General features: G+C 74.0%; 102 protein-coding genes, 1 other RNA gene and 6 pseudogenes (2 of these 109 cut by a window edge). 52 read left to right on the forward strand and 57 right to left on the reverse strand.

Annotated features, from left to right (window positions below):
• Window positions 1–740, forward strand: partial view of an aldo/keto reductase family protein gene (locus D7193_RS14405; RefSeq protein ID WP_120779977.1) — the 3' portion only. The gene continues 259 nt to the left of window position 1, outside the view; the window shows 740 of its 999 coding nt (coding positions 260–999); its start codon lies off the left edge, out of view; the stop codon is at window positions 738–740.
• Between the two features lie 58 nt (window positions 741–798).
• On the opposite strand, the gene D7193_RS14410 is transcribed toward D7193_RS14405, so the two are convergent.
• Both D7193_RS14410 and D7193_RS14415 read right to left on the reverse strand, forming a co-directional pair.
• Complete coding sequence (locus D7193_RS14410) at window positions 799–1,596, reverse strand: site-2 protease family protein (RefSeq protein WP_120779978.1); 798 nt, start codon at window positions 1,594–1,596, stop codon at window positions 799–801.
• Window positions 1,596–1,796, reverse strand: a complete 201-nt coding sequence (locus D7193_RS14415; protein WP_120779979.1) for a hypothetical protein — start codon at window positions 1,794–1,796, stop codon at window positions 1,596–1,598. The genes D7193_RS14410 and D7193_RS14415 overlap by 1 nt, the downstream gene beginning before the upstream one ends.
• A gap of 144 nt (window positions 1,797–1,940) precedes the next feature.
• Here D7193_RS14415 and D7193_RS34855 point away from each other — a divergent pair.
• The 4 genes and pseudogenes from D7193_RS34855 to D7193_RS14435 form a co-directional block, all read left to right on the forward strand.
• Window positions 1,941–3,104: pseudogene (locus D7193_RS34855) on the forward strand (serine/threonine-protein kinase); the annotation flags it as partial.
• A 1,006-nt stretch (window positions 3,105–4,110) separates the two neighbouring features.
• A complete protein-coding gene (locus D7193_RS14425; protein WP_120779980.1) occupies window positions 4,111–6,027 on the forward strand; it encodes a bifunctional adenosylcobinamide kinase/adenosylcobinamide-phosphate guanylyltransferase in 1,917 nt (638 codons plus the stop codon).
• On the forward strand, window positions 6,017–6,790 hold the full coding sequence (gene cobS / locus D7193_RS14430) for an adenosylcobinamide-GDP ribazoletransferase (RefSeq protein WP_120779981.1): 774 nt from the start codon (window positions 6,017–6,019) through the stop codon (window positions 6,788–6,790). The genes D7193_RS14425 and cobS overlap by 11 nt, the downstream gene beginning before the upstream one ends.
• Window positions 6,791–6,856: 66 nt before the next feature.
• Window positions 6,857–8,146, forward strand: a complete 1,290-nt coding sequence (locus D7193_RS14435) for a DUF2314 domain-containing protein (protein WP_120779982.1) — start codon at window positions 6,857–6,859, stop codon at window positions 8,144–8,146.
• A 124-nt stretch (window positions 8,147–8,270) separates the two neighbouring features.
• Here the strand turns inward: D7193_RS14435 and gcvT are convergent, their stop codons facing one another.
• Window positions 8,271–9,413 carry a glycine cleavage system aminomethyltransferase GcvT gene (gene gcvT / locus D7193_RS14440; RefSeq protein WP_120779983.1) on the reverse strand — a complete coding sequence of 381 codons (1,143 nt, stop codon included), beginning with the start codon at window positions 9,411–9,413 and terminating at the stop codon, window positions 8,271–8,273.
• Between the two features lie 163 nt (window positions 9,414–9,576).
• On the opposite strand from gcvT, the gene D7193_RS14445 reads away from it, so the two are divergent.
• On the forward strand, window positions 9,577–11,148 hold the full coding sequence (locus D7193_RS14445; protein ID WP_120779984.1) for a leucyl aminopeptidase: 1,572 nt from the start codon (window positions 9,577–9,579) through the stop codon (window positions 11,146–11,148).
• A 66-nt stretch (window positions 11,149–11,214) separates the two neighbouring features.
• Here the strand turns inward: D7193_RS14445 and D7193_RS14450 are convergent, their stop codons facing one another.
• The gene (locus D7193_RS14450; protein ID WP_120779985.1) at window positions 11,215–11,544 is read right to left on the reverse strand and encodes a hypothetical protein; all 330 of its coding nucleotides are present in this window, start codon (window positions 11,542–11,544) and stop codon (window positions 11,215–11,217) included.
• Between the two features lie 177 nt (window positions 11,545–11,721).
• On the opposite strand from D7193_RS14450, the gene lpdA reads away from it, so the two are divergent.
• Window positions 11,722–13,113 carry a dihydrolipoyl dehydrogenase gene (lpdA, locus tag D7193_RS14455; protein ID WP_120779986.1) on the forward strand — a complete coding sequence of 464 codons (1,392 nt, stop codon included), beginning with the start codon at window positions 11,722–11,724 and terminating at the stop codon, window positions 13,111–13,113.
• Between the two features lie 67 nt (window positions 13,114–13,180).
• Complete coding sequence (sucB, locus tag D7193_RS14460) at window positions 13,181–15,040, forward strand: 2-oxoglutarate dehydrogenase, E2 component, dihydrolipoamide succinyltransferase (protein WP_120779987.1); 1,860 nt, start codon at window positions 13,181–13,183, stop codon at window positions 15,038–15,040.
• Window positions 15,041–15,110: 70 nt separating this feature from the next.
• On the opposite strand, the gene D7193_RS14465 is transcribed toward sucB, so the two are convergent.
• A complete protein-coding gene (locus D7193_RS14465) occupies window positions 15,111–16,064 on the reverse strand; it encodes an SDR family NAD(P)-dependent oxidoreductase (RefSeq protein WP_120779988.1) in 954 nt (317 codons plus the stop codon).
• A gap of 128 nt (window positions 16,065–16,192) precedes the next feature.
• Here D7193_RS14465 and D7193_RS14470 point away from each other — a divergent pair, with 128 nt between their 5' ends.
• The 6 genes from D7193_RS14470 (at window position 16,193) to D7193_RS14495 (ending at window position 21,488) form a co-directional block, all read left to right on the forward strand.
• Window positions 16,193–16,771 (forward strand): TetR/AcrR family transcriptional regulator, encoded by a 579-nt coding sequence (locus D7193_RS14470; protein ID WP_120779989.1) that lies wholly within the window; start codon window positions 16,193–16,195, stop codon window positions 16,769–16,771.
• Between the two features lie 45 nt (window positions 16,772–16,816).
• Window positions 16,817–18,151, forward strand: a complete 1,335-nt coding sequence (locus D7193_RS14475; protein ID WP_120779990.1) for a low temperature requirement protein A — start codon at window positions 16,817–16,819, stop codon at window positions 18,149–18,151.
• Between the two features lie 140 nt (window positions 18,152–18,291).
• Window positions 18,292–19,218: an LLM class flavin-dependent oxidoreductase gene (locus D7193_RS14480; RefSeq protein ID WP_120779991.1), complete on the forward strand. Its 927-nt coding sequence runs from the start codon at window positions 18,292–18,294 to the stop codon at window positions 19,216–19,218.
• 111 nt (window positions 19,219–19,329) lie between these two features.
• Entirely contained in the window at window positions 19,330–19,689 is a 360-nt protein-coding gene (locus D7193_RS14485) for a hypothetical protein (RefSeq protein WP_147434383.1), read from the forward strand.
• Between the two features lie 19 nt (window positions 19,690–19,708).
• Complete coding sequence (locus D7193_RS14490; protein WP_120779993.1) at window positions 19,709–21,178, forward strand: hypothetical protein; 1,470 nt, start codon at window positions 19,709–19,711, stop codon at window positions 21,176–21,178.
• 40 nt (window positions 21,179–21,218) lie between these two features.
• Window positions 21,219–21,488 (forward strand): hypothetical protein, encoded by a 270-nt coding sequence (locus tag D7193_RS14495; protein ID WP_120779994.1) that lies wholly within the window; start codon window positions 21,219–21,221, stop codon window positions 21,486–21,488.
• Between the two features lie 99 nt (window positions 21,489–21,587).
• Here D7193_RS14495 and D7193_RS14500 read toward each other — a convergent pair whose 3' ends face one another.
• The gene (locus tag D7193_RS14500; protein WP_241562985.1) at window positions 21,588–21,968 is read right to left on the reverse strand and encodes a MerR family transcriptional regulator; all 381 of its coding nucleotides are present in this window, start codon (window positions 21,966–21,968) and stop codon (window positions 21,588–21,590) included.
• A gap of 55 nt (window positions 21,969–22,023) precedes the next feature.
• Here D7193_RS14500 and D7193_RS14505 point away from each other — a divergent pair, with 55 nt between their 5' ends.
• Entirely contained in the window at window positions 22,024–23,022 is a 999-nt protein-coding gene (locus D7193_RS14505) for an aldo/keto reductase (RefSeq protein WP_120779996.1), read from the forward strand.
• Between the two features lie 56 nt (window positions 23,023–23,078).
• Window positions 23,079–23,978: a TIGR01777 family oxidoreductase gene (locus D7193_RS14510; protein ID WP_120780408.1), complete on the forward strand. Its 900-nt coding sequence runs from the start codon at window positions 23,079–23,081 to the stop codon at window positions 23,976–23,978.
• Window positions 23,979–24,116: 138 nt separating this feature from the next.
• Here D7193_RS14510 and D7193_RS14515 read toward each other — a convergent pair whose 3' ends face one another.
• Window positions 24,117–25,331, reverse strand: coding sequence for an extracellular catalytic domain type 1 short-chain-length polyhydroxyalkanoate depolymerase (locus tag D7193_RS14515; RefSeq protein WP_120780409.1), 1,215 nt, complete (start codon window positions 25,329–25,331; stop codon window positions 24,117–24,119).
• A 198-nt stretch (window positions 25,332–25,529) separates the two neighbouring features.
• Between D7193_RS14515 and D7193_RS14520 the strand changes: the two genes are divergently transcribed.
• From D7193_RS14520 to nadE, 4 genes are all read left to right on the forward strand, one after another.
• Complete coding sequence (locus tag D7193_RS14520) at window positions 25,530–27,356, forward strand: DUF6311 domain-containing protein (RefSeq protein WP_120779997.1); 1,827 nt, start codon at window positions 25,530–25,532, stop codon at window positions 27,354–27,356.
• A gap of 140 nt (window positions 27,357–27,496) precedes the next feature.
• Complete coding sequence (lipB, locus tag D7193_RS14525; RefSeq protein ID WP_120779998.1) at window positions 27,497–28,147, forward strand: lipoyl(octanoyl) transferase LipB; 651 nt, start codon at window positions 27,497–27,499, stop codon at window positions 28,145–28,147.
• Between the two features lie 5 nt (window positions 28,148–28,152).
• On the forward strand, window positions 28,153–28,545 hold the full coding sequence (locus D7193_RS14530; protein ID WP_120779999.1) for a VOC family protein: 393 nt from the start codon (window positions 28,153–28,155) through the stop codon (window positions 28,543–28,545).
• A 16-nt stretch (window positions 28,546–28,561) separates the two neighbouring features.
• Entirely contained in the window at window positions 28,562–29,422 is an 861-nt protein-coding gene (nadE, locus tag D7193_RS14535; protein WP_120780000.1) for an ammonia-dependent NAD(+) synthetase, read from the forward strand.
• Between the two features lie 96 nt (window positions 29,423–29,518).
• Here nadE and aspS read toward each other — a convergent pair whose 3' ends face one another.
• Window positions 29,519–30,805 carry an aspartate--tRNA(Asn) ligase gene (gene aspS, locus D7193_RS14540; RefSeq protein ID WP_120780001.1) on the reverse strand — a complete coding sequence of 429 codons (1,287 nt, stop codon included), beginning with the start codon at window positions 30,803–30,805 and terminating at the stop codon, window positions 29,519–29,521.
• A 350-nt stretch (window positions 30,806–31,155) separates the two neighbouring features.
• Here aspS and lipA point away from each other — a divergent pair, with 350 nt between their 5' ends.
• The 4 genes from lipA to D7193_RS14560 are packed head-to-tail and all read left to right on the forward strand — an operon-like array spanning window position 31,156 to window position 34,775.
• Window positions 31,156–32,205: a lipoyl synthase gene (gene lipA / locus D7193_RS14545; RefSeq protein WP_174242622.1), complete on the forward strand. Its 1,050-nt coding sequence runs from the start codon at window positions 31,156–31,158 to the stop codon at window positions 32,203–32,205.
• Window positions 32,206–32,248: 43 nt separating this feature from the next.
• Complete coding sequence (locus D7193_RS14550; RefSeq protein WP_120780003.1) at window positions 32,249–33,910, forward strand: hypothetical protein; 1,662 nt, start codon at window positions 32,249–32,251, stop codon at window positions 33,908–33,910.
• Between the two features lie 38 nt (window positions 33,911–33,948).
• Window positions 33,949–34,512, forward strand: coding sequence for a hypothetical protein (locus tag D7193_RS14555; RefSeq protein ID WP_120780004.1), 564 nt, complete (start codon window positions 33,949–33,951; stop codon window positions 34,510–34,512).
• Window positions 34,503–34,775, forward strand: coding sequence for a hypothetical protein (locus D7193_RS14560; protein ID WP_147434384.1), 273 nt, complete (start codon window positions 34,503–34,505; stop codon window positions 34,773–34,775). The genes D7193_RS14555 and D7193_RS14560 overlap by 10 nt, the downstream gene beginning before the upstream one ends.
• A gap of 100 nt (window positions 34,776–34,875) precedes the next feature.
• On the opposite strand, the gene D7193_RS14565 is transcribed toward D7193_RS14560, so the two are convergent.
• Window positions 34,876–38,283: a helix-turn-helix transcriptional regulator gene (locus D7193_RS14565; RefSeq protein WP_241562986.1), complete on the reverse strand. Its 3,408-nt coding sequence runs from the start codon at window positions 38,281–38,283 to the stop codon at window positions 34,876–34,878.
• Entirely contained in the window at window positions 38,280–38,480 is a 201-nt protein-coding gene (locus D7193_RS33450) for a hypothetical protein (RefSeq protein WP_120780006.1), read from the reverse strand. The genes D7193_RS14565 and D7193_RS33450 overlap by 4 nt, the downstream gene beginning before the upstream one ends.
• Before the next feature lie 174 nt (window positions 38,481–38,654).
• On the opposite strand from D7193_RS33450, the gene D7193_RS14575 reads away from it, so the two are divergent.
• Complete coding sequence (locus D7193_RS14575; RefSeq protein ID WP_120780007.1) at window positions 38,655–39,344, forward strand: DUF4191 domain-containing protein; 690 nt, start codon at window positions 38,655–38,657, stop codon at window positions 39,342–39,344.
• 518 nt (window positions 39,345–39,862) lie between these two features.
• Here the strand turns inward: D7193_RS14575 and D7193_RS34240 are convergent.
• Window positions 39,863–40,258 (reverse strand): RDD family protein, encoded by a 396-nt coding sequence (locus D7193_RS34240; protein ID WP_377456231.1) that lies wholly within the window; start codon window positions 40,256–40,258, stop codon window positions 39,863–39,865.
• 266 nt (window positions 40,259–40,524) lie between these two features.
• Between D7193_RS34240 and glnA (D7193_RS14585) the strand changes: the two genes are divergently transcribed.
• From glnA (D7193_RS14585) to D7193_RS14595, 3 genes are all read left to right on the forward strand, one after another.
• Window positions 40,525–41,949, forward strand: a complete 1,425-nt coding sequence (gene glnA / locus D7193_RS14585; RefSeq protein ID WP_120780009.1) for a type I glutamate--ammonia ligase — start codon at window positions 40,525–40,527, stop codon at window positions 41,947–41,949.
• Window positions 41,950–42,078: 129 nt separating this feature from the next.
• A complete protein-coding gene (locus D7193_RS14590; RefSeq protein ID WP_120780010.1) occupies window positions 42,079–42,438 on the forward strand; it encodes a PadR family transcriptional regulator in 360 nt (119 codons plus the stop codon).
• Window positions 42,435–43,400 (forward strand): serine/threonine-protein kinase, encoded by a 966-nt coding sequence (locus D7193_RS14595; protein ID WP_120780011.1) that lies wholly within the window; start codon window positions 42,435–42,437, stop codon window positions 43,398–43,400. The genes D7193_RS14590 and D7193_RS14595 overlap by 4 nt, the downstream gene beginning before the upstream one ends.
• 100 nt (window positions 43,401–43,500) lie before the next feature.
• Here D7193_RS14595 and mptB (D7193_RS14600) read toward each other — a convergent pair whose 3' ends face one another.
• The 5 genes from mptB (D7193_RS14600) to D7193_RS14620 all read right to left on the reverse strand — a co-directional run bounded on the left by mptB (D7193_RS14600) (window position 43,501) and on the right by D7193_RS14620 (window position 52,108).
• The gene (gene mptB / locus D7193_RS14600; RefSeq protein WP_120780012.1) at window positions 43,501–45,051 is read right to left on the reverse strand and encodes a polyprenol phosphomannose-dependent alpha 1,6 mannosyltransferase MptB; all 1,551 of its coding nucleotides are present in this window, start codon (window positions 45,049–45,051) and stop codon (window positions 43,501–43,503) included.
• 13 nt (window positions 45,052–45,064) lie between these two features.
• Window positions 45,065–46,468 carry a polyprenol phosphomannose-dependent alpha 1,6 mannosyltransferase MptB gene (mptB, locus tag D7193_RS14605; RefSeq protein ID WP_120780411.1) on the reverse strand — a complete coding sequence of 468 codons (1,404 nt, stop codon included), beginning with the start codon at window positions 46,466–46,468 and terminating at the stop codon, window positions 45,065–45,067.
• Window positions 46,469–46,531: 63 nt separating this feature from the next.
• A complete protein-coding gene (locus D7193_RS14610; protein ID WP_147434385.1) occupies window positions 46,532–48,124 on the reverse strand; it encodes a hypothetical protein in 1,593 nt (530 codons plus the stop codon).
• The gene (locus D7193_RS14615; protein WP_120780014.1) at window positions 48,093–51,317 is read right to left on the reverse strand and encodes a bifunctional [glutamine synthetase] adenylyltransferase/[glutamine synthetase]-adenylyl-L-tyrosine phosphorylase; all 3,225 of its coding nucleotides are present in this window, start codon (window positions 51,315–51,317) and stop codon (window positions 48,093–48,095) included. Before D7193_RS14615 ends, D7193_RS14610 begins: the two co-directional genes overlap by 32 nt.
• Entirely contained in the window at window positions 51,317–52,108 is a 792-nt protein-coding gene (locus D7193_RS14620; RefSeq protein ID WP_174242623.1) for a type 1 glutamine amidotransferase, read from the reverse strand. Before D7193_RS14620 ends, D7193_RS14615 begins: the two co-directional genes overlap by 1 nt.
• Window positions 52,109–52,259: 151 nt before the next feature.
• Between D7193_RS14620 and D7193_RS14625 the strand changes: the two genes are divergently transcribed.
• Window positions 52,260–53,135: a S66 peptidase family protein gene (locus D7193_RS14625; RefSeq protein ID WP_120780412.1), complete on the forward strand. Its 876-nt coding sequence runs from the start codon at window positions 52,260–52,262 to the stop codon at window positions 53,133–53,135.
• 111 nt (window positions 53,136–53,246) lie between these two features.
• On the opposite strand, the gene D7193_RS14630 is transcribed toward D7193_RS14625, so the two are convergent.
• Window positions 53,247–54,128 carry a Vgb family protein gene (locus D7193_RS14630; RefSeq protein ID WP_120780016.1) on the reverse strand — a complete coding sequence of 294 codons (882 nt, stop codon included), beginning with the start codon at window positions 54,126–54,128 and terminating at the stop codon, window positions 53,247–53,249.
• Window positions 54,129–54,316: 188 nt separating this feature from the next.
• On the opposite strand from D7193_RS14630, the gene D7193_RS14635 reads away from it, so the two are divergent.
• Window positions 54,317–54,841 (forward strand): hypothetical protein, encoded by a 525-nt coding sequence (locus tag D7193_RS14635; RefSeq protein ID WP_120780017.1) that lies wholly within the window; start codon window positions 54,317–54,319, stop codon window positions 54,839–54,841.
• Window positions 54,842–54,984: 143 nt separating this feature from the next.
• On the opposite strand, the gene D7193_RS14640 is transcribed toward D7193_RS14635, so the two are convergent.
• The 4 genes from D7193_RS14640 to glnA (D7193_RS14655) all read right to left on the reverse strand — a co-directional run bounded on the left by D7193_RS14640 (window position 54,985) and on the right by glnA (D7193_RS14655) (window position 58,073).
• On the reverse strand, window positions 54,985–55,356 hold the full coding sequence (locus D7193_RS14640) for a VOC family protein (RefSeq protein WP_120780018.1): 372 nt from the start codon (window positions 55,354–55,356) through the stop codon (window positions 54,985–54,987).
• 110 nt (window positions 55,357–55,466) lie between these two features.
• Window positions 55,467–56,159 carry a helix-turn-helix transcriptional regulator gene (locus D7193_RS14645; protein ID WP_120780019.1) on the reverse strand — a complete coding sequence of 231 codons (693 nt, stop codon included), beginning with the start codon at window positions 56,157–56,159 and terminating at the stop codon, window positions 55,467–55,469.
• A gap of 36 nt (window positions 56,160–56,195) precedes the next feature.
• The gene (locus D7193_RS14650; RefSeq protein ID WP_120780020.1) at window positions 56,196–56,621 is read right to left on the reverse strand and encodes a DUF350 domain-containing protein; all 426 of its coding nucleotides are present in this window, start codon (window positions 56,619–56,621) and stop codon (window positions 56,196–56,198) included.
• A gap of 102 nt (window positions 56,622–56,723) precedes the next feature.
• Complete coding sequence (gene glnA / locus D7193_RS14655) at window positions 56,724–58,073, reverse strand: type I glutamate--ammonia ligase (RefSeq protein WP_120780021.1); 1,350 nt, start codon at window positions 58,071–58,073, stop codon at window positions 56,724–56,726.
• A 198-nt stretch (window positions 58,074–58,271) separates the two neighbouring features.
• On the opposite strand from glnA (D7193_RS14655), the gene D7193_RS14660 reads away from it, so the two are divergent.
• Both D7193_RS14660 and panB read left to right on the forward strand, forming a co-directional pair.
• Window positions 58,272–60,032, forward strand: a complete 1,761-nt coding sequence (locus tag D7193_RS14660) for an NAD+ synthase (RefSeq protein ID WP_120780022.1) — start codon at window positions 58,272–58,274, stop codon at window positions 60,030–60,032.
• Between the two features lie 133 nt (window positions 60,033–60,165).
• Window positions 60,166–61,011, forward strand: a complete 846-nt coding sequence (panB, locus tag D7193_RS14665; RefSeq protein ID WP_120780023.1) for a 3-methyl-2-oxobutanoate hydroxymethyltransferase — start codon at window positions 60,166–60,168, stop codon at window positions 61,009–61,011.
• A gap of 100 nt (window positions 61,012–61,111) precedes the next feature.
• On the opposite strand, the gene npdG is transcribed toward panB, so the two are convergent.
• The 4 genes from npdG to D7193_RS14685 form a co-directional block, all read right to left on the reverse strand.
• Entirely contained in the window at window positions 61,112–61,810 is a 699-nt protein-coding gene (gene npdG / locus D7193_RS14670) for an NADPH-dependent F420 reductase (protein WP_120780024.1), read from the reverse strand.
• An 89-nt stretch (window positions 61,811–61,899) separates the two neighbouring features.
• The gene (locus D7193_RS14675; RefSeq protein ID WP_120780025.1) at window positions 61,900–63,330 is read right to left on the reverse strand and encodes an RNB domain-containing ribonuclease; all 1,431 of its coding nucleotides are present in this window, start codon (window positions 63,328–63,330) and stop codon (window positions 61,900–61,902) included.
• Window positions 63,331–63,446: 116 nt separating this feature from the next.
• The gene (locus tag D7193_RS14680; RefSeq protein WP_241562987.1) at window positions 63,447–64,199 is read right to left on the reverse strand and encodes a histone; all 753 of its coding nucleotides are present in this window, start codon (window positions 64,197–64,199) and stop codon (window positions 63,447–63,449) included.
• Between the two features lie 83 nt (window positions 64,200–64,282).
• Entirely contained in the window at window positions 64,283–64,486 is a 204-nt protein-coding gene (locus D7193_RS14685; RefSeq protein WP_120780027.1) for a hypothetical protein, read from the reverse strand.
• A 172-nt stretch (window positions 64,487–64,658) separates the two neighbouring features.
• Between D7193_RS14685 and D7193_RS14690 the strand changes: the two genes are divergently transcribed.
• Entirely contained in the window at window positions 64,659–65,159 is a 501-nt protein-coding gene (locus tag D7193_RS14690; protein ID WP_120780028.1) for an NUDIX hydrolase, read from the forward strand.
• Between the two features lie 99 nt (window positions 65,160–65,258).
• On the opposite strand, the gene D7193_RS14695 is transcribed toward D7193_RS14690, so the two are convergent.
• On the reverse strand, window positions 65,259–65,639 hold the full coding sequence (locus D7193_RS14695) for a VOC family protein (RefSeq protein ID WP_120780029.1): 381 nt from the start codon (window positions 65,637–65,639) through the stop codon (window positions 65,259–65,261).
• Window positions 65,640–65,780: 141 nt separating this feature from the next.
• Window positions 65,781–66,572, reverse strand: a complete 792-nt coding sequence (locus D7193_RS14700) for an SDR family oxidoreductase (RefSeq protein ID WP_120780030.1) — start codon at window positions 66,570–66,572, stop codon at window positions 65,781–65,783.
• A 101-nt stretch (window positions 66,573–66,673) separates the two neighbouring features.
• On the opposite strand from D7193_RS14700, the gene sigJ reads away from it, so the two are divergent.
• The 3 genes from sigJ (at window position 66,674) to D7193_RS14715 (ending at window position 68,795) form a co-directional block, all read left to right on the forward strand.
• Window positions 66,674–67,552: an RNA polymerase sigma factor SigJ gene (sigJ, locus tag D7193_RS14705; RefSeq protein ID WP_120780031.1), complete on the forward strand. Its 879-nt coding sequence runs from the start codon at window positions 66,674–66,676 to the stop codon at window positions 67,550–67,552.
• A gap of 205 nt (window positions 67,553–67,757) precedes the next feature.
• The gene (locus D7193_RS14710) at window positions 67,758–68,381 is read left to right on the forward strand and encodes an HNH endonuclease family protein (RefSeq protein WP_241563122.1); all 624 of its coding nucleotides are present in this window, start codon (window positions 67,758–67,760) and stop codon (window positions 68,379–68,381) included.
• A gap of 90 nt (window positions 68,382–68,471) precedes the next feature.
• Window positions 68,472–68,795 (forward strand): hypothetical protein, encoded by a 324-nt coding sequence (locus D7193_RS14715; RefSeq protein ID WP_120780033.1) that lies wholly within the window; start codon window positions 68,472–68,474, stop codon window positions 68,793–68,795.
• 39 nt (window positions 68,796–68,834) lie between these two features.
• On the opposite strand, the gene D7193_RS14720 is transcribed toward D7193_RS14715, so the two are convergent.
• The gene (locus tag D7193_RS14720; RefSeq protein ID WP_120780034.1) at window positions 68,835–69,677 is read right to left on the reverse strand and encodes a LysR family transcriptional regulator; all 843 of its coding nucleotides are present in this window, start codon (window positions 69,675–69,677) and stop codon (window positions 68,835–68,837) included.
• A gap of 176 nt (window positions 69,678–69,853) precedes the next feature.
• On the opposite strand from D7193_RS14720, the pseudogene D7193_RS34860 reads away from it, so the two are divergent.
• Window positions 69,854–70,222, forward strand: a pseudogene (locus D7193_RS34860) (MFS transporter); the annotation flags it as partial.
• A gap of 58 nt (window positions 70,223–70,280) precedes the next feature.
• Window positions 70,281–70,973, forward strand: coding sequence for an MFS transporter (locus D7193_RS33925; RefSeq protein ID WP_206611902.1), 693 nt, complete (start codon window positions 70,281–70,283; stop codon window positions 70,971–70,973).
• Here D7193_RS33925 and D7193_RS14730 read toward each other — a convergent pair.
• Window positions 70,924–71,397, reverse strand: coding sequence for a MarR family winged helix-turn-helix transcriptional regulator (locus D7193_RS14730; protein WP_120780035.1), 474 nt, complete (start codon window positions 71,395–71,397; stop codon window positions 70,924–70,926). The two genes, D7193_RS33925 and D7193_RS14730, sit on opposite strands and share 50 nt — an antisense overlap.
• Before the next feature lie 31 nt (window positions 71,398–71,428).
• On the opposite strand from D7193_RS14730, the gene D7193_RS14735 reads away from it, so the two are divergent.
• Genes D7193_RS14735 through D7193_RS14745 form a run of 3 tightly spaced genes read left to right on the forward strand, consistent with a single transcriptional unit; the run spans window position 71,429 to window position 73,907 of the window.
• Window positions 71,429–72,517 (forward strand): bifunctional NAD(P)H-dependent oxidoreductase/GNAT family N-acetyltransferase, encoded by a 1,089-nt coding sequence (locus tag D7193_RS14735; protein ID WP_120780036.1) that lies wholly within the window; start codon window positions 71,429–71,431, stop codon window positions 72,515–72,517.
• Window positions 72,518–72,555: 38 nt separating this feature from the next.
• Window positions 72,556–73,329 (forward strand): phosphotransferase family protein, encoded by a 774-nt coding sequence (locus tag D7193_RS14740; protein ID WP_241562988.1) that lies wholly within the window; start codon window positions 72,556–72,558, stop codon window positions 73,327–73,329.
• A 5-nt stretch (window positions 73,330–73,334) separates the two neighbouring features.
• Window positions 73,335–73,907 carry a GNAT family N-acetyltransferase gene (locus tag D7193_RS14745; RefSeq protein ID WP_120780037.1) on the forward strand — a complete coding sequence of 191 codons (573 nt, stop codon included), beginning with the start codon at window positions 73,335–73,337 and terminating at the stop codon, window positions 73,905–73,907.
• Between the two features lie 150 nt (window positions 73,908–74,057).
• On the opposite strand, the gene D7193_RS34245 is transcribed toward D7193_RS14745, so the two are convergent.
• The 3 genes and pseudogenes from D7193_RS34245 to D7193_RS14760 form a co-directional block, all read right to left on the reverse strand.
• Window positions 74,058–74,768 carry an HNH endonuclease signature motif containing protein gene (locus tag D7193_RS34245; protein WP_241562989.1) on the reverse strand — a complete coding sequence of 237 codons (711 nt, stop codon included), beginning with the start codon at window positions 74,766–74,768 and terminating at the stop codon, window positions 74,058–74,060.
• 60 nt (window positions 74,769–74,828) lie between these two features.
• Window positions 74,829–74,975: pseudogene (locus tag D7193_RS34960) on the reverse strand (site-specific integrase); the annotation flags it as partial.
• 122 nt (window positions 74,976–75,097) lie between these two features.
• Window positions 75,098–75,331, reverse strand: coding sequence for a hypothetical protein (locus D7193_RS14760; protein ID WP_120780038.1), 234 nt, complete (start codon window positions 75,329–75,331; stop codon window positions 75,098–75,100).
• Window positions 75,332–75,520: 189 nt separating this feature from the next.
• Between D7193_RS14760 and D7193_RS14765 the strand changes: the two genes are divergently transcribed.
• Window positions 75,521–75,865 carry a hypothetical protein gene (locus D7193_RS14765; protein WP_120780039.1) on the forward strand — a complete coding sequence of 115 codons (345 nt, stop codon included), beginning with the start codon at window positions 75,521–75,523 and terminating at the stop codon, window positions 75,863–75,865.
• A 159-nt stretch (window positions 75,866–76,024) separates the two neighbouring features.
• On the opposite strand, the gene rnpB is transcribed toward D7193_RS14765, so the two are convergent.
• An RNA gene (gene rnpB / locus D7193_RS14770) (RNase P RNA component class A) lies at window positions 76,025–76,439 on the reverse strand.
• 603 nt (window positions 76,440–77,042) lie between these two features.
• On the opposite strand from rnpB, the gene D7193_RS14775 reads away from it, so the two are divergent.
• Complete coding sequence (locus D7193_RS14775) at window positions 77,043–77,804, forward strand: sulfite exporter TauE/SafE family protein (RefSeq protein WP_120780040.1); 762 nt, start codon at window positions 77,043–77,045, stop codon at window positions 77,802–77,804.
• Between the two features lie 144 nt (window positions 77,805–77,948).
• Here D7193_RS14775 and D7193_RS14780 read toward each other — a convergent pair whose 3' ends face one another.
• On the reverse strand, window positions 77,949–79,181 hold the full coding sequence (locus D7193_RS14780; protein WP_120780041.1) for an MFS transporter: 1,233 nt from the start codon (window positions 79,179–79,181) through the stop codon (window positions 77,949–77,951).
• Window positions 79,182–79,237: 56 nt separating this feature from the next.
• On the opposite strand from D7193_RS14780, the gene D7193_RS14785 reads away from it, so the two are divergent.
• Complete coding sequence (locus D7193_RS14785; RefSeq protein ID WP_120780042.1) at window positions 79,238–79,708, forward strand: MarR family winged helix-turn-helix transcriptional regulator; 471 nt, start codon at window positions 79,238–79,240, stop codon at window positions 79,706–79,708.
• Between the two features lie 54 nt (window positions 79,709–79,762).
• Here D7193_RS14785 and mctP read toward each other — a convergent pair whose 3' ends face one another.
• The 9 genes from mctP to D7193_RS14825 form a co-directional block, all read right to left on the reverse strand.
• A complete protein-coding gene (gene mctP / locus D7193_RS14790; protein ID WP_120780043.1) occupies window positions 79,763–81,412 on the reverse strand; it encodes a monocarboxylate uptake permease MctP in 1,650 nt (549 codons plus the stop codon).
• Complete coding sequence (locus D7193_RS14795) at window positions 81,412–81,654, reverse strand: DUF3311 domain-containing protein (protein ID WP_120780044.1); 243 nt, start codon at window positions 81,652–81,654, stop codon at window positions 81,412–81,414. The genes mctP and D7193_RS14795 overlap by 1 nt, the downstream gene beginning before the upstream one ends.
• 290 nt (window positions 81,655–81,944) lie before the next feature.
• Window positions 81,945–84,401 (reverse strand): M14 family zinc carboxypeptidase, encoded by a 2,457-nt coding sequence (locus tag D7193_RS14800; RefSeq protein WP_241562990.1) that lies wholly within the window; start codon window positions 84,399–84,401, stop codon window positions 81,945–81,947.
• 112 nt (window positions 84,402–84,513) lie between these two features.
• Window positions 84,514–84,594, reverse strand: a complete 81-nt coding sequence (locus tag D7193_RS34865; protein WP_358178743.1) for a putative leader peptide — start codon at window positions 84,592–84,594, stop codon at window positions 84,514–84,516.
• 108 nt (window positions 84,595–84,702) lie between these two features.
• The gene (locus tag D7193_RS14805; protein WP_120780045.1) at window positions 84,703–85,923 is read right to left on the reverse strand and encodes a bifunctional RNase H/acid phosphatase; all 1,221 of its coding nucleotides are present in this window, start codon (window positions 85,921–85,923) and stop codon (window positions 84,703–84,705) included.
• Window positions 85,924–85,928: 5 nt separating this feature from the next.
• Window positions 85,929–86,666 (reverse strand): zinc ribbon domain-containing protein, encoded by a 738-nt coding sequence (locus D7193_RS14810; RefSeq protein WP_120780046.1) that lies wholly within the window; start codon window positions 86,664–86,666, stop codon window positions 85,929–85,931.
• Window positions 86,663–87,493 (reverse strand): Nif3-like dinuclear metal center hexameric protein, encoded by an 831-nt coding sequence (locus D7193_RS14815; RefSeq protein WP_174242645.1) that lies wholly within the window; start codon window positions 87,491–87,493, stop codon window positions 86,663–86,665. The genes D7193_RS14810 and D7193_RS14815 overlap by 4 nt, the downstream gene beginning before the upstream one ends.
• A gap of 245 nt (window positions 87,494–87,738) precedes the next feature.
• Window positions 87,739–88,311, reverse strand: a complete 573-nt coding sequence (locus tag D7193_RS14820) for a flavoprotein (RefSeq protein WP_120780047.1) — start codon at window positions 88,309–88,311, stop codon at window positions 87,739–87,741.
• 16 nt (window positions 88,312–88,327) lie between these two features.
• Window positions 88,328–89,557, reverse strand: coding sequence for a helix-turn-helix domain-containing protein (locus tag D7193_RS14825; protein WP_120780048.1), 1,230 nt, complete (start codon window positions 89,555–89,557; stop codon window positions 88,328–88,330).
• A 246-nt stretch (window positions 89,558–89,803) separates the two neighbouring features.
• Between D7193_RS14825 and D7193_RS14830 the strand changes: the two genes are divergently transcribed.
• The gene (locus tag D7193_RS14830; protein ID WP_120780417.1) at window positions 89,804–90,475 is read left to right on the forward strand and encodes a bifunctional DNA primase/polymerase; all 672 of its coding nucleotides are present in this window, start codon (window positions 89,804–89,806) and stop codon (window positions 90,473–90,475) included.
• 420 nt (window positions 90,476–90,895) lie between these two features.
• On the opposite strand, the gene D7193_RS14835 is transcribed toward D7193_RS14830, so the two are convergent.
• From D7193_RS14835 to D7193_RS14855, 5 genes are read right to left on the reverse strand one after another with little or no spacing between them, the layout of a single operon-like run.
• Window positions 90,896–91,618 carry an FAD:protein FMN transferase gene (locus D7193_RS14835; RefSeq protein ID WP_120780418.1) on the reverse strand — a complete coding sequence of 241 codons (723 nt, stop codon included), beginning with the start codon at window positions 91,616–91,618 and terminating at the stop codon, window positions 90,896–90,898.
• Between the two features lie 44 nt (window positions 91,619–91,662).
• Window positions 91,663–92,244, reverse strand: a complete 582-nt coding sequence (locus tag D7193_RS14840; RefSeq protein WP_120780049.1) for an FMN-binding protein — start codon at window positions 92,242–92,244, stop codon at window positions 91,663–91,665.
• A gap of 12 nt (window positions 92,245–92,256) precedes the next feature.
• Complete coding sequence (locus D7193_RS14845; RefSeq protein WP_120780050.1) at window positions 92,257–93,672, reverse strand: ferredoxin reductase family protein; 1,416 nt, start codon at window positions 93,670–93,672, stop codon at window positions 92,257–92,259.
• Window positions 93,669–95,048 carry a DUF1501 domain-containing protein gene (locus D7193_RS14850; RefSeq protein WP_120780051.1) on the reverse strand — a complete coding sequence of 460 codons (1,380 nt, stop codon included), beginning with the start codon at window positions 95,046–95,048 and terminating at the stop codon, window positions 93,669–93,671. The genes D7193_RS14845 and D7193_RS14850 overlap by 4 nt, the downstream gene beginning before the upstream one ends.
• An 8-nt stretch (window positions 95,049–95,056) precedes the next feature.
• Complete coding sequence (locus D7193_RS14855) at window positions 95,057–97,117, reverse strand: DUF1800 domain-containing protein (RefSeq protein ID WP_120780052.1); 2,061 nt, start codon at window positions 97,115–97,117, stop codon at window positions 95,057–95,059.
• 467 nt (window positions 97,118–97,584) lie between these two features.
• Between D7193_RS14855 and D7193_RS14860 the strand changes: the two genes are divergently transcribed.
• Window positions 97,585–97,842: a DUF3040 domain-containing protein gene (locus D7193_RS14860; protein WP_120780053.1), complete on the forward strand. Its 258-nt coding sequence runs from the start codon at window positions 97,585–97,587 to the stop codon at window positions 97,840–97,842.
• A gap of 98 nt (window positions 97,843–97,940) precedes the next feature.
• Here the strand turns inward: D7193_RS14860 and D7193_RS14865 are convergent, their stop codons facing one another.
• The 4 genes and pseudogenes from D7193_RS14865 to D7193_RS14875 all read right to left on the reverse strand — a co-directional run bounded on the left by D7193_RS14865 (window position 97,941) and on the right by D7193_RS14875 (window position 102,936).
• Window positions 97,941–98,855 carry an SWIM zinc finger family protein gene (locus D7193_RS14865; RefSeq protein WP_120780054.1) on the reverse strand — a complete coding sequence of 305 codons (915 nt, stop codon included), beginning with the start codon at window positions 98,853–98,855 and terminating at the stop codon, window positions 97,941–97,943.
• Window positions 98,852–101,011, reverse strand: a pseudogene (locus tag D7193_RS14870) (DEAD/DEAH box helicase); the annotation flags it as partial. The gene D7193_RS14865 and the pseudogene D7193_RS14870, both read right to left, overlap by 4 nt.
• A 140-nt stretch (window positions 101,012–101,151) precedes the next feature.
• Window positions 101,152–102,163, reverse strand: a pseudogene (locus D7193_RS34870) (ATP-dependent helicase); the annotation flags it as partial.
• Between the two features lie 251 nt (window positions 102,164–102,414).
• Window positions 102,415–102,936: a DinB family protein gene (locus D7193_RS14875; protein ID WP_120780056.1), complete on the reverse strand. Its 522-nt coding sequence runs from the start codon at window positions 102,934–102,936 to the stop codon at window positions 102,415–102,417.
• A gap of 81 nt (window positions 102,937–103,017) precedes the next feature.
• Between D7193_RS14875 and D7193_RS14880 the strand changes: the two genes are divergently transcribed.
• Complete coding sequence (locus tag D7193_RS14880) at window positions 103,018–103,224, forward strand: hypothetical protein (RefSeq protein WP_120780057.1); 207 nt, start codon at window positions 103,018–103,020, stop codon at window positions 103,222–103,224.
• A 133-nt stretch (window positions 103,225–103,357) separates the two neighbouring features.
• Here D7193_RS14880 and D7193_RS14885 read toward each other — a convergent pair whose 3' ends face one another.
• The 3 genes from D7193_RS14885 to D7193_RS14895 form a co-directional block, all read right to left on the reverse strand.
• Complete coding sequence (locus tag D7193_RS14885) at window positions 103,358–104,500, reverse strand: polysaccharide pyruvyl transferase family protein (protein ID WP_120780058.1); 1,143 nt, start codon at window positions 104,498–104,500, stop codon at window positions 103,358–103,360.
• A gap of 69 nt (window positions 104,501–104,569) precedes the next feature.
• A complete protein-coding gene (locus D7193_RS14890; RefSeq protein ID WP_120780059.1) occupies window positions 104,570–105,133 on the reverse strand; it encodes a GNAT family N-acetyltransferase in 564 nt (187 codons plus the stop codon).
• On the reverse strand, window positions 105,130–105,744 hold the full coding sequence (locus D7193_RS14895) for a TetR/AcrR family transcriptional regulator (protein ID WP_120780060.1): 615 nt from the start codon (window positions 105,742–105,744) through the stop codon (window positions 105,130–105,132). The genes D7193_RS14890 and D7193_RS14895 overlap by 4 nt, the downstream gene beginning before the upstream one ends.
• 76 nt (window positions 105,745–105,820) lie before the next feature.
• Here D7193_RS14895 and D7193_RS14900 point away from each other — a divergent pair, with 76 nt between their 5' ends.
• Together D7193_RS14900 and D7193_RS14905 are read left to right on the forward strand one after the other, a co-directional pair.
• Window positions 105,821–106,420: a dihydrofolate reductase family protein gene (locus D7193_RS14900; RefSeq protein ID WP_120780061.1), complete on the forward strand. Its 600-nt coding sequence runs from the start codon at window positions 105,821–105,823 to the stop codon at window positions 106,418–106,420.
• A 13-nt stretch (window positions 106,421–106,433) separates the two neighbouring features.
• Window positions 106,434–107,729, forward strand: coding sequence for a glycosyltransferase (locus tag D7193_RS14905; protein ID WP_158674809.1), 1,296 nt, complete (start codon window positions 106,434–106,436; stop codon window positions 107,727–107,729).
• Between the two features lie 16 nt (window positions 107,730–107,745).
• Here the strand turns inward: D7193_RS14905 and D7193_RS34250 are convergent.
• Window positions 107,746–108,579: pseudogene (locus D7193_RS34250) on the reverse strand (phosphatidylglycerol lysyltransferase domain-containing protein); the annotation flags it as partial.
• A gap of 23 nt (window positions 108,580–108,602) precedes the next feature.
• Between D7193_RS34250 and D7193_RS14915 the strand changes: the two are divergent.
• Window positions 108,603–109,211: a Pr6Pr family membrane protein gene (locus D7193_RS14915; protein ID WP_120780064.1), complete on the forward strand. Its 609-nt coding sequence runs from the start codon at window positions 108,603–108,605 to the stop codon at window positions 109,209–109,211.
• Between the two features lie 87 nt (window positions 109,212–109,298).
• Complete coding sequence (locus D7193_RS14920; RefSeq protein WP_120780065.1) at window positions 109,299–110,042, forward strand: SDR family oxidoreductase; 744 nt, start codon at window positions 109,299–109,301, stop codon at window positions 110,040–110,042.
• 102 nt (window positions 110,043–110,144) lie between these two features.
• On the opposite strand, the gene D7193_RS14925 is transcribed toward D7193_RS14920, so the two are convergent.
• Entirely contained in the window at window positions 110,145–110,942 is a 798-nt protein-coding gene (locus D7193_RS14925; RefSeq protein WP_120780066.1) for an alpha/beta fold hydrolase, read from the reverse strand.
• A gap of 144 nt (window positions 110,943–111,086) precedes the next feature.
• Here D7193_RS14925 and D7193_RS14930 point away from each other — a divergent pair, with 144 nt between their 5' ends.
• A protein-coding gene (locus tag D7193_RS14930; RefSeq protein WP_120780067.1) for a transketolase crosses the window boundary here: on the forward strand, window positions 111,087–112,754 show its 5' portion. 246 nt of this gene lie beyond the right edge of the window; the window shows 1,668 of its 1,914 coding nt (coding positions 1–1,668); its start codon is at window positions 111,087–111,089; the stop codon falls past the right edge of the window.

A 112,754-nucleotide genomic window follows, 5' to 3' on the forward strand; every position in this document is an offset into this window, starting at 1 on the left:
CGGGCCGCAACGACCGTGGCCTGTCCCGCAAGCACATCATGGAGTCGATCAACGGCTCGCTGCGCCGGCTGCGGACCGACTACGTGGACCTCTACCAGGCCCACCGCTACGACTACAGCACTCCGCTCGAGGAGACGATGGAGGCGTTCGCCGACGTCGTGCACTCCGGCAAGGCGCTCTACATCGGCGTGTCCGAGTGGACCGCGGCGCAGATCCGCGAGGCCCACAAGCTGGCCCGTGACCTGCACATCTCGCTGATCTCCAACCAGCCGCAGTACTCGATGCTGTGGCGGGTCATCGAGGGCGAGGTCGTGCCCACCAGCGAGGAGCTGGGTGTCGGTCAGATCGTCTGGTCGCCGATGGCGCAGGGCGTGCTGTCCGGCAAGTACCTGCCGGGCCAGCCGCCGCCGGCCGGCTCCCGCGCCACGGACGAGAAGTCGGGCGCGAACTTCATCGCCCGGTTCCTCAACGACGCGGTGCTGACCCGGGTGCAGCAGCTCCGGCCGCTGGCCGAGCAGGCCGGGCTCAGCATGCCCCAGCTCGCCATCGCCTGGGTGCTGCAGAACCCGAACGTCTCCTCGGCCATCATCGGCGCGTCCCGGCCGGAGCAGGTGCAGGACAACGTCAAGGCGGCCGGCGTGAAGCTCGACGCCGACCTGCTCAAGGCCATCGACGAGATCATCGACCCGATCACCGAGCGCGACCCGGCCAAGACCGAGAGCCCGGCGCAGCGCCCGTGACACCCGTGCCGGTCCGGCCGTGGTGCGAGCCCGGCCGGACCGGCACGGCGGGCGCCGGTCAGCCGCGCCAGAAGCGGATCAGCTCGAACCCGGCGGCGTAGAGCCCGGCCGGCAGGCCGAGCGCGTCGCCGACGGCGAAGACCACGTCGAAGAACCAGCCGCTGATCCGCGGGTTCCACAGCAGCGCGAAGAGCAGGATGAAGCCGTACGGGGCGAACAGGTCGTACATCCGCCGCCACTGCGGGTTCAGCCACGGCTGGATCATGTTGCCGCCGTCCAGGCCGGGCACCGGGAGCAGGTTGAGCGCGCTCGCGGTGAGCTGGAGGAACGTCAGCAGCGCCACGCCCGCCCAGAACTCGATGGACCCGCCCAGCCCGGTGCCGACCCGCAGGACGAGCACGAGCACCAGGGTGAACAGCACGTTCGTGGCCGGCCCGGCGAGGCTCACCAGGGTGTGCCGCAGCCGACCCGGGATCGCGTGCCGGTCCACCCAGACCGCCCCGCCGGGCAGGCCGATGCCGCCGAGCAGCACCACGACCACCGGCAGCGCGATGGACAGCAGCGGGTGGCTGTACTTCAGCGGGTTGAGCGTCAGGTAGCCGCGGTGCGCCACGCTCCGGTCGCCGGCCCGGTACGCGACCACCGCGTGGGCGTACTCGTGCAGGCACAGCGACACCAGCCAGCCGGAGACGACGAAACCGAACACGTCCAGGCGGACGTTGCCGACCTCGTTCCAGGCCAGCACGCCGGTGGTCACGAACAGCGCGACCAGCGCGACGAAGACGGGGCTCGGCCGGAACGCCGCCCGGGGCACGCCGAGCACCAACGGCTCCCCGCCCGGGCGGTCGTAGCCCATCACTCGGCCGTGGGCAGCAGGCTCATCCGGTACTCGACGCGGTCGTCCTCGACGAGCGCGACCGAGGTGACGCCGGACGCCGCGAGCTCACGCCAGGTCTGGCCGATCCACGATTCGGCGTCGGCCTGGCTGCCGAACGACTCCGCCGGACCCTGCACCGCCTTACCGTCCGTGCCCTCGTACCGCCAGCTCCACGCCATGCCGCGTCTCCCCTCGCCGCCTTGTCCCCCGTGGGACGAACCCCCGCCAGCGTAGTCGCCCCGACGCGCGACGGCCCCTCCCTCACCCCGCGGTGCCGCCAAGGGGTTGATCGTGGTCTCCGCGACGGCCGGTACGGTGGCCCGGTGCTGACTCGGGGTGTGGTGCTCAGCGACCGGTACCGGCTGGGCGAGCGTGTGGCGACGGGCGGAATGGGTGCGGTCTGGCGATGCACGGACCTGTTCCTGGAACGCGAGGTGGCGGTGAAGGTGCTGCTGCCCACGCTGGTCGCGGACCCCGAGTTCACCACCCGCTTCCGGGCCGAGGCGCGGATGCTCGCCGCGCTGCGCCACCCGGGCGTGGTGGCGGTGCACGACGTCGGGCAGACCACCCTGGCCGACGGCAGCCGCGTCGACTACCTGGTCATGGAGTACGTCGAGGGTGAGCCGCTCGTCGCCTGGCTGGGCCGGGCCGGTCGCCTCGACGCCGCGTCCACGATGTCGGTGGTGGCGCAGGCGGCCGACGCCCTGCACGCCGCGCACCTGGCCGGCATCGTCCACCGGGACGTGAAGCCGGGCAACCTGCTGGTCAAGCCGGACGGGCGCGTCGTGCTCGTCGACTTCGGCATCGCCCGCTCGTCCGCCCTCACCGGCCTCACGGCGGCCAACATGGTGCTCGGCACGGCCACCTACATGTCTCCCGAGCAGGCCACCGGCCAGCCGGTGTCGGCCGCCACCGACGTGTACGCGCTCGGCGCGGTCGCGTACTACTGCCTCGCCGGCCAGCCCCCGTTCGCCGGGGAGAACCCGCTGGAGGTGGCGCTGCGACACCAGCAGGACGAGCCGGCGCCGCTGCCGCAGGGCACCCCGCCGGCGGTCGTCGAGCTGGTGTCCCGGGCGATGGCCAAGCGCCCCGCCGACCGGTTCGCCAGCGCCGCCGAGATGGCGCGCGCGGCCGCCGACGCGCGCGACGCCACCCTCGCCACGATCCCCCTGTCCGCCCGCCCACCGTGGGCGCTGGCCGGGCCGGCGCCGGCCGGCCCGCCCACCCCGCCGTCCGTCGTACCGCCGGCTTCGTCCGGTGGCACGACGCCCCCGGCGGCCGCCCACGACCCGGGCCCGCCGACGCCGGCTCCCGCCGGGCGTGACCTCCCGACCCCCACCGGCCCGGGCCGCCCGACGCCGCCTCCCGCCGGCCGTGACCTCCCGACCCCGACGCCCACCGGCCCGGGCCCCCGGACTCCGGCTCCCGCGGCGGCCGCTCCGGCCGGAGAGCCCACGACGGCCGGTGCCACGCCCCGGTCCGCCACGCCGCCCGCCGGATGGCCGGCGCCGACGCCCACCAGCGGACCGGCCGGCACGCCGGGACCCGCCGGATGGCCGGCGCCGACGCCCACCAGCGGACCAGCCGGCACGCCGGGACCCGCCGGGTGGTCGGCGTCGACGCCCACCAGCGGACCAGCCGGCACGCCGGGACCCGCCGGGTGGCCGGCCGGCGTCGCGCCCGTGCACGCACGCCCGTCGGACACCCGCGAGGATCCCCTGGACGCGGCACCGGGCGGGCGCCGGCGCGGGCTGCTGGTCGGTGCGGCGGCCCTGCTCGTGGCGCTGGTGGCGACCGGAACCGTGATCGCGCTGCGCTCCGGCGCCGAACCCGGGGGTGGCGACCGCCCGCCCGCGCTGGCCGCCGAATCGGCGGGCACCCCGCAGGAGCAGGACGCCCTGCCCGCGACCACGGGGACCACCCCGGGGCCCCGGCCCAGCGCCACCACGCCGGGCGCCACCCGGTCGGCGAGCCCCGGCACCAGCGGCGCCACCGGCCCGACCGGCCGCCCCGGCGGGCCGGCCGGCGGGGGCCAGAGCACGGCGCCGACGGGCGGCGGCAGCACCGCGCCGACGCCCGGCGCGACCAGCGCCAAGCCCGCCAAGCCCAACCCGTACACGGCGGGCGAGGCGTGCGGCGCGGGCTACCAGGTCATCGACTCGGCCACCCTCACCTCGGGCGGGCAGCGTACGGGTCGGGTCTACCTGCTCTACAACACCGGCAACGGCTACAACTGCGTGGTCACGCTCAAGGACACCGCGGTCGGCACGAAGACGGCGGCCTCGGCGTACCTCGAGGTGCAGGGGCGCGCCCGCAGCACCGACAGCGGCTCGTTCGAGTACTACGCGGGACCGGTTCGGGCCAGCGCCGCCGGGAAGTGCGTGAAGTGGGGCGGCTCGACCGGTGGCGCCAGCTACGGAAGTTCGTTCGAGCACTGCGACTGACGGCCGGGCCGGCAGGCACGCGTACGCCCGGCGGCCTTAAGGTACGGGCATGTCGGTTGACGGGTGGAACACGGTCCTGGTGCTCGGCGGCATCCGGTCCGGCAAGTCCGAGTTCGCCGAGTCCCTGGTCAGCGAGGCGCCGATGGTCCGCTACGTGGCCACCGCGCCGGAGGGCGACCCGGCGGACACCGAGTGGGCCGCCCGCCTCGCGGCGCACCGCGCCCGCCGGCCGGGGAGCTGGACCACGGAGGAGACCGCGGGGGATCCCCGCCGGCTGGCCGACGTGATCAGCTCCGCCGAGCCGAACGAGACGCTGCTCGTCGACGACCTCGGCGGCTGGGTGACGGTGCTGCTCGACCCGGAGCACCAGCCGGCCGACGACACGGCGACGATCGCCGAGCTGGCCGCCGCGGTCCGCGCGTGCGCGGGCCGGCTGGTGCTGGTCAGCCCCGAGGTGGGCCTGTCGCTGGTGCCGACCACGCCGGTCGGCCGGGCGTTCACCGACGCGCTGGGCGCCACCAACCGGGCGGTCGCCGACGCGTGCGACGCCGTGGTGCTGGTGGTCGCCGGCCAGCCGTCCTGGCTCAAGGGCACGACCACCGCCCCGGTGGCGGCCACCGCGCCGCCCGCCACCCCGGCCAGCGGGGCCGCCACGCCGGCCAGCGCCGCCGCCGCGGCCCCCGTCAACGGCACCGCCACCGAGCCGACGCCCGAGCTGGTCGCCCTCCCCGATGTGCGCAACTCCACACCGCCGCTGCCCGTGCCCCCGGCCGAGAGCGGCACGGCCTGGGCCGCGCCGACGATGGCGCTCCCCATGGTCGCCACCGGGCTCGTCATCCAGCCGGGCATGGAACTTCCGATGCCCGACGAGTACACCGGCCCGCAGGCGGTCGACCGGCTCGCGACCCTCGACGTACCCGGTGCCGGCCTGGGTGTGCTGGAGCGGCTGGTCGGCTTCGCCGCCGCCACCCAGGGCACCGCCACCCCGGCCCCGTGGGCCTCGGTACGGGTGCTGCTGCTCAACGGCGACCACGCCGGCGGCGCCGCCGCGGGCACCCGGCCCGGCGAGTCGGCGCGCCGGGCCGGGCAGGCCCGCGCCGGCCGGGGCGCGCTGGCCCGGCTGGCCGCCGAGTGCGGCGCCAGCCTCCAGGTGGTCGACGCGCCGACCGCCGGCCCGATCGAGGCCGAGGCGGCGCTCACCGCCGAGCAGGTCGAGTCGGCCCTGCGCTACGGCTGGCGGCTGGCCGAGGAGGCGGCCGAGGCGGGCGTACAGCTGCTCGTGCTCGCGGCGTGCGGTGCCGGCACCGAGGCGGCCGCCGCCGCGGTGCTCGCCGCCACCGCCGGCGCGGAACCGCCGGCCGTGCTCGGCCGGGTGATCACCGACGCTGGGGAGATCGACGACGCGGCCTGGATGCGCCGCTGCGCGGCGGTGCGTGACGCGCTGCACCGGACCCGCCGCTCCTCGCGCGGCGCCAAGGAGGTGCTGGCCGAGATCGGCGGCGGCGACGTGGCGATCGCCACCGGCGTGCTGCTCGGCGCGACGGCCCGCCGGATCCCGGTGATGCTCGACGGCCCGGTCGGCGTGGCGGCCGGCCTGGTCAGCCGCGACCTGGCCGGGCAGGCGCGCCACTGGTGCCTGCTCGCCGACCACGGCGGCGACCCGGCGGTGAAGCTCGCCGCCGACGTGCTCGGCCTGACCCCGCTGCTGGACCTCAAGCTGGATCTCGGCGAGGGCGCCAACGCGCTGGTCGCGCTGCCGATGCTGCGGTCGGTGCTGGCGCTCGCCGCCGCGCTGCCGACCCACCCGTCGCTGGCCGCCGGCGGCGAGCCGGACGAGCCCGAGCCGGCCGCCGAACCGGCGACCGAGGAGGAACCGGAGTTCGCCGAGCCCGAGCCGGAAGGCCCCGGCCCCACCAGCACCGAGCCGGAGGAGCGGGTCGACGCCTCGGGCCGGCGTGCCGACTGAACCGACGCTGGTCGCGGGGGCGCGGCTCGCCCTCACCACGTTCACGACGTTGCCGGTACGCGCCGGGCGCATCGACCGCCCGGTGGCCGGCGCCGCCATGGCGCTCGCCCCCGCGGTCGGGGCGCTGCTCGGCGCGCTGCTGGCCGGGGTGCTGCTGCTCCTGGCGGCGGCCGCTCCCCCGCTGCTCGCCGGCGGCGTGACCGTCGGGGTGGCCGCACTGCTCACCCGCGGCCTGCACCTCGACGGGCTGGCCGACACCGTCGACGCGCTGGGGTCGTATCGCAGTGGGCCGGCCGCCTTGGAGATCATGAAGAAGCCGGACGTGGGACCGTTCGGGGTGGTCGCGCTGGTGGTCGTACTCCTGGTGCAGGCCGCGGCGCTCGCGGAGCTGGCCGGGCGGTCGTGGCCGGCGTGCCTCGCGGCGGTGGTCGCGGCGACCGCGGCCGGGCGGCTCGGCGTCACCCTGGCCTGCCGGCGCGGCGTGCCCGCCGCCCGGCCCGACGGGCTGGGTGCGCTGGTCGCCGGCACGGTCGGACCCGTCGCCCCGGCTGTCGGCGCGGTCGCCGTCGCGCTGGTGGCCGTCGCCGCGGTGCCGGGCCGGCCGTGGCAGGGGCCGCTCGCCGTCGGGGTGGCCGTCGCCGTCGCGGTGGCGCTGCTCACCCACGTGGTACGCCGGCTCGGCGGAATCACCGGCGACGTGCTCGGGGCGACCGTCGAGGTCGTCACCACGCTGGTCTACCTGGGGCTGGCGCTGTCCGACTGAATCCGGCACGGCGGGCCGGGTAGCGTTCGCCTCGACAGCACCGGCGCCGCCAACCGGGGGACGAGAATGCTCATCACCGACGACTTCCTGCCCGTACCGGTCCCGGAGTCGCTCAGCGCGACCTACCTGGTGCCGGTCACGGGTCTGCCGCGGGTCAGTACGAAGAGCGCGGTGGCGGCGCTCGCCGGCCGGATCGCCGAGCCGGTGCACGGCCTGGCCCGGCAGATGCTGGACAGCCCGCTCATGAGCGTGGACACCCGGCCCATCGGCGAGTTCCCGGAGCTGCCGCCGGACCTGCTCACCGCGTTCGGCGCCAGCGAGGCGCAGCTGGACCGGCTCGCGGCGGCCAGCCACCTGGTGGTCGTGCAGGCCGAGTACCGGCCCGGCTGGCCGCCCGCGCACGAGTGGGCGGCCCGGGCGGTGGCCGCGGCGGTCGCCGACGCGGTGGGCGGCGACGTGGTGGACGTCTTCGGGCTCCAGTTCCTGGCCCCGGCCGTGGCGCTGCGCTCGCTCCCCGACGAGCGGGGGCGGATCCGGCTGGTCGACTGGGTGCTCGTGCCCTACTCGTCCGACGCCGACGGGCTCTGGTTCACCACGAAGGGCCTGCGCCGGTTCGGGCTGCTGGAGTTGCAGACCCAGGGCGTGCCGGACCACCTCACGCGGGCCTGGGGCGCGGTGATGACCGGTGCCGCGCGGCGGCTGCTGCGCGACTGGACCGACGGGCTGGCGGGCGAGGAGGTGCCGGCGTTCGTGCAGCTGCCGGTGCTGGCCACGGTGACCGGTCACGACATCGCGGTGGCGTACGGGAATCCGGAGCAGCACGGCGCGACCGCCCCGGTGCTGCTCCGCCTGGAGCTGGACCCGGCCACCGACCCGGACGCGGACTCGTTCCTGAGCCTGCGCCCGCCGGCCGGCCACCCGGGCCCGGACGGGCGGTACTACGCGGCGGCCTGCGCCACCCTGTTCGCCGGCATCCAGCCGGACGTGCGGTACGCCCGGCCCGGGGACGCGATGAGTCGGGCGATCGCCACCGCCCGGGCGGGGCTCGACGACGCGCGCGCCCGGTTCGTGGCCGGGAAGCTGCCCCGGGAGTCACAGCTCGTGGTCAAGTACGGCCTGCCCGGCGAGGACGGCCCGGAGTACGTGTGGGCGGGCGTCACGTCGTGGGACGCCCCGGAACGGATCGTCGGGGTGAGCGCCAGCGACGCCGCCTCGGACCCGACGGTGCGGATCGGCTCGCCGGTCGTCGTGGAAACCTCCGACGTGGTCGACTGGGCGCTGCTCGACGGCACGGGCGTCATCGAGGGCGGCTGGACCCAGGCCGTCCTGGACGCCGGCGAACGCCCAACCCCGTAACCGCCCACCCCTCCCGCCCTCCCCGGCCCCGGTTGACCCCGGTGATCATGAAGTTATTGCTGCGACACGCCGGCGCCGGAGGCAATAACTTCATGATCACCGGGGCTAGCCCGAGGGGGTGGGGTTAGCGCACGCTGGGTTGGACGAACGGGGGGCGGGTTACGCGCATCTGCGCGCGGCGGCCCCGGACGTCGACCTCGACGAGATCGCCGTCGGCCAGGTCCGCGGCCGTGTCCAGCAGCGCGAGGGCGATGCCCTGCTTGAGGGTCGGCGAGAAGGTGCCGCTGGTGATCATGCCCACAGTCGTGTCGCCGACCAGCACGCTCATGCCCGGACGCGGGATCGCCCGGTCGACGGCCTCCAGGCCGCGCAGCGTACGACGGGGGCCGGCCGCCTTCTCCGCGCGAAGCGCGTCCCGGCCCCAGAAGGCCGGCTTGTCCCAGCCCACCGCCCAGCCGGAGCGGGCCTGCACCGGGCTGATCTCCAGCGACAGGTCCTGCCCGTGCAGCGGGTAGCCCATCTCCGTCCGCAGGGTGTCCCGGGCCGCGAGGCCGCAGGCGCGCAGCTCGTACGACTCGTCGGCGGAGAACAGGGTGTCCCAGACGGCGGTGGCGTGTTCGGCCGGCGCCACCAGCTCGTAGCCCAGCTCGCCGGTGTACCCCGTCCGGCAGACGGTCAGCTCGACCGGGCCGGTCGCGGTCTGGAGCGTGGCGGCCGAGAAGCTCATGTAGTCGTGGCCGGTGGGCAGGCCGAGCGAGCCGAGCAGTTCGGCGGAGCGCGGCCCCTGCACGGCGAGCACGGCGTACGCCTCGTGCTCGTCGGTGATGGTGAGCGACGGCGGCGCGGCGGCCCGCAGCCGCCGGACCACCTCGGCGGTGTTCGCCGCGTTGGGGATGAGGAAGACGTGGTCGTCGGCGTACAGGTAGACGATGATGTCGTCCACCACGCCGCCGGTGGCGTCGTCGCAGCAGAGGGTGTACTGCGCCCGGCCGGGCCCGATGCGGCCCAGGTCGTTGGTGAGGCAGGCGTTGACGAAGTCCGCCGCCCCGGGGCCGGTCACCCGCGCCTTGCCCAGGTGGGAGACGTCGAACACGCCCACCGCGGTGCGTACCGCCGTGTGCTCGCGGAGCACGCCGCCGCCGGCGTACTCCAGCGGCATCTCCCAGCCTCCGAACGGGGCGAACTTGGCGCCGGCGGCGATGTGCCGCTCGTGCAGCGGGGAACGGCGCAGCCGGGTCGCGGCGGCGTCGGTGGTCACCTCGGTCATGGGTGGCAACTTACCGGGGACACTCCCGCTGGTTAGCATCGGCGGGGACCCGCCGCAGCGGTCGGCGGGACAGCCCTGACGTCCGGCGGGTAGGTTGCCGCCGGAGACCTTCATCGCCGGTACGCACTGTCGCGGCCGGCCCGGCCCGCCCGGAGTAGCTTCAGTGACATCGCCCCGTACCACCCTCAGCCTGGTCGACACCGACCCCGCCGAGCTCGCCGTCGACGCCATCGTGATCGGCGTGCACAGCCAGACCGGCGAGCAGGCCGCCACGAACGGCCTCGCCGGCACCCTGCTGCTCGCCAGCGGCGCGGAGAGCATCGCCGCCGCGTTCGACGGCAAGCTCACCGAGACGCTGGCGCTGCTCGGCGCGACCGGCGGGCCGGGCGAGGTGATCAAGCTGGCCACGCTGGGCACGATCACCGCCCCGGTGGTCGCCGCGGTCGGCCTCGGCCCCGAGCCCTCCGGCGCCGCGCCGGACCCGGAGGCGCTGCGCCGGGCCGCCGGTGGGGCCGTACGCGCCCTGGCCGGCGCGTCGCGGGTGGCGATGGCCCTGCCGCTGCCGGACGACGCCGACGCCCCGGCCGCGCTGCGCGCGGTCGCCGAGGGCTCGCTGCTCGGCTCGTACCGCTTCGCCGGCTACAAGACCCGCCCGCAGCCGGCCCGGCGTGAGCCGGTGGCCGAGGTGCTGGTCGCCGTCCCGGACGCGAACGACAGCACCGCGCAGGCCGAGGTGGCCCGCGCCACGGCGGTTGTCGGCGCGGTCCTCACCAGCCGGGACTGGGTGAACACCGCCCCCAACGAGCTGCGCCCGCCGGCGTTCGCCGAGGCGGTCGTGGCCGCGGCCCGCGAGGCCGGCCTGGACGTCGAGGTGCTGGACGAGGCGGCGCTGAAGGCCGGCGGGTACGGCGGCATCATCGCCGTGGGGCAGGGCTCGGAGGCCCCGCCGCGGCTGGTGAAGCTGACCTACACCCCGGAGGGCGGCGGCACCGGCAAGCGGGTGGCGCTGGTCGGCAAGGGCATCACCTTCGACACCGGCGGCATCTCCATCAAGCCGGCGCAGGGCATGTGGGAGATGAAGTCCGACATGGCCGGTGCGGCCGCGGTGGGCGCCGCGATGCTGGCGGTGGCCGCGCTCAAGCCGTCGGTGGCGGTGAGCGGTTACCTGCCGATGGCCGAGAACATGCCGTCGGGCACCTCGTACCGGCCGGGCGACGTGATCAGCATGTACAGCGGCAAGAAGGTGGAGGTGCTCAACACCGACGCCGAGGGCCGCATGATCCTGGCGGACGCCATCGCGCGCGCCTGCGAGGACGGCTGCGACTACCTCTTCGAAACCTCGACGCTGACCGGCGGCCAGGTGATCTCGCTGGGTAAGAGGATCGCCGGCGTGATGGGCACGCCGGAGCTGTGCGAGCGGGTCCGCACGGCCGGTGACGCCGTCGGCGAGCCGACCTGGCCGATGCCGCTGCCGGACGACGTGCGCAAGGGCATGGACTCCGACGTCGCCGACATCTCTCAGGTCAACGCGGGGATGGACCGGGCCGGGCACATGCTCCAGGGCGGTGTGTTCCTGCGCGAGTTCGTCACCGAGGACGTGGCCTGGGCGCACATCGACATCGCCGGCCCGGGCTACCACTCGGGCGAGCCGACCGGCTACTGGGCCAAGGGCGGCACGGGCGTGCCCGTCCGCACCCTGGTCCAGCTCGTCGAGGACGTGGCCGCCAACGGCTGACGCCTCCCACCCATACGCGAGAGAGTGGCCGTTCCCCCGGAGGGAGCGGCCACTCTTTCGCGTCCGTCAGTAGAGGTCGGGGCGGCGCTTGCGGCGCTCGTTGAAGTCCCGCATCCGCTGCGGGTAGCCCATGAGCCGCACGTCGTAGACGGGGATCGCCATGCGGTACGCGAAGCGCCGCGCCCCGTCCGGGCCGTCGATCCGCCGCCGGGTCCACTCGCCGTCGTCGGCGATGAGCATGACCGTGGTCTCGGTGACGGTGGTGCGGGGCTCGATGTACGCCTCGACCCCGCGCCGGGTCCGGACGAAGGTCTCAAGATGCTCCAGATCGGCACGGTCGGCGGCACGATCGTGGCCCACCACGCGCGCCTGCTTGCGACGCCGGAACAACCCCACGGACCTCTCCCCCACAATCCGTCATCGAAGACGGTGCCAAGCGTACGTGTCGACGACGTGTCGTTGGGCACCTCACTACGCGCTCCGTGCGCGGTGGTGACAAGATGACCGAGGTGGGGTGTGCCCCGTGTCCCCCGCCGTGACCCCCGATGCAGCGACGCGACCTGGGAGTTGGACGTGAGCGAGCCGAACGACGCAACCTTCGACATCGTCATCCTCGGAGGTGGCAGCGGCGGCTACGCGGCGGCGCTGCGGGCCGCCCAGCTGGACCTCTCCGTCGCGCTGATCGAGAAGGGCAAGCTCGGCGGGACCTGCCTGCACAACGGCTGCATCCCCACCAAGGCGCTGCTGCACGCCGCCGAGATCGCCGACCAGACCCGCGAGTCGGAGCAGTTCGGGGTCAAGGCCGAGCTGGTCGGCATCGACATGGCGGCGGTGAACTCGTACAAGGACGGCGTGATCACTCGCCTCTACAAGGGCCTCCAGGGCCTGGTGGGCAGCGCCAAGAAGATCACCTTCGTGGCCGGTTCCGGCCGCCTGGTCGCCCCGAACACCGTCGAGGTCGACGGCAAGCGCTACACGGGCCGCAACGTGATCCTGGCGTCCGGGTCGTACGCGAAGAGCCTGCCGGGCCTGGAGGTCGACGGCGAGCGGATCATCACGAGCGACCACGCGCTGTTCATGGACCGGGTCCCGTCCTCGGCGATCGTGCTGGGCGGCGGCGTGATCGGCGTCGAGTTCGCCAGCGTGTGGAAGTCCTTCGGCGTGGACGTGACCATCATCGAGGCGCTGCCCCGCCTGGTCGCCGCCGAGGACGAGGAGTCGTCGAAGGCTCTGGAGCGGGCCTTCCGCAAGCGGAAGATCAACTTCAAGGTCGGCAAGCCGTTCGAGAAGGTCGAGAAGACCGAGAGCGGCGTGAAGGTGACCATCGCCGGCGGCGACACCGTCGAGGCCGAGGTGCTGCTGGTCGCCGTCGGCCGCGGCCCGAACACCGCGAACCTCGGGTACGAGGAGCAGGGCGTCCGGATGGACCGCGGCTACGTGCTGACCGACGAGCGGCTGCGCACCAACGTGCCCAACGTGTACGCGGTCGGCGACATCGTGCCGGGTCTCCAGCTCGCGCACCGCGGGTTCCAGCAGGGCATCTTCGTGGCCGAGGAGATCGCCGGCCAGAACCCGGCCGTGATCGACGAGGCGGGCATCCCCCGGGTCACCTACTGCGAGCCGCAGCTCGCCTCGGTCGGTCTCACCGAGGCGAAGGCCAAGGAGCAGTACGGCGCCGACAAGGTCAAGACCTACAACTACAACCTGGGCGGCAACGGCAAGAGCCAGATCCTCAAGACCACGGGCTTCGTGAAGCTGGTCCGGGTCGAGGACGGCCCGGTTGTCGGCGTCCACATGGTCGGCGCCCGGGTCGGTGAGCTGATCGGCGAGGCGCAGCTCATCTACAACTGGGAGGCCTACCCGGCCGAGGTGGCGCAGCTCGTGCACGCCCACCCGACGCAGAACGAGGCCCTGGGCGAGGCGCACCTGGCCCTCGCCGGCAAGCCGCTGCACTCGCACGCCTGACCACGACAACCGCGGCGTCCGGCGACGGGCGATGATCCCACCAGGGGAATGAAGGAGTCTGGAGAACATGCCGGTATCGGTCACCATGCCTCGGCTCGGCGAGAGCGTCACCGAGGGCACCGTCACCCGCTGGCTCAAGCAGGAGGGCGACACCGTCGAGGTCGACGAGCCTCTGCTCGAGGTCTCCACCGACAAGGTGGACACCGAGATCCCGTCGCCGGCGGCGGGCGTGCTGACCCGGATCGTGGTCGGGGAGGACGAGACCGCCGAGGTCGGTAGCGAGCTGGCCGTCATCGCCGGTGAGGGCGAGCAGGCCGGCGGCGCCGCGCCGCAGCAGCAGGCGCCGGCCGAGCAGGCCGCGCCGGCCCCGGAGCCGACGGCCGCCGCCGAGGGCACCGCGCCCGAGCCGGCCCCGCAGGCCGCCCCGGCCCCGCAGGCCGAGCAGGCGGCGCCGGCCCCGTCGGGTGGCGGCACGCCGGTCACCATGCCGGCGCTCGGCGAGAGCGTCACCGAGGGTACGGTCACCCGCTGGCTCAAGCAGGTCGGCGACACCGTCGAGGTCGACGAGCCTCTGCTCGAGGTCTCCACCGACAAGGTGGACACCGAGATCCCGTCGCCGGTCGCCGGCACCCTCCTGGAGATCAAGGTCGCCGAGGACGAGACCGCCGAGGTCGGCGCCCCGCTGGCCGTGATCGGCGCCGCGGGTGCCGCCCCGGCCGAGGCGAAGTCGGAGCCGACCCCGCAGCCGGAGGCGAAGCCGGCCCCGCAGCCGGAGGCCAAGCCGGCGCCGCAGCCGCAGGCCGAGGCGAAGCCGGCGCCCGCCCAGGCCCCGACGCCGGGCGTGTCCTACAACGAGCCGGCGGCGGAGGCGGAGACCGCCGCCCAGCCGGCGCAGGCCGAGCAGCGCGCCGTTCCCCCGGCGCCGGCCCCGACGCCGCAGCGCCCGTCGGCGCCCGCGCAGGGCGGCGGCGAGGAGGCGGCCGGGTACGTGACCCCGCTGGTCCGCAAGCTGGCCAGCGAGCACGGCGTGGACCTGTCCACGGTCAACGGCACGGGCGTCGGCGGCCGCATCCGCAAGCAGGACGTGCTGGAGGCCGCCGAGCAGGCCAAGGCGGCGAAGGCCGCACCGGCCCCGGCCGCCGCAGCCCAGCCGGCCGCCGCCGCGGCGCCGGCGCAGCCGGCCCCGAAGCCGCAGCCGAGCGCGAAGCGGGGCACCACCGAGAAGCTGCCCCGGATCCGCGCGGCCATCGCCAAGCGGATGCACGAGTCGCTGCACGAGATGGCGCAGCTCACCACGGTGATCGAGGTGGACGTCACGCGGGTCGCCAAGCTGCGGGCCCAGGCGAAGTCCTCCTTCCAGCAGCGGCACGGCGTGAAGCTGTCGTTCCTGCCGTTCTTCGCGCTCGCGGCGATCGAGGCGCTCCAGACGTACCCGATCGTCAACGCGCGGATGGACCTCGCGGGCGGCACGATCACCTACCCGGACGCCGAGCACCTGGGCATCGCGGTCGACACCGAGCGGGGCCTCCTGGTGCCGGTCATCCACAACGCCGGTGACCTCAACCTGGGCGGCATCGCGAAGCGGATCGCCGACCTGGCGGAGCGTACGCGCACCAACAAGATCAGCCCGGACGAGATCGCCGGCGCGACCTTCACGCTGACCAACACCGGCAGCCGGGGCGCGCTGTTCGACACCCCGATCGTGCCGTCGCCGCAGTCGGCGATGCTCGGCACGGGTGCCGTGGTCAAGCGTCCGGTCGTGGTCAACGACCCGGAGCTGGGCGAGGTCGTCGCCATCCGGTCGATGGTCTACCTGGCGCTGTCCTACGACCACCGGCTGATCGACGGCGCCGACGCGGCCCGCTTCCTGGTCGCGGTCAAGGAGCGGCTGGAGGCCGGCAACTTCGAGGCCGAGCTGGGGCTCTGAGCCCCGCACCGCACCCACGCGCAAGGGCGCCCCGGTCGTCGACCGGGGCGCCCTTCGCCGTCTCGTGGCCTCAGGCCGCGCGCAGCGTCTCCTCGGACACCTGCCAGAGCCGCTCGGCGGCCTCCGGGTCGAGCGCGTACGGCGCGTAGCCGGTGCGGGTGCCCGGCTGGTTCGGCCCGGCCTCCTGGCAGTCCTCGAAGTAGCGCCCGCCGACGCCGTCGAGCAGCGGCGAGGTGGCGAGCAGGACCGAGGTGGCGGCGCCCTGCTCGGTGGTCTTCCAGTAGCCGCCGCCCGCGGTGCCGCCCGTCTGCGCCCGCATCCGCTCCAGTTCCTCCTCGCTGATGTAGCGCTGGAGGTTGGTCCGGATCGCGCCCGGGTGCAGCGAGTTGACGAGGATGCCGTCGTCCGCCCACCGCCGGGTCGCCTCGACGGCGAACAGCACGTTGGCGGTCTTGGACTGCCCGTACGCCAGCCAGGGGTCGTACTCCCGGTGGGCGAAGTGGATGTCGTCGAAGACGACGGGCGAGCGCAGGTGGGCCGCCGAGCTGACCGCCACGACGCGTGCGCCCCCGGCCGCGGCCAGTGCCGGGCGCAGGCCGGTGGCCAGCGCGAAGTGCCCCAGGTGGTTGGTGGCGAACTGCATCTCCCAGCCCTGCGGGGTCCGCATCTCCGGCGACGCCATCATCCCGGCGTTGTTGACGAGGATGTGCAGCGGGCCGTCCCAGTTCGCCACGAACGTGGCCACCGAGGTCTGGTCGGCGAGGTCCAGCGGCGCCACGAGGATGTGGTCGTTGCCGGTGGTGGCGGTGATGTCGGCGGCGGCCCGCTGGCCGTCGTCCGGCTTGCGGACCGCGAGGGTGACGTCGGCGCCGGCCTTCGCGAGCGCCCGCGCGGTCTCGACGCCGATGCCGGACGCGCCGCCGGTGACGACCGCCCGGCGGCCGGCGAGGTCGACGCCGTGCACCACCTCGAGCGCCGTGGTCTCGCGGGAGAAGGGTGTGCTCACACGTGTGCTGGTCATGATCCATCCTTGTCGGCGGCGGACCGGCGTGGCCGGCCGCTACGATGAGAAGCGGAGGACCCTCCGTTACGGTCGACACTAATCGGAGGACCCTCCGCTTGTCACCCGGTCACGGCCACCCAGGAGGCGACATGGCTCACGCCGCCCCCCGACCGCTGCGGGCGGACGCCCAGCGCAACCGCCAGCGGCTGCTGGACGCCGCGGTACGGGCGTTTTCCCAGAGCGGGCCGGAGGTAACGCTCGAGTCCATCGCCCGTGCCGCAGGGGTGGGCATCGGCACCCTCTACCGCCACTTCCCCACCCGGGAGGCGCTGGTCGAGGCCGCCTACCGCAACGAGCTGGGCAAGCTCTGCGACGCCGCCCCGGACCTGCTCGACCGGCTGCCGCCGGAGCGGGCCGTCCGCGCCTGGATGGACCTCTTCATCGACTACCTCGCCGCCAAGCGGGGCATGGCCGACGCGCTGCGACTCGTCATCGCGACCGGGGCCAACCCGTACGCCGAGAGCCGCGACCGGCTGTACGGCGCGCTCGACCTGCTGCTCAGGGCGGGCGCCGAGGCCGGGACCGTCCGGGCCGACGTCGCGGTGGCCGACGTGCTCGCGAGCCTGAGCGGGGTCTCCCTCGCGGCCGGCGAGCCGGACCGGCGTGACCAGGCCCGCCGCCTGCTCGACCTGCTCATGGACGGTCTGCGCTACCGCGCCGGCAGTTGATCGGTTCGGGCGCCCGGGCGCCCGGGCCGCTGACAGACTCGACCGATGGGTGGTCAGCGGTGGCGCGGACGGCTGGGTCCGGCCGTCGCCGTCGCGCCGGGCGCGCGGGTCGACCGGTTCGAGGTCTTCTTCGACCTCGTCTTCGTCTTCTCGTTCTTCATCATCACGCGTGCCACGGCCATGAACATCACCGGCAGCAGCCTGCTGCACGCCATGCTCGTGCTCGCCGTGCTCTGGTGGTGCTGGGTGGTTCACAGCGTGGTCGCCACCCGCGTCCGGCTCGGTGAGGGCTTCGTCCCGGTGCTCATGGTCATCGGGATGGCCGCCCTGTTCTGTTTCGCGCTCTCCCTGCCGCAGGCGTTCGGCGATCCGCGGCAGACCGCCGCGGGCCCGATCGTCGTGGCCATCAGCTACCTGGTGATCCGCGGTGTGCACCTGCTGCTCTACTGGAACATCGCGAAGGAGAAACCGGGCGAACGGCGGCTGCTGCTGAAGTACTCGCCGGAGGTGGTGATCAGCACCGTCCTGCTGCTCGCCGCCGCGCTGGTCCCGCCGTCCATCGACCACCACGGCTACGCGACGATGCTCCGCGACGCGCTCTGGGTCGCCGTCGTGGCGATGCAGTACGCGAGCGGCCTCGTGGCCGGTGCCTGGGGCTGGACCGTCGCCTCGGCCGAGCACTGGACAGAGCGGTACGACCTGATCCTCATCATCGCGCTCGGCGAGTCGATCATCTCGGTGGGCGTCGGCGGCAACCTGCTCGGCCAACCCGTCACCTGGGGCGCGGTGACCGCGGCCGTGTGCGGCGTCGTCTTCACCGCGGCGCTGTGGTGGGCGCACTTCGACGTGATCGGCCCGGCCGCCCGGATCGCGCAGCACGCCGCGCTGGGCCGGCCCCGGGTGGCGATGGCCCGCGACGCGTACGCCTACTTCTACCTGGTGATGATCGCGGGGATCATCCTCTTCGCCCTCGGCGCCGAGGAGATCGTCCGCCAAATCAGCGACCCGCACGTGGGCCCCGGGGAGCCACCGCACGGGCCCGGCGTGCCGCTGCTCTACGGCGGGGTCATCTGCTATTTCGTCGGCGGCATGCTGTTCCAGGCCCGCACCCTGCACACCCTCTCCTGGACCCGGGTGGGCGTGGTGGTGGTGCTCGCCACCGCCATTCCGGTGGCCGCGCTGCTCCCCGCGCTCGGCTCGCTCGCGCTGCTGACCCTGATCTGCATCGGCCTGGTGGCGGTCGAGGTGGTCGTCATGGCCGACTCGCGGCAGGCCCTGCGCGAGGCCGTCTTCAAGGAGAAGGCCAGCCACGAGGCGCACGAGGTGGCCTTCCGCGCCGCGTGGCACGAGGTCGACGAGGAGAAGCCCGAGCCGGGATGAGGGGTCCCGCCGGGGGCGTCGCGCGGCGCCGGGTCGAGCTGCCCCAGCCGCGGGCGCACGGAACTCCCGTGGTCTGCCGGTAGCAGAATCGGCCCCGTCAGGCTGGCTGCCGCCGGGCACGGCCCGGCAGGCTGGGGCGCATGGTCACCTTCTCCCTCCACGCCACCCCGTCCGGCACCGCCGCCGAGTGGGTCGAGCTGGCCCGGCGCGCCGAGGCCGCCGGCTACGACGCCCTCCTGGCCCCCGACCACCCGGGAGCGGCGGCCACGCCCTTCGTGGCCCTGGCCGCCGCCGCGGCGGTGACCACCACGATCGGGCTCGGCTCGAACGTCTCGAACGCCGGCATCCGGGAGCCGATGCTGCTCGCCGCCGACGTGGCCACCCTCGACCTGGTCTCCGGCGGGCGGGCGCGGCTGGGCATCGGCGCCGGGCACACGCCGGCCGAGTGGCGGGCCGTCGGGCGGGAGCGGCCGGACGTGGCGGGACGCGTACGCCGGGCGGTGGCCGTGGCGGACGCGGTCCGGCGGCTGCTCGACGGGGAGGAGGTCACCGTGGACACGCCCGACCTGGTGCTCCGGGACGCCCGGCTGGACACGCCGCGCCCCGTGCAGCGGCGCATTCCGCTGACCGTCGGCACCGCGAACTCGTGCCTGCTGCGCTGGGCCGGCGCGCACGCCGACGTCGTGGGGCTGGCCGGTCTCGGCCGTACGCTGCCCGACGGTTACCAGCACGAGGTGCGCTGGCGCGCCGCGGACATCGAGGCGCAGCTCGCCCAGGTGGCGGCCGGCGCGGCGGGCCGCACCGAGCCACCGGTGCTGGAGGCGCTCGTGCAGCGGGTCGAGGTGACCGACGACGCGGAGGCCGCCGCCGCGGACATGGCCCGGGAGGTCGGGCTGAGCGTCGCCGAGCTGCTCGCCACCCCGTACGTGCTCATGGGCACCGAGGACGAGATCGTCGCGGCGGTCGCCGGGCACCGGCGCCGCTGGGGCATCACCCGTTTCGCGGTACGCGCCCCCGCCCTCGACGCGCTGGCGCCGGTCCTGCCCCGGGTCGCCACCCTCGACTGACCGCCGCCCTCCCGCTCCCGCCCGGGTCGGGAGAGTCGGGTACCCGAACGGTCCCTTGACGGTGCCCGCCGCCTCGCCGACATTGAAGGTGTCGTAAAGAGGTGACGCACCGTGAATATCGAGATCGCTCATCCGGCGGATCTCGATCGGGTGGAGACGCTGGTCTCGTGGCTGAAGCGCCCCCATCTCGACCGGGTCACCGTCACCATGCCCGGGCTCGACGCCACTGAGCGTGATCGAGCGGCCAGGACCATCCGCCACCTGTTCAACGACTGCGGCTGCGCCTGGGCGGCGCTGACGTTCGTCGTCGCGGTGACGGTCGCGGTCCTGGCCCGACCGAGCGGCGGCACGGCGATCGCCGTGGCCGCGCTCACCTGTGTCGCGGCGGCCATCGCCGGCAAGCTCCTCGGCCTGGCGTGGAGCCGCCAGCGCCTGCTCGCCCGGCTGCGCGCCCTGCGATCCGCCTCCTGAGTCGAAGGGGCGATCTCTCATGGCACTGGTCTGCACCGAAATCACCGAATGGATCGAGGAAGAGGTCTCCAAGCCGGTCGAGGAGTGGGAGGAGCGGCAGGAGAAACGCTGCAAGGACTACCCCTGGTACGACCCGCGGGGCTGGGTCTGCTGGTTCGTCACCATCCTCGTGAAGGTGATCCGCTGGGTCGTCGTCATCGTCGGCAAGTGGGTGACCCGTACGGTCTGCAAGATCGTCGGGGTGGTCGTCGAGGCGCTCGTGGACATCGTCTCCGGGCTGTGGGACGTGATCGTCGGCATCGTGACGCTCGACTGGCGCCGCATCCTCGACGGGTTGCTGCGGATCGTCATCGGTGGGGTGCTGGGGATCATCCGGCTCGGCCGCATCGTGCTGCTCGGCGACACGATCGACTACATCATCGAGGAGATCAACAAGGAGCGGCTGCGCCGCTACGTACGCGGCCTGCTGGAGGCGAAGTACTCCGGTGACACGCTGAGCCAGATCAAGGAGGCGATCCGTCTCGACCACGGCGCGTTCGGGCTGCGCCTGCACGGGACCGCGTACCGGACGATGCTCGACTCGGAGACGCCGTCACCACGCGAGCCGGGAGTGCCCAACCTGGTGGTGCTGCACGAACAGGGCGCCATCAACCTGCGGGCGCTGTGCGGCTTCGAGTTCCCCGAGGGCTTCTGGAACCGCAAGCGGTACAAGACCCTCAAGAAGGGGACGGTGCTGGGCGGCGGGGGCGGCGGCGAGTTCGACAACCCGATCTCCGCCGACGACCTCGACACGTACCTGCGGACGCGGGGCGCCGAAGGCCCACCGTTCATCGTGCTGCCGATGCGCGACGGGGTGCTGGACTCAAAGGTGTCGACCGCGCGCGAGAAGGGCCGCGAACTGGCGCTCATGCTGGACTTCGACACGGTGATCCGGGAGGTCACCGTGGCCGGTCACATCGTCCACACCGGAGTCCCCAGCACCCAGACGCAGTTCCTGATCGACAAGTTCGATCGCCACGACGCGACGGTGGACCCGGCGCAGGCCACCTCCGACCTCTGCCACCCGATCATGGTGGGCGTGTTCCGCTACACGAACACGCTGCGCGGGCTCGCGAGCACCCTGCACGCCACCCGGTGCGGCCTGGACGCCCACGACGCCTCCGGCGTCACCTTCATCGACAACCTCCCCGACGACATCTGGAAGTACGTGCCGATCCACGAGCTGGGCCACTACGTCGGGTTGTGCCACACCGACGGGGTGGACCGCATCATGTACTCCCCGAAGACCAACAGCTGGTGGCGCGGCTGGGCCATCCCGCGCACCCTGCTGAACGTCTACCTCCAGGGCGAGCCGACGTTCACGTACGACGAGGCGAAGGGCGCGTGGGACTACATCGTGGCGCACTTCGCTCCGCAGTGCCTGGGCGCCCGGCCGATCGTCATCACGGCCCGGCCGGCCGCCGCGGGCCCCGCGGGCGCGGTTGCCTGAGCGGCCGTCCCCGGCCGGCCTGATCGACTCCGTTTCGCCGATGCGGCGGTGTCCCGAAGCACCGGACGCCGCCACATCGGCGATCCGGCGCGGTCACGCCGCGGCACCCTGGCCGTGCGCGCCGGCCCGGCTCGCCCTGGCCCGCGAGTACGCCGGCAGCCGCGTCGCGCTCTGCCTCTACCTCAGCAGCATGCTGCACGACGCGGCCACCGACCTGCACCTGCTCGACCCGCACGGCGCGCCCGGGCCCCGCCAGCTCTTCGACCGGTTCGTCGGCTGGGCGGCCCACCCGCGACCGGCCGTCGACTGACCGCGTTGATCCACTCGACTTCCCTGACGTCGCGGTGTCGACCGGACCGGAACACCCCGCCTTCCAGGAAGCCGAGTGGATCAAGCGGGCCGCGGATCCCTACGGCAGGGCCGTGGCCTCGGCGGGCCCGGTCACCGTCTCGTAGTAGCGGATCTTCTCGCGGAGGTGGTCGTACTGGCGCTGGAGCAGGCGCATCTGCTCCTCGACCCGCGCGGCGTGCTCCTCCAGCAGCGCCTTCCGCTCGGCGGCGGTGTGCTCGCCCTCGCGGGCCAGTTCGGCGTACCGGCACATCTGTGCGATGGGCATCCCGGTGTCCCGCAGGCAGCGGAACAGCACGAGCCAGCCCAGGTCGTCGTCGGTGAAGACCCGCCGGCCTCCCGAGGTGCGGCCGACGCCGCTGAGCAGGCCGATCTTCTCGTAGTAGCGCAGGGTGTCGAGGCTGAAGCCGCTGCGCCGGGCGGCCTCCGAGGGCGCGTACATGCCGTCGAGGCTAGTGCTTGACCTGGAGCGCGCTCCAGGTTGAAGGCTGATGTGCATGACGATGACACGGAGACTGGGCCGCAGCGGCATCGAGGTCAGCGCGATCGGCATGGGCTGCTGGGCCATCGGCGGGCCACTGTGGGGCAAGGGCGGGCAGCCGTTCGGCTGGGGCGAGGTCGACGACGACGAGTCGGTCCGCACCATCCACGCGGCGCTCGACGCCGGTGTGACCCTGTTCGACACCGCGAGCAACTACGGCGCGGGGCACAGCGAGCGGGTCCTCGGTCGGGCGCTCGCCGGCCGCCGCGACCGGGCGGTGATCGCCACCAAGTTCGGCAACCGCGCCGAGGAGGCGACCCGCCAATGGACCGGCACCGACGCCAGCGCGGCGTACGCGGTGCGGAGCCTGGAGGAGTCGCTGCGCCGGCTCGGCACCGACCACGTCGACCTGTACCAGCTGCACATCAACGACCTTCCGGCGCCCGCCGCGCTCGACCTGGTCGGCACGCTGGAGGACCTGGTGACGCAGGGCAAGATCCGGGCGTACGGCTGGAGCACCGACCACCCCGACTCGGCCGAGGCGTTCGCGCAGGCCGGCAAGCACTGCACCGCGATCCAGCACGACCAGTCGGTGCTGCTCGACAACGCCGCGATGCTGGCGGTCTGCGACACGTACGACCTCGCCAGCCTCAACCGGGGGCCCCTCGCGATGGGCCTGCTCACCGGCTCGCAGCGGGCCGTCGGCCGCGACGACGTACGCGGGATGGCGCCGGACTGGCTTGTCTGGTTCACCGACGGACGGCCGACGCCGCAGTGGGCGGAGCGGGTCGAGCAGATCCGCGGCGTGCTCACGGCCGACGGGCGTACCCTCGCGCAGGGCGCGCTGGGATGGCTGCTGGCCCGCAGCCCCCGGACGGTGCCGATCCCCGGGGCGCGCACCGTGGCCCAGGCGGAGGAGAACTTCGCGACGCTCGCGCTCGGCCCGATCGGCGCCGACGCGGTGGCCGAGGTGGAGCGCCTGCTGGCCGACGTGCGGCCGTCCACGGTGAAATGAGCCCGGGGTCCCGGCTCAACGCGTGAGGCCCGCCGCCCGTACCGGAAGATATGAGCATGCGGATCCTCATGGCCGGTGCGTCCGGCTTCCTCGGCACCCGGCTGGCCGCCCGGTTCGCCGCCGACGGGCACCAGGTCACGCGGCTGGTCCGCCGCCCGCCGCGGACGCCGGACGAGCGGCAGTGGAACCCGTCCGCCGCGCAGCTGGACCCGGCCGTGGTGGCCGACGCCGACGCGGTGGTCAACCTGGCCGGCGCGGGCGTGGGTGACCGGCGGTGGAACGCGGAGTACCGGCAGGTCATCCGGTCCAGCCGGGTGGACAGCACGACCACCCTGGCGATCACCATGGCCGGGCTGGCGGCCGAAGACCGGCCGGCGGTGCTGCTCAACGCGTCGGCCGTCGGCTGGTACGGCGACACGGGCGACCGCGCCGTGGAGGAGGACGCGCCGGCCGGCGAGGGATTCCTCGCCGACGTGTGCCGGGTGTGGGAGGCGGCAACCCGGCCGGCCGAGGACGCGGACGTCCGGGTGGTGCGGCTGCGCACCGGCCTGCCGATGCACCGCGACGGCGGGATGCTCAAGCCGCAGCTGCTGCCGATGCGGCTGGGCGTCTCCGGCCGGCTGGGCAGCGGCCGGCAGTGGTGGCCGTGGCTGTCGATGGCCGACTTCCTGGACGCCACCGTGTTCCTGCTGGAGCGGGACGACGTGGCCGGGCCGGTCAACATGGTCGGCCCGGCCCCGGTCACCAACGCCGAGTTCACGAAGGAGCTGGCCCGGCAGCTGCACCGGCCGGCGATCCTGCCGGTTCCGGCGTTGGCGCTGAAGGTCGTGCTCGGCGGTTTCTCCCACGAGACGCTGTCCAGCTCCCGGGTCCTGCCCGGCGTCCTGACCCGGGCCGGCTTCTCCTACCGCTACCCCGACCTACGAAGCGCCCTGCACGCCGCGCTGACGGAGTAGCCCCGCCCGCCCCGGGGCTCTCCCCCGATCTCCCCGGTGATCATGAAGTTATTGCCCTCTACGTCGGCGTGTCGGGGCAATAACTTCATGATCAGGCGAGGGGGGCGGGGGCGCGGCGGACGACGGGGGGCGGGGGGGTCAGCAGCCGACCACCCAGTAGTTGGGGCCCGTCTGCTTGAGCGCGCTGGTGTAGAAGGTGTTGTAGAGGCCCATCCGCTGGTTCGAGCCGTTCGCGTACGCGTACCCGCCGGACTGGTAGGCCCGACCCGCGCTGACGTGGGCGTAGTTGCTCGCGGTCACGCAGGTCGGCGCCGGCGGGGTCGTGGTCGGCGGCGGGGTCGTGGTGGGCGGCGGGTTGGTGGGGTCGGTGCCACCGCCGCCCAGACCGAAGAAAACCGCGTCCCGGTACGTCGAGCAGATGGTGTCGAGGAAGTACGCGCCGGCGGTGCCGCACTGGTCGGCGCCGCTACCCGGGTCGACGGGCGTGCCGTGGCCCATGCCGGAGACCCGGTAGAGGCGGACCTCGTCGTTGCCGTACACCTCCAGGCTCGTGCCGCCGGGCAGGGACGACGTGCTGGTCGGGGTCTGCGAGATGCCGCGGACGTTGGTCCACTGGTCCCGCGACTCGGTGGCGTTGAGCGGGGCGACGGTGTAGTCCGAGGTGCCGTGCCAGATCGCGACGCGCGGCCGGGGGCCGGTGTAGCCGGAGTACGCGCCGCGGACCAGGTCACCCCAGGCGGCGGGGGACTTGTCGGTGCCGGGGGTCATGCAGCTGAACGCGTTGACCATGCTGGTGGCGCAGCGGTACGGGATGCCGGCGATGATGGACCCGGCGGCGAAGACGTCCGGGTAGGTGGCGAGCATGACCGCGCTCATCGCCGCTCCGGCGGAGAGCCCGCTCACGTAGACGCGGCTGCCGTCGACGCCGAAGTTGGTCTTGGCGTGGTCGACCATCTGCTTGATGGACAGCGCCTCGCCCTGGCCGCGCGCGGTGTCCCCGGGCTCGAACCAGTTGAAGCAGGCGTTCGCGTTGTTGCCGGACTTCTGCTCGGCCACGATGAGCGCGAACTTCCACTGGTCGGCGTACTTCTGCCAGCCGGAGTTGGCGAAGTACCCGGAGGCGTTCTGGGTGCAGCCGTGCAGCAGCACCACGGCCGGGGAGTTGGCCGGCAGGTTGTCCGGCCGGTACGCGTACATGGTGAGGTTGCCGGGGTTGGAGCCGAAGCTCGCGACCTGGGTGAGGCTCGCGGCCTGGGCGGGAGTCGCGGCGAGGGTGAGGGCGCCCGCGACGGTGAGGAGGAGCCCGGCGACCACCGCGGTCAGCCGGGTGAGCAGATACGAGGAGCGGCGCACGGCGGCCTCCCGGTTGCGGAATGTGAACTGGGTCACCTGCGAATTGCCGCGACGTTACGTCGCGATGACAGGGCTGTGACATGGGGCACGGCTACACATTCACCATCTCCGTTGTGTTCCCCCGAGTCGGCGACAAGTTGGTGCCCCTCCTCGCATGTATGACCGGCACGTCCAGATCCGATTGGTAACGTCCGCTGCGTGCCGACCTCCCCGTCTGTGGCCGCCGGGCCCGCACCCGCCTCGCCGCCACGCGCCGTCCGGGGGCGCCGGGCCGACCTGATCGTGGTGCTGGCCGCGCTCGCGCTCGCCGTCTGGGTGACCAGCGGAATGTGGCGCGACCCGAACGTCCGGACGATCACGGTCAACTCCAGCGACCAGGCGCTCTTCGAGTGGCTGCTGGCCTTCGGCGGGCACGCGCTGACCCACGGGGAGAACCCGTTCTTCACGCACCTCATCAACGTCCCGGACGGCGTGAACCTCGCGGTCAACACCTCCATCACGGTGTACGCCGTGGTCTTCGCGCCGCTGACGTACCTGGTCGGCCCCCCGGTCACGTTCCTGGTGATCCTCACCCTGAACCTGGCCGCCACCGCTATCGCCTGGTACCTGCTGTTCTCCCGCCAGCTGGTCCGCAGCCGGCTGGCCGCCGGCGTCGGCGGGCTGTTCGTGGCCTACTCCCCCGGCATGGTCTCGCACGCCAACGCCCACCTGAACTGGACCGCCGGGTGGCTGGTGCCGCTGCTGATCTGGCGGCTGTTCGCGCTGCGCCGGCCGGAACACTGGCTACGCGACGGCATCGTGCTCGGCGTCCTCGTGGCGGTCGCGTTCTCCATCGCCGCCGAGGGGCTGTTCTTCACGGCCCTCGCGCTCGGCGTCTTCCTCGTCGTCTGGGCGGTGCACCCGGCACGCCGGGCGGAGGCGCGGGCCGCCCTGCCGACCTTCCTGCGCGGGCTCGCGATCACCGCCGTGGTGGCCGGGGCGCTGCTGGCGTACCCGCTGTGGCTGCACTTCGCCGGCCCCCAGCGCTTCCACGGCACCGGCTTCGACCCGGTGGTCCACTCGGAGGACATCGCCGCGTTCGGCGCGTTCCCCCGCCGGTCCCTGGCCGGCCAGGCCGGGCTGGGCACCTCGCTCGCGCCCAACCCCACCGAGGAGAACTCGTTCTTCGGGCTGCCGCTGCTGCTCCTGTCCGTGGTCTGCTTCGTGGCGCTCTTTCGACGGGCCGACCCGGGCCGCCGAGCCACCCTCTGGGCGCTGGGTGTCACCGCGGTGATCTTCAGCGTGCTGTCCTGGGGGCCGGTCGCCAAGGTCGACGGGAGGCGCACCGACGTGCCCATGCCGTTCGACCTGCTCGGGCACCTGCCGGTGGTGAACGCCGCGCTGCCCGCCCGCCTCGCGCTGGTGGTGGCGCCGCTGATCGGCCTGCTGCTCGCGTTCATGGTCGACCGCCTGCGCACCCACCCGCCGCGGCACCGCTCCACCGAGGCGGCCTGGGCGCTCGGCTTCGTGGTCGCGTTGCTGCCGCTCGTGCCCACGCCGCTGCTCACCGACGAGCGGGAACCGATCCCCCGGTTCATCACGGCCGGCACCTGGCGGGACTACGTGTCCCCGGGCGAGGTGCTCACCCCGGTCCCGGTGGCCGTGGACGTCTATCCGGACGGCCAGCGCTGGCAGGCGTACGCTCTGGCCCACCGGCAGGGCGAGTTCCGCATCCCGGCCGGGTTCTTCCTCGGCCCCGGCGGCCCGGACGGCCGGGGCCGCATCGGGCCCGTGCCGCGCACGTTCAGCGCGCTCATGGACCAGGCCGGCCGGACGGGGCTGGTGCCCATCGTCACGGACGGCACGATCCGGGAGGTCCGGGCAGACCTCGCGTACTGGCGGGTCGAGGCGGTGGTGCTGCCCGACCAGGTGCACGGCGCGAAGTTCGAGGTCGACGAGGACGCCGTCCGGCGTACGGCGACCGCGCTGCTGGGCCGGCCGGAGCGGGTCGACGACGTGTGGCTCTGGCGGGTCCCCCGCTCCTGACGGGCCGTCCGCACGAGGCCCGGCCGCCGGCCGACCCCCGGCCCGCCGCCGGCCGGGCCCCACTCGGCGCCGGCACGGCGGCGCACCGGTGAGGCGGCTCACCAGCGCTTCCGGCCCGCCACGGGACTACGCTGAACGGCGTGAGCACGACGACCTCCCCCGGCCTCACGGCCGTCCGCGCCGGTGTCCTCGACTACCAGGCCGCCTGGGATGAGCAGCGCCGGTTGCACGAGTCGGTGGTGGCCGGCGAGCAGGGCGACACCGTCCTGCTGCTGGAGCACCCGAGCGTCTACACGGCCGGCAAGCGCACCGAACCCTGGGACCGGCCGATGGACGGCACCCCGGTCATCGACGTCGACCGGGGTGGCAAGATCACCTGGCACGGCCCCGGCCAGCTCGTCGGCTACCCGATCGTGCGGCTGCCCGACCCCGTCGACGTGGTCGCCTACGTCCGGCGCACCGAGCAGATGCTGATCGACGTCTGCGCCGAGTTCGGGTTGACCGCCGGCCGGGTCGAGGGCCGCAGCGGGGTGTGGGTGCCCGAGGACGACCGGGGGCCGGCCCGCAAGGTCGCAGCGATCGGCATCCGGGTGGCCCGCGGCGTGACCCTGCACGGGTTCTCGATCAACTGCGACTGTGACCTCACGTACTTCGACCGGATCGTGCCGTGCGGCATCCGTGACGCCGGCACCACGTCCCTCACCGCCGAGCTGGGCCGCCCGGTCACCGTCGCCGACGTGCTGCCCGTCGTGGAGCGGCACCTGCCCACCCTCACGGCCGTCGAGTCCTGACCCGGATGCAGATCGACCTCGTCACCATCGTGGTCGCCGAGTACGACCCGGCGATCGCCTTCTTCACCGAGGTTCTCGGCTTCGAGCTGGCCGAGGACGAGCCGTCGCTCACCAACGACGGCCGCCCCAAGCGCTGGGTGGTGGTCCGCCCGCCCGGTGCCCAGACCGGTCTGCTCCTCGCCCGGGCCGACGGGAACGAGCAGGCCGCCGCTATCGGCAACCAGGTCGCCGGGCGGGTCGGCTTCTTCCTGCGGGTGGACGACTTCGACGCCACGTACCGCCGCATGGTGGACGCCGGCGTCGAGTTCGTCCGGCCGCCGCGCACCGAGGCGTACGGCACGGTCGCCGTCTTCCGCGACATCGCCGGCAACCGCTGGGACCTGCTGGGCCCCGCCTGACACCGAAGGGATCCCCGTGACCGAAGCGCTGACGACGCAGCAGCGGATCGCCGCCGACCTCCAGGTGTCGCCGGTCTTCGACGCCGCCGCCGAGATCGAACGCCGGGTGGTCTTCCTCGCCGACCGCCTGGTCGACACCGGGCTGTCCGCGCTGGTGCTCGGCATCAGCGGCGGGGTGGACTCCACCACCGCGGGTCGCCTCTGCCAGCTCGCGGTCGAACGGGCCCGCGACGCCGGTCACCCGGCGACGTTCGTGGCCATGCGGCTGCCGTACGGCGTGCAGGCCGACGAGTACCACGCCCAGGCGGCGCTGGCGTTCATCCGGCCCGACCGGGTGCTCACGGTCGACGTGAAGCCCGCCAGCGACGCCGCGCTCGACGCGTTGGTCGCGGGTGGGCTGACCTTCCGCGACGCCGCCCAGCAGGATTTCGTGCACGGCAACGTCAAGGCCCGGCAGCGCATGATCGCCCAGTACGCGGTGGCCGGCGCGCTGGGCGGCCTGGTGGTCGGCACCGACCACGCGGCCGAGGCGGTCACCGGCTTCTTCACCAAGCACGGCGACGGGGCGGCGGACGTCGTACCGCTCACCGGGCTGACCAAGCGGCGGGTGCGGGCCATCGCCGCGACGCTCGGCGCCCCCGCCGACCTGGTCGGCAAGGCGCCCACGGCCGACTTGGAGAGCCTGGCCCCGGGCAAGCTCGACGAGGACGCGCTCGGCCTCGCGTACGAGCACATCGACGAGTACCTGGAGGGCGGGTCCGTCCCGGTCGAGGTGGAGGAGGCGCTGGTCGCCCGGTACCGGGCCACCGAGCACAAGCGCTGCCTGCCCGTCGCGCCCGCGGGGGTCGTCACCCCTCTCGCCCCCGCCAACCGCTGACGATCCGCCGCCACGGCGGAACAACGGCGCAGACCCGCGGCCGGGTACCCCTCGCCGACGGCGAGGGGTACCCGGATGCCGGACGCGATCACCCGGTCAGGGTGTGAGGCGGTGCAGGTCCCGTGGGAACGCGGTGACCTCACGGACGTTGGCCGCGCCGGTCAGGCGGGCGACGAAACGCTCCAGGCCGATGGCGAAACCGCCGTGCGGCGGCATCCCGTGCCGGAACGCGTCCAGGTAGCCCGCGTACGGCTCGACCGGCTCGCCCCGCTGCGCGAGCGCGGCCAGGTAGTCGGCGTGCCGGTGCAGCCGCTGACCGCCGGTGACCAGCTCCACCCCACGGAAGAGCAGGTCGAAGCCGTTGCTGTAGCCGGGCCGGGCCGGGTCCGGGTGGGTGTAGAACGGGCGCTTCGCCATCGGGTACCCGGTGACGAAGAGGAAGTCCGACCCGTGCTCGCGCTGCGCCCACGCACCAAGCGCGCGCTCGTGTGCCGGGGCGAGGTCGGGCTCGTCGGCCGGCGCGCCCGCGATCTTCAACGCCTCGGTGAAGTGCACCGCCGGGATCTCCGCGGGCACCGCCGGGAGCGGAAGCCCCAGCGTCGCCACCGCGCCCGCGGCCCGCTCCGCGACGCTGTCCAGCATCGCGGCGACGACGTCCCGCAGCACGCGCATCACGTCGCGGTGGTCGGCGACGAAACCCAACTCGGCGTCGAGCGACGTGTACTGGGCGAGGTGCCGGACGGTGTCGTGCGGCTCGGCCCGGAAGACCGGCCCCACCTCGTACACCCGCTCGAAGACGCCCACCATGAGCTGCTTGTAGAACTGGGGCGACTGCGCCAGGTACGCGGGCCGGCCGAACCAGTCCAGCGCGAACACGTTCGCGCCGGACTCGGTGGACGAGCTGACCACCTTCGGCGTGTGGATCTCGACGAAGTCCCGGGCGTCGAGTGCGGCCCGGAAGCCGGCCACGCCGGCCGCCGAGACGCGCAGCGCCGCCGACCGCAGCGGATGCCGCAGCGCGACCGGGGCGTTGTCGAGCTGGGTGGGCAGGCTCGCGGTGAGCGCCGGCCGGTAGAGGTCGAACGGCGGCGGCACCGCGGGCGGGCCGAGCGGACGTACCACCGGGTCGGTCAGCTCGACCCCGGCGGGCGCCACGTCGTTCGCGACCACCGTGCCGGTGACCTCGACGACGGTCTCCTCGGTGAGCGCCTCGACCTGCGCGCGCACGGCCGGGTCGGTCACCACCACCTGGGACAGGCCCGCGGCGTCCCGCACGATCAGGAACGTCACGGCCTTGAGCAGCCGACGGCGGTGCACCCAGCCGGCGATCCGGACGGTCCGGCCGACGTGGGTGGGGAGCTGCTGGGAAAGGATGCGTTGCACGGCGTACCTCCTCTGTCGATCGCAACGCGATCCCGGGAGGCGCGGGCGAGCGGGTCCTCGCGGTGCCACCGCACCTTCGCCCCCGCGCAGGCGGGGGCCTCGTTCGTCGCCCGTGACGTGGGCCAGACGGCGGGCTCTACTGGGCGCACGGCCGTTCCTCCCGCTGCTCGGGAGGGTCTTCACGGGCCGTCGCCAGACCGCCTCTCAGCACGTCGGCGGCTCTCTGCACTGGCGGGTCGGGCCGCTACTCGGCTCCGTCATCGCAGTTGCCGGGGACGATAGCAGCGATCACCCCCGGCTGTAACGGAGTTTTGTCCGGTCCGGTGTCCGGCGTCACAAGGTCCGGGGACGTGACGCCGGTCGCCCGACGTACATCGACAGCCGCCGTCCGGCGTAGGCTCGGTTTCGTGACGATCGAGCACTCCGCGCCGACGACCGGCCAGGCCGCGCGTACCGCGACGCCCGCCCCCGAGGGGCGGCGCATGCTGCGGATCGAGGCCCGCAACGCCGAGACGCCGATCGAGCGCAAACCGCCGTGGATCAAGGTCAAGGCCAAGATGGGCCCGGAGTACACCCAGCTGCGCGGGCTCGTCTCGCGCGAGGGGCTGCACACCGTCTGCCAGGAGGCTGGCTGCCCCAACATCTACGAATGCTGGGAGGACCGGGAGGCCACCTTCCTCATCGGTGGCGACCAGTGCACCCGGCGCTGCGACTTCTGCCAGATCGACACCGGCAAGCCGGCCGAGTTCGACGCCGACGAGCCCCGCCGGGTCGCCGAGTCGGTCGCCGCGATGGGCCTGCGCTACGCCACCATCACCGGTGTGGCCCGCGACGACCTGCCCGACGGCGGCGCCTGGCTGTACGCCGAGACGGTCCGGCAGATCCACGCCCTGCAGTCCGGCTGCGGCGTCGAGCTGCTGATCCCCGACTTCAACGCGGTGCCCGAGCAGCTCGCCGAGGTGTTCGGCGCCCGCCCCGAGGTGCTCGCGCACAACGTCGAGACCGTGCCGCGGATCTTCAAGCGGATCCGCCCCGGTTTCCGCTACGAGCGGTCCCTCGACGTGATCCGGCAGGCCCGCGCGGCCGGCCTGGTCACCAAGAGCAACCTGATCCTGGGCATGGGCGAGGAGCGGAGCGAAGTGTCGCAGGCGCTCCGCGACCTGCACGAGGCGGGCTGCGAGCTGATCACCATCACCCAGTACCTGCGCCCGAGCCCCCGCCACCACCCCGTCGAGCGGTGGGTCAAGCCGGAGGAGTTCGTCGAGCTGCGCGAGGAGGCCGAGGAGATCGGCTTCGCCGGGGTGATGAGCGGGCCGCTGGTGCGCTCCTCGTACCGCGCCGGCCGCCTCTACCGCCAGGCCCTCGACGCCCGCGACGGCAGCGCCGTCACCGCCGGCTGACCCGCTGCGCCGCCGGCCGGCGGCCGGGTGCCATGATCTGGCGATGACCGCCGGCGTACGCCACGAGCCCACCGGCGCGCCCTGGGCGCTGCCGGTCTCCGCGCGTGCCCGGCTGGTCGGCGTGTTCACCGCCCTGGCCCTGCTGGCCGGGGTCGGCTACCGGCTCGCCCTGCTGGCCTGGGACGCCCCGCCCACGAACAGCGACGAGGCCACCATGGGGCTGGCCGCGTTGCACATCGCCCGGGGGCAGGACTTCCCCGTCTGGTTCTACGGCCAGACGTACATGGGGACGCTGGAGGCGTACCTCGCCGCACCGGTGCTCGCGCTGACCGGGCCGTCCGTGCTGGGGCTGCGCCTGCCCACGCTGGCGCTGTACGCGCTGTTCGTGGTGCTCGCCTGGCGGTTGACGGTGCGCCTCGCCGGCGACCGGTGGTTCGCGCTGCTGGTCGTCGTGCTGCTGGCGCTCGGCTCGGACCGGATCGTCAAGAACCAGCTCATCGCGGGCGGCGGCTACCCCGAGATGAGTCCCGCCGCGGCCGCGCTCGCCCTGCTCGCGTACGACCTCTGCGCCGGCCGCCCGCGCCGCCGGCTGCCGCGCTGGGCGGCGTGGGGGTTCGTCGCCGGGCTCATGCTCTGGGTGGACCCGCTCATCCTGCCGTACGTGGCGGGCACCGGCGCCGTGCTGCTCGGCTTCCGGTGGCGGGAGCTGCGCGGCCGCGCCGGAGTGACGCTCGGTCTCGCGGCCCTGGCCGGCGCGGCGCCCCTGCTCGGGCACAGCCTGGCGACCGGGCGCAGCCCGCTGTCCGCCGTACTCGCCGCCGCGAACAGCGGCGCGGAGGACCCGGCCGGTTGGGCCGACCGGCTGCACGGCGGCCTGCTGCTCGGCCCGCCCCTGGGGATGGGCCTCTGCTCGCCGAGCCACTGCGCGACCTGGCAGCTCTGGTGGGCGCTCGCCCTACCCGTGCTGCTCGTCCTCGGCGCGGTGACCGCCTGGAACGCGCTGCGCGCCCGGTCGTCCGATCCCGGCCGGGCCACCGGGCCCGGCGCGGACGGCCGGGCAGCCGGGGCGGTGCGGCTCGCGGACGATCGGGTGGCCGGGGCGGTCCGGCTCGCGCTCGTGGCGGCCGCGGCGGCGACCCTGGCCGCGTACACGCTGAGCAGCGCGGCGGGGCGGACCCCGGTGGAGAGTTCCCGCTACCTGTCCTGCCTGCTCGTCTCCCTGCCGGCGCTGCTCTGGCCGCTGTGGCGCGCCGCGACGTCCCGGGCGGCCGCCCGGGGTGCCACCGCCACCGTCCTGGCGGTCGCCGTCCTCGCCGCGACCGTGGCCGGCAACGGCTACGCGACCTACCGCGCGGCCGGCACCGCGCCCGCCGCCCGGGCCGCCGAGGCCCGGCACGCCGACCTCGTCGACACGCTGCGGGGGCTCGGCGTCCGGCACGTCCGGGCCGGCTACTGGACCTGCAACCGGCTCACCTTCGCCAGCGGCGAGGACGTCGTCTGCGCGGTGGTGGACGACGACCTGAGCCCCGGCTTCGACCGGTACGCCCCGTACCGGCGGGCGGTCGCGGCCGCGGCGGCGCCGGCCTGGGTCGCCCCTGCCGGCTCCCCGCTGGCGTCCCGGTTGGACGACCGGATGCGTGCCACCCCCGGCAGCCTCGACCTGATCACCATCGACGGCTACCGCATCTACCTGCCCCTCGGCTGACCGTCCCGCTCATTGACGGCCATGTCCACACTGGTGCCGTGGTGTCGTGGGGCTGGGTCCGGTTCACCGTGCTGGCCCTCTGCGTCCTGATGGCCGCCGAGGTCGGTCTACGGCGGGCCTGGGCGGACGTCACCGTCAACCCACCGGGGCCGCCCCCGGTCTGCCAGCTCATCCGCCCCGAGGTGTTCGACGTTCTCGTACCGAACCGCGGGCCGCTGGAGGCCGAGGGCGAGGAGGGGAGCACCGCCGGGACCCGCTCCAACACCTGCGAGGCCGAGAGCCGATCCGCCGTGGACGGCGCGCGAGCCTCGCTCTGGGTCGCGTTGGTCCACATCGGCCGGCACGACGGCCGAGGCCCGGAGTGCATCCGGCGGGAAGGGTCGCTGTTGCAACCCATCAACCGCACCAACCACCGCGTCGCACTCGGCGACGGCGGCTCCTACTACTTCGAGAGCGCCTCCGACGCCGCCCGGACCGTCCACCTCAGCGCCTGCCTGGGCACCTATCTCGTCTACGTCCGGTACGAAACGGTCGGCGCCACCGAGCCGGCGGTCGTCGACGGGGCCACCGCCGTCGCCCAGGAGGTGCTGTCGTGGTTGTGATCGGCCCTCCCTGGCCGTTCGGGGCGAAGGGTGGTCTCCGGAACGGGCTGCCACCGGGCCCACCCGTCGACCGCCGGGCACTCCTGCGGAGCTGGCTGCTCGTTCTCGCGGCCCTGGTGCTCGTGATCATGGCCGGGATCTTCGGGTCACAACTCGGCCGGCTCGCGGCGCCCACCCTCGTACGCTGGCAGATCGATTACATCGATTCGCGCAACGAGCCCCCACCGCTGCCCGCACTGCCGCAGTCGCCGTTCGCCCGCTGACCCGGCGGTCGCCCGCTGACCCGCCGGTCACCGGCTGACCCGGCGGTCGTCCGCTGACACGGCGGTCGTCCGCTGACACGGCGGTCGCGGTGCCGGGCGGTCAGCGGGGAGCGGGGTCGGCCAGCAGGTTGAGCCGATGGGCGAGGGCGGCCGCCTCGACCCGGTTGGTGACGTCGAGTTTCGCGATGATCCGGGAGACGTGGACGCTGGCGGTCTTCGGCGAGATGAAGAGCCGCTCGGCGATGCGGCTGTTGCTGTGTCCCTCGGCGACCAGCCGCAGCACCTCCCGCTCCCGATCGGTCAGCAGGTCGGCGCCCGGCCGGCCGCGGGCCGCGCCGCGCAGGCCGACCCGGCGGGCCAGGGTGGCGGCCTGCTCGGCGAGCGGCACCGCACCGAGCGCGTCGGCGATCGCGGCCGCCTCCTGCACGGCCTCGGCCACCTCGTCCCGCTCCCCCGCCAGCGCCGCCGCCTCGGCGAGCGACAGCAACGCCCGCCCCAACGGATAGGGCTGGCCGCCCTCCCGCCACGCCCCGACGGCCGTACGCCAGTCGCCCAGCGGGTCGGCCGTGGGAGCCACGGTCGCGCGCACCTCGGCGGCGTACGCCCGCTCGACCGGAAACCGCACCGGGACCGTCGCGGCCAGCGCCGCCACCCGGGCCGTGAGCCCCTCGTCGTCGAGGTGCCGGGCGGCCCGGGCGAGGACGCCCAGCAGCGGCCAGCCGTACCGCGGGCAGGTGGCCACCGCGTCGTCGGCCAGCGTGGCCTCCGCCGCGCGGCGCGCCTCCACCCGGTCGTCGGCGGCGAGCGCCGCCTCCAGCCGCAGCTCCTGGACGGGCAGCCGCTGGTGCGGGTGCAGGTAGGGGCGGGTCAGGAAGCTCAACGCCCGGCCCACCGTCTCGTCCGCCGCGGGATCCTGGCGGGCCAGCCGCAGCCCGGCCCGGAGCTGGAGCCAGTGCAGCCCGGTGACGCCGGGCGGGTCGATGCGGGCCGCCTCGGCGCACACCTCCTCGGCCTCGGCCCACCGGCCCAGCGCGATCAACGCCTCGGCCCGGTTCGAGAGCAGGTACGCGCCCGTGGAACGGCTGATGCCGACCCGGCGGGCCTCGCTCACCCCGTCCGCGGCGGCCTGCGCGGACTCCTCGTACCGGCCCCGCTCGAAGAGCACGTCGGACAGGTGGACCAGCGCGCTCACCAGCGCCGGGACGTTACCGGCCGCCCGGGCCGCTGCCTCGGTGCGGCGCAGCTCGGCCAACCCCAGGTCGGACGAGTCGTCGCGGCGGCACAGCACCGTCAGCTGGGTGGGCAGCAGCGTGGCGTCCACACCGGCCGCCTCGGCCGCGGCCAGCACCTCGACGGCCGTGCGGACGCCGTCCACCGGGTCGATCCGGGCCAGTTGGGCGGCGACGTCCGCGAGCAGCTTCAGCCGCTCCGGCCCGTCCGGCACGACCGTCGCGAGCCGGTACGCCTCCCGCAGGTCCGCGAGCCCGTCGCTCTTGCCGAGCATGGCCATCATCCGGGCGCGCCGGTGCAGCAGGTGCGCCTTGCGCAGCGGCTCCACCGTGCCGTCGACCTCGGCCAGCGCCGCCCGGGCCAGGGTGAGCGCGCGCGCGTAGTCGCCGGCCGTGATGGCGGCGGCCAGCGTCTCCTCCAGCACCGCGAGGTGGTCCATGCCGAGCCGGTCGGCCGCGTCGGGCACCAGCTCCCACAGCTCCAGCACCCGTTCCAGCAGCCGGCTCTGCTCCGCGTACGCGTACCGGTCGGCGGCCGCGCACGCGGCCGCGCGGGCGCTCACGAGGGCGCGCGGGTGGTCGTGCGCCGCGTACCAGTGATGGGCGATCTCGGCCGGCGCCCGGCCCGCGGCGACCAGGTGCGGCTGGGCCTCGATGGCCGCGGCGAACCGGGCGTGCAGCCGCGCGTGCTCGCCGGGGAGCAACTCGTCGTGCACGGCCTCCCGCACCAGCGCGTGGCGGAACTCGTAGTCGCCGTCCGGATCGGCCACCACCAGCTGCGCGGCGACCGCGGCGCGCAGCGCGTCCTCCAGCTCGGGCTCGGGCAGCCCGGCCACCTCGGCGAGCAGCTGGTGGGCGAAGCGGGTACCGCCGGCGGCGGCGATCCGCAGCACCCGCTGCGCCGGGTCGGGCAGCCGGTCGACGCGGGCGAGCAGCAGGTCGCGCAGGGTGTCCGGCAGGGCGGCGCAGCCGATCGGGTCGCCGGCCGCGGCCAGCTCCTCGATGAAGAACGGGTTGCCCTGCGTACGGTCGTGGATGTCGTCGACGGCGCGGGCGGCCGGCTCGGCGCCCAGCAGATCCGCCAGGATCGCCCCGGTGCCGTCGCGGTCCAGGCGTGCCAGTTCGAGCCGCTCGACGCCCCGGGCGCGGTCCAGCTCGGCGAGGAAGGGGCGCAGCGGGTGGCCGCGCTGCAACTCGTCCGTACGGTAGGTGCAGGTCAGCAGCAGCCGGCCCGGGCGGGCCGCGCGCACCAGGAATCCGATCAGATCGCGGGTGGACCGGTCCGCCCAGTGCAGGTCCTCGATCACCAGCACCAGCGGCCGCGCATCGGCGAGCCGCTGGAACAGGTCGGCCACCAGGTCGAACAGGTAGCCGCGGGGGGCGTCGGAGAGCGGCATCACGGCCGCCGTGCCGGCTCCGGACGGCACCCGGGCCAACTCCGGCAGGAGGCGGGCGAACTCCGCCTCGTACCCGGCGAACACCTCCGCGCCGTCGCGGCGCAGCACCTCGCGCAACGCGGCGGCGAACGGGGCGAACGGCAGGCCGGCCTCACCGAGCTCCAGGCACTGGCCGACCAGCACCCGCGAACCCGTGTCGGTGGCGACCCGCCCGAACTCCTCCAGCAACCGGGTCTTGCCCACGCCCGCCTCGCCGCCGACGAGGACGGTGGCGGGCTCCCCGGCCCGGGCCCGGCCCAATGCGTCGCGCAGGGCCGCGAGCTCACGCTGGCGACCGACGAGGACGGTGCTGGCGGCGCGTACGGTCACGGCATCGAGCATGCCACGCGCGGCGCCGGCACCGTGCCCGCCGGTTCCCCGCGCGGCGCCCGGGCCGGCGCCGTCGCTGCCGGCCGGGCCGTTGCCGCCGTTTCTCCCGGCGGCGGCCGGGGCGAATTCATCCCTGCCGGTGCCGGGCCGGGCGGGGTCCTTCCTGCCGGCGCCGGCCGGGGTGGGGTCGTCCCCGCCAGCGCCGGTCTCGGCCCGGTCGTCCTTGCCGGCGCCGACCTCGGCCCGGTCGTTCCTGCCGGCGCCGGTCGCGGCCGGGTCGTTCCTGCCGGCGCCGACCTCGGCCCGGTCGTTCCTGCCGGCGCCGGTCGCGGCCGGGTCGTTCCTGCCGGCGCCGGTCGCGGCCGGGTCGTTCCTGCCGGCGCCGGTCGCGGCCGGGTCGTTCCTGCCGGCGCCGGGCGGGGCGCCCGGGCCGGCGCCGCTGTCGCGGTGTGTCCCGGCGGCGGCCGGCGGTGTGGCCGGGCCGCTGCTCGCCGCGACGGCCGGGGCGGTCACCGGCGGGCGTCTCCGGTACGGCCGGCGTGGTGCCGGCGGCCGAACCAGTCACGGGCGTGCCGGCGCGCCAGCGACCGGGCGAGCCGGTCGGCGGCCGCCTCGGCGCGCAGCTCGGCGGCGTGGCTGCGGTGTAGCGAGAGAAGAAACTCTGCGTCGTTGCCGAACATCTCGGGCTCCTGTCGTGCGGTCGTGGTCATCTGCTGACATCGACTCTTCGCCCGAAGGTGCCGCCGGGGCATGGGTACGCCGCCCGATCTTCGCCCGCCACCCCCTCCTTACCTACGGCGGCGGGGCGCCCCGGGCCGCGTAAGGTACTCAGCCACCCCGGCCGCGGATCAACGGGGGCGACGGTGACCACTAGACTCTTCGGCATGGCAAAGCCCCAGGAGAAGGTCTCGTTCGGCCAGCGGCTGAAGCAGATCGGGATGGTGTTCCAGTTCACCGCCAAGCAGGACCGGTGGTTCGCGCCACTGACCGCGGCCGCGGTGCTGATCCCGCTCGCGCTCACCGTGGTCGCAGTGATCCTCTGGAGCTGGATCTGGCTGCCCATCGGCATCCTGCTCACGCTGCTCGCGGTGCTGATCGTGCTCAACCTGCGCTCCAACAAGGCGATGATGAACGCCGCCGAGGGGCAGCCGGGCGCGGCGGCGCAGATACTGGAGAGCATGCGGGGCGACTGGCGGGTGACCCCGGCCGTCAGCTCCACGACCCAGATGGACATGGTCCATCTGGTCGTCGGCCGGCCCGGTGTGATCCTGCTGGCCGAGGGGAACGCGCAGCGGGTACGCGGCCTGCTCGGCCAGGAGAAGCGTCGCCTCGCCAAGGTCATCGGCTCGGCACCGCTGCACGACTACGTGATCGGCCAGGGCGAGGGCGAGCTGCCGATCCGCAAGCTGCGGATGACCATCATGCGGCTGCCGCGCACCCTCAGCGGCAAGGACGTCAACGCGCTCGACAAGCGCCTCAAGGCGCTCAGCGCCCGGCCGCAGCTGCCCAAGGGCGCCATCCCCAAGAACATGCGGCCGCCGCGGGGCGCGTTCCGGCAGATGCGAGGCCGCTGACCCCCATCGCGTACGCGAAGAGCCGGACCCGTCGGGCCCGGCTCTTCACGTCTGCCCAACCCGTCCCGGCGTCCCCGCGTTCCCCGCGCCGCCCCGCCCTGCCCTGCCCTGCCTCCGCGATCTTGCACTTTCGGCGCCTGGTTCGCGGCTTATGCCCCCTATACCGGGGCACAAAGTGCAAGATCGGCGCGCAGGAGAGCGCGACGCTCACGGGCGGAGGCCGCGCACCAGCCCTAACCTCCGCGATCTTGCACTTTCGGCCCCTAGTTCGCGGCTTATGCCCCCTATACCGGGGCACAAAGTGCAAGATCGGCGCGCGGGAGAGCGCGACACCCCGAGGCGGGACGCGCACAACCCCTCCACCCCCGCGATCTTGCAGTTTCGGCCCCTCATTCGCGGCTTATGTCCCCTATGCCGGGGCAGAAAATGCAAGATCGCGGGGGCAGAGGGGCGCGGGGCGGGGCGCGGGGGCAGGGCGGGCGGGGGGCAGGGCCTGCTCGGGGGGGCGCGGGCGGGGCTTACGCCGGGGTTATTACGGAGCCGGCCAGGCGGTCGTGGAGACCGCGGCGGTGGGCGTCCATGATCAGGGCGGGGACAACCAGCGCGAGCAGCAGCCCCCGCAGCAGGCCACGCAGCAGCCCGATCCGGCCGCCGTCGAGCCAGGACAGGCAGCGGATCTTCGTGATGTACATGCCGGGGGTCTGGGCGAACAGCCCGAGGAAGAAGCCGTACTCGAGGATCAGTACGAGGACGGGGGCCCACCCGTCGCTGACCGGGTCGGCGAAGATCCCCGACACCAGCAGGCAGAGCACCCAGTCGATGATCAGCGCCCCGAACCGCCGGCCCAGGGTGGGCGGGGTGAAGGAGGGGTCGCTGGCGGGTGGCACCGGGCGCTGGTCACGGGGGTTGGTCACAGCGGTCAAGGGTATCCAGCAGGGTTCGAGGGGCCCGGACCGGCGTGCCCGCAGCGGTGCACGCGAATTCGGACTCATAGGAGTATTCGTCATTAGAATGGCACGGACCGGCGCCGCGGCCCGCCGGCCCGGCGCGGACGAGCAGCATCGATGACGCTCCGCGAGGGACGTAACACGGCAGAAACACTCAAGACACGGCCGGGCAACCGCCCGGCCATAGCGTCGCCAGAGAGCCTAGCCACCCAGTGGACGTGCCAGGAGGACGTGTGTTCGCCAACCCCGAGGAACTGCTGCGATACCTCAAGAACGAGGACGTGAAGTTCGTCGACGTACGTTTCTGTGACCTGCCCGGCGTGATGCAGCACTTCAACCTGCCGGTCGAGTCCGTCGACGACGACCTCTTCACCGACGGCCTCGCGTTCGACGGCTCGTCGATCCGTGGCTTCCAGGCGATCCACGAGTCGGACATGCTCCTGCTCCCGGACGTCGCCACCGCCTTCATCGACCCGTTCCGCGCGCAGAAGACGCTCGCGCTGAACTTCTTCATCCACGACCCGTTCACCCGCGAGCCCTACAGCCGGGACCCGCGCAACGTGGCGAAGAAGGCCGAGGCCTACCTGGCGGCCAGCGGCATCGCCGACACCGCGTACTTCGGCCCGGAGGCCGAGTTCTACATCTTCGACTCGATCCGCCACGAGACCTCGCCCCACCAGGCGTTCTACTACATCGACTCGATCGAGGGCGCGTGGAACACCGGTCGCGAGGAGGAGGGCGGCAACCGCGGCTACAAGACCGCGTACAAGGGTGGCTACTTCCCGGTGCCGCCGGTCGACCACTACGCCGACCTGCGTGACAAGATCGTGCGCCGGCTGGTCGACACCGGTTTCACCGTGGAGCGCTCGCACCACGAGGTGGGCACCGCCGGCCAGGCCGAGATCAACTACAAGTTCTCCACCCTGCTGCACGCCGGTGACCAGCTCCAGCTGTTCAAGTACATCGTGAAGAACGAGGCGTGGGTCAACGGCAAGACCGCCACGTTCATGCCGAAGCCGCTCTTCGGCGACAACGGCTCCGGCATGCACACCCACCAGAGCCTCTGGCTGAACGGCGAGCCGCTGTTCTACGACGAGACCGGCTACGCCGGCCTGTCCGACACCGCCCGCTGGTACATCGGTGGCCTGCTGCACCACGCCCCGTCGCTGCTGGCCTTCACCAACCCGACGGTCAACTCGTACCGCCGCCTGGTGCCGGGCTTCGAGGCGCCGGTCAACCTGGTCTACTCGCAGCGCAACCGCTCGGCCTGCACCCGCATCCCGGTGACCGGCAGCAACCCGAAGGCCAAGCGGGTCGAGTTCCGCGTGCCGGACCCGTCGGCCAACGTCTACCTGGCGTTCTCGGCGATGCTGATGGCCGGCCTCGACGGCATCCGTAACAAGATCGAGCCGCCGGCGCCCATCGACAAGGACCTGTACGACCTGCCGCCGGAGGAGTGGGGCGACGTCAAGCAGGTGCCGGGCTCCCTGCCGGCGGTGCTCGACCGCCTCGAGGGTGACCACGACTACCTGCTCGAGGGCGGCGTGTTCACGCCGGACCTGATCTCCACCTGGATCGAGTGGAAGCGGGCCAACGAGGTCGACCCGATCCGCCTCCGCCCGACCCCGCACGAGTTCGCGCTGTACTTCGACTGCTGACCTCACACTCCATCCCGGCCGGGCCGGCTCCGCACCCGCGGAGCCGGCCCGGTCCTTTGTGACGCGTGGGGACCGGCCCCGGCCTTGTAACGCCCCCCGATATACCTTCGCGTCCGATATATTGACGGCATGGACACACCGCTACGCGAACCCACCTTCCTCATCCTCACCGCGCTGGCCACCGAGCCCATGCACGGCTACGGCCTGATCGGTGAGGTCGCCGCCCTCTCCGACGGCCGCGTCGCGCTGCGCCCCGGCACCCTCTACGGCGCGCTCGACCGGCTCGTCGACGCCGGCCTGGTCGACGTCGAGCGGGAGGAGGTGGTCGACGGCCGGCTGCGCCGCTACTACCGGCTCACCCCGGCCGGCGAGGCCACGCTGAGCAGCGAGACGGACCGGCTGCGCCGCAACGTCGAGGCGGCCACCGCCCGGCTGCGCGAACGGGCCACGGGCGCGACCGCTCCCCGCCTCGCGGGAGGGCTCGCATGAGCGACCTGGAGCGCCGCTACCTGCGCCTGCTGCGCGCGTACCCCGCGGACTACCGCCGTTCGCGCGGCGCCGAGATCGTCGGGACGTACCTCGACCTCGCCGGCCCGGGTCAGCGCTGGCCCTCCCCCGCGGACGCCGCGGACCTGCTGCGCGGCGGCCTCCGCCAGCGGCTGCGGGCCGCCGGGGCCGCCGACCTGCTTCCGGGCGTACGCCTCGCGGCCGTCCTCGCGTTCCTCACCGCGACCTCGCTCGCCGCGGCCTGGTCGCTGCTGGAACTGCGACCTCCAGCCGACCTCACCCTGCCCGCCGCGCGGCCGTTCGTCTCGCTCGGCATCGGGGCGTGGATCGCCTGGCTGCTCGCCGCGGTCGTGTACGCGCTGGCCCCCGGTCGGTGGGCCCGCCGGGCCGTCGCGCTCGCCGTGCTCCTCACCCTCGGCCTCGTTCCCGCCGCCCCGCTGGTCGGCCTGCCCCGCCCGCCGCTGTTCGTCCTGCTGCCGCAGATCGCGTTGGGCCTGGTCGCGCTCGGCCTACCGGACGCGCTGCCGGCGCCGCTGCGGGCGGCGCCACCGGTCGCGGTGGGCGTCGTCGCCCTCGCGGGGACCAACCTGCACCTGCTGTCCCCGGAGAGATTCGGCGGGACCTACTACATCTGGACGGCCGTGCCGGTGCTGCCGGTTGCCGCCGTCGCGCTGCTCGCGGTGGCGGTGCTGCTCGCGGCCGGGCTCGCCGTGCGCGCCGATCACCGGGGCATCTGGGCGGCGCTGATCCTGCTCACCCCCGTCGGCCTGCTCGCGCTGCAGCCGCTGGCCGGAGCGATGGACGGAGCCCGCACGAGCGTCGCGGTCTGGTCCGAACTCGCCGCGACGGCCGTCGTGATCGGGGTGGTCGGCCCCGCGCTGCTGCCGCTGGCGCTCGCCATCCGCCGCCGCCCGACCCGTTCACCCAACCTCACCCCCCGCTGACCCCGCTGACCGCCCACCCCGGCCGCCAACGGTCCGTATCCCGCGATGATCAAGAGGTTTGCGGCGCGATCGGAGATCGAAAACGACGCAAATCTCTTGATCACCGGGGCTCGGCGGGGCCGGCCGGGCCGGCGGGGCCGGTGCGGCGGCGAGGCGGGAGGAGGGTCAGGCGGGTCAGGGCGACCAGGAGGGCCAGGGTCAGGGCGGTCATCGCGATCGCGCCGGGGGCCTTCGAGAAGCGGGCGAGGTTCGTGCCGTCGGGCAGGGTGAGGAACGTGGCGGCCGCGCAGGGCAGCACGAACCACGTCGTCCGGGTCGCGGCGACGGCCAGCAGCGCGAGGGGCCAGGTGGCGTACCAGGGGTGGAACACCGGCGCCAGGGCCACCGTGGCGGCGAGCGCCAGCCCGGCGCCCCGCAGCGTCACCCGCGGGCGGGCGGCGGCCAGCCGGGCCACGCGCTGCCGGGCGTCGCCCAGCCCGCGCAGCGCCGTCCACGCCCGCCACCAGAGGCCCACCAGCAGTACGGCGAGCAGCAGCACCGCCACCACCCGGGCCACCGGCACGGCGTTCGGTTCCCGGCCGGCGAGCGCGCCGGCGTAGTCGACCACGAAGCCGACCGCGGTCGGCGGCGAGGTCCACTGTTCGGAGTCGCCGCTGCGGTTCAGGCCGCCGACCCAGCCGACACCGAGGCCGGACAGGAACGAGCCGCCCACCAGCGCGGCGAGCACACCGCCGGCCAGCCAGGCACCGTCGCGCAGCAGGGCGCGTACGGTGTAGCGGCCGTGCACCGCCGCCAGCGCGGCGAACGGCAGCACCACCACGGCGGTGACCTTCACCGCGACCGCGAGCCCGAGCAGCACCCCCGCCACGAGCAGCGCCCGGGGCCGGCCCGGAAGGCGGACGAGCACCAGCAGGCCGAGCAGGAGCAGGCCCAGCATCACCGCGTCGTTGTGCGCGCCGGCGAGCAGGTGCACGCCGACCAGCGGGCAGGCCAGCAGCAGCCATGCCGCGCGCCGGGTCGGTACGCCGGCCGCCCGCGCGAGCCCGGGCAGGCAGAGCGCGGCGAGCAGCACCCCGGCCAGCGCGAACAGCCGCAGCAACACGATCGTGCCGGTCAGTCCACCGCCGAGCAGCACGGCCAGCGCGGCGAGCAGCACGAAGACCGGCCCGTACGGCGCTGGGGTGTCCCGCCAGATCGGCGCCACGGTGTCCACCCACGGGCAGCCCGCCTCGGCCACTCCGGTGGTGTACGGGTCGACGCCGTGCGCGTACGCCCAGCCCTGGCAGGCGTACGAGTAGACGTCCCGGCTGCCCAGCGGCGCGGTGACGAGCAGCGGCACCGCCCAGAGCCCGGCGGTGCGGTACGCCCAGCCCGTCGACGGAGCGCCCCGGCGCAGCGACCACCAGGCGCCGGCCAGCAGCGCGGTGCCGACCAGCCACGCCCCGATCACGAGCGGGCCGTGCGGGCCCTGCCAGATGGTGGCCGGGGTGGTGCGCAGGGGCGCCGACGGCAACGCCCCGCCGAGATGTCCGGCGACCGCGAGCAGCACCGCGCCGGCCAGGCCGGCGTACCGCGCCAGGCCGGCGTACCGGGTGGTGGTCGCGTCGGGCTCGCCGCCGCTCGGCGGTGCCGGGGCGCCGGCTCCGGTCACCGGCGCACTCTCCTCAGGTCGCGGCGACCTGCCGGCGGGCCGCCCGAGCCGACCGTACCAAGCGGACCACCACCACGATCACGAACAGCGTCATCAGGGGCGCGCCCACCGTCTTGGTGTACCGGGGCAGGCCGGTGCCGTCGGGAAGCACCAGGAACGCCGAGACCAGCGCCACCACGGTGAACCACCCGGTCCGGTGCCGCGACGTGGCCGCGAGCACGGCCAGGGGCCAGGTCCAGTACCAGGGGTGGAAGAGCGGGGCGAGCGCCACGGTGGCGGCCAGCGCCAGGCCTGCGTGCCAGAGCGGGTCCCGGGTGCGGGCCCGCCACCAGAGCCAGACCAGCAGGACGGCCAGCGCCGCCATGCCGATGCCGCGCGTGACGGGCAGCGGGTCGCCGTGCCAGCCGAAGGGCAGCGCGAGGTAGCCGACGGTCTGCCCGACCGCGGTGGACGGTGACGTCCACGCGACCACCAGGTTGCCCTGCTCCAGGCCGCTGATCCAGCCGAAGTTCAAGCCCGCGGCGACCGTCGCCCCGACGACCGTGGCGACCGCCCCGCCGACCACCCACCCGCCGTGGCGCAGCAGCGCCCGGATGGAGTACCCGCCGACGATCGCGGCCAGGGCCGCGAACGGCACCACGACCAGCGCGGTCGCCTTGATCGCGCCGGCCAGCCCGAGTAGCACGCCCCCGAGCAGCAGCGAGCCGGGGCGGCCCGGTCGCGCGGCGACCACCGCGAGCCCGGCGACGAGCAGGCCCACCATCACGGCGTCGTTGTGCGTGCCCGAGACCAGGTGCACGCCGATCAGCGGGCTGCCCAGGGCGAGCCAGACGGCCCGGCCGGCCGGGACGCCGCAGCGGCGGGCCAGCACCGGGAGGCAGGCCGCGGCCAGGCCGAGCCCGGCCAGGGCGAGCAGCCGGAACAGCACGATGCTGCCGACGAGGGACCCGGTCGCCGTGACGATCGCGCCGGCCAGCATCACGAACAGCGGTCCGTACGGCGCCGGGGTGTCCCGCCAGATGTAGGACATGCTGTCCAGCCAGGGGCAGGGCAGCGCGGAGACACCCTGCTCGTACGGGTTGATACCGCCCGAGTAGCTCGCGCCCTGGCAGGCGTACGCGTACACGTCCCGGCTGCCCATCGGCGGCGTGACCAGCAGCGGCAGCAGCCAGAGCCCCACGGTGACCAGCGCCCAGCGGGTCGAGGGCACCCCGTCGCGCAGGGACCACCACGCGTACGCCATGACGGCGGTGCCGACCAGCCAGCTGACGAGGATCACCGGGCCGTTCGGGCCCTGCCAGATGCTGACCGGGGTGGGGCGCAGGTCGCCATGGGGCATCGCGCCGCCGAGGAACGCGGCGACGGCGAGCAGCGCCGCGCCGGCCAGGCCGGTCCAGCGCGCGAGGTGGGAAGGCACCCGGACATGCTGCCAGCCGGACCGGCGCGGCACCCACGTGGGCATGGTCGGAACCGGCAGTAGCTACGAACAGTGACGAGAGGGTGACAGGCTGCTGGTGACCGCGTACCGGCCGGGCTCGCGGACGCGGACGCTCGTCCACCCGTCCGGGCCCGGCGCGAGGCACCCCGCTACGCCCTCCAGCGACAGCCACCGCGACCAGCGCACCCGGACCAGGACGTCGGCCGACGCGTCAACGGTGAACCGCACCCCGGCCGTCCTGGACCCGACGAGCGCCGCCGGCGGGGACACCAGCGGCGCCGGGTCGACCACCTCGTACAGGCGCCAACCGCCCGGCCGGGCCACCTCGCGCAGGTACGGCTGACCGGCCAGCACCAGCGCCGCCTCGGCCCGCGCGTACCGGTCCGGGGCGCTGTCCGGGGCCACCGCCACGAGGCTGACCGCGTTGCGGCGCAGCCACTCCCCGTACTCGGCGGGCTGGGGGCCGGAACCGTAGAACAGCGGGTTGCGCTCGACGTCGACCTGCCGCTCCCAGCCCCGGGCCAGCGGTACCGCCTCCGCCACGTACGCGCTCTCCCAGTGGTCCCGCAGCGGCACCACCTCGACCCGTCCCAGCGGCGCCCGGCGGTCCAGCTCGTCGAGCAGCGGACGGTAGAAGGCCGCCCGCGTGGGAGCGGAACCCGCCCGGTACAGGTCGCTCGTCATCACCGGGGACTGCCACCACACCAGGACGGCCAGCAGGGCGGCCAGCCACCGCGGGCCGAGCCGGACGAACGCGGCGACCACCGGGAACGCGAAGAGCATCGGCAGGCGCAGCGTATTCGAGCCGATCGGACTGGGCAGGTAGTAGGCCGCCACCAGCAGCACCACGGCGAGGGCCGCGCCGACGCGCACCACCCGCACCCGCACGAGCGCGAGCACCACCACCGCGAGCGCGACGTTGATCCGCATCGACTCGGCGGTGAAGGGTTGCCGCCCACCGTTGCCGAACAGCAGCGCCATCGGCGCGACGGCCACCACCGGGGCGAGGCAGAGCACCAGGCCCTCGGCCCGGAGCCGGCGTGGCGGCCACCCGCCCCGCCACAGGTCGACGACCAGCAGCGCTCCCCCGGCCAGCCCGGTGAACAGGCCGGCCACCGGGCTGGCCGCGGTCGCCAGCGCCGCCAACACCGCCGCCAGCAGGAGACGCGCCCACCGCGGCAGGCGGGATCCGCACACCGCGCAGAGGGCCAGCAGTCCGAAGGTCAGGCCGACGGCGAAGGTGATCCGCCCGCTGACCAGGTTTCCCACGAGCACCACCGCGCCCACGACCCCGCCGAGCAGCGGCCGGTGGGCCCGCCCGCGCAGCAACAGCCAGGCCAGCGCCACCGCCGACGCCACGGCCGCGACCGCCCCGACCACGCGTACGCCGAGCGCCGCGCCGAGGAACTGGGTGAACAGGCTGTAACCGAACTGGCCCACACCCCCGTACCAGGAGAAGTCGACCGGGGCGAGGCCGTTGCGTTCCGCGAAGCCGGCGCGGGCCACCTGCGCCGACAGGTCGGTGCCCATCGGCGGGGCGAGCAGGAACGCAGCGGCCAGCAGCAGCGCCACCACGAGGGTGCCGAGCAGCGTACGCCGGGGCTCAGGCGTCGAAGACCCGCTCCATCGCCGCACGGGAGCGGCGGGTGGTGCGCAGGTAGTCGTCGAGGAACTGCCCCGGGTCGTCGGCACCGAGCAGTCGTACCACGCCGGCCAGCTCCACGCCGTGCCGGGGCAGCTGGTCACCGGCCCGGCCCCGCACCAGCATGAGGGCGTTGCGGACCTGCGCGGCGAGAGTCCAGCCGGCCGCCATCGCCGCGGCGTCCGCCGGGTCGACCAGGTCGGCGTCGCGCGCGGCGGAGAGCGCGTCGAGCGTACGCGTGCCGCGCAGCGCCGGGACGGCGCCGCCGTGGCGCAGCTGGAGCAGCTGCACGGCCCACTCGACGTCGGCGAGCCCGCCGCGACCGAGCTTCGTGTGGGTGGCCGGGTCGGCGCCCCGGGGCAGCCGCTCGTGCTCCACCCGCGCCTTGATCCGCCGGATCTCCACGATCTGCTCGCGGGTCAGCCCGTCGGCCGGGTAGCGGACCGGGTCGACCAGCGCCTCGAACTCGGCGCCCAGGTCGGCGTCGCCGCAGACGAAGCGGGCCCGCAGCAGCGCCTGCGCCTCCCACACCCGCGACCAGCGGGCGTAGTACTGCGCGTACGCGGCGAGGCTGCGCACCAGCGGCCCCTGCCGGCCCTCCGGGCGCAGGTCGGCGTCCACGCCGAGCGGCGGGTCGGGCGCGGGCATGCCGAGCAGCCGGCGCAGCTCCTCGGCGACGCCGTGCGCGGCGGCGCTGGCCGCGCTCTCGTCCGCGCCGGGCGGCGGGTCGTAGACGAACAGCACGTCGGCGTCGGACAGGTAGTTCGACTCGTACCCGCCGAGGCGGCCCATGCCGATCACGGCGAACCGCAGGCCCGGCGGCGTCGGCTGCGCCGCCCGGGCGGTGCGCAGCGCGGCGGCCAGGGTGGCGTCGGTGACGTCGGTGAGGGCGGCGCCCACGGCGGCCACCTCGGTGAGGGCGGCGCCGCGGCGGCCACCGCCGTCCGGGCGGGTCGGGGTGGGCGCCAGCGAGCCGGCCCGGCACAGCACGTCAGCGCAGGCGATCCGGACCAGCTCACGGCGGCGCAGCGCCCGCACGGCGCGGGTCGCCTCCACCGGATCGGTGTGCCGGGCGGCCGCGGCCGTGAAGCCCTCGTACAGCACGTCCCGGGGCCGGGGCACCAGCTCGTTCTCCTCGGCGAGCAGCCGCAGCGCCTCCGGTTCGCGGGCCAGCAGGTCGGCCGCGTACCGGGAGGACGAAAGCACGCGGGCCAGCCGGCGGGCGACCGGGCCCTCGTCACGCAGCAGCCGCAGGTACCAGGGGGTGCTGCCGAGCTTGTCGGAGACCTGGCGGTAGTTGAGCAGCCCCCGGTCCGGCTCGGGCGCGTCGGCGAACTCGCTGAGCAGCACGGGCAGCAGCGTGCGCTGGATGGCCGCGGTGCGGCTCACCCCGCCGGTGAGCGCCTGGAGGTGGCGCAGCGCCCCCGCCGGGTCGCCGAAGCCGAGGATCTCCAGCCGGTGCCGGGCCGCCTCCGGGGTCAGCCGCAGCCCGTCGGCCGGCACCCGGGCCACCGACTCCAGCAGCGGCCGGTAGAGCAGCTTGGCGTGCAGCCGGCGTACCTCACTGGCGTGGGTGACCCACTCGGCGCGGAACTCCTCGACGGCGCTGCGCCCCGGTGTCGCCGTGTAGCCCAGCGCGGCGGCCAGCCAGCGCAGGGCGTTCGGGTCGGTCGGGACGGTATGGGTACGGCGCAGGCCCTGCAACTGGAGCCGGTGCTCCACGCCGCGCAGGAACCGGTAGCCGCGCAACAGCGCCTCACCGTCGGCACGGCCGACGTACCCGCCGGCCACGAGCGCGCGCAGCGCCGGGATCGTCCCCGGTACCCGCAGCGACTCGTCACCGCGGCCGTGCACGAGTTGCAGCAGCTGGACCGCGAACTCGATGTCACGCAGCCCGCCCGGGCCGCGCTTGATCTCGCGTTCCAGCTCCTTCGGCGGGATGTTGTCGATGATCTTCCGGCGCATGGCCCGGACGTCCTCGACGGCCTCCGGGCGTTCCGCCGCCCGCCACACCAGCGGGGCGAGCTGGTCGATCCACTCCTGCCCCAGCTCCAGGTCACCGGCGGCCGGGCGGGCCTTGAGCAGCGCCTGAAACTCCCAGGTGCGGGCCCAGCGGCCGTAGTAGGCGAGGTGGCTCGCGAGGGTGCGCACCAGGGGCCCGCGGTTGCCCTCGGGGCGCAGCGCCGCGTCCACCGGCCAGGCGACGAGCCCGCAGATGTGGATCAGCCGGGTGGCGATCGTGGTGGCCGCGGCCAGGTCGTCGTCCGAGGCGGCCACGAAGATCACGTCCACGTCGGAGACGTAGTTCAGCTCGTCGCCGCCGCACTTGCCCATCGCCACCACGGCGAGCCGGGGCACCGCCGTGCCCTCCGGCAGTTCCGCCACGGCGATCCCGTACGCCGCCCGCAGCGTGTCGTCGGCCAGCGCGGAGAGCGCCGCCATGATCTGCTCCAGCCCCCGCCCGCCGGTCAGGTCGGCCGCCGCGATCCGCAGCAGCGCGAGCCGGTACGCCTGCCGCAGCGCGGCGATCGGGTTGCCGTCGCCGATCGTCCCCAGCCGCCCCTCGGCGGGTGGGGCCAGCCCGTCCGGCGCCGTCCGCAGCACGGTCCACTGGTCCGGGTTGGCCACCAGGTGGTCGCCGAGCGCCGAGGAGGCGCCCAGCACGGCGATCAGGCGCCGACGCAGTCCCGGATCGGCGTGCAGCGCCTCCAGCAGCGCGGAGCCGGCCGGGCCGGCGATGGCCGCGCCGGCCGTGGTGGCGGCCGGACGCACGCCGACCCCGGCCGGTGCTGCGGCACCCGCCGTGGTGGCGGCCGGGCGCGCCCCGGTGCCGGCCGGGGCGGCCGACGCCGCGGCGCCCGCCGTGGTGGCGGTCGGATGCGGTGCGGCGCTGGCCGGGGCGGTCGGGTGCGCATCGGCGCCGGACGTCGTGGCGGTGCCCTGCAAGCGGTGTTCGGCCTCGACGATGCGGTGCAGCTGGCGCAGCGCCAGGTCCGGGTCGGCCGCCCGGGACAGCGCGGTGAGCAGCTCCGCGGCCCGCTCGTCCACCGGTTCCTGCCGGTCCGGCCGCCACAGGTCGAGCCCGTCCGGCCCGAGCAGGTCGGCCGCGCGGGCGCCGCCGTCGCCCTGGGCCGTGCCGAAGCCGTACCGGGCCAGCCGGCCGGGTGCGCTCGTCGGCCGGCTCATCAGTGCCCGAGCAGTGGCAGCGTCTGGCGGGGCAGGCTGTCGTCCAGCTCGCCGAGGGCCAGCGCCGCGAACCGGGCGGCGAACGGCTGCCACACCTCCTCGATGTCGGCCATCACCGCGTCGCAGGCGGCCACCACCAGCTCCGGGTCGTAGCCCAGTTCGGCGAGCTGGGCCGAGTCGGTGGCCCAGTCGGCGATCATGGCGGTGTCGCACTCGATGTGGAACTGGAGCCCCCAGGCCCGGTCGCCGAGCCGGAACGCCTGGTGCGGGTAGCGCGTGGAGGCGGCCAGCAGGGTCGCGCCGTGGGGCAGCTCGGTGATCTCGTCGGCGTGCCACTGGAGCACGTCCGGGATGAGCGGCACGTACCGGAACAGCGGGTCGCGCTCCGCGGCGTCGCGGCGGCCCACCACGCCCGGCCCGATCTCCGGCCCGGACGGGCTGCGCTCGACCTGACCAGCATGGGCCGTGGCCAGCAGCTGTGCGCCCAGGCAGACGGCCAGCGTCGGCACCCGGTACCGGACGGCCTTGCGCAGCAACCCCTCCAGAGCCGGGAACCAGGGCGCGCCGGGCGAGCCGTCCGCCAGCGGGTACGCCTGCTGCTCGCCGCCGAGGACCACCAGCGCGGCGTAGCCCTCCAGGTCGGCGGGTAGTTCGTCACCGGCGTGCGGGCGTACCACCCACAGGTCCAGGCCGGCCTCGGTCAGCCACTCCCCCAGCCGGCGCAGGTCGTCGGTCGGGTCGTTCTCGATCACCAACGCGGTTGCCACGACGTCGAGGCTAGCGGGTGCCACCCCGTACGCCCGAACGCCGCCCGGCGGTGTCCGCGTGGACCGCCGCTCACCCGGCCGATCCGTCCGGTACGGGATAGGCTCTGCCGCTGTGACCAGCGCCGCCACCGCCACCGTCCTGCGTCCGCCCGTGCTGCGTCCCGGTGACACCGTGATGCTGGTGTCCCCCTCCGGCCCGACCCGGCCGGAGCGGGTGGCCCGCGGCATCGAGCTGCTCACCGGCTGGGGCCTGCGACCGGTGCTGGCGCCCCACGCGTACGCCCGCGAGGGCTACCTGGCCGGCGCGGACGAGCTGCGGGCGGCCGACCTGAACGCCGCCTTCGCCGACCCGGAGGTACGCGGGGTGATCTGCACCCGGGGCGGGTACGGCGCCCAGCGGGTCGTGGACGCCATCGACATGTCCGCCGTCCGGCGTGACCCGAAGGTGGTGGCCGGCTTCTCCGACATCACCGCGTTGCAGCTGGCCCTGTGGCGCGGCGCCCGGCTGGCCGGCGTACACGGTCCGGGGGCGGCCTGGCGGGACGAGCGCACGCCGCTGCGTTCGGCGGAGTCGCTGCACGCCGCGCTGATGACGACCGAGCCGGTGACCGTGGCCGCGCTGCCCGACGAGGAGACGTACGACGTACGCGTCCCGGGGCGTGCGACCGGCCCGCTGCTCGGCGGGAACCTCTGCCTGGTCGCCGCCTCGCTCGGCACCCGGGACATGCCGGACCTCACCGGGGCCGTGCTGCTCCTCGAGGACGTGCAGGAGCCGCCGTACAAGGTCGACCGCATGCTCACGCAGCTGCGTCGCGCGGGCGCGCTGGACGGGCTGGCCGGGGTGGCCGTCGGCCAGTTCACCGACTGCGCGGACGGCTGGTCGGTGACCGTCTCGGAGGTGCTCGCCGAGCGTCTCGGCGACCTCGGCGTGCCGGTGCTCGGCGGCCTCCCGATCGGGCACGGCGTCGGGCAGCTCACCGTCCCCGTGGGCACCGAGGCCACCCTCGACGTCGACGCCAAAACCCTCACGGTCGCCGCCGCCGTCCGCTGACCGGTCCCGCGGTCTCCTGGTGATCAAAAGGTTTGCGTCGGATCCGCGGCGGATCGTGACGCGAACCTCTTGATCACCGGGGCGGGCGGCCGGGTGGGTGGGGTCCGGGGGTCAGGGTTTGAGGTGGGCCAGGCGGCCGATCTCCAGGGCGATCCACACCGTGCCGTCGGGGGCGACGGTGATGCCGTGCGGCTCGGAGGCCGGGGTGGGCAGGTCGTACGTCTCGATCCGCCCGGCCGCGTCGACATGGCCGACACGGTTGCCGCCCCACTCGGTGTACCAGGCGCCGCCGGCCGCGTCCGCGACGATCGCGTGGGGCCGGGCCGTACGGTCCGGCAACGGGAACTCCTCGACCCGCCCGTCCCGGTCGATCCGGCCGAGCTGACCGGCGGCGATCTCCACGAACCAGATCACGCCGTCGGCCGTGGCCGTGATGCCGACCGGCGCCGCCTGCGCGGTCGGTACCGGGTGCACGTCGACCGTGCCGTCCAGGCCGATCCGGGCTACGGCGTTCGCCTGGTTGAGCGTGCACCAGACGGCGTCCGGGCCGGCGGCCACCATCGAGGCGAACGCCCCGGTCACCGGCAGCGGGAACGCCGTCACCGTGCCGTCGGGGGTGACCCGGCCGACCGTGTCGGAGTTCATCCCGGCGTACCAGAGCGCGCCGTCCGGGCCGGTGGCGATGCCGCACGGGCCGGTGCCGGCGGGCAGCGCGATCGCGCTGAGCCGACCGTCGGTGGTGATCCGGCCCAGCCGGTCGTCCCCGGAGCGGGTGAACCAGAGGGCGCCGTCGGGGCCGGGCGTGATGATCAGGGGACGGCTGTCCGGCGCGTCGAGCGGCCAGGTCCGGACGTCGCCGTCCGCGCCGACCCGGGCGATGCCGCCGGCGTGGACGAGCGTCACCCAGAGTGCGCCGTCGGGGCCCGCCGTGATGCCGTACGGGCCGGTGCCCGGATCGGTCAGGGTGATCTCCCGGATGCGGGTGTCGGTCACGCGGTTTCCTCTCCTCGGCGGCTCTCGCCGGCCCACCCTGCCGGGCTCCGCCGACCCTGACAACCGGTTTGTCCCGGTCGGCAGGGCCGATTTTCAGCCCGCTGACAGCCTCGCCACGGGTCGCGCCAAGACTGTCCCGTCACCGTCGGTGAGGTCAGGGCACCACCAACCGACGAGCTGGAGAGAACATGTCCCGCACGATCAGGAAGAAGCACCTGCTGGCCGGCCTGGCCACGGCGGGCGTACTCGGCGTCGGCGTCGCCGCGCCGACCATGGCGTTCGCCGCCGACAACGGCACCCCGACGCCGAGCGCCAGCGCCCCGGACAAGGGTGACCGGCAGCAGCAGCGCGCCGATCGCCAGGCGGAGTTCGCCGAGGCGCTCGCCAAGGAGCTGGGGGTCTCCACCGACAAGGTGACGGCCGCCCTGGAGAAGGTGCGCGAGCAGCAGAAGGCCGACCACCCGAAGGGCGACCGGCCGGAGCGTCCGTCCACCGAGGAGCGGCAGGCCCAGCTCAAGGAGCGGCTGGACCAGGCGGTCAAGGACGGCAAGCTCACCCAGGAGCAGGCCGACGCGATCACCGAGGCCGTCGAGGCCGGCGTGTTCCCCGGCGGGTTCGGTGGGCCGGGCCGGCACGGCGGCTGGGGCGGCCACGGCGACCGGACCGACCAGGGCACGCCCGACAGCACGCCCGAGGGCACGACCGGCAGCTGACCGGTCGGCGGGCCCGGCCGGGTGACCCGGCCGGGCCCGGCGCCCCGGACCACGTCGGGCGTCGCCCCGCGTCCTACGCGGTACCGGCGGAACGGCGGTGTCCACCACCCTCGGACACCGCCGTTCCGCCGTCCTGGAGTGGATCAGGCGCCCGGCGGGGGCGTGAAGACGCCGACGCGGTTGCCGGCCGGGTCGAGCAGGTGGGCGAGGCTGAGGCCGTTGGGGTTGGTCCGGGCCGGCACGAGCACCTTGCCGCCCGCCGCCTCGGCCCGGCGGCAGGTCTCCGGCACGTCGCTCACCTGCACGTAGAAGATGGCGTAGTTCGGGCCGGCCCCGCCCGTGCCCCGGACCGCGCCGCCGATGCCGTCACCGCGGGCCTCGGTCGTCCGGTACGACGCCTCCGCGGTGCCCTCCTCGGTGAAGCTCCAGCCGAACAGGTCGCCGTAGAACCGCTGGGCCTCGTCGGGCCCCTCTGTGCCGATCTCGAACCAGGTGACGGCGTTGCTGATGGTCATCTGTGGCCTCCCGTTCCACGCGCCGGCCGGGTGGCCGGCGCCGTCGGGAACAAGCCTCGGCCGCGTCCGCGACAGCGTCCTGTCGGTGTTTCCCGCCGGACTTTCCGCGGTCAGACGAGGCTCAGCGGGCGGACCCGGTCGTGGGGGATGTCGAGGTCCTCGGGGCGCAGCTCCCGGGTCACCGCCTCGGCGAGCGGGTGCACCGACAGGATCCGGTCGGTGCGGAAGGCGCGGATCTCGTCCCGCAGGCGGCACCACGCCAGCAGGTACCAGTGCCGGGAGTTGCCCAGGTAGCCCAACGGCTCCACGTCGCGCAGCGAGTCGGCGCCGGCGCGGTCGGCGTACCGGATGCGCAGCACCCGCCGCGCGAGCACCGCGTCGGCGACGGCGGCCGGGACGGGCGTCACCGGGCCGTCGCCGATGAGGTGCACCCGGCCGGCGAGCCGGTGCGCCTCGGCGACGTCGGCGGGCGGCATCACGGCCACCAGCTTGCGCAACGCGGCGGCGGCGGAGGCGGCGAAGGGCGTGCCGCCGAGCCGGTGCAGCGCGAGCGCCATGGCCACCGCCTCACCGGCGGTCAGGTTGACCGGTGGCAGCGTGCGGGCACGGTCGAGCACGTAGCCGCCGGTGCGGCCCGGCTCCGCCCAGATCGGCACCCCGGACTGCTGCAACGCCCCGATGTCGCGCTCGATGGTGCGGCTGCTCACCTCGAAGCGGGCGGCCAGCCAGCGGGCGCTGCGCGGCCGCGGCGACACGGCGCGCAGCTCCTCGACCAGGGCGTAGAGGCGGTCGGTCCGGTTCACACCCGCAACCTACGACCGGGGTGTGACGACCGCCGCTCAGGCGATGCTGGCGCAGACGATCAGCGCGGCGCCGAAGTGGGTGGCGGCGCTGACCCGGGCCGCCGGGTGCGGCTCGTCGGTGCAGATGATCTCGCCGAGCCGGCCCGGCGTGAGCAGGTCGAGGACGAAGAACGCCAACGCCATGATCCCCAGCCCGAGCAGCCCGAAGATGACCGTGGAGGCGAGCCCCTTGGCGAAGTCGCTGTAGCTGGTCAGGATCGCGGTGAACACGATCGCCGCGACGCCGAGCTGGTTGGCGGTGAGCAGCAGACCCGCGTTGCGGTTGCGCTGCACCCAGATCAGCTCCCGAAGCTTGCCGGGTGTGAGCAGGTCCACCAGCACGAAACCGGCCGCCAGCAGGGCGACCCCGACGACTCCGAACACGATGCTCTGCCAGGCCCCGCTGAGCAGATCCTCCAGCACCGACTGCCTCCCGACACCGCGGCGCCGGCGGGGGTGCCGGCGCGGTGATCGAGACGATAGCGGGCGCGCACCACCCCGGCAGCCCCGTGCGCCGCCGCCGGGTTACAGGGACAGGTAACGCTGCCGCTCGTACGGGGTGACCTCGCGGCGGTACTGCTCCCACTCGGCGCGCTTGTTGCGCAGGAAGAAGTCGAAGACGTGCTCGCCCAGCACCTCGGCGACCAGTTCCGAGCCGGCCATCACGTCGATCGCCTCGGACAGGTTCTCCGGCAGCGCCTCGTACCCCATGGCCCGGCGCTCCGCGCTGGTCAGCGACCAGACGTCGTCCTCGGCCCCCGGTGGCAGCTCGTAGCCCTCCTCGATGCCCTTCAGGCCGGCGCCCAGCAGCACCGCGAAGGCGAGGTACGGGTTGGCCGCCGAGTCCGGCGAACGCACCTCGACCCGGGCCGAGTTCGGCTTGCCGTACGCGGGAACCCGCACCAGCGCCGACCGGTTGAGGTGCCCCCAGCAGACGTACGCCGGGCTCTCGGTGATGCGGTCCGGCAGCGCCTGGGGGAAGAGCCGCTTGTAGGAGTTGACCCACTGGTTGGTGACCGCCGTGTACTCGCGGGCGTGCACGAGCAGCCCGGCGATGAACGACTTCGCCACCTTGGAGAGCTTCATGGGGTCGCCGGCGTCGTGGAACGCGTTGCGCTCCCCCTCGAACAGCGACAGGTGGGTGTGCATCCCGCTGCCCGGCTGGTCGGTGAACGGCTTCGGCATGAACGTGGCCTGCACACCGGTGGAGAGCGCCACCTCCTTGACCACGTGCCGGAAGGTCATGATGTTGTCGGCCGTGGTGAGCGCGTCGGCGTAGCGCAGGTCGATCTCCTGCTGCCCGGGCGCCACCTCGTGGTGGCTGAACTCCACCGAGATGCCGATCCGCTCCAGGGCGAGCACCGCCTGGCGGCGGAAGTCGCGCGCCACGGCGTGGGTGGTGTGCTCGAAGTAGCCGCCGGTGTCGACCGGGGTCGGCAGGGAGCCGTCCATCGGGCCGTTCTCCAGCAGGAAGAACTCGATCTCGGGGTGGGTGTAGAAGGTGAAGCCCCGGTCGGCCGCCCGGGACAGCGCCCGGCGGAGGACGTGCCGCGGGTCGGCCCAGGACGGGCTGCCGTCGGGGAGCAGGATGTCGCAGAACATCCGGGCGCTCTCGCCGCTGACCCCACCCTCGAACGGGAAGACCTGGAAGGTCGTCGGGTCCGGCATGGCCACCATGTCGGATTCGAAGACCCGGGCGAAGCCCTCGATCGCCGAGCCGTCGAAGCCGATGCCCTCCTCGAAGGCCGCCTCCAGCTCGGCGGGGGCCACCGAGACGCTCTTCAGCGTGCCGAGCACGTCGGTGAACCACAGCCGGACGAACCGGATGTCCCGCTCTTCCAGCGTACGGAGGACGAACTCCTGCTGACGGTCCACTTCCACCCCTCGTGACACGCTCTCCCGCCACCGGCCGGGCCGGTACGGCCTGACCGACCAGTCTCCACCGGCCTGGTTACGCCGACGTTACGCGACCGTCCGGGGCGCGTCCCGCCGTGTCCCGGCACGGCCACGGGGGTCGCCGGGGTGTCCCGCGCCCGCCGTGTCGGACCCCCGGCGCTGGGGCAAGATGAGGGCATGCCCACCCTGCGTATCGCCCTGTCCCAGGTGAACCCGACCGTCGGTGACCTCGCCGGCAACGCGCGGCTGGTCCGCTCCTGGACGCGGCGGGCCGCCGACGCCGGCGCGCAGCTCGTCGCGTTCCCCGAGATAATGCTGACCGGGTACCCGGTGGAGGACCTGGTGTTCCGCCGCTCCTTCGTGGCGGCGTCCCAGGCGGCCCTGGACCGGCTCGCCGCGGACCTCGCGTCGGACGGGCTGGGCGACCTGCCGGTGGTCGTCGGCTACCTGGACGCCGACGGGCCGCCGCAGGTCTCCGGCGATGCCCAGCCGGGCCGGGGCGCGCGCAACGCCGCCGCCGTGCTGCACCGGGGCGCGGTGGTGGCCACCTACTTCAAGCACCATCTGCCCAACTACGGGGTCTTCGACGAGGACCGCTACTTCGTGGCCGGCGACATGCTGACCGTGGTGCGCATCGGCGGGGTCGACGTGGCGCTCACCATCTGCGAGGACCTCTGGCAGGCCGGCGGGCCGTTCGCCGCCTGCCGGCAGGCCGGTGTCGGGCTGGTGGTCAACATCAACGGCTCGCCGTACGAGCTGAACAAGGACGACATCCGGCTCCCGCTGGTCCGGCGCCGGGCCGCGGAGGCGGGCGCGCCCATCGCGTACGTCAACATGATCGGCGGCCAGGACGAGCTGGTCTTCGAGGGCGACTCGATGGTCGTCGCGGCCGACGGCGACCTGCTCGCCCGCGCGCCGCAGTTCGTCGAGCACCTGCTGGTGCACGACGTGGACGTGCCGGCGGCCGGCGAGCCGGTCGCCGAGGGCGGCCAGCTCGCCGACGGCATGCGGGTCGTCCGCGCCACGGTCAGCGACAGCCTCCCGGCGCCCGCCGGCCCGCCCGCCACCGGCGGGCTCATCGAGCCGGTGGCCGACGAGGCGGAGGTCTGGCAGGCGCTGGTGCTCGGTCTGCGTGACTACGTCAACAAGAACCGATTCCCCTCGGTGGTGCTCGGCCTCTCCGGCGGCATCGACTCGGCCGTGGTGGCGACGCTGGCCGTGGACGCGCTCGGGCCGGAGCGGGTGGTCGGGGTGTCGCTGCCCAGCCAGCACTCGTCCGAGCACTCCCGGGTGGACGCGGCCGACCTCGCGAAGCGGACGGGGCTGGACTACCGCATCGAGCCGATCCAGCCGATGGTGGACACGTTCCTGGCCAACATGTCACTGTCCGGCGTGGCCGTGGAGAACCTCCAGGCCCGCGTCCGCGGGGTGATCCTCATGGCACTGTCGAACCAGGAGGGCCACCTCGTCCTGACCACCGGCAACAAGAGCGAGCTGGCGGTCGGCTACTCGACGCTCTACGGCGACTCGGTGGGCGGCTTCAACCCGGTGAAGGACGTCTGGAAGACCCTCATCTGGCGGCTGGCCACCTGGCGCAACGCCGACGCCACCCGCCGGGGCGCGACCCCGCCGATCCCGGAGAGCTCCATCGGCAAGCCGCCGAGCGCCGAGCTGAGCCCGGGCCAGTTGGACAGCGACACGCTGCCCGACTACGACGTCCTCGACCCGATCCTGATCGGCTACGTCGACGGCGACCTCGGCCGGGACGGGCTGGTCGCGGCCGGGCACGACCCGGCGATCGTCGACCGCGTGCTGCGGATGGTGGATACCGCCGAGTACAAGCGGCGGCAGTCCGCGCCCGGCACGAAGATCTCGATGAAGGCGTTCGGCCGCGACCGGCGGCTGCCGATCACCAACCGCTGGCGCGAGGACGGCTGACGGGGCCGACCGTCCAGCCCCGCCGCCCGGAAGTGAAATCCTCCACTGCGCCCTGCCGCCGCCGGGTCGTCCGGTGCGACGATCGCGGCGGAACCCGGGGACCGCGCACGCGGCCTCGAGGAAGGAGAGAGTCATGGTGGAGTCCACCCCGACCGAGGTGACGGCCCTCTACGGCGGGCCGTTGACCCGGCGGGTCCGCACCCGCGACCTGATCGCCGCCAAGGAGCGCGGCGAGCGGTGGCCGATGCTCACCTCGTACGACCAGTACACCGCGTCGATCTTCGACCAGGCGGGCATCCCCGTGCTGCTCGTCGGCGACTCGGCCGCGAACAACGTCTTCGGCTACGAGACCACCGTCCCGGTGACCGCCGAGGAGCTGCTCCCGCTCGTCCGCGCGGTGGTCCGGGCCACCCGGCAGGCGCTGGTCGTCGGCGACCTGCCCTTCGGCTCGTACGAGGAGGGGCCGACACAGGCGTTGCGGACCGCGGTGCGGTTCATGAAGGAGGGCGGCTGCCACGCGGTGAAGCTGGAGGGCGGCCGGCGCTGCGCCGCCCAGATCGCCGCGATCACCGGCGCCGGCATCCCGGTGATGGCGCACATCGGTTTCACGCCGCAGAGCGAGCACGCGATCGGGGGCTACCGGGTGCAGGGCCGCGGCGACGCCGCCGAGGACGTCATCGCCGACGCCCGGGCGGTGGCCGAGGCGGGCGCGTTCGCCGTGGTCCTGGAGATGGTGCCCGGGGTGGTGGCCAAGCGGATCACCAACGAGCTGAGCATCCCCACCGTGGGCATCGGCGCGGGCCCGGACACCGACGCCCAGGTGCTCGTCTGGCAGGACATGGCGGGCCTGCGCAGCGGCAAGACGCCGCGCTTCGTGAAGCGTTACGCCGACCTCGCCGGCACCCTCGCCGACGCCACCCGCCGGTTCGCCGACGAGGTACGCGGCGGCGACTTCCCGGCGGCCGAACACACCTTCTGACGGCGCGCCGCCGTCCACAGCGGTCCGCCGACGTGACGGTGTCCGGCGCGCCCGGGCACCGCCACGGCGGGACACCGAGCCGGGCGCGGCCCGGCGACGCTCACAGGTCGGTGACGCGGATCCCGGCGTGGGCCTTGTAGCGCTTGTTGATGGCGATCAGGTTGGCGGTGAACGCCTCGATCTGGTGCGCGTTGCGCAGCCGGCCCGCGTAGATCCCGCGCATGCCGGGGATCCGGGCGGCCAGCGCGGCAACCACGCCGATCAGGTCCCGGTCCTCCGTGCAGATCAGCACGTCGAGATCGATCCGGTCGATCTCCGGGTCGGCGAGCAGGGGCGCGCTCACGTGATTGAACGCCGCGCAGACCCGGGAGTCGGGCAGCAGCCCGGCGGCCTGCTGCACGGCGCTGCCCTCCTCGACGTGGAGGGCGTACGGACCGTGCTTGTCGAAGCCGAGCGGGTTCACGCAGTCGACGACGATCTTGCCGGCGAGCGGTTCGGCGAGATCGGCCACGGTGGCGGCGTGCCCGTCCCAGGGCACCGCGATGATCACGACGTCGCTGCGGCGGGCCACCTCGTCGTTGGCCGCCCCGCTGACGCTCGTGCCGGCGGGCACGCCGGGCAGGGCGGCGATCTCCTCGGCCGAGCTGGCGGCCCGCTCGGCGGACCGGGAGCCGATCAGCACGGTCTGGCCGGCCCGCGCGAACCGGTAGGCGAGGCCCCGCCCCTGGTCACCGGTGCCGCCGATGATGCCGACGGTCAGCCCGGACACGTCGGGCAGCGCGCTCGCGTCGTATGCCATGGGCTCATCCTCGCAAACCCGGCGGGCCGCGAGCAGCGCCGGGGACTGTGACAATCCCCGCTGGCCGGCCATCGGTGGCGTACGGAGCGTCAGGCGTGTTCGAAGAGCACCGTGCGGGCAGCCGGGTCGGCGGTGACGAGGCGGACCCGGACCCGCTCGCCGAGCGGCAGGTCGCCTAGACAGCGGGCGCGCACCGGCGGCGCGTCCAGGGCCACCGTGCCGCCCGGCGGGCGCGGCCGGGAACGGCCGTTGGGCGGCGCGTCCACGTCGAGCACCGCCGCGTCGAACGACTCCCCCACCCGGTGGGCGAGCAGCACGGCCTCGGTGAGTTCCACGGCGCCGCGGGTGGCCGCGGACGCGGTGCGGTCGGTCGTGGCCATCACCTCCGGCAGCCGCGGCAGGGCCGCCCGCGCCCACTCCGGCACGGGACGCCCCTCGTGCAGGGCGAGGCAGACCTCGGTGGCGTACCGGTCGGCCAGCCGCCGCAACGGCGCCGTGACATGGGCGTACGCGGCCGCGACCCCGCCGTGCTCCGGCTGCTGCGGCGGCTCGCCGTCGAACGCGGTGTACGCGGCGCCGCGCATCAGCTCGGCCGCCTGGTCGATGAAGGCCGCGGCCCGGGGCTGCGCGGGATCCAGGGCGGCGATCACCTCGCCCGGGCCCGCCCCGTCCGGCCACGGCACACCCAGCGGCGCGGCGGCCGTACGCAGCCGCTGCACCGCCTCCGGCTTCGCGGCGGGCATCGTCCGCAACAGCCCGACCCGGCCGGCGAGCATGATGTCGGCCGCCGCCATCCCGGTGAGCAGCGAGATCTGGGCGTTGTGCTCCTCCATCGCGACGGGCCCGCGCAGCACCAGCTGCCAGCCGTCGCCGTCGCGTTCGACCTCCTGCTCGGGCAGGGGCAGGTTGATGGCGCCGCGGCGCAGCCCGCGTGCCGTGAGCCGGGCGCCGAGCTCGGGCAGCAGGGCGATGGGCTCGGGCAGCTTCCCGGCGTCGGCGGCGGCCTGCACCCCCACGTAGTCCAGTTGGGCGCGGCTGCGGACCAGCGCGCGTTCCAGCACGACCGCGGTGGTGCCGCCGTCGGCGTCCAGGTCGATGGTCCAGACCACCGCCGCCCGGTAGGCGTCGGGCAGCAGGCTCGCGGCGCCCTCGCTCAGCGTCTCCGGGTGCAGCGGCACGTTGCCGTCCGGCAGGTAGACCGTCTGGCCCCGCCGCCAGGTCTCCTCCTCCAGCGCGCCGCCGGGGCGGACGTGCGCGGCCACGTCGGCGATCGCGTACCGCACCCGGTAGCCGCCGCCGGCACGGCGGCTGAGGTGCATCGCCTGGTCGAGGTCGCGGGAGCCGGCCGGGTCGACCGTGACGAAGGGAATGTCGGTCAGGTCGGTGGCGGGACGCGGCGGGTCGGCCGCCGCGGCGTCCGCCTCACGCAGCGCGGCGGCGGGGTACTCCTCGGGGAGCTTCAGTTCCCGGCGGAGCGCGGCGAAATCGATGCGGGGCGCGAGGACGCGTCGGATGACCACGTGTCCATCCTGACAGCCGCCGCGTCATCCGCCAGTCGCGCGCGCGACGCGGATGCGCCGGGGCACACGCCACCGGCCGGCCGGGGCGGAGCCCGGTCGGCCGGTGGCGCGGTCGGTCAGCGGGCCGACTTGCGGGCCGCGGTGGTGGCGCCCCGTGCGGTGGTGGCCCGCACCGAGGCCGCCTGACGCGTGGTGGTGGTCTTGCGCGCCGGCGTCTTCTTCGCCGCCGCCTTTCGCGTGGTGGTCGCCGTGGCGCCCGTCGTCCGCCGGGCCGGAGCCTTCTTGGCGGCCGTCGGACGGGTCGCGGCCGTGGTCTTCTTGGCGGCCGTCGGACGGGTCGCGGCCGTGGTCTTCTTGGCCGGAGCCTTCTTCGCGGGGGCCTTCTTCGCGGGCGCCTTCTTCGCCGTGGTCTTCTTGGCGGCGCCCGTGGTCTTCTTCGCGGTGGTGGCGGTCTTCTTCGCCGTCCCGGTGGTCTTCCGGGCGGCGCCCGTCGTCTTCTTCGCCGCCGCCGTGGTGGTCCGCTTGGCGGCGGTCGTGGTCTTCCTCGCGGCGGCCGTCGTCTTCGCGCCGGCCTTCTTCGCGGCCGTCGAGGCCTTGGCCGGCGCCTTCTTCGCGGTGGTGCCGGTCTTGCGCGCCGTGGTCGAGGCCTTGGCCGCCGTCTTCCTGGCGGGGGCCTTGGCCGCGCTGGTCTTCTTCGCCGGGGCCCGCCCCGCCCCGCCGGTGGCCTTCTTCGCCGGGGCCTTGGCGGCCGTGATGGTCCGCCGCGCGGGGGTGGTCCGGGCCGCCGTCGTGTTCCGCTCCGCCGCGGCGGTCTTCTTCGCGGTCGTACGTTTCGCGGCCGGGCGGGTGGCCTTCTGTGCTTCGGCCATCTCGGTTTCCCTCCTTGGGGACGTGCTCTCGCGTGCCTCCTCGCGGAGCACGGAGTACCTCGACGCGGGCCGTCCCGCGCCGTCTACCTGTCCTCCCCGGCCCAGCGGGCGTCCTCGGCGTCCCACGCTTCGTTGCGCTCCTGCACCCGCTGGAGCGCGTTCTCCGCGTCGGCGGCCGAGGCGTACGGGCCGAGCACGTGCTTCGCCGGGCACACGTCGGCGTCGGTCTCGACCCGGTGGTGTCGGGTGCACCAGTAGTAGTGCTCACCGCGTCCGCTGTCGCTCATGAGAATCACTGTGCACCGCGAACCACCCGGCCGCCACCGGAACACCACAAGTCGCCGCCGGTCTCCACAGTAGATCCGGTTCGGGCCGGGTGGGGGCAAAACCCGACAAATCGTCCCGCGAGGGATGTCGCGCGTCCCCGGGGCGCCGGACGGGCCGGGTTAGGGTCGCGAGGTGGGCGTACCCGACTACATCCGGCAGATGCGCAAGCACATCGGCCACGACCTGCTCTGGCTGCCGAGCGTCAGTGCGGTCGTCCGCAACGAGGCCGGCGAACTGCTGCTCGGCAAGCGGTCCGACGACGGCCGCTGGTCGGTCGTGAGTGGCTTCGTCGAGCCGGGCGAGCAGCCGGCCACCGCCGTGGTCCGCGAGGTCCAGGAGGAGACCGGCCTGGACGTCGAGCCGATCCGGCTCGCCAGCGTCGTCTCGCACCCGCACCACTATCCGAACGGCGACCGGTGCGAATACCTGAACCTGGGCTTCCACTGCCGGCTGCTCGGCGGCACCGCGCGGGTCAACGACGACGAGTCCGAGGCCGTGGAGTGGTTCGCGCCCGACCGGCTGCCGGACCTCGACGCGCACGCCCGGCTCGTCATCGCCCGCGCGCTCGACGGCACCGACGCCGCCTGGTACCTGCCGGCCGGCGCCGTGTGGGACGACGGGAACGCCCACTAGACCGACGCTGCCGCCGGCGTCGCCGGCATCCGCGCCGGGCCGGCCGGGCCGCCGGGCCTCGCCCGGCCCGCCCCTTTTACGGTCAGGTCAGGTCCGCGGTCAGGGCCAGGTCTTCGCCTCGGCGTCGAACACCTCCGGGGCGCTCTCCACCGGCAGGACGCAGAGCAGGTGCCCGCCGGGCGCGCGCAGGATGCGGCACTCCTGCCACCGGTTCACCTGCGTCGCACCGAGGGCGACGAGCCGGGCCGTCTCCGCCTCGACGTCGTCGGTCTCGATGTCCAGGTGGAACCGCGGCGCGTCGTCCACGGCCTGCACCGCGAGGACGAGACCGGGCAGCGCGCCGTGCAGGTCGGTGAACTGCGGCTCGGGCGCGTACGTCTCGGCGGGCACGCCGAGCGCCGCCGACCAGAAGGCGGCCGCCCCCTCGGCCTCGTCCCGCGGCGCATCGACGAGCAGGGCGTAGACGCGGCTTCGATGCATGCCGCGAAGGATATCGATCCGCGCGCCGGCCGGCAGGTCGAGCGGCGCCGGTCGGCGGGCGGTCCGACGGGTGGGCGGCGCGATGGGTGGGCGGTGCGGCGGGTGGGCGGCGCGTCGAGCGACGCCGGCCGGCGGGCGGTTTCAGCGGACCGCCGACCCGAGCCGGCCCGACCCGACCCGCTCGGCCAGGACGTCCTCCCACGTCCGCTTCCCGACGGTCGCCCCGTCGCCGGCCAGGTTCGCGCCGGCGCGGTAGGCCCGGCCGGCTTTTCCGGGCATCGGGACGGGCACGGTGAGCCGCCGGGCGCCGCGAGCCCGCAGGTAACCGCCGAGCAGCTCCCCCATCCCGTACACCCGGGGCCCGGCCAGCTCGGGGACGAGGCCGGACGGCCGGCCCAGCGCGAGTTCGACGAGCCGCTCGGCCACGTCGCGGGCGTCCACCGGCTCGAACCGCAGGCTGCCCGGCACCGGCACGACCGGCAGCTTCGCGAGCTTCTCCGCCACGGTGAGCACCAGGTCGTGGAACTGCGCGGCGCGCAGGGTCGTCCACGGTACGCCGGAGTCGGCGATCGCCCGTTCGGCGGCCAGCTTGGTCCGCAGCCAGGCCACCGGCACCCGGTCGGCGCCGACCACCGAGATGTACACGAGGTGCCGCACGTCGGCGCGGGACGCGGCCCGCACCAGGTTCCGGGTCGCCTCGTCGTCGCCCTTCGGTCCGCCCGCCAGGTGCACGACGATGTCCGTGCCGGCCACGGCGCGCTCGACGCCCTGGCCGGTACGCAGGTCGCCGGTCCGGTACTCGACGCCGTCCGCGCCGGCGTCGGGGCGGTGCCGGCTGAGCACCCGCACGTCGTGGCCGGCGTCGCGCAACTGCGGCACGACGAGGCGGCCGAGGGTGCCGGTGCCGCCGGTGACCAGTACACGTGCAGCCATGATCGTCTCCGTTCGGTCCGCCGGGAGTGGATCTCCCGGTCACGTCGACCCGCGTCCACGGGTCTACTGGTGGGACACCCGGAAAGAGAGGCGTGTGACAGGTGGACGAGAACGAGTGGTTGACCGAGAGGTTCGAGGAGCACCGGACCCGGCTGCGGGCGGTCGCGTACCGGATGCTCGGGTCGGTCAGCGAGGCGGACGACGCGGTGCAGGAGGCGTGGCTGCGGGTGAGCCGCGCGGACACCGACGAAGTGGTGAACCTGCGCGCATGGCTCACCACCGTGGTGGCCCGGGTGTGCCTCAACATGCTGCGCTCGCGCCAGCACCGGCAGGAGGAGCCGCTGGACGTACGCGTACCGGACCCGATCGTCAGCCCCGAGTCCGGCGCCGATCCCGAGCAGGAGGCGTTGCTGGCCGACTCGGTCGGATTGGCGCTGCTCGTGGTGCTCGAAACGCTGGCCCCGGCCGAGCGGCTCGCGTTCGTCCTGCACGACATGTTCGCCGTGCCGTTCGAGGAGATCGCCCCCATGATCGAACGGTCGCCGGCCGCAGCGCGCCAGCTCGCCAGCCGCGCCCGACGCCGCGTACAGGGCCAGGCGCCGGCGCCCGACCCGGACCTCGCCCGGCAGCGCAGCATCGTCGACGCGTTCTTCGCCGCCTCCCGCGACGGCGACTTCGACGCGCTCGTGGCCGTGCTCGACCCAGACGTGGTGCTCCGGGCCGACGGTGGAGCGCGCGCCCGTCAGACCGTCACGCTGCGCGGGGCGCGGCAGGTCGCCGCGCAGGCCGTCATGTTCACGCGGCTCGCGCCGTTCGTGCGGCCGGCACTCGTCAACGGGGCGGCCGGCGTCGTGGTCTCGGCGAACGGCCACCCGCTGTCCGTGATGGGCTTCACGGTGACCGGCGACCGGATCGTCGCCATCGACGTGCTCTCCGACCCCCAGCGGCTGCGCGACCTCGACCTGACCGCCGTCGACTGATCCACCCGACGTCGCGGTGCCCGGGCGGGCACCGCGACGTCCCGGGGACGTCCCGGGGATGGATCGACCACGTCCGCTGTCCCTTCAGGACGCGTAGGCGCCACGGTCACGTGGCCGTTGGGGCGCGGTAACGCCGGTCCGCGAGGTTGGTGCTCCCCGCACCCCCAACGCCTCGGGAGGCACCGTGCGACGCCGTACCCGGCTCATCGCCGCGACCCTCGCCGCCATCGCGGCGGTAGCCACGACCACCCTCACCGCCGGACCGGCCGCAGCCACCCCGCCCGGCATCCCCAGCAAGGCGACCGCCCAGAGCAACCTGAACGCCCTCACGGTCGCGTCCGAGGGCAGCCTGAGCGGCTACAGCCGGGACCTGTTCCCGCACTGGATCACCATCTCGGGCAGCTGCAACACCCGCGAGACCGTGCTGAAGCGGGACGGCAGCGGCGTCGTCGTGGACAGTTCCTGCGCCGCGACCTCCGGCAGCTGGTACAGCCCGTACGACGGCGCCACCTGGCACAGCCCGGCCGACGTCGACATCGACCACATCGTGCCGCTGGCCGAGGCCTGGCGATCCGGCGCCAGCTCCTGGACGACCGCCCGCCGGCAGTCGTTCGCCAACGACCTGAGCGGCCCCCAGCTCATCGCCGTGACGGACAACGTCAACCAGGCCAAGGGCGACCAGGACCCGTCCAGCTGGAAGCCGTCCCGCACCGCCTACCACTGCACCTACGCCAAGATGTGGATCCGCACCAAGTACACCTGGGGTCTCAGGCTCCAGAGCGCCGAGAAGTCGGCGCTGCAGGGAATGCTCAACACCTGCGCCTCCTGACCGGACGCGGACCTCGACGGTTGTCGCTGGCGCCCTCCGCGCCGGCGACAACCCTTGTTCGCGCCATCTGTCTGCCTGAGGATGGGTCGCATGGCATTCGGACGTCACCCTCAGGAAGCCGTCGCGACCGTCGTCCTCACCGATGCGTGGCGGAAACAGCAGTGCTCCGAGGAGTTCGTCGACGACCTGTGCGACCGGGTCATGGACCCGGCCATCGACGAGCTGGACGGCATCTTCGGTGACGCGTGGGGCCGCGACATCGAGCCGTCGCTCATCCTCGAAGGCCCCGGCCTCGCCTTCCGGATCACCCTCGTCGAGGTGAACGGCTGGGAGATCGGCGAGATGGCCCAGCGCGTCTCCCAGGTGTTCAACAAGCACTGGGAGCAGGAGGTCGACCGCCTACCGGCCTGGTGAGCGGCCCGACGGTTTCGGCGCGCCGGGCAGCCGCGGACCTCAGACCACGCGCCGGAGCGCGGTCTCCACGGCATCGACGAGCGGATCGCCTTCGGTCCGTGGGTGCCGCGCGAGACCGAGTTCGACGTCCGGCAGAGCGGGCAGGGCGTCCGGGTCGTGGCAGGCCATGACCGGTTCGATGTTCGCGGGCATGAGCGCCGCGACGCCGAGCCCGGCCCGTACCGCGGCGAGCACACCGACCAGGCTGTTGCTCTCGAACGCCACGCGCCAGCGCCGGTCGGTACGTTCCAGTGTCTCCAGCACCGACGTACGCCAGGTGCACGGGTTCGAGAACAGCACCACGGGCAGCGGATCGGCGGCCACGTCCACGCCCTGGCCGATCGCCCAGGCCAGCGGCCGGCGTACCGTCCAGCGCGGCGGCCCGGGTACGTCCGGCACCGCGTCGAGCACGAGTTGGACGCGGCCCGCGTCGTAGGCCTCCCGCATGGCGGCGCTGGAGATGCTGAGCACCTCCAGCGTCGCGCCGGGGTGCAGCCGGACCAGGTCGGCGAGCGCCTGCGAGAGCTGGGACGCGGCGAGGTCTTCCAGCAACCCGACGACGCAGTGGCCGGTGAGCGCGCGTCCGGTTTCGGTGAGCGCCTGCGCGGACAGCGAGAGGATGCGTTCGGCGTACGGCAGGAGTTCCTCACCCGCCCGGGTCGGCGAGACGCCGGACGGCGAACGGTGCAGCAGCGGACGGCCGACCACGCTCTCGAGCTTGCGCAACTGCTGGCTGAGCGCGGGCTGGGTCTGCCCGAGCGCGATCGCGGCGCGGCTGATGCTGCCCGCCCGCACGGCGGTGACGAACGACCGCAGCAGGGCGGTCTCCAGATCCCTGGCCATAAGAACTCATTATGCCGGGGCCAACAAACCAACCACTTCCTATGACATGGCGGCCGATCTAGCGTCGCGTGGTGACCGGATACCGACAGGTGCTCGCCGTGCCCGGGATGACACCGTTGCTGGGCGTCTCGCTGCTCGCTCGTACCGCAATCACGGCCGACGTGATGGCGCTGACGATGCACGTCGTGCTGGGTCTCGACCTGAGTTACGCCGCGGCGGGTGGCGTCGCGGCGGCCATGACGGCGGGGACGGCGCTGGGCGGGCCGCTGCTCGGCCGCATGATCGATTGGCGGGGCCCGCGTCTCGTCCTGCTGGTCACCGTCGCACTCCAGGTCGTGTTCTGGCTGGGCGTGCCGTTCCTGTCGTACGGGATGCTGGTAGGCGCGGCCTTCGCGGCGGGTCTGCTCATGGTGCCGGTCCAGCTCGTGACCCGGCAGGCGATCGCCGCGATGACGACGGCGGCACAGCGCCGGGCCGCGTTCGCGCTGGAATCGGTCCAGGGCGAGCTGTCGTACGTGGTGGGGCCACCGATCGTGATCCTCGTCGCGGCGGAGGTCTCCCCGAGCGTGATGGCGTGGGGCGTCGGCGCGACGATCGTCGCGGGTGGGAGCGGGGATCGCCCTGCTCGACCCGCCGATACGCGCCGCGCACGAGGCATCTGCCGACATGGCCGGCCGCCCGCGTCGCCGCGAGTGGCTGGGCCGGGGCATGATCGCCGTACTGGTGATGGCGTTCGGCACCACGATGGTGCTCAGCGGCACCGACCTGGCCATCGTCGCCACCCTCGAAGAATCCGGCCAGGTGTCCTGGGCCGCCGTGGTCGTGGCGGTGTACGGCGTGGCCTCCATCGTCGGCGGCCTGGCGTACGGCCTGCTCCCCCGACCGCTGCCCACGTGGCTGCTGCTCGGCCTGCTCGGGCTGGCGACGGTTCCGGCCGGGCTGGCTCACGGTTGGCCCTGGTTGTGCGCGGCCGTTGCCGGTGCGGGGTTGCTCGCCGCGCCGACCCTGTCGGCGGTGGCCGACGCGGTGAGTCGGCTGGCGCCCGCGAGCGTGCGGGGTGAGGCGACAGGTCTGCAATCCTCGGCGCAGAACGCGGGTTTCGCGCTCGGATCCCCGATCACCGGGGTGGCGATCAGCGCTTCCCTGCCGGCGGGCGGCTTCGCGGCGGCCGGGTTGGCCGGGCTCGCCGCCGCACTGACGGGGTACCTGCTGTCCCGTCCCTCGCCCGCCCGGACGCGGTCCCCACTCAGCGATCGGTCGGGGGTGCTGTCAGCCTCCGGTCGATCTGTTCGATAGCGGCGAGGTCTTCCGGAGTGAGCCGGTCGATGAAGTGCTGCCGTACCGATTCGACGTGCGCCGGTGCGGCGTTGTCGAGTGTCTCCAGCCCGTGCGCGGTGAGGACGAGGAGGCAACCCCTGCCGTCGGCCGGGTCGGGTTCGCGCCGCAGGAGACCGCGCGCCTCCATCCGGCTGGCGTGCCGGGACAGCCGGCTGCGTGACCAGCCCATCTTGTCGGCCTGTTTTCCCAGGGTGCTGGTGTGGTCGGGCTGCTCCGACAGGGTGCTGAGCACTTCGTAGTCGGGTTCGGAGAGGCCAATCGCGGCCAGGTCGCGCGCCGTGCCGGCCTGGACGGCGACCATCACCCGCAGGAATGCCCGCCAGGCCCGCTCCTCGTCGGGTTCCAACCACCGCACGCCGCCGGCCGACCGTCTCGTTGACATGTAATCAATCTACCATCTACACTTCGTTTCCATGTCAACGAAACCGATCCGTGTCCTGGTTCTCATGTGCAGCACGCGCCCCGGCGCCCTCGGCCCCGCCGTGGGGCGGTGGCTGGTCGAGACCATCGCCCCTCGCGCCGCCGAACTCGGCGTCGAACTCGTGCCGGTGGCCCTCGGCGATCTGAACCTGCCGTTCCTGGACGAGGAGGAACACCCGTCGTCGGGCGTCTACCGGCACGAGCACACCCGCCGGTGGAGCGCGATCGTCGACGCGGCGGACGGGTTCATCGCGGTCACGCCGGAGTACAACTACGGGATGCCGGCGACCCTCAAGAACGCGCTGGACTACCTCGGCCGCGAGTGGGCCTGGAAGCCGATCGGTTTCGTCAGCTACGGCAACACCTCGGCGGGCACCCGGTCGGTTCAGCACGCCAAGCAGGTGGTGACCACGCTGCGCCTGGTCCCGTTGGGCGCCACGGTCGCGATCCGCATCGGTGACGCGACGGAGAACGGTCGGCTGCGGCCCGACGGGGCCCGCGACAGGGCAGGTGTCGGCCTGCTGGACGAGCTGGTCCGGCTCGCCCACGCCCTACGCCCGATGCGCGAACGCGCGCGACCCGGGGCGGTGAGCGCACCGTTGCCGGGCTCGTACGCGAGGCGGCTGACCCCCGACGACGCGCCCGAGGTCACGGTGCTGCAGCGGTGCTGCTGGGTCGACGAGGCCGTCGTCAACGACACCCTGGCCATACCGGCCCTGCACGAGTCGCTGGAGGAAGTACGGGACTGGCTGGCGACCTGGGACACTACGGGCGTCTGGCTGGACGGCCGGCTGCTGGGCATGGTGCGGACCCGTCGCGTCGACACCGACTGGCACGTGGGTCGGCTCGCCGTCGTACCCGACCTGCGAGGTCGAGGGCTGGGCCGGTGGCTGCTGCGTACCGCCGAAGCCGCCGCCCCACCGGAATGCCGCCGCGTTGTGCTGTTCACCGGCGCCAAGAGCCTGCGGAACATCGACCTCTATCACAGCGAGGGCTACCGGTCGATACCACTCGCCGACCCCGACGGAATCACGTCCCTCGCCAAGGACCTGTCCCTTACGCAGCCTGGGACGGCGTCCTGAGGTCCGCCCCGACTCGCGCAGTCGTACGCAATAACCCGGTGACGTCGGTGGTCATCTCCGCGACACTGGCCGGCGTGGAAGAGGTCGAGGTCGTCGTCGCCCACAACGAGCGCGCGACCCTGCGCGTCGGCGACGTGTTCCTAAAGATCGATGCTGATCAGGCTCGCCTCGATGTCGAGGTCGAGGCGATGGCCTTGGCGCCGATCCCCACTCCGGAGATCCTGTGGCGCAAGCCGCCCGTACTCGCCCTCGCCGCCCTTCCCGGGACGGCGCTCGGCCGCCTCGGCGAACCGTCGACCGCCTCTTCGGCGGCGTGGGCCGCGGCCGGTGCCGCCGTACGGATGCTGCACGACGCGCCGTTGCCGCCATGGCCCGGTCGGCGCCTCGACGACCTGGCGTCGCGCCTCGACGCCGAATGCGACTGGCTGGTCACGAACGACGTCCTTCCCGTTGACCTGGTCACGCGCAACCGCCGGGTCGCCGAGGCCGCGCTTCGGCCGTGGACTCCGGTGTTCATGCACGGCGATCTGCAGATCACCCATGTGTTCGTGGACGACGACAAGATCACCGGTGTGATCGACTGGTCCGAGGCGGGCCAGGGCGACGCCCTGTACGACCTCGCCATCCTGACGCTCGGGCACGAGGAGCACCTCGGCGACGTCGTCGCCGGCTACGGCACCGACGTCGACCTCGACGTCATCCGCGCGTGGTGGTCGATGCGAAGCCTGCTGGCGATCCGCTGGCTGATGGAGCACGGCTTCGACCCGGCCGCGCCAGGCTGCGAGGTCGACGTGCTGAAAGCCCGGATGTGACGCGCATGTCGCTGCCCACGCCAACGCTGCACACCGCTCGCCTTCGGCTGCGCCCCTTCGAGGACGCGGACGCGAACGACCTCTTCGCGCTGCACGGCAACGCCCACGTGCTGCGCTACTGGGACGCGCCGCCCTGGAGCGACCGTGTGCGCGCCGAGCGGTTCATCACGGCGTGCCGGCAGATGGCAGAGGAGGGCACCGGGGCGCGGTTGGCCGTGGAGCGTGTCTCCGGCGGGGCGTTCATCGGCTGGTGCAGCCTGAGCCGGTGGAATCCGGACTACCGCAGCGCCTCGCTGGGCTACTGCTACGACGATGCGGCGTGGGGCCACGGCTACGCGACGGAGGCCGCGCACGCCTTGCTGCGGTGGGCATTCGACACGCTGGACCTGAATCGCGTCCAGGCCGAGACGGACACACGCAACGTGGCATCCGCTCGCGTGCTGGAGAAGCTCGGGTTCGTGCGTGAGGGAACGTTGCGGGAAGACTGCGTCGTGAACGGCGAGGTCTCCGACTCGTGGGTGTACGGGCTGATCAGGCGAGAGTGGGCGCCGTCGTCCGAGCAGGCGCCTGCCCGCTGAGTCCCTGCCCCCTCGCGCGAGGTGACCGTATGGAGGCGGCGACCTGGTGGGCGACGGACGAGTCGACCTGTACGCCGGATCAAGGTCAACGCACACTCGCTGAACAGGGGTGGAGCCTGCCGACGTACCGTGCAGGCCGTTTCCAGGCCGTCACCCGGTCGAGATCCGATCTCCAACGAGGTTGGCTGCCCTGAGGTCATCGATGGTGACCGCAAAGCTCCGCCCCTCGCGTTCCGCGCTGCGTCTAGCCGACTCCAGAATGCTCTCTAGCCGCTTCACCGCCTGCGGATCGCCACGTTTGGCAGCTTCCATCACCCGCATCTGCTCGACCCACCGGGTGTACGTGTCCCGCATGATCTTCGTCTTGCGGGGAACGTCGAGATTCGCCTCAGAACCAAAGACGGCATCCGTGTGCATCTGCCACCAGCTATCGGCTGGAATCCCGTCATTGACGTATGCAATCGCTTCTGCCCTGCTTTCGCAGGGGTCCATGATGTCGTGGCACTGTCGACACAGCGGAACGAGATTCTCCGGCCCGTTGGAGCCACCGAAAGCCAAGTCCTTCAAGTGTGCTCGGTCAAGCCAGCCTCGGGCGGAGTTCCAAACGGCGGCAAGGGTTGCCTGGGTATCGTCCACCGGCGCCAACCAGCCACATCTGAAACAGAACGGCTCGCCCCAGCCGATGTAGGACGCTTTCAGGTTCGGAAAGACCTCACCGTACCTGACCCTCCAGTACTGCACGATGCCGTAGAGAGTTGGCATGCCGCGCCGGCTACCGCCCACCAGCTTCGTCCTTCCCTTGCGAAAATCGAACAGCGGCCCGCACAGTAACGCCCGCCTATGACACTCCAGGCCGAGCATCGCCACGACTTTCGTTCGGATCAGTGCGCTGAACCATTCAGCTACTACATGCTGGCAGCACTAGCGGCCTAGCAGGTCATCGATGGCATGGCGTGTCCGCTCCTCGCTAGACGGCATGAGGTGGGTGTAGACCCGGAGCGTGAAGCCGGGGTCGGAGTGACCGAGGTATGAGGCGAGCGCCTTGATGCTCTCCCCCGCGTCAAGGCACCGCGCTCCGCGCGGTGCGGGGCGGCAACCCCGGCCGGCGGCGGGCCACCCCGGCCGCCTACGGCGCTGGGGCGGTAAGCCACCGACAGCCGCCGGGACACCGCCCCACGCCGAAACGCGGATCAGTCCAGGTCGAGTTCGTCCGGAAGGCGCTCACGAAGCGCGGCGACTGCATGGCGGAGGCAGTAGTCAAGGGTGTTGCCGTCGCACCTGATTGCCGCACCATTCAGGCACTGGCCCGAGATCACCACTGTCCAGGGCTTGTGCTCCCGCTCGCCGTCAATCTTGACGAGTCCGACCAGACCTAGATCTCCCAGGTGCGCCAGCAGCTCCGGCACGCGCTCGTCCCAACCCATCCACGGATTGGACCACAGAGGCCGCTACGGAAGCCGTCGCCCCGGCCTCCGTCGAGGTAGGGGCTTCCGGCTGCCGCGCCAGTCCAAACCCAGGCCTGGCTTGCCACCGGATCACCGCGCCACGGCGCCAGTTCCTCCCGTCGACGAGGACCAGGCGCGCCCCAGACGTTCCCGCCTACCCTGACGCGCATGAGCGACAGCGTCAAGGCGAGTGCGTCTACGAGTACCGCCAGTTGGGTCCTCACCACGAACATCCGCCCATTGGTCGAGTCTCTGGCCGCCCTCGTCGAGTACGAGGCCGACTACTGGGACTGGGACGCCATCGAGGCTGGGCTGAGCGTTACCGACGCCGAAGACCGGCAAGGGTGGTACGACTACCCACTCACCGGGACCACCACGCTCCGTATAGCGCTGGCGAACAACCCCGGCTCCATCGTCACGACGGTTCGGGTACATCACCCGCCCGACCAGCTAATGACCGCCCGCATCGAGACGATCATGTCGATGCTCTCTCGCTATCGGGTCATCGCTTAACGACACCAGGCCGCCGCACAGCAAGACCAGGCCGTCTCCAGGCCGTCCCAGGCCGTGGCCAGGCCGTCAAACGCCACCCGATGATGACCAAGGTCAACCAACGGCACCAAATAAACGACCAGCTCAGAGCCTTGATTGAGGCTTTGAGCTGGTAGGCGACGGACGAGTCGACCTGTACGCCGGATTCTGTGCGCGGCGCGCGCCCGTAGGGCCCGCGCCGGCGGCGGTCATCCATCTCGGCCTACCGTTGCCGGCAGGCTCTTGCGGCCTACCCGCAGACATCGGACGGGCCGTCCTCGAGCGTCTGCGCGGGTCGTCGTCTTGCGGACGACAACCCTTTCTTGGCCTTGCTCCGGGTGGGGTTTACCGAGCCACCCCGGTCACCCGGGGTGCTGGTGGGCTCTTACCCCACCGTTTCACCCTTACCGTCCCCGATGGGGCCGGCGGTCTGTTTTCTGTGGCACTGTCCCGCGGGTCACCCCGGGTTGCCGTTAGCAACCACCCTGCCCTGTGGAGTCCGGACGTTCCTCGGCGGCGGGTTGTGGCCCGCCGACGCGACCGCCCGGTCGACTCGTCCGTCGCGCTCTCCATCCTAACGACGGCGGGGCGCCGACTATTGCCGGCCCGCCCCGACAAGATCGCCCCTGGGATCCGATGATCGACTCGACATCCCTGAAGTTGCGGTGTCCGGCCAGTCCGGACACCGCAACTTCACGGAACCCGTGTCGATCACCGGCCCGCCAGCATGATCCACGCCAGATCGCCGGAAAGGCCGCATCCCCGCCCACCGAAACCCGCCACATCGCCGATACGGCCGCATCCACCCCACCGGGACCCCGCCACCCCGGCGCAACGGCGTCGATCACGCACGACAGCTAGCCCCGGGCAGGTGATCGACTCGACATCCCTGAAGTCGCGGTGTCCGCCAGGCCCGGACACCGCGACTTCACGCAACCCGTGTCGATCACCGGCCCGCCAGCATGATCCACGCCAGATCGCCGGAAAGGCCGCATCCCCGCCGACCGGAACCCGCCACATCGCCGATACAGGGGCATCCACCCCACCGGGACCCCGCCACCTCGGCGAAACGGCGTCGATCACGCGCGACAGCGGGCCGGACGAGCCGCCGATGACCGGTCGGGCGGACGGCCGCGCCGGGTACTAGCCTCGTGGGACCATGGATCTCACCCACGCCGCGCTGCTGCTCGCCGCCGGCCTCGCCGCGGGCACGGTCAACGCGGTGGCCGGCGGTGGTTCCCTCATCACCTTTCCCGCCATGATCGCGGTGGGCCTGCCGCCCGTTGCGGCGAACGTCAGCAACTCGGTGGCGGTCTTCCCCGGGTACGTGGCCAGCGTGGCGGGCAGTCGGGCGGACCTGCCGCCATGGCGCACGCTGGCCCCGCTGCTGCCCACCACCGTGCTCGGCACGATCGCCGGGTCGCTGGTGCTGCTCGCCACCCCGGCGAGCGCCTTCGAGGCGGTCGTACCGTTCCTGGTGCTTGGCGCCACCGCGGTGCTCGCCTTCCAGGATCCGCTGCGCCGGCTCGTCGGCCACCCGCGCGACCTGTCGCCGCGCCGCCGTACGGTCACCCTGCAGGCCATGGTCGCGCTCGGCGCGGTGTACGGCGGCTACTTCGGCGCGGCGCTCGGGGTGATGCTGGTGGCCGGTCTGGCCCTGGTGCTGGACGCCAGCCTGGCCCGGGTCAGCGCCATCAAGAACCTGCTGTCCGCACTGGTGGGTCTGACCACGCTCGTCGTGTTCGCCCTGTTCGGGCCGGTGAACTGGGCGGCCGTCGCGGTGGTCGCCCCGGCGACGCTGCTCGGCGGGTACGTCGGCGCCAAGCTGGTGCGCCGCCTGCCACCGATCGTGCTCAAGACCGTGATCGTCGTCTTCGGTACGGTGATCGGCCTGTACCTGCTCTGGCGCGCCCAGCGCTGACCGCGCCCGCGCCGCGCAGGCCGCGGCTCGCCGCCCGCGGCCCGCGCCACCTCGCCCGCGCCCCGCTGCCGGAGCGGAAACACAACGCCGTACCGCCCCGTCGCGCGGAGGCGAACGGGGCGGTACGGCCGGGGGGACGGTGGTTCAGTACACCTCGCCGACCGGCTCCTCCGGCGCGCCCTCGGCGCCCGCGGCGGCCCGGTTCCAGCGGGACCACAGCACCCGCTCGCCGTAGCCGGCGGCCATGACGTGGGCGGTGGCGAGGTAGGCCAGCACGCCCACGGCGAGCACCCCGAAGCCCACCCAGAACGGCAGGGCCAGCGAGTGTTCGGCGAGCTTGCCGGCGATGATCGGCGCCGGTGCGGCGGCGCCCCAGCGGACCAGGTTGAACGCGCCGGTGGCGACCCGGCGGTCGCGGGAGCCGAGGCCGAGCGCCAGGTCGGTGAGGTTGGCGTTGGCCAGGCCCATGCACAGGCCGGAGAGGACCAGCACGACGAGCGCCTCGGTGGTGCCGGTCGAGGTGGCGAAGAGCGCCATGCAGACCAGCAGGCCGGCGATGGCGACGCCGATGGTCTGGACCGCGCCGATCCGGTGCGCGAGCCGGTGCCCGATCACCAGGATGCCGGCGGCCAGGCCGAGGCCCCAGCCGGTGAACGCGAGCCCCAGCGGCACGACGTCGAGGCCCAGGAAGAGCGGCGTGTAGCCGAGCACCACGAAGAAGACGAAGTTGTACGCGGCGGTCACCACGCAGAGCGCGACGAACGCGGGCCGCCGGTAGGTGCCGAAGATCTGCCCGACCCGGACGGGGGCCTGCCGGTTGGTCGGCTCCCGCAGCTTGCGGGCGGCCACCCCGAGGGCGAGCACCATGAACACGCCGCAGACGAAGAAGGGCAGCCGCCAGCTGACCTCGCCGAGGAGGCCGCCGATCAGCGGGCCGACGGCGAAGCCCAGGCCGAGGGCTGTCTCGAAGAGCCCGACCACCCATTCCCGGTCGACGGCCAGGTTGACGAGCACCACCATGGCGGTGGCGAAGAACATCGCGTTGCCCAGGCCCCAGACGCCGCGCAGCACGCTCAGCTGGACGATGTTGTCGCTGAACGAGGCGAGGATGGCGGCCAGGCCGACCACGGACACCCCGGTGATGAGTACGGGTTTGAACCCGAAGCGGCCGCTGGCGAGGGTCGCGGGGATCATGCCGACGGCCATGACCGCGATGTACGCGGTGAAGAGCAGCTCGACCTGCCAGGCGGTGACGCCGATCGCGTCGCCGATGGCCGGCAGGATCGGGTCGACCACGGCGATGCCGGCGATCGCGAGGAAGGCCACCAGTGTGGTGGCGTAGATGGCACTGCGGTTCGGTTCGGCGCGCCGATCCAACTCCCGCCTCCCAGATTAGCTGTATCTTACAGGTAGTTCTCCTGTATCATACAGCTATGAGCGAGGACCTCTCCACGGAAGCCGGCGACGACGAGGTCACCCTCGGCCGGATCGAGACCGAGGTGGCTATGTTGATGCGGCTCGGCGAGGCCACGCGGCGGCGCACCGGGGCCGAGCACCGGGTGCTCGACCGGGCCGCGTACGTCATCCTGCGACACCTGGCCGACGCCGGCCCGCAGAACGTCTCGGCGCTCGCCACCCGGCTCAACCTCGACGGCTCGACGGTGACCCGGCAGGTCTCGGCCATGCAGCGGGACGGCCTGATCGTCCGGGAGCCCGACCCCCACGACGGGCGGGGCATGGTGGTCTCCCCCACCCCGGCCGGGCTGCAACGGATGGCGGCCGTGCAGGCCGCCCGCACCCGGCTCTACGGGGACATCCTGGCTGGTTGGGCACCGGAGGACCGGGCGACCCTCGCCGACATGCTGCACCGGCTCAACGACGCTCTCGAACACCGCCCCCGCTGACACGGGAAGGCCCCCGGGACCACGGTCCCGGGGGCCTTCCCGTGCGGAGAACGCTCAGGCCACCGGCTCGGGGGCGGCGTCGGCGTCCCGGCGGTCGCCGGGGGTGAGGCGAGGGTCGCCCTCGTCGGCGAAGTAGTCGTCGGTCTCGGTGCCGTCGACCCCGTCGTCCACCTTCGTGGCCCGCAGGACGAGCGTCACCAGGACCGCGACCAGCAGGTTGACAGCCACCGCCACGATCCCCACGTAGATCGTCTTCTGGGTGTCGAAGCCGAACTTCTCCAGCGGGAAGGCCGAGCCGGCGAAGTGCTTCCGGGTCGGGCTGGACACCTGGTAGAGCATCCACATGCCGAGCCCCATGCCGGCCACCCACCCGGCCACCAGGCCGACCCGGTGGAACCAGCGGGTGTAGACGCCCAGCGCCACGGCCGGCAGCGTCTGGAGGATGATCACGCCGCCGATCAGCTGGAGGTCGATGGAGAACTGCGGGTCGAGGAAGACGATGCAGGCCACCGCGCCGATCTTCACCACCAGCGAGGTGATCTTCGAGACGTTCGCCTCCTGCGCCGGCGTGGCGTTCCGCTTCAGGTACTCCTTGTAAATGTTGCGGGTGAAGAGGTTCGCGGCCGCGATGGACATGATCGCCGCGGGCACCAGCGCGCCGATGCCGATGGCCGCGTACGCGACGCCCGCGAACCAGTTCGGGAACTGCTGGTCGAACAGCAGCGGCACGATCGTGTTGCTGTCCGTGCTGCCGGCGCTCGCGCCGGGCAGCGGCTTCACGCCGGCCGCGATGGCCATGTAGCCGAGCAGCGCGATCAGGCCGAGCAGCAGGCTGTACGCCGGCAGCGCCGACATGTTCCGCTTGATCACGTCGCGGTTCCGGCTCGCCAGCACGCCCGTGAGGCTGTGCGGGTAGAGGAAGAGCGCGAGCGCCGAGCCGAACGCCAGCGTGACGTACTGGAGCTGGTTGTTGGCGTTGAGCAGCACCCCGTCGCCCGGCGCCGGCGACGCGTCGAACTTCGCGTCCGCGGCGGCGAAGATGTCGCCCCAGCCGCCGAGCTTGTACGGCAGGTAGAAGATCGCCACCAGGATCACGATGTAGATCAGCGAGTCCTTGACGAACGCGATCAGCGCGGGCGCGCGCAGGCCGGACTGGTAGGTGTACGCGGCCAGGATGGCGAACGCGATGATGATCGGCAGGTGCCGCGCGAGCGCGCTCTCGCCCGTCACCCCCATGGTCTTGAGCACCGCCTCGATGCCGACCAGCTGCAACGCGATGTACGGCATGGTGGCCACGATGCCGGTGATGGCGATCAGCAGGGCCAGCACCGGCGAGTCGAACCGGCTGCGCACGAAGTCCGCCGGGGTGACGAAGCCGTGCCGGTGCGACACCGACCAGAGCCGGACCAGCACGAGGAACACCAACGGGTAGATCACGATGGTGTACGGCACCGCGAAGAAGCCCATGGCGCCCGCGCCGAACACGAGCGCCGGCACCGCCACGAAGGTGTACGCGGTGTAGAGGTCACCGCCAACCAGGAACCAGGTGATCCAGCCGCCGAAGTTGCGCCCGCCCAGCCCCCACTCGTCCAGGTGCGCCATGTCCCGCGGGGCGCGCCACCGCGCGGCCACGAAGCCCATGCCGCTGACCAGCAGGAACAGCAGGCTGAAGATGATGATCTCGGTGAGGTGGTCGCGCCACATCAGCGGTCACCCCGCTTCTTCGTGAGCTGGTAGACCACGGTGGTGGTGGCCACGCCGAGGATGATGTAGGCCAGCTGGAGCCAGTAGAAGCGGGGGAACCCGAAGAGGCGGGGTGAGTCCCCGTTGAAGAAGGCGGGGACCAGCGGCACCACGATCGGGATGAGGAGCAACCAGTTCCAGGGGCTCTTGTCCTTCGCCCTGGACCGCGCCGTCGGGGGCGCGTCCGGTTCTGGTGCGGCCATGTGTGACACACCTCCGGGAAGTCGTAACTCGCGTCGTAACGGCCGGAGGCTACGGCCCTGTGATCGCCGTCACGCGGCCCGTCCGGAGAGCGCTGCGCCGAACGGCGGGTGGGCTGCGCCGAACGGCGTACCGGGCGGACCGCGCGATCCCGCCCCGGGCGAGACACGGACGGGCCCGGCGCGGACGCGGACGGGCCTCGCGCGGACGCGGACGGGCCTCGCGCGGACGCGGACGGGCCCGGGCGCCTTCGTGCACGCCCGGGCCCGTCCAGAGCCTCACCGCCTCGTCGTCAGCGCTGCGCCGTCCAGAGCAGAGCGCGGCCGAGCTGCGGCTGCAGACCCTTGGGGTGCAGGCGGAACGTCGGGTCGGTGCCGAACAGCACGACCCCGTTGCCGCCGCCGCTCACGCCCCGGACGACGCTGGCCCGGTTCGCCGCGGCGGACTGGCCCCCGGCGCCGTCGGTCGCCCACCAGCCGGACAGCAGCGGGTCCGCCGCGTACGACTGCTCGACGGTGACACCGGAGCCCAGGTCGGTGAACCAGACCGGCTGGCTGATGAACGAGTGGTCGGCGGCGCTGGCGCTGACCGGGCCGCCGCTGTTGACCACGTTGGCGACCCCGCTGGCCAGGCTCGGGCCGGCGGTCGCGGTGACCGACAGCAGACCGGCCGCGTTGCTGAAGCCCGCACCGGGGGTGCCCAGGCCGACGACGCCGCCACCCCGGGCGAGGAACGCGTCCAGGGCGGCCCGGTTCTCCGGCGACAGGTTCCCGAGGGTGACGTTGCCGGCCACGAGGAGCACGTCCACGTCGGCGGTCAGCGTCGTGGCGAGCGTGGCGGCGGTCAGCGCCCGCGCCTCGAACCCGAGGTCCGCGAGGGTGTCCCGCTCCTCGACGGTGCCGAGGTAGCCGACGACCACCTCGTCGAGCCGCGTCCCCTGCCAGTGCTTCGGCGCCCGCTCGAAGGTCACCCCGTGCGCGCGGACCTCGGCGCGGGCCAGCCTGCGGTTGGCCGCCGTGCCGGGGACCACGACCGATCCGTCGGCGAGTCGGTGCACGGCCACGCCCTTGCCCAGCAGTGAGTTGACGGCCAGCAGGTCGGCCGCGTCCCGCAGGTCCAGTCGCAGGTCACCGTTGCCGGGCGGCAGGTGCCCCTCGGCCACTCCGTCGTACGTGCGCTCCAGCCGCACGCCGGGCAGCTCGTCCCAGAGGGTGTCCACGGTGGCGCCCCAGGTGAGTCCCTGGCTCCAGGCGGCCGGCCCGGCGTAGAGGTCGTCCACCCGGTCGGTGATGTCGGCGCCCGGCTCCAGCAGCGAGTTGACCAGCCCGCGCTTCGGCTGGTGCAGGTCCACCACGTACGAGCCGGCCTCGTAGCGCCGGCCGTCCGCCGTGAACGCCTTCGTGGCCCGCCACACCCGGCCGCCGCTGCCGATCAGCAGGTCGACCAGGCGGGCGGCGGCCGGCTCGGACCGCTGGCCGGTGCCACTGGGGATGACGTACGCGCGCGGGAAGGTGGTGCGGTAGTCGTCCTCCGGGCCCCAACCGGGCACGTACCCGTCGGGGATGTCCCGCAGCGGCTCGCCGGCCCAGCCGCGCCGGTACACCTCGGCCTGGTCGTGCAGCACCTCGGCCCGGTGGTCCTGGATGTAGCGCAGCGACGTGCGGATCGCCACCTCGTGCACGTCGGTGTTGATTCCCGAGCGGCGCACCCGCTCCTCCGGGGTGAGGGTGCCGCCGCGCGGGTTCAGCGGTGCCTCGATGGTGTACGGGATGCTGCTCTGGAGCATGGCGAAGGACGGCACGTAGATCGGCGGGAAGTCGTCCCACACGCCCGGCTCGTCGTCCCGGAACGGGATGCGGGCCCGCTGGGTCTCGGCGTACCCGAGGTCGCGCAGGCCCTGCTCGATCGCCAGCGCGTTCGGCAGGCCGTGCTTGATGTACAGGTCGTACTCGTTGTTCACGTTGTGCGGCGGCGTGCTGGGGTGCAGCAGCGTCGGGCTCACGTAGCCGTGCAGGTCGAGCGTGATGATCGGCTTCGTGTCGACGACCAGCTCGCGGATCAGGTTCGTCTCCGGCTGCGACACGATCGTGAGGTCGCGGTTCAGGTCGTACCCGGCGGCGTTGGCCCGGGTGCCGGCCACCCGGCCGTCCGGGTTCGAGGTGATGTTGAACACCAGCCGGTTGCGCTTGAGCAGCCGGGCCGTCTCGGGGCTGGTGTCGGTCGCCAACTGCTCGATGACCCGCAGCGCCGCGTCGGTGCCCTCCCACTCGTTGCCGTGGATGTTGGCGTTCACGAACAGCGGGGTCTTGTAGCCGGCGAGCAGCGCCGCGTCCTGCTGCGCGCGTACCGGCTCGTCCTCGATGCTGCGCTTCCAGATCTCCTGCTGGCGGGCCTCGGCGCGGCTCTCCGGCGCGGTCACGGTGACCGCGTACAGGTCGTAGCCGCCGGCGGACTTGCCCGCCACCCGGGCGGACACCCGGTCACTGGCGGTCTGGAGGGCGTTGAGCTTCGGGGCGATGTCGTCGTAGGGAATGACGCCAATGGAGATGGAGGCGTCCGCCGGGTTGTCGGGCCAGACCGGCAGGACGTGCTGTTGGGGATAGCCCCGGATCTCGCTCAGGTCGGGGGCGGTGGGTGGGACCGCCGGCAGCGCCGAGGCGACGGCCGGCGCGGTCAGCGCCACCGTCGAGAGCACCGACATGGTCACCGCGGTGGCGGTGAGCCGGGGTACGAGTTTACGGACCGACACGGACACGACTCCTGTCGTGAGGAGGGGTGCGCGCAGGCGGACGCACCGCAGGGCCGGAGACCTGCGGAGTCGGGGTTACGCCAGCAGCGTGCGAGGAAGGAAGGACCCGGCGTCAGTGGAGGCGTCGACAGGCGGCGCTGGCGACGCGCAGGAGGTCGATGTGACCTCGCTTCGTCAGGTGAACGCTTCGCACGAAACTGATCTTCGATCGATCGCCGTCGGGATGTCAACCGGTTCCCGGATCCTCCACTCTGGTGGGAGACGATCTCCCGGTGGGTGGGAGTCAGGCGATCCGGTCGAGTCAGGCGATCCCGGCGAGGTGGGCGGTGTCGTTGACCGACCGGACGGCCACGCCGCCGTCGGGCCACAGGTCCACCACCGAGATGCCGGCCGCGTCGAGGTAGAGCCGGTGCAGGAACGCGTCGTCGGCCGCGAGGGCGTCGCGCAGCATCAGCTTGATCGGCGAGACGTGTGAGACCACCACCACGGTCTCCCGGGGGTACGCCTCGCACAGCGCGGCCACCGCCCGGCGGGCCCGCTCGGCGACCTCGACGAACGACTCACCCTGCGGCGGCGCGACCGCGGTCGAGGCGAGCCAGGCGTCCAGCTCCCCCGGCCAGCCGTCGCGCACCTCGGCGAAGGTCCGCCCCTCCCAGGCGCCGAAGTCGCACTCGATGAGGTCGTCGTCACGCCGTACCGGCCGGCCGCCGAGCGCGTCGGCGATCGCCCCGGCCGTCGCCGTACACCGGGACAGAGGTGAGCTGACGACGGCCACGGCACCCGGCGCCAGGGCCGCCACCCGCCTCGCGGTGGCGGCGACCTGCTCCCGGCCGCGGGCGGAGAGCGCGACGTCGCCGCGACCGGAGTACCGGCCCTGCTCGGTGAACTCGGTCTCGCCGTGCCGTACCAGCAGCAGCCGGGTCGCCGTGAGGCTGGGCCGCGGTTCCCACGAGGCCGGCGCGGTGGTCGCGTCCGCGCCGGTCGCCCGCTTCGTGGCTGCCCGGTCGGCGACCTCGCGGGCCCGGTCCCGGGCGGCCGGCTCGTCGGCCGCGACCGTGCGCGGCGGTTCCACGATCCGGGGCGGGTCGACCACCGGCCGGGCCGGCGCGCCGGCGGCGGCGTCCATCGCGGCGTTGGCGAGCGCGTCGGCGTGCCGGTTGCGCTCGCGGGGGATCCAGCTGAACCGCACCGCCGCGAACCGGGCGACCAGCTGGGCGGCCTGCGCGGCGAGCGGCCGCAGCCCGGCGTTCTTGATCTGCCAGCGGCCACTCATCTGCTCGACCACGAGCTTCGAGTCCATCCGGGCGTCGACCTCGGTGGCCCCCAGCTCCGCGGCGGCCTCCAGACCGGCGATCAGACCCCGGTACTCGGCCACGTTGTTGGTGGTCACGCCGATCGACTCGGAACGCTCGGCGAGCACCTCGCCGGTCTCCGGATCGCGGACCACCGCGCCGTAGCCGGCCGGCCCGGGATTGCCGCGGGACCCGCCGTCGGCCTCGACGAGGACCACCCGTGACGCCATCGCGGCTACAGGCCCGACTCGTTGGTACGCACCATGATCCGCCGGCACTCCTCGCAGCGGACCACGTCGTCGGGGGCCGCCTTGCGGATGCGGGCCAGGTCGGCGCCGGAGAGTTCCAGCCGGCAGCCACCGCAGCGACCCGCGGTGAGCAGGGCGGCGCCCAGCCCGGTGTCCTCGCGGATCCGGTCGTAGAGCGCGACGAGGTCGGCCGGGAGGTCGGCGGCGAGCGGCTGGCGGGCGGAGCGCTTGAACTCCTCCTCCTTGGCGATCTCCGCGAGGCTGTCGTCGCGGCGCTGCTCGGTGGCCGCCCGCTTGTCGCGGGCCTCGGCGAGGCGCTGCTCGACGCCGTCGAGCACGCTCTGCGCGGTCTCCCGCTGCTCCATAACCTCCAGCTCGGAGTCCTCCAGGTCGCCCTGGCGCCGGTTCAGCGATGCCAGCTCGTGCTGGAGGGCCTCCAACTCCCGGGCCGGTCCGGTGCCGGCCGCGAGCCGGGCCTGGTCCTTCTCCTTGCGGGCCCGGACCTGGTCGATGTCCTTCTCCAGGCGGGCGATGTCCCGGTCCAGGTCGTCGACCGCCACCTGGGCGCGGACGCGCTCGTCCTCCAGCGCGGACAGCTCCCGGGCCAGCGCCTCCAGCTCGGCCCGCTCGGGCAGCGCGCGGCGGCGGTGGGCGAGCTGGGCGAGGGCGGTGTCGATCGCCTGGAGGTCGAGCAGGCGGCGCTGGACCTGGGGGTCAGCCTTCACGGTCGGGGCTCCTTGTCGTCCACGGCGGGTGTGGAAGCGTGCACGGTCCACGGGTCGGTGTCCAGGTCGGACACGAGGGTCTCGACGCCCGGAGCGTCCCGCAGGAGCGCGGCCAGGTCGTCCAGCCAGGGTCGTTCGGTCGCCCAGTGGGCGGCGTCGAGCAGCGCCGGGCCCCCGGCCGCGAGGTGCTCCCCGGCCGGGTGGTGTCGCAGGTCGGCGGTGAGGAAGGCGTCGGCTCCCGCGACGGTCGCGTCCGCGAGGAACGCGTCGCCGGAGCCGCCGCTCACCGCCAGCGTACGCACCGTCCGGCCCGGGTCGCCGGCGGCGCGGACGCCCCAGGCGGTGGCGGGCAGCACGGCGGCGGCGTGCCGGGTCAGCTCGGCGAGGGTCATCGGGCGGGGCAGCTCGCCGACCCGGCCGATCCCGCGGCCCGGACCGTACGCGGGCGAGCCGGGCGCGGGCGTATGCAGCGGGCGCAGGCCGGTCAGCCCGAACCGGGCGGCGAGGGAGTCGGACACCCCGGGCGCGGCCACGTCGGCGTTGGTGTGCGCCACGTAGAGCGCCACCCCGGCCCGGATCAGCTGGTGGACGATCCGCCCCTTGTACGTCGTCGGCGCCACCGAGGAGACACCGCGCAGCAGAAGCGGATGGTGGGCGACGATCATCTCCACGCCGGCGTCGAGCGCCTCGGCGACGGTCTCCGGCACCACGTCCACCACGCAGAGCACCCGGCGCACCGGGGCGGACGGCTCACCGAGCACCAGACCGACCCGGTCCCAGTCCTCGGCCCAGATCGGCGGATAGCGCCGCTCCAGCTCGGCCACCACCTCGGTGACCGTCGGCCCTGATCCGGTTGTGCTCACGGCGGGCCAGCTTACCGGCGTGAGCGGCACCCGGCGGCCTCCCCCGCCGGACCGGGCCCGCCGCGGGCGTGCCACGGGCCGGTCCGGCCCCGGCGGGGGCGTACCACGAGACGGTCCGGCCCCGCGCGGCGCCGGCCCGTGCCCCCGCGTCTCGGGCCGCGCGGCGCCGGCCGTGGCCCCCGCGTCTCGGACCCGGTGGCGCCGGCGGGTCAGACCACGGGGCAGAGCCGGGCGCGCAGGGCGGTGAGGCCGACCCCCCAGGGGAAGGCGTGCACGTGCCGCTCGCCGGTCCCGGGCGCGTGCAGCGGATAGACGTGGTCGCCGAAGAGCACGGTCACGCCCCACTCGTCGAGCCGGGCGAGGCCGGCCCGGAACGCCGGATGCGCGGCCATCGCGGCGTTGGTGAACGGCACGGCCACGATCGGTACGCCGAGACCCTGCGCCTCCACGAGCAGCCCGAGGGCCAGTGTGTCGGTGATCCCGGCCGCCCACTTGTTGACCGTGTTCACCGTGGCCGGGCAGACGATCATGGCGTCCGCGGGCGGCAGCAGGTCCGGATCACCCGGCTGCTTGTAGTGCGTCCGCACCGGGTGGCCGGTCTGCCGTGCCAGGGCGGGCCGGTCGACGAACTTCCCGCCGTCCGGCGTGGTGATCACACAGACGTCCCAGCCGTCCTGCTGAGCCAGGTCGACGAGGTTGCCGACGTGCCGGGCCAGCGGCGAACCGCAGGCGATGACGTAGAGCACCTCGCGGCGCCCGTTGCTGGAATGCGGGCCGGACATCAGGCCGGCTCCGCGCTCATACCCCTACTCCCATGTGCTCAGCCAACTCCGCAATCGGAGAAGGCGGCGCACCACGTGTGCGACGGAGGATGTCCGACATCACCTCGTGCGCGATCGGCCGGCACCGGATCTCCGACGGCGCGAGGCGGTCGCCGCGCAGCAGCATCTCGCCGGCGTTGGCCACGTCGCCCATCTGGGCGTACCCGCGGGCGATGTCGAGCAGGTGGTGTGCCCGCCGCTCGGGCAGCAGCGCGTTGAACGACGGCTCCTGGATGCGCAGCTGGTGCACCTCCACGGCCCGGCCGCCGTCGCCCAGCTCGACGGCCGCGGCGGCCCGGTGCAGCTCCAGGTTCGTGGGGCCGAACGACGTCCAGTAGTGGTTCTGGTCGCCGCCCAGCAGGACGGCCGCCTCGTTGGCCCCGGTGATGAGGTCGTCGACGGTCGCCGAGTCGCCGATCCGGGCGGCGGCCATGGCGCCCTGGAGCAGCAGCATGCCGTACACGCTGAGCCGGGCCGGGGTCGCGTCGTTGCCGCCGCCGGGCGCGAGCCGGTTGGCGATGGTGACGTTGAGCTCCAGCGCGGGACGGGCGCGGCCCATGGCGACCAGCGCGTTGCACACGCGGGTGGTGGCGATGCCGGCGAGCAGCGGGTCGTCGGCGCGCTGGGCGACCGCCATCGACCGGTCGGCCGCCAACCAGGCCAGGTCGCACTCGCCGAGCTTGCGCAGCACCGAGGAGGCGATCTGGTAGACCTGCCCCAGCAGGTGGGCGGCCTCGCGGGCGTCGTCGCCGCCGTAGCCGGCGTCGGCGGCCTGGGCGTCGCGCAGCAGCTTCGGCAGTGCCCGGGTGAGCATCCCGTAGCGGCCGTACTGGTAGGTGAGCCAGGCGTGGTTGACGGCCTTGCGCATGTCGGCAAGCGGGGGTGGGTACGGCGCCGCGTCGAAGTACGCGCTCATCGAGTCGTACCGTTCCAGGGCGGCCCGGATCTCCTCGACCTCGACCTGGTCGATGCAGTTCAGCGCGTCGCTACGCCGCTCCGGGTCCTTGCCGAGCAGCAGTTGCACGTCGACCTGGAGGATGTCGGCGATCTCGTAGAGGACGGAGAACTTGTCCAGCCGGCGTACGCCGCGCTCGACCTTGTCCACCCAGCTCTTCGACTTGCCCAGCCGGTCCGCGAAGACCTGCTGCGACATCTTGCGTCGCCCGCGCCAGTAGGCGACCCGCCGGCCTATGGGTAGCTCGTCCATCTCCCCATCCCTCCCCTGCCTGAGCTGCCGGCCGGTGGCCGGTCGGACCCTCGCGGTTGCGGGCGCGCGGTACGTCTCAGGTTTTCGCTGGTCGCACAGCCTGTGCGTCAGCCGTACAGCCAGTCCTCGTAGTTTTCGTGCAAGTTGCATCAGCCGTTCGTCAACTCAACGATCGCGGGTTACGACAGTGACGGCGCTCGACGTAAGAACGCGGAGCGGTCGACCCGACGAGGGGAGATGGCACAGATGTGGGGGAATGTGGGCCCGCGGGTCGCCCAACTGTCGCCGCTGGAACGGGTCCGGCTCCGCCGGGTCGCGGTGCGCTACGCCGCGCACGGCTGGGAGGTGACCCCGGGAGCCTGCCTGGCCCGCAGCCGCTTCGTCTGCGGACGCGCCGGCTGCCCCACCGTCGGCTGCCACCCCGCCCTGGAGAACTGGGAACTGGCCGCCAGCGCCGATCCGGCCCGGGTGGCGACCTGGTGGCGTACCCGCCCACACGGTGTCCTGCTGCCCACCGGCCGGGCGTTCGACGTGCTGGAGGTGCCGGCCCACCTCGGCCGGCGGGTGCTGGACTCGCTCCAGATCCACCCGACCGGCACCGGCGTACGCGGGCCGGTGCTGGTGACACCGACGGGCCGCTGGATGTTCCTCGTCCGCCCCGGCGACCCGCTCCGGCCGGAGCTGGAGCACTGCTTCCACGTGGTGCGGCACGGGCCGGGCTCGTGGATCCCCGCGCCGCCCACCCGGCTGCCGGAGGGCGCCGTTCGCTGGGCGGTCGCGCCCGAACACGCCCGCTGGCAGCTGCCCGACTCGTACCTCGTGCAGAACACGCTCATCGACGCGTTGCGGGCCACCGGGATCACGCTCACCTCGGACCTGCTGCCCGGTCACCTGCCGCTCCCCCGCCGCGGCATGTGAGCCGCGCCGGCCGCCGGCGCGGGAGCTGTCGCCTCCGTCTCGACGGGCGGGGCGGGGGCAGTCGGTCCGGCGGCGGCAGCGACGTCGGGGCGCCCGTCCTCGTTGAGTACGGCGACGGCGCGGACCCGCGCCGGGAGCGGGGAGATCATGTCTACCGACGACACCGCGCCGCACACGGGCGGTAGCGAGCCGCCGTACCGCAGCCGCCCTCGACGCCGCTGGGCCGGCACCCGCCCGGCGGGCTCGCGCCCCGGCCGCCCGCGGCCGATGGGCTCCCGCCCGGCGAACACGCACCGCCCCGTCCGCTGACCCCCTTTCCCCGCGATCTTGCACTTCCTGCCCCGGCATAACGCGCGTAACGGGACGAACCAAGGGCCGAAACTGCAAGATCGCGGGGGTGGTCACGGGGGTCATGGGGGGTCACGGGGCCACGGGGAGGGTTGGGGAGCGCAGGAGGCGGGCGTTGTCCGTCACCACCGCGTGGGTATGGCCGGGGAGCCGGTCGAGCCAGGTGACGCCCGCCCTGCCCATGGCGACCGCCGTCGTGGCGTACGCGTCGGCCAGGCCGAGGTCCGGGCCGACCACGGTGACCGAACGCAGACCCTGCGCCGGGGCGCCCCGGCGCGGGTCCCGTACGTGGTGGCCGCGCTCGTAGACACCGGAGGTGGCGACCGCCAGGTCGGTGCCGGCGAGCACGAGGCAGGTGGCGTTCGCGTCCCAGGGGTGCCGTACGCCGATGCGCCAGGGCCGCCCGAAGGCGGAGTGACCCCGCGCCCGGACGTCCCCGCCCGCGTTCACGCAGTGGTTGACCGCCCCGGCGGCCAGGAGCCGGTCCGAGGCGACCTGGGCGGCCCAGCCCTTGACGTACCCGGAAGGGTCGAGCCCGCCGGTGGCGTACGCGTCGAAGAAGCCGTCGGTGGCGCCCCACAGGTCGGCGCAGGTGGCGAGCACCGCCCGGACGTCCTCGGACGCCTCGGAGAGCAGCAACTCGCCCCGCTCGAAGCGACGCACCTCGCTGTCCTCCCGGTACGTGCTGAACCGCGCGTCCACCTCGCGCATCCAGTCGAAGACGTCGTCGGCGAGGGCGCGCAGCGTGGCGTCGGGCAGGTCGTCGGCGACGTCCAGGCTGATCGCCGTACCCATGATGTGCTCGACCCGGCGGAGGCCGGGCCGGGTCAGCGGCGCGGTCACGCCCGCTCGATGGCGGCGCGCAGCGACCGCCGGTACGAGTCGCTGGTCTCGGTGGCCCCGGAGACGGTGTCCAGGTCGGCGCCCTGCCGGCGCACCACCTCGCCGGACGTGCCGTTGTAGGCGCGCCGCACGTCGTCGCTGTGCCGTTCGGTCTCCCCCGGCCCGCTGGGCAGTTCCAGGGTCAGGGCCTCGACGATCCGGTCACCGTTCAGGACGATCTGCACCTGGACGTTGCCGTACTCGTTCTCCACGATCGGCCCGGTCACCCGCCGGGTGGTGGTGGGCTGCTGGGGTGGCCGGGCCGTGGTGGTGCGGGGCGCCGGTGCCCGGCTGGTGGGGCGGGCGGCCGGCGACCGGGTGGCGCCGCGGGTGGGCCAGGGCGAGGAGGTGGCGGCGGCGGTCGGTGCGGCGGCGGGCGCGTCCGTGCCGCTCGGCGGCGCGCCCGCCGCCTCCGACCCGACCGGCGTGCCGGCGGGCGGCTCCTGGGCGGCCTGGCTGGTGCCCGGTGAGCCCTTGAGCACCACGAGGGCGGTGGTGCTGGCCGCCAGGCCGGTGATCGCGAGGAACGCGCGACGCATGGGATCGTCCTTCTACAGCTCGAAGGTGGCCAGGTGGATCTGGCCGCGGGGCACACCGGCGCGGCGCAGCGCGCGCAGGGACTGCTCCACCAGCCCGGGCGGCCCGCACAGGTAGACGTCCCGGCGGGTCAGGTCGGGCACCAGCCGGCGCAGCCCGTCCGGGCTGAGCACCTGGCGCGGGCCGGGGTCGTCGCGGGAGCCGATCACGTACCAGATGTCGGTGTCCCGGGCCTGGGCCAGCCAGTCGAGTTCCCGGCTGAGCAGCACGTCGGCGGGGGTGCGGGCGCGGTAGATGAGGGCCGCGCCGGGTGGCAGCTCCTCCAGCATGGCCCGGACGGGGGTGATGCCGCTGCCGCCGGCGATCAGCAGCGCCCGCTCCCGGGTCCGGTGCGCGGCAGTGAAGGTGCCCGACGGGCCCTGCGCCCAGACGCGGGTGCCGGGGTCGAGGTCGCGCAGGTCCGCGGTGTGCGTGCCGACCACCTTGACGGTGAGCCGCAGCCACCGGTCGTTGGCGGCGGCGGAGACCGAGAACGGGTGCGACTGCCACCAGCAGCCGCGGGTGAGGAAGCGCCAGCGGAAGAACTGCCCGCCGAGCAGGTCGAGCCGGTCCAGGCGCTCGCCGGTGAGGTAGAGGGAGATGGTGTCCGGGCTCTCCGCCACCACGTCGGCGACCCGCAGCCGGTGCCGGAGGTTGAACCGCAGCGGTGTGACGACCCGTCCCCAGACCAGCGCCGCCACCACGGCCGCGTACAGGGCGATCCAGCCGGTGCGTACCGGGCCGGGCTGGAAGAGCTGCGCGCCGTTGCTGAACTGGTGGCCGAACCCGAGCAACAGCACCAGGTAGCTGGCGCGGTGCAGCAGGTGCCACAGCTCGTACGGCAGCGCGCTGCGGATGGCCCGGACGCTCGTGAACCCGACGAGCACCAGCACGCCGGTGGCCGCGAACGCCTCGACCATGTCCTCGTAGTCGCGCAGCAGGACGCCGGCCTCGGTGAGCACCGAGTGGTCGCGCAGGCCCGCGTACCCGAGCAGGATGAGCGACAGGTGAGCGAGCACCGCGACCAGCACGGTGGCGCCGACGTCGCGGTGCCAGCGGCCGAGCCGCTCACCGCCGATCCACCGTTCCAGCACGGGCAGCCGGCTCATCATGAGCACCTGCACGAGCAGGAGGTAGCCGGCGACGAGGCCGGTGATCCGGCCGGCCGCCGTGAGGGCCGCCGCCGTGGAGCGCAGCGACCCGGCGGGCGTGTCCAGCCACCAGGGCAGCACGCTGGCCAGCAGGCCGGTCACGAGCAGCGCGGCGAGCAGCCGCCGGCCGCCGGGTCCGCGCCGCGCCGGCACCGGCGACGATACGGCCGCGGGCCGGCCGCCGTGCCGGGACGGGGACCCGGTACGGCGGCCGGCGGCGTGGGTCTGCGGGTACGTCACGCGTACAACTTCATGGGGGTGAACTTCTGCCGGGGGAAGATCTTGTCCACCTCCGCCGTGGTGAGCCCGAAGCGGCCCTGCGCGACGGCCCCGTAGACGTTGAACATGTTGTTGTACTCGGGTACGTCGCCGGAGTCGAGATCGTTCAATCCGTTCCAGGTGCCGAGCAGCGAGCCGGCCAGCTTGCGCCCGGACAGCAGGGTGACGACCCCGCCGTGGCCGTGGTCGGTGCCGCCGCTGTTGGAGGCCACGCGGCGGCCGAACTCGCTGGAGACCATCACGGTCACGTCGGCGGCCTGCGGGCCGAGGTCGGTGAAGAACGCGGCCATCGCGGCCGCCAGCTCGTTCAGCCTCCGGTGGAGCTGGCCGCCGGAGCGGGTGCCCTGGTTCTCGTGGGTGTCGTAGCCGCCCATGCCGACCGTGGCCACCCGGACGTTGGCGCCGCCCTTGATGAGCTGCGCGAGCTGCTGGAAGGCGTACCCGACGCCCTCGTACGTCACGCCCTCCGCGGGCTGGTACGGCTTCGCGGCGAGCTTCTGCGCGGTGGACAGCGCGCCGAGGCCGGACTGCACGGCCTCCTCGACCGGGTGGTTGATCCCGGTGAACAGTCCCCGGATCGCCTTCTCGGTCGCGGCCCGGTAGCGCTCGTCGCCGTTGAGCCGCAGGGACCCGACGCTGTTGAGCGCGAGGGCGCCGTTCGTGCCGACCAGGGACCGGGGCAGGGTGCTGCCGATGCCGACGCTGCGGAACGCGGTGCCCTCGCCCAGCGCGTCGACGAGGCTGTCGAGCCAGCCGCGGCCGCCGGTCTCGTTGGGCAGGCCGCCGAGGTTGCAGGCGTCCGCGGCCTGGAAGTGGCTGCGGGACAGGCGCTCGTCGGAGACCGCCGGGACGAAGCCCAGCTGCCCGGACTTCAGCCAGGGCTCCAGCGGCTTGAATGCGCTGGTCAGCTTGAACCCCCGGCCGAGGGCGAGCGAGTCGTCGCCGAGCAGGAGGTCGGGACGGGCCTTGGTGAGCACCGGGTCGTCGGCGGGCGCCACGAGGCTGAGCCCGTCCAGGCCGCCGTAGAGGAAGACGTGGACGAGGGTGCCGGTGCGGGTGGCCGCGAACGACGCCGAGGTGGTGACGAACTGGGCGGTGGCCAGCGCGGTGGCGGTGGCGGCGGCGCCGGCCACGAAGGTCCGGCGGGTCACCCCGCGCCCGTCCTGCTGGGCCTCCTCCAGCTCTTCCAGCCGGCGGTAGCGGTCCCGCTCGGCGGCGTTCTCGGCGGCCACGACGTCGGCCTCGGCGCGCAGCAGCGCGTCGCCCGGGTGGTCCGCCAGCCGCCGCAGGTCGGGGCATTCGGGGTGCAGGGGGTAGGTGTACACGGTCTTCTCCATCGGGTGCCTCACCGGAGGTGGTGCTGGGGGGACGCGAGGATCGCCCGCGCGACTGCGGTGACGGCCCCGTCGAACGTGGCATCGACCTTCGCCGACGCCGCCACCCCGGCGATGCCGAGGATCAGTGACTTCTCCCGCGCGGTCAGCTTCTGGTGCACCAGCCGCGTGGCGAGCGCGTCCACGTACGCCCCGGCGGTGGCCGGCGGCTTGACCACCAGCCGCTCCGGCTTCACGTACGTGAACTGCGTGCGGTAGCCGGCCACGAGTTCGCCGGCCTCGTTCCAGCCGTTGACCATGGCGCCGGCCGACGTCCAGGCCACGTAGACGTCGGGGTAGCCGTCCGGGGTGGGCTGGCCCATGGGGAACTGGCCCAGCTCGCGGAGCTTGTCGGAGATCTGCCGCAGGCCCCGGGCGAACGGGGTCCGGCGGTTGTCGCCGTTGTCGTGCTTCGGCGACGCCTCCGGCGAGACCCCCAGGGCGCGGTACGTGCCCACGAGGTACTCCATCGGCCGGCGGACCTTCTGCCCGACCGCGGCCCAGAACTCCGAGGAGCTGAACAGCGCCATGAGCAGCGGCTTGATGCGGCCCTTGTTGACGGTGTACGTCTTCGCGAGCCGGTCCACGAGGGACTTCGGTGGCGTGTCCGAGACGAACCGGGTGGCCAGGCTCTGGGCCACGTACCGGGCGGTCGACGGGTGCAGCGCGATGTAGGTGATGTACGAGTCGATCGCCGCGTCGGCCTTCTCCGGGTCCTTCGAGTTGTTGGCGTGGCTGAAGCCGAGGATCTTCACCTTGCCGACGTAGTGCCGGTCGGCGCGGAAGACGTACTTCCCGTCCTCGACACCCCGGCCCGTCTGGAGCAGGGCCGCCTGCCGGACGTCCTTCTCGGTGTAGCCGCCGTCGACACCGACCGAGTAGAGCTCCAGGTTCTCCCGGGCCAGGTTCTCGTTGACCGCGTCGGCCCGGGAGTCGTTCTGGTTCAGGTAGAGCAACAGCGCCGGGTGCTTGTTCGCGGCGATCAGCATCTCCGGGTAGCTGCCGAGCGCGTGCGCCCGCACCACGTCCCGGTCGAACGAGGTCCGGTAGACCTCGCCGCCGTCGAACTCGGCGGCGACGTGCAGGAAGTCGTTCCAGAAGTCGACCATCACCTCGAACAGCTGCCGCTTCGACCAGATCTGCCGGGCGACGGTGGCGTCCACCAGTTCGCGCTCGGGCTGGGCGCCCCGCTCGTTGAGCTGGTCCCGCTGGTCGCGCAGCTGCTGCACGGAGAGCTTGAGGGTGGGCAGGTCGGCGAGTTTCAGCTCGGCCGGGCTCGGCGCGATCGTGTCCGGCTCCAGCTGCTGCCGGATCCAGGGGTCGATGCCCATCCGTCTGATCTCGGCGACCAGGGCGGGCGTGGGGCCGAAGGTGGCCCGCCGGGCCAGGTGCAGGACCGGGTCCTTGGCGAGGACCGTCTTCACGGTCACCCGGGTCGCGGCCGCCGCGGCGGCCGGCCCGGGAAACGTCCGGCCACCCGCGGGGGCGTTCTTCTTCAACGCCGCGCCGGCCCGGGAGCCCATGTAGCTCTCGTTCTGCTCGGTGTAGGTGCGCACCGTGCTCGGCTGCTGGCCGCTCGGGCGGGCCGCGGTGCCGTCGGTCACCGTGGTGCCGGTCGCGTCGCCAACCACGTCGTCTTCGAAGAGGCCCCGCACCTGCGGGCTCATGGCGAGCGCGGCGCCACCGGCCACCACCGCCGCGGTGCCGCCCAGCACCGCGATGGCCCTGCGGCGGCCCACGCCGCCGCGCGGCTCGTCGTCATCGTCCAGATCGGGCAGTCCGCGACCGCCGGTGCGGGCGGGCGCCGTCCGGCCCAGGCCCTCGGGCCCCACCCACCGGGGTCCGCGCGGGTGGCCGGCGTACGGCGACGAGGTACGCGGGTCGGCCGCGATCGGGTAGCCGCCGGGGTCGGGAAGGGGCGCGTCGTACCCGTACGGGGTCGGGTCGCCGTAGCCGACCGGGGTGGTGTGGGGTGTCGCGGCCCAACCGCGGTCGTCCCGCGGTCGACGTGGTGGCACGTTCTGGTCGGCCATCTACCAATACCGATTTCTGCGAAGGCGCCGGCACGGCTGCGATCGGGCAGGAACAGCAGGTGCGGCGGCATGCCTGAGGGGTTTTACGGGACGGTAACCAAGGGGCCCAGGGCCGACAAGGCGCGTCGAAGTCCCTCACTGGGCGCACTTAAGACAGCCCTCAACGGCGGTGCCGACGGCGACCGCCGGTCGGTCCCCGGCACGATCCTGCGAACAGGGCGTACGCGCACCCCTTCGGTGCCGATGTGACATTTCCGCCGCGGGTGACGCTTCGCGCCCCGTTCCCGTCCACAGGCAAACTTAAGACCCCGATAACCGGGCGCTGAGGTGCCCCGGCCGGGGCACGTGGGCCATCGATCGGACGCCCTCACGCGGGGGCGGCAAAAGGACCAGCGGGGGTCGGCGTGAGCCGCCGCCGCAGCGGGTATGCCGCCGAACCGCTGAACGCGTGAGGGGAAGGCACCGCCATGCTCAGCAAAGAGGATCAGCGCAGGTTCGAACAGATCACCCGCCAGTTGCGGGAGAGCGACCCCGCGTTCTTCGCGCGGTTGGACAACCGGGCCCGGGGTCGCCGCGGCCGCTACCTGATGCTGTTGACCATCGTGCTGTGGGCCGCGCTGCCGGCGATGACCGTGCTCGCCGGACGGCTGGCCGGCGCCATCTGCGCCGTGGTACTGGTGGCCAACGCGGTGCTCATGTGGCGGTTCCGCCGTCGCTGGCTATGACCGCCCGCGCCGGCCGGCGGCGCACCCGCCGCCGGAACCGGCCGGGCGTCGGCTCTCCAGTGGGCACGGCCGCCTCGGCGCGGCCGGTCGGGCGGGGGTCACCCGCCGAAGGCGCGGTACGCCCGCCGCAGCCGTTCCAGCAGCCCGGGCCCGCCGATGGCGGGAGCCGGCGGGCCGAGCTGCCGCAGCAGCAGGTCCGGCATGGTGGCCAGGCTGGGCGGCCGGTCGGGCAACGGCACCGGAGGCCGCCAGAACCGGTCCACCGCCTCGGCCAGGGGCGCCGGCGGCAGGGTGCCCAGCGCCCGGAGGGCACCGGCCGGCGGAGCCTCCGGGGTGTCCGGGGTGATCGCTCCGTCCTGGTCGGACGGTGCCGGCGTCGCGGCGCCGGTGGCCGCGGCCCGCAGCGTCCGGAGCCGGTCGAGCAGCTCGGCCCGGCCGCGTCCACGCCACTGCAGCAGCGCGAACGGGTCGGCGTCGAACGCCTCGGCCAGCAGGTAGAACGTGGCCGCCAGGTGCTTGCAGGGCACCGCGAAGTCGGGGCAGCTGCACCTCTGGGTCAGCTCGTCGACGCCGGCCGGGAACAGCGGCGCGCCCGCCGCCACGAACAGCTCCTCCAGCTCGGCCGGTAGGTCTCCGGCGAGCAGCCGGGCGCTGAAGAACGCCTGGGCGGCCAGGTCCGCCTCGATCCGCTCCCAGAACTCGGGCGGGAACGCGGACAGCCCGATGTGGACGTCGTACGGTCGCGGCCGGGAGCCCTGCACGACGGCGCTCACCGCGCCCGGTGCGATGTCGAGGCGTACCACCTGGCCGGCCCGCGCGTACGACCGGCCCCGGGTGAGCCGGGTGCCGAGGGCGAACGACTCCAGCACCTCGAGGAAGCGCCGCGACCACCAGGACCGCCCGATCGCGCCCCGGGTGCTGCGGGCCTTCAGCCCACCGTCCACCCGCCGTGGACGGCCGTAGTCGGCGAAGCGGCCGTTCGCCGCCCCGCCCGCCCTTCCGGACTCGCTCACTCGACCACCGCCCCGGCTTCCAGCGCGAACAGCTCGCGCAGCTGCGCGGTCGACAGCTCGGTGACCCACTGCTCGCCGGTGCCCACCACGCGGGCCGCGAGACTGCGCTTGTCCGCGATGAGGGCGGCCACCTTCTCCTCGACCGTGCCCGCGCAGACGAACTTGCGTACCTGCACCCGGCGGCGCTGACCGATCCGGAACGCCCGGTCGGTGGCCTGGTCCTCGACCGCCGGGTTCCACCACCGGTCGACGTGCACCACGTGGTTCGCGGCGGTGAGGGTGAGCCCGGTGCCGCCGGCCTTGAGCGACAGCACGAAGATCGCCGGGCCGTCGGCGGACTGGAACCGGGTGACCATGGCGTCCCGCTCGGCCTTGCCGACCCCGCCGTGCAGGAACAGCACCTCCCGGCCGAAGCGGGCGGAGAGGTGGCCGCGCAGCATCCCTCCGAACTCGGCGTACTGGGTGAACAGCAGCGCCTTCTCCCCCGCCGCGAGCACCTCCTCCAGGATCTCCTCCAGCCGCGCCAGCTTGCCCGAGCGGCCGTCGAGCGCCGAGCCGTCCCGCAGCAGCTGGGCGGGGTGGTTGCAGACCTGCTTGAGCCGGGTCATGGTGGCGAGCACCAGCCCGCGCCGCTCGATGCCCTCACTGGACTCGATCTTCGCGAGCATGTCGTCGACCACCGCGCGGTAGAGCGAGGCCTGCTCGGCCGTGAGGTTGCAGACCACCTCCATCTCCAGCTTCTCGGGCAGGTCCGAGATGATCGAGGAGTCGGTCTTGAGCCGGCGCAGCACGAACGGGCCGGTGACGCGGCGCAGCCGCTCGGCCGCCTCGGCGTCGCCGTGGCGCTCGATCGGCTCGGCGTACCGTTTCTTGAACGTCGCCGCCGGCCCGAGCAGCCCCGGGTTGGCGAACTGCATGATCGACCAGAGGTCGGCGAGCCGGTTCTCGACGGGCGTGCCGGTCACGGCCACCCGCTGCCGGGCCGGCAGCGCCCGGACCGCCTCCGCCTGCCGGGTCGAGGCGTTCTTGATGGCCTGCGCCTCGTCCACCACCACGCGGTGCCAGTCGATGCCGGCCAGCGCCACCGCGTCCCGGGCCGCCACCGAGTAGGTGGTGAGGACCAGGTCCGCGCCGTGCACGGCCTCGGCGAACGCCTCGCCCCGCGCCCGCTCGGCGCCGTGGTGCACGTGTACGCGCAGCTCGGGCGTGAACCGCGCTGCCTCCCGCTGCCAGTTGCCGACCAGCGACATCGGGCAGACGAGCAGGGTCGGCCCGGCCTCCGGCGGGTCACCGGCGAGCAGGGCGAGGAGCTGCACGGTCTTGCCGAGCCCCATGTCGTCGGCGAGCACGCCACCGAGGCCGAGCGACTGGAGAAACGCCAGCCAGGCCAGCCCGCGGCGCTGGTACGGGCGCAGCGTGCCGCGGAACGCCGGTGGCGGGTCGAGTGGGGTGAGCCGCCGCTCCACCGCGCCCGCGAGCAGGTCACCGAGCGCCCCGTCGGCGGTGACCTCCAGCACCGGCAGCGCCGCGTCGTCGTCGCCGGCGGTGAGGCCGAGCCGCAGCAGGTCGGCGACGGTCAGCTCGCCGGACGACCGGAGCAGCCGCAGGCCGGCGGCGAGCCGCTTCGGGTCCAGCTCGACCCAGCGGCCCCGCAGCCGCACCAGGGGGCTCTTGAGGGCGGCCAGCGCCGCCAGCTCGTCGGTGGTGAGCGGCTGGTCGCCGAGGGCCACCTCCCAGCGGTAGTCCACGAGGGCGTCCAGCCCCACGCCGCCCGTGGCGCCGGCCACGGTGCCCGGCGCGGTCCGGCCCCGCGCCCGCAAGCGGGCGCCGAGGCGGGACGACGGCCGCCGCCACCACGACGGCAGCAGCACGCCGAACCCGGCCGCGTGCAGCACCGGCGCGCCCTCGCGCAGGAACCGGTGGGCGCCCTCGACGTCCAGCTCCAGCGCCTCGGGAGCCGCGGTGCGCAGCGCCGGGTCGAGGTCGGGCCAGAGGCGGCTGGCCCGGCCCAGCTCGGCCAGCAGCGTCTCCTGCGGGCTTCCGGCCCGGCCCGCGAGGGCGGACAGCGCTCCCGGATCCCGCCAGACCTGTCCGGCGTCCACGTGCAGGCTCGGCTCGTCCGCAGCCTGAAGCCCAAACTCCACCCGCCAGACTCCCTCGAAGCCCCGCGCAGTTTCCCCGCGATCTTGCACTTTCGGCCCTTGACTTGCGTCGTTTGTCCGGGATGCCGGGGCAGAAACTGCAAGATCGCGGGGGTCGGAGGTCGGGGCGGTCACCAGGACGGGTTCGGTGATCAGGTCGGCGGGCGGCTCGACGAGCCGGAAGCTCGCCCGTACGGCCCCGCCGGCCGCGTCGCGCTGCCAGTCGTCCAGCTCGGTACGGAGAGTGGCGAGCGCCGCCGGGTCGGCCGTGAAGTCCGGGTGCGGCCCGGCGAGCGCGCTCAGCCAGGCCGGCAGCGCGCCGCCCGGACGCACCCCGCGCGCGAGCGCGGTCTCGGCGAGGGCGGCCCGGGCCGCGGCGTCAGTGAGCGCGTCCAGGGCGTCGGCGACCAGCGCGCCCGGAGCGCTCTCCGGGTCGGCGGCCCGGGCGGCCGGCGGCAGCGCGAGGGCGAGCGAGCGGGCCCAGCCGGCGTCCGTGCCGGTGAGCAGCGGCCGCCACACGGCCCGGGCCACGACGCCGTCGTCGCGACCGGACGTTCGATGCGACGACCCGCCCGCGGGGGACGACGCGCCGGTCCCCGGGGCCGCCGCGCCGGCCGCGGTGGGCGACGCGACGGCGCCGCGAGCGGCCACGGCGGGTGGGTCGGCCACGTCGACCGGTGGGGGCGGTACGTCGGTGACGCCGGGCAGGACCCGGCCGCGGGCCACCAGGTCGGCGGCGAGGTCGGCCAGTTCGGCGAGGTGCCGCAGGGTGGCGCCGGGCACCGTCGGAAGCTCGTCCAGGGCCCGCAGCAGCGTCAGCGCGGCGGCCGGGGCGTACCGGAGGACGGGCACCCGCCAACCGGCGAGGGTGACCCGGCCGCCGGCCGCGGCCGCGACGGCGATCCGGACCAGTTCGGGCGAGTCGACGGGCGCGCCGGCCCGGGTGGGCAGCGTGAGCAGCGCGGTGCCGAGCCCGGTCGGCTCGGCGGCCTCGGCGAGCGCCGCGGCGAGGGCCGGGTGGTCGGCCGCGAACGGGTGCGGGCGCTCGCGCGGGGCCCGGCCCGGCCGGCGCGGTGTCTCCGCCGGCAGCGTGCTGTCCTCGCCCCACACGGCGAGCGCCGGGTCACCGACCACGCCGGGCAGCCACACCCCGTGGATGACCAGCACCTGCTCCCCCTCGTCGACGCCCGGGCCCAGGATAGGCGGCGCCGGCCGGCTGCGGTCGTCGCCATGGTCGTGATCGGCACGCTCCGGGCGCCCGCACTGCCGCTGCCTCTCCCGCGGCCCCGCGCGGTGATCATGAAGTTATTGCCCCGACACGCCGGTGGCTGAGGCAATAACTTCATGATCACCGGGGCGGGGCCGGGCCGGGGGCAGGGGCCGGGCCGGAGGCAGGGGCGCGCCGGCCGCCGGACCGGTCAGATCGCTCCCGTTCTGCCGTCGGTCAGCTCCCGCAGGATGTCGGCGTGGCCGGCGTGCCGGGCCGTCTCCTCGATCATGTGCACGAGGATCCAGCGCAGCGAGACCTCGCCGAGCTGCGGGTGCGGCACCACCTGGTCGAGGTCGAAGCGCGCGGCGACCTCCCGGGACCGGGCGCACGCCCGCTCGTAGCCGGCGGTGAGCGCGGCGACGGTGTCGTCGGCGGTCAGGGCGTAGCTCGCCGCCGCGTCCTCCTCGGACGTGCGGTAGGCCTCGCCGGGCGCCGGGGCGAGCAGCCGCGGGAACCAGTTGTCCTCGACCATCGTGAGGTGCTTCACGAGGCCGGCGACGGTAGTGGCCGAGGGCACGAGCCGGCGGGCCGCGTCGGCGTCGGAGAGGCCGCGCAGCTTGCGCAGCACCACCTCGCGGTGGAAGTCGAGGAAGGATTCGAGCACGGCGCGTTCGTCGCCGGTGCGCGCCAGGACGGGGCCGAGCGTCGGGTCGATCGCAATCTCCGCCATTCCCGGACCCTAGCGTCGCCACCCCACCGGCGCTGTCCCCTATCCGCTGCGCGGCCGGGCCACGGCAGGCAGGATGGGCCCATGGCCTCAACCGTAGAGATCCCGCTGGTGGGCGGTGCGGCCGACGGGCAGCACGTCACCGTCGAGCTGGACAGCAACGGCCGCCCTCCGCTGACCCACCACCATCTCGGCCCGCAGGGGTTGGTCGAGGCGCAGATCTACGAGCTGGAGTCCGCCGGCGACCGGCACGGCGAGTGGCGGTACTGCTGGCGCGGCCCGGCCGTCTGAGCCGGGCGCGGGCCGGTCAGGCGCGGACCAGGCTGAGTCGCGGGCCGGTCAGGCGCCGACCAGGCTGAGCCGCGGGCCGGTCAGGCGCCGACCAGGCTGAGCCGCAGGCCGGTCAGTCGCGGACCAGGCTGAGTCAGGCGCGGACCAGGCTGTGGGCCCGCAGGCTCTCCAGCACCGCCCGGGTCACCTGCGAGGTGCCCCGGGCCTCGTCGCAGACCTCCGCGACCCGGCGGGCCGTGGCCGCCGCCCGCTCCTCGCGCTCGTCCCACAGCCGGTCGACCTCGGCGAGCAGCGGGCCCTCGACCTCCCGCTCGACGCCGCGCAGCGCCGGCACGCCGAGCCGCTGGGCCAGGTCGAAGACCTTCCCGGCGTACGGCAGCGGAAGGAACGGGGTGCCGACCATCGCCGCGAAGATCAGGAAGTGCAGCCGCATGCCGACGGCCAGGTCGAAGTGGCGCATGAGGCCGAGCACCTGCTGGGGCGAGTACGTGCCGTGCAGGATCCGGCCCCGCTCGGCCGCGATCATGTGGGAGAGCACGCCGTGCGAGTGCCGGATGTCGTCCCGCTCCATCGGTACGAAGAGGACGTACGCGTCGATCCGGTGCACCAGGAAGTCGCCGATCTGTGCCAGCAGCCGGTGGTAGCCGTCCACGTCGAGCCGCTCGGCGGCCCGGCCCGGTTCCCGGACGCTCATCCCGACCAGCCGACCGCCCGCGGGCACGCCCTCCTCCCGCAGCAGCTCGGAGGGGAACTCCTCGGGCTCCAGCAGGAACGCCGGGTCGGCGGTCACCGTGATCGGGTTGACCAGGCCGGCCTCCTCCAGCACCATCCGCGACTCCTGGTCCCGGACGGTCACCTGGGCGGCGCCGGCCAGCGTCTCCCGGACCATGCCCGTGTCGACGCCCTCGCTGAGCGGCCCGACCCCCACCGCGTACGTGATGATCGGCAGGCCGCGTTCCTGGGCGACCCGGACGACCCGCAGGTAACGGCGCGCCTCCTTGTCGTAGAGGATGCCGCCGCCACCGAGGATCAGCAGGTCGAGCTGGGCCAGCACGAGAGCCGAGTCGGTGCGGCTGACCCCCTCCCAGGGGACCGCCTCCACGTCCGGGTGGGCCACCCGGGTGTGTTCCGGGTTCCGGGAGAAGACGATGATCCGGGCATTCGGCTCCTGCTGGCGCAGATCGGTCAGGAGGCCGGTGAGAATCGCCTCGTCACCGAGGTTCCGGCCGCCGTACGAGCCCAGCACGCCGATGGTCAGTCCGGCGCCACGCGTCATCCGTCGCTCCTCCCCAGGTGCGTCGGCGCGGGTTTCCCCGTGGACGGGTGAACAGTCCTGCGCCGTTGATCAGCTCCCGCCACGGGACGCACCCCCGGCCGGCCCCGAGGGCGGGCCCACGGCGGGGTCGGAGGCCGGCTCAGCGGCCACCGGCTTGGCCATCTGCTGGGCGGTGACCCGGAAGCCGAGGCTCTCGTAGAGCCGGATGGCGACCGTGTTCGAGCCGAAGACGTTCAGTCCGAGTTCGGGCACCCCGAGTCGGGCGAGTTCGGCCTCCACGAGCTGGATCATCCGCCGCGCGTACCCGCGACCCCGGTGCTCCGGGTACACCTCGATGTTGTGGATCCAGGCCCGCCCGGACCCGGGCGGCGCGTCGGTGGCGCCGGCCGCACCCGGCAGGGTGACCCAGATCCAGCCGACCGCCTCGCCGTCGACCCGGGCGGTCCGCAACAGCACGCCCTCGGTGGCCGCGCCGGCGGGCAGCAGCTCACGGATGGGGACCGCGGCCCGGTCCAGGGCCTCGGCCGCGGACACGCCGCGGTGCCGGACCAGCTCCTCGGCGTACGACCGCTGGAGCGGCCCGAGCAGCGGTTCGAGTTCCTCGGCGGTCATCGGGGTGAGCGTCACACTCATGCGGCAGGGGCCCCTCTCGGATCGGCCGGCCGGGCCGGGCGCACGCCCGCGACCAGGCGGGACACGAACGCGGACACCACCTCGTCGGCGTCGAACCCGGCGTCGACGGAGGTGGTCAGCAGGTCGAGCAGGAGCCCGTCCATGGCGTAGTGCAGCAGAGCCACCTCGAACGCGCCACCTGGCAGCCCGGCGGCGACGTGGAACGCCACGTCGTCGCGGTAGCCGCGGCGCAGCGTGTCGCCGAGGATCCGGGCCAGGTCGGGGCGGCGCACCGCCTCCAGCCGCAGCTCGAACAGCGCCCGGGTCAGCTCGGGTTGCCGGGTCGTGCGCTCGACGACGTACCGGACGTAGTCGGTGACCAGCTCCAGCGACGGCTCGCGCGCGCCGAGCGCGGCGAGGACCTCCTCGTCCGGGGCGAAACGCTCCATGATCCGCTCGCCGAGCGCGCCGAGCAGGGCGTCGCGGGAGCGGAAGTAGTTGGAGGCGGTGCCGACGGGTACCCCGGCCTCCGCGTCGACCGCGCGGTGGGTCAGGCCCCGCGCACCGGTGGCCGCCAGCACGCGCAGCCCCGCGTCCGCGAGCGCCGCCCGCCGTTCCACGTTCCGTGCCATGACCCGACCCTAGCAAAACCACTACACCTGCTGTACGTTCAACCACGACAGCAGTAGTGATTGCAGGGAGATCCGCTTGCGCAAGCTCGTGTACTACGTGGCCAGCACCCTCGACGGCTTCATCGCCGCGCCCGACGGGTCGTTCGACTTCTTTCCGCTCGTGCCCGAGCCCGACGTCATGGCCCACATGGTGGCCACGTACCCCCAGACGTTTCCCACCTTCACCCACGCGCAGTTCGGCATCGACCGGCCGGAGGGCCGGTTCGACGCCGTGGTGATGGGCCGGGGCACGTACGAGCCCGGTCTCGCCATGGGCGTCACCAGCCCCTACGCCCACCTCCAGCAGTACGTCTTCTCCCGGTCGTTGCCCCCGGCCGCGGAGCCGGAGGTCGAGATCGTCTCCGACGACCCGGTCCCGTTCGTCCGCGCGCTCAAGCGGCAGGACGGCAAGGACATCTGGCTCGCCGGTGGCGGGCAGCTCGCCGGTCACCTCCTGTCCGAGGTCGACGAGCTGATCGTCAAGCTGAACCCGATCGTGGCCGGCAGCGGCATCCCGCTCGTCACCCGGGACTTCGACCCGCGGCGCTTCACGCTGGTCGAGGCGCGGCCGTTCGACAGTGGACTGGTGTTCCTGCGGTACGCCCGATCGGAGGGCGGCACGGGCAGCGACGGCTGACGATGATGACGAGGTGAGGATCGCGCACGTCAGCGACAGCCACCTCGCCAACATCGAGGGCGTGGCCACCTCGGTGGGCACCACCCTGGCGCTGCTGCGTGCCGCCGGCCACCAGGTCACGCTGCACTCCCCCGGGCCGCTGTTCCGACGCCGCCGGCCCGGGGAGCTGCCCTCGGTGCCGGTGCCGACCCGGCCGTACCGGTTGGCGCTGCCCCGCCTGCCGGACGCGCCGGTGGACGTCGTGCACGTGCACACCACCGGCCCGGTCGGCGTCGCCGGGCTGCGGTGGGCCGCCACCCGCGGCCTGCCGGTCGTGTTCACCTGGCACACCGACCTCATCGCCTACGCGGCGCACTACCCCGAGGTGCCGATCGGCGCCGCGTACGCCGGGCTGCGGCTGGGCCTGCGGTGGCGCGCGCCGGCAATGTGGGCGCTGGCCCGCCCCGGGCCGGCCCGGCAGGCCCGGCTCGCGGAACTGGGCCGGTGCCTGCTCGCGCACATGGACGTGCTGCTCGCCCCGTCGGGCAAGACGGCGACGGCGATGGCGCCGATGGCCGGGCGTACCCCGATCGCGGTGCTGCCCACGCCGGTGGCCGCGCCGGCTCCCGACGCCGACGACCGGCGGCGCCTGCGGGCCCGCCTCGGCATCCCCGTCGACGCTGCCGTCCTGCTCGCGGTGGGCCGCGCGTCGGCGGAGAAGGATCCCGGACTGCTGCTCGCGGCGTTCGCCCGGGTGCGGCGCACGCTGCCGGCCGCGCGACTGGTGCTGCTCGGCGTACGGGGTGGCCGGCGTGGCCTGCGCCGGGCGGCCCGGCGACACGGCGTCGCGGACGCGCTGCACCTGCTCCGGCCGGTGCCGAGGGACCGGGTGGGCGGGTACTACCGCACGGCCGACGTCCTCGCCTTCGCCTCCCGCACGGACACGCAGGGGCTGGTGCTCGGCGAGGCCGAGTCGTACGGGCTACCGGTGGCCATGGTGGACGGCGGGCTGGCGGAGCGACCGGGCACCGGCACCCACCGGCCCCTCGCCGCGGCCGCGCCGGACGCGTTCGGCGGCCTGCTCGTCCGGCTGCTCACCGACACCGAGCTGCGCGAACGGGTGGTCGCCGAGGGGCGGGCCGGGGTCGCGGCGTGGACCGGCGAGCGCTACCTCAGCGCGCTGGTCACGATCTACGCGTCGGTGTCGGGGTCGGCATCGGGCGCGGCCGGGTCGACAACCGGCCCACCTGGGCCAGCACAAGCGGAAGCTGCCACCCCCGCGGCGCGGCGACGTAACGGGGTGACCAGACCGGGTCGAACTTCGCCTTGAACCGGTGCAGCCCGCGGAAGCCGTACCAGCGCTCGCCGTACGCGTGGACCGCGCGGCCCAGCCGGCACAGCGCGCAGGCGCCGGTCAGCCCGGCCAGCGGGGCGAGGCCCAACTCGACGTCACGCAGCCCCCGGTCACGGGCCGCGTGCAGCACCTCGCCGAGGAGATGGTCCATCACGGTGGGCGGCGCGTCCGGCCGGTACCGCATGAGGTCCACGCCCCAGCGGTACGGGGTGGGCAGCAGCGCGGCGAACGCCACGACCCGGTCCCGCTGCCGCACCACGGCGACGGGGAGCCGGGCCAGGTGACCGGGCACGAAGCCGCCGAGCGAGAAGCCCATGTCCGGACGCCCGGCCAGCCACGCCTCCGAGACCGGGCGCAGTTCCTCCACGAGGCCGCTCCCCGGCGCCACGGCGAACGTGAGGTCGTCGCGGCGGGCCAGACGCCGCCAGTTGCGGCGCAGCGCACCGCGGGCCGCGCCGGCCAGCGTGAAGCCCGCCAGCGGCACGGTCGCCGACCGGCCCATCGGGTGCACGGCGAGGCCGAGGCCGCGCAGCGCCGGCAGCAACGTCGCGCCGACGTGGTACACGGCCGGGCGGCACCCGGCCCCGCGCGCCGCCGCGCAGAAGTCCCGCAGCAGGTCGTACCGTTCACCGGCCGGCCCGACCGGCTGGCCGAAGGCGATCCACGACCGGCCGCACACCCCGTACATCAGGAAGCTCGCCCCAGAGGCCGAGAAGTGGAACCGCTTGTCGCCCAGGAGCGCGAGCGCGGCGTCCGGCTCGCGGTCGGCGTCGGCGGCCAGGACCTCGCGTGCCCGGCGCAGCTGCTCGTCGTGGCGTCCGTCGATGCGCCGATGGTAGCGTCCGCCCCGTGTCCGGCCGGGTCCTGCGCTGCAGCACCGTGGTGGTGCTCGCGGTCGGGTTGGCGCTGGCGTTCGCCGCGGCCCGGGACGAGCCGCTGGAGCTGCTGCTCTACTTCACGGTCCAGGTGGACATCGCGTACCTCGCGGTGCTGCTGCTCGGCGGCGGCGACCGGCTGCGCACCGCGCTCACCGTCTACCTGGTCGTGACCGGCCTGGTGTTCGTGCTGGTGCTGGCCAACCCGTGGAGCGGCTACACGATGGCGACGACAGCCGACGCCCGCGGGACGCTCTCCGACACGGGCAACCTGCTGCTGCACGCGGTGGCGCCGCCGCTGGCCGCCGCCGACTGGCTCGCCCGCCGCCCCCGGCGGGCGCTGGCTCCCGCGTACGTGGTCGGCCTGCTCGCGTACCCGCTGGTCTGGCTCACCGCGATCCTGGTCCGCGGCGCCGGACTCAGCCGGGCCGACGACCGCTACCTCTACCCGTTCCTCGACGTGCCCCGGATCGGCTACCCCGCCGTCGCCGGGAACGCCCTGGTGTTCGCGCTCGTCGTGCTGCTGCTCGGCCTCGGCGCGTCCCGCCTGACCCGGCACCCGGCCGGCGCCCCGACCCCCTGACGGCGGGAATCGGACCTCGCGGTGGCGAGGCAACGCGGGGTCCGATCGCCGCCAGACCAGGGGTTCCCGCGCTTCCATGATCGTTGCATGACGACGACACTTGACGGAAAGGTCGCCCTGGTCACCGGTGGTGCGCGGGGCATCGGGGCGGGCATCGCACTGCGCCTCGCACAGGACGGCGCGGACGTGGCGGTCACGTACCGGCAGAGCGCGGACCGGGCCGCGGCGGTGGTGCGGCAGATCCAGGCGCTGGGCCGGCGGGCCGTGGCTGTCCAGGCGGACAGCGCCGACCCGGACGCCGTCCGCCACGCGGTCGACCGGACGGCGATCGTGCTGGGCCGGCTGGACATCCTCGTGAACAACGCCGCGGTGTTCCTGGTCGGGGCGGTCGACGAACTCGGCACGGACGAGCTGGAGCAGACGATCGCGGTGAACGTCCGCGGCCCGTACGTCGCCGCGCAGGCCGCCGCCCGGCACCTCGGCGACGGCGGGCGGATCATCAGCATCGGCAGCAACGTGGGCGAACGGGCCGTCTTCCCGGGGCTCGCCCTGTACTCGATGAGCAAGACCGCCCTGGCGGGGCTGACCCGCGGCCTGGCCCGGGAACTGGGCCCGCGCGGCATCACCGTCAACCTGGTCAACCCCGGCCCGACCGACACCGACACGAACCCGGCCGACGGCCCGAACGCCCAGGCGATCGCCGGTTTCACCGCCCTGGGTCGCTACGCCCGCCCCGCCGACATCGCGGCCACCGTCGCGCACCTGGCCGGCCCGGACGCGGCGTACGTGACCGGCGCTGTCATCAACGTGGACGGCGGCTTCACCAGTTGACCCGTACGCCGGGCGTGCCGGAACGTGCGGCGCGCCCGGCGGCCGTCCCGTCGGGCCGGCCCACCGACGGGCCGTCGGTCCTGCCGCGCCCGAACCGATCCGTCAGGCCGGCGTGACGGCCGGGTGGTGCAGGAACGGCAGCACGGCCGCGGGCAGGGCGGGCGAGCCGACGATGTCGGCGTGCGTGAGCCCGGGCAGCACGGCCAGCCGTGACGCCGGGCGGGCGCTGCCGTCCCCGCCGGGGTCGCGGTGGCCGCCGCCGAGCAGCCCGAAGAACTCGGCCATGTGCGCGGACGGGATCGAGTCGGCGTCGGCGAAGACGAGCAGGGTCGGCGCGGTCAGCGCGGCGACCTCCGCGGACCAGTCGTAGTCGCGGCGCATCAGCTCCCCCGATCTGGCCCAGAGGCGCGGCCAGTCCTCGGGGCGCGGGGCGATCCGCGCGTACAGCTCGTACGAGGGGGTGCCGCGCATGCGCTCGCCCTCCCGCTCGTCGTGGGCGGCCATCGCCGCCAGCACCTCCGGATACCAGCCGCCACGGCGGCACGGCGCGGAGACCACCACCAGCCGGCGGACCAGCGCCGGGTGCTGGATCGCGACCCGCAGCGCCACACCGCCGCCCAGGGAGTGGCCGAGCAGGTCGGCGTCGGGCAGGTCGAGGTGGCGCAGCAGCGCGGCCACGTCGTCGGCCATCGACTCGTGGCGCAGCGGGCGGTCGACGTCGGCGGTGCGCCCGTGACCCTGGAGGTCGACGCGGATGACCCGGTGCCTCCCGGTCAGGGCGGGCAGCAGCGGCGCGAACGTCTCGGCCGCACCGTAGGCGCCGTGGAGCAGCACCAGCGGACGACCCGCCCCGCGCGACTCGTACCAGAGCCGCAGACCGTTGACCTCCGCGTAGCTCACCGGCCACCTCCACCGTCCGCTCCGATCCCCCCACCCGCGCGACGCCGAGGACGGGCCGTGACGTGCCGGCACGCGACGTCTGATCGGGGCCGTCGGGGGTAAGCGCCGCGGCAGCATCCGGTACGCGCCGCAACAGGAGGCACCGTGACCCTCACCGCGCCCACCGCCACCATCGGCCTCGACACCGCCGGCGAGCTGGCCGCCCAGTTGCGGGTGGATTCGGTCCGCTCCAGCACCAGTGCCGGGTCCGGCCACCCGACCTCCGGCATGTCCGCCGCCGACCTGTTCGCCGTGCTGGTGACCCGTCACCTGCGCTACGACTGGGACGACCCCCGCTCACCGGCGAACGACCACCTCATCCTCTCCAAGGGTCACGCCTCCCCGCTGCTGTACTCGCTGTTCAAGGCCGTCGGGGTGATCTCGGACGACGAGCTGATGCAGGGCTACCGCCGGTTCGGGCAGCGCCTTCAGGGCCACCCCACGCCGGCACTGCCCTGGGTCGACGTCGCCACGGGCTCGCTCGGTCAGGGGCTGCCCGACGGCGTCGGCATCGCCCTCGCCGGGAAGTACCTCGACAAGCAGCCCTACCGCGTGTGGGTGCTCTGCGGCGACAGCGAGATGGCCGAGGGTTCCATCTGGGAGGCGCTGGACAAGGCCGCCTACTACCGGCTCGCGAACCTCGTGACCATGGTCGACGTCAACCGCCTCGGTCAGCGCGGCCCCACCGAGCTGGGCTGGGACGTCGACGCGTACGCCCGCCGGGCCGAGGCGTTCGGCACCCGGGTGCTGGTCGTCGACGGGCACGACGTGGCCGCCATCGACGAGGCCATGACCACCGCCGAGGACCGGAGCGCGGACCGCCCCACGGTGATCCTGGCCCGCACCGTGAAGGGGCGGGGATTCTCCGAGGTCGAGGACAGCAACGACTGGCACGGCAAACCGTTCCCGCCCGACATGGCCGAACGCGCCGTCCGCGAACTCGGCGGCGAACGCCACCTGACCGTACGGGGGCCACGGCCCGAGCCGTCCTCCGCCGACGGTTCCAGCCCCACCAGCGACCCGGCGGCCCGCCCCGTCACGACCCAACCGACCGAACCGCCGACGCCGGCCCGCTACGACCTGGGCGCGAAGGTGCCCACCCGCAAGGCGTACGGGGACGCGCTGGTGGCGCTGGGCGCCCGGAACCCGCGCGTCGTGGCGCTCGACGGCGAGGTCAGCAACTCGACGTACGCCTTCGAGTTCGCCCGCGCCCACCCCGACCGGTACTTCGAGATGTTCATCGCCGAGCAGCAGATGGTCGCGGCGGCGACCGGGCTGGCCGTCCGCGGCTACCGTCCCTTCGCGTCCACCTTCGCCGCGTTCCTCACCCGGGCGTACGACTTCATCCGGATGGGCGCCGTCTCGGGTGTCGACCTGTCCCTGGTCGGTTCCCACGCCGGCGTCGAGATCGGCCCCGACGGGCCGTCGCAGATGGGCCTCGAGGATCTCGCCATGATGCGGGCGGTGGACGGCTCGACCGTGCTCTACCCGAGCGACGCCACCAGCACGGTGGCCCTCACCGAGGCGATGGCCGTCCTCCCCGGCATCAGCTACCTGCGCACCACCCGCGGCAAGTACCCGGTGCTCTATCCGGCCGGGGAGAGCTTCCCGGTCGGCGGGTCCAAGACGCTCCGCGCGTCCGACCAGGACGAGGTGACGCTCATCGGCGCCGGTGTCACCCTCCACGCCTGCCTCGCGGCCGCCGACGTGCTGGCCGGCGAGGGGATCCGGGCCAGGGTGGTCGACTGCTACTCGGTCAAGCCGATCGACGGC

This window comes from Micromonospora costi, assembly GCF_003626655.1.
Lineage (GTDB): Bacteria > Actinomycetota > Actinomycetes > Mycobacteriales > Micromonosporaceae > Micromonospora > Micromonospora costi.

Excerpts from the sequence above, each read along its gene's own strand:
- D7193_RS14410 (WP_120779978.1), bottom strand. The coding sequence starts at position 1,596 with ATGGGCTACGACCGCCCGGGCGGGGAGCCGTTGGTGCTCGGCGTGCCC.
- D7193_RS14415 (WP_120779979.1), bottom strand. The coding sequence starts at position 1,796 with ATGGCGTGGAGCTGGCGGTACGAGGGCACGGACGGTAAGGCGGTGCAG.
- D7193_RS14425 (WP_120779980.1), top strand. The coding sequence starts at position 4,111 with ATGTCGGTTGACGGGTGGAACACGGTCCTGGTGCTCGGCGGCATCCGG.
- D7193_RS14435 (WP_120779982.1), top strand. The coding sequence starts at position 6,857 with ATGCTCATCACCGACGACTTCCTGCCCGTACCGGTCCCGGAGTCGCTC.
- gcvT (WP_120779983.1), bottom strand. The coding sequence starts at position 9,413 with ATGACCGAGGTGACCACCGACGCCGCCGCGACCCGGCTGCGCCGTTCC.
- sucB (WP_120779987.1), top strand. The coding sequence starts at position 13,181 with ATGCCGGTATCGGTCACCATGCCTCGGCTCGGCGAGAGCGTCACCGAG.
- D7193_RS14470 (WP_120779989.1), top strand. The coding sequence starts at position 16,193 with ATGGCTCACGCCGCCCCCCGACCGCTGCGGGCGGACGCCCAGCGCAAC.
- D7193_RS14475 (WP_120779990.1), top strand. The coding sequence starts at position 16,817 with ATGGGTGGTCAGCGGTGGCGCGGACGGCTGGGTCCGGCCGTCGCCGTC.
- D7193_RS14480 (WP_120779991.1), top strand. The coding sequence starts at position 18,292 with ATGGTCACCTTCTCCCTCCACGCCACCCCGTCCGGCACCGCCGCCGAG.
- D7193_RS14490 (WP_120779993.1), top strand. The coding sequence starts at position 19,709 with ATGGCACTGGTCTGCACCGAAATCACCGAATGGATCGAGGAAGAGGTC.
- D7193_RS14495 (WP_120779994.1), top strand. The coding sequence starts at position 21,219 with ATGCGGCGGTGTCCCGAAGCACCGGACGCCGCCACATCGGCGATCCGG.
- D7193_RS14500 (WP_241562985.1), bottom strand. The coding sequence starts at position 21,968 with ATGTACGCGCCCTCGGAGGCCGCCCGGCGCAGCGGCTTCAGCCTCGAC.
- D7193_RS14505 (WP_120779996.1), top strand. The coding sequence starts at position 22,024 with ATGACGATGACACGGAGACTGGGCCGCAGCGGCATCGAGGTCAGCGCG.
- D7193_RS14510 (WP_120780408.1), top strand. The coding sequence starts at position 23,079 with ATGCGGATCCTCATGGCCGGTGCGTCCGGCTTCCTCGGCACCCGGCTG.
- D7193_RS14530 (WP_120779999.1), top strand. The coding sequence starts at position 28,153 with ATGCAGATCGACCTCGTCACCATCGTGGTCGCCGAGTACGACCCGGCG.
- D7193_RS14550 (WP_120780003.1), top strand. The coding sequence starts at position 32,249 with ATGACCGCCGGCGTACGCCACGAGCCCACCGGCGCGCCCTGGGCGCTG.
- D7193_RS33450 (WP_120780006.1), bottom strand. The coding sequence starts at position 38,480 with ATGACCACGACCGCACGACAGGAGCCCGAGATGTTCGGCAACGACGCA.
- D7193_RS14575 (WP_120780007.1), top strand. The coding sequence starts at position 38,655 with ATGGCAAAGCCCCAGGAGAAGGTCTCGTTCGGCCAGCGGCTGAAGCAG.
- D7193_RS14590 (WP_120780010.1), top strand. The coding sequence starts at position 42,079 with ATGGACACACCGCTACGCGAACCCACCTTCCTCATCCTCACCGCGCTG.
- D7193_RS14595 (WP_120780011.1), top strand. The coding sequence starts at position 42,435 with ATGAGCGACCTGGAGCGCCGCTACCTGCGCCTGCTGCGCGCGTACCCC.
- D7193_RS14615 (WP_120780014.1), bottom strand. The coding sequence starts at position 51,317 with ATGAGCCGGCCGACGAGCGCACCCGGCCGGCTGGCCCGGTACGGCTTC.
- D7193_RS14625 (WP_120780412.1), top strand. The coding sequence starts at position 52,260 with ATGCTGGTGTCCCCCTCCGGCCCGACCCGGCCGGAGCGGGTGGCCCGC.
- D7193_RS14635 (WP_120780017.1), top strand. The coding sequence starts at position 54,317 with ATGTCCCGCACGATCAGGAAGAAGCACCTGCTGGCCGGCCTGGCCACG.
- D7193_RS14640 (WP_120780018.1), bottom strand. The coding sequence starts at position 55,356 with ATGACCATCAGCAACGCCGTCACCTGGTTCGAGATCGGCACAGAGGGG.
- D7193_RS14660 (WP_120780022.1), top strand. The coding sequence starts at position 58,272 with ATGCCCACCCTGCGTATCGCCCTGTCCCAGGTGAACCCGACCGTCGGT.
- panB (WP_120780023.1), top strand. The coding sequence starts at position 60,166 with ATGGTGGAGTCCACCCCGACCGAGGTGACGGCCCTCTACGGCGGGCCG.
- npdG (WP_120780024.1), bottom strand. The coding sequence starts at position 61,810 with ATGGCATACGACGCGAGCGCGCTGCCCGACGTGTCCGGGCTGACCGTC.
- D7193_RS14680 (WP_241562987.1), bottom strand. The coding sequence starts at position 64,199 with ATGGCCGAAGCACAGAAGGCCACCCGCCCGGCCGCGAAACGTACGACC.
- D7193_RS14685 (WP_120780027.1), bottom strand. The coding sequence starts at position 64,486 with ATGAGCGACAGCGGACGCGGTGAGCACTACTACTGGTGCACCCGACAC.
- D7193_RS14695 (WP_120780029.1), bottom strand. The coding sequence starts at position 65,639 with ATGCATCGAAGCCGCGTCTACGCCCTGCTCGTCGATGCGCCGCGGGAC.
- D7193_RS14700 (WP_120780030.1), bottom strand. The coding sequence starts at position 66,572 with ATGGCTGCACGTGTACTGGTCACCGGCGGCACCGGCACCCTCGGCCGC.
- D7193_RS14715 (WP_120780033.1), top strand. The coding sequence starts at position 68,472 with ATGGCATTCGGACGTCACCCTCAGGAAGCCGTCGCGACCGTCGTCCTC.
- D7193_RS14720 (WP_120780034.1), bottom strand. The coding sequence starts at position 69,677 with ATGGCCAGGGATCTGGAGACCGCCCTGCTGCGGTCGTTCGTCACCGCC.
- D7193_RS14730 (WP_120780035.1), bottom strand. The coding sequence starts at position 71,397 with ATGTCAACGAGACGGTCGGCCGGCGGCGTGCGGTGGTTGGAACCCGAC.
- D7193_RS14735 (WP_120780036.1), top strand. The coding sequence starts at position 71,429 with ATGTCAACGAAACCGATCCGTGTCCTGGTTCTCATGTGCAGCACGCGC.
- D7193_RS14745 (WP_120780037.1), top strand. The coding sequence starts at position 73,335 with ATGTCGCTGCCCACGCCAACGCTGCACACCGCTCGCCTTCGGCTGCGC.
- D7193_RS34245 (WP_241562989.1), bottom strand. The coding sequence starts at position 74,768 with ATGCTCGGCCTGGAGTGTCATAGGCGGGCGTTACTGTGCGGGCCGCTG.
- D7193_RS14760 (WP_120780038.1), bottom strand. The coding sequence starts at position 75,331 with ATGGGTTGGGACGAGCGCGTGCCGGAGCTGCTGGCGCACCTGGGAGAT.
- D7193_RS14765 (WP_120780039.1), top strand. The coding sequence starts at position 75,521 with ATGAGCGACAGCGTCAAGGCGAGTGCGTCTACGAGTACCGCCAGTTGG.
- D7193_RS14775 (WP_120780040.1), top strand. The coding sequence starts at position 77,043 with ATGGATCTCACCCACGCCGCGCTGCTGCTCGCCGCCGGCCTCGCCGCG.
- D7193_RS14785 (WP_120780042.1), top strand. The coding sequence starts at position 79,238 with ATGAGCGAGGACCTCTCCACGGAAGCCGGCGACGACGAGGTCACCCTC.
- mctP (WP_120780043.1), bottom strand. The coding sequence starts at position 81,412 with ATGTGGCGCGACCACCTCACCGAGATCATCATCTTCAGCCTGCTGTTC.
- D7193_RS14795 (WP_120780044.1), bottom strand. The coding sequence starts at position 81,654 with ATGGCCGCACCAGAACCGGACGCGCCCCCGACGGCGCGGTCCAGGGCG.
- D7193_RS14805 (WP_120780045.1), bottom strand. The coding sequence starts at position 85,923 with ATGGCGTCACGGGTGGTCCTCGTCGAGGCCGACGGCGGGTCCCGCGGC.
- D7193_RS14820 (WP_120780047.1), bottom strand. The coding sequence starts at position 88,311 with ATGTCCGGCCCGCATTCCAGCAACGGGCGCCGCGAGGTGCTCTACGTC.
- D7193_RS14825 (WP_120780048.1), bottom strand. The coding sequence starts at position 89,557 with ATGGACGAGCTACCCATAGGCCGGCGGGTCGCCTACTGGCGCGGGCGA.
- D7193_RS14830 (WP_120780417.1), top strand. The coding sequence starts at position 89,804 with ATGTGGGGGAATGTGGGCCCGCGGGTCGCCCAACTGTCGCCGCTGGAA.
- D7193_RS14835 (WP_120780418.1), bottom strand. The coding sequence starts at position 91,618 with ATGGGTACGGCGATCAGCCTGGACGTCGCCGACGACCTGCCCGACGCC.
- D7193_RS14840 (WP_120780049.1), bottom strand. The coding sequence starts at position 92,244 with ATGCGTCGCGCGTTCCTCGCGATCACCGGCCTGGCGGCCAGCACCACC.
- D7193_RS14850 (WP_120780051.1), bottom strand. The coding sequence starts at position 95,048 with ATGGAGAAGACCGTGTACACCTACCCCCTGCACCCCGAATGCCCCGAC.
- D7193_RS14855 (WP_120780052.1), bottom strand. The coding sequence starts at position 97,117 with ATGGCCGACCAGAACGTGCCACCACGTCGACCGCGGGACGACCGCGGT.
- D7193_RS14860 (WP_120780053.1), top strand. The coding sequence starts at position 97,585 with ATGCTCAGCAAAGAGGATCAGCGCAGGTTCGAACAGATCACCCGCCAG.
- D7193_RS14875 (WP_120780056.1), bottom strand. The coding sequence starts at position 102,936 with ATGGCGGAGATTGCGATCGACCCGACGCTCGGCCCCGTCCTGGCGCGC.
- D7193_RS14880 (WP_120780057.1), top strand. The coding sequence starts at position 103,018 with ATGGCCTCAACCGTAGAGATCCCGCTGGTGGGCGGTGCGGCCGACGGG.
- D7193_RS14885 (WP_120780058.1), bottom strand. The coding sequence starts at position 104,500 with ATGACGCGTGGCGCCGGACTGACCATCGGCGTGCTGGGCTCGTACGGC.
- D7193_RS14890 (WP_120780059.1), bottom strand. The coding sequence starts at position 105,133 with ATGAGTGTGACGCTCACCCCGATGACCGCCGAGGAACTCGAACCGCTG.
- D7193_RS14895 (WP_120780060.1), bottom strand. The coding sequence starts at position 105,744 with ATGGCACGGAACGTGGAACGGCGGGCGGCGCTCGCGGACGCGGGGCTG.
- D7193_RS14920 (WP_120780065.1), top strand. The coding sequence starts at position 109,299 with ATGACGACGACACTTGACGGAAAGGTCGCCCTGGTCACCGGTGGTGCG.